Genomic DNA, 115,343 nt, shown 5'->3' with positions numbered 1-115,343 from the left:
CGCGCGCATCTCGATCGACTCGTTCACTCGGCCCAGGCGCTGGCGTTCGCGCAGATTCCGTCGCACGAGGAAATCATCGCGGAGATTCGCCGCACGCTCGCCGCGAACCAGATGCAGGACGGCGTGCACATTCGTCTGACGCTGACGCGAGGCGTGAAAATTACCAGCGGGATGGATGTCCGGCTGAACCAAGCTGGGCCGACGCTCATTGTGCTCGCTGAGTTCAAGCTGCCAGTCTACGACCAGTCGGGGATTCGGCTGATCACGTCGGGCTATCGCCGGCCGGGGCCCGATGTGCTCGATCCGAAGATTCACCACAACAATTTGCTGAACTCGATTCTCGCGAAGATCCAGGCGAACGCCGCCGGCGCCGACGATGCGTTGATGCTTGATGGCCGCGGCTTCATCGCCGAGACGAATGCAACGCACATTTTCTTCGTCGCGGATGGAGTCGTGCAGACGCCGACGACCGCGGCCTGCCCCGAAGGGATTACACGGTCGGTGGTGCTGCAATTGTGCGCTGAGCACGGCATCACGTATCGCGCGGGCGATTTCAGCCTAGCGGAACTCTACCGGGCGGACGAAGCCTTCTGCACCGGCACGATGGGCGAGCTGACGCCGGTTCTCGAAGTCGATGGCCGCGCGATTGGCCGATCGAACGAGCGGCCGGTGCTCGCGAAATTGCAGCAGTTGTTCCGCGAACTGACGGCGACGACGGGCGAAGTCGTCGTCTGAGGAACGCCAAGCCAGCTGTCGAGCCTAGCCCGGGGCTGCAATCGATGCCGCTAGCGTTGCTTGAACGAGCGCGAATGGCAACCGATCGCAAAGCCAATTGAGCCACAACGACGTGATGCAACGTCGAGCGATGCCAGCTAAAATGCAGCCTCGGAACAGGCATCTCTTCAGCAGGCAGAGGCGGCACATGAGACTTCACAGGAAGACTCGCGCGAAGCTCTTCGCGCTGATCGCGGCAGCTATCGGATCGACATGGTCGGCAACGGCTGACGCGGCGCAGACGACGATCGACATTTTCAAAAACGCCGGCATCCAATTCGGCGGCAACGCCAGTTGGAACGCGCAACCAGGCGTGTCGATTCTCGATAACGGCCGGATCATCGAACGGACAATTACGCTCCCGGAACTCGGTCCGTTCTCGCGCGTCACGACGAATCTGAAACTCACCGCAGGAAGCGACGCCTGGGACCGCGCGGGCAACATTTATGTCTCCACTGCCGCGGGAGATGTGGAACTGCACAAGTTCATTACGGCGTTTGGCGGCACGACGACTCACCAGCAAGACATCACCGCGCTGATTCCCACCTTGCGGAACGGACAACTCAAAATCAGAGCCTTCGTCGATACTTGGGTGCAGGCCGCACGTACCCTCGACTTCAGTTTGACCATAACGGATGAAACGGCGAATCGCGCTCCTATATGGGGCCGGCCGCTGATGAACGACCAAGACTGGCGGGCGGGGGAGTATCCCAACGGGCGGAATTCGATGAGCTTCATCGGCGTGCCGAATTCAGTTGGCAAAGTGATTCTTAACTACCTTCCCTCGGGCCACGCGAGCGACGGCAACGGCGGCGATGAGTTCACGCAGCGGACCCACCGCATCTTCATCGACGGCACTCAAGTCTGGCAGGGCATCCCGTGGCGGACTGACGGGCGTAACTTCCGCAGCGTGAATCCGACCTCGGGCCGCTGGGGCGACGTCTGGTCATCGGACCTCGATCGCGCCGGTTGGATTCCTGGCGACGACGTCGATCCGATTCAGGTCGACGTTACCCAGTACCTGACCCCTGGAAAGCGGCATACCGTCGAGTATCAGATCGACGGCATTCGTCCCGGCGATAATAGCGGCTATGGTTACTGGCGTGCGTCGAGTTACGTGACCGCCTATGCGGCGAGCGCGGGGCCGGCCGATTTCGACTACAACGGCGTCGTCGACGGGGCGGACTTCCTGATCTGGCAGCGCAACAGCGGGCTCAGCGGCCAAGTGAACAACGGCGCCGGCGATGCCAACGGCGATGGTTTCGTCAACGGGCGAGATCTCGTCTCGTGGCGAACGGCGTTTGGAACGCGGTTTGGAAGCGCGGTTCCGGCGAGCGTGCCGGAGCCTGCAGGATGCGGAGCCATGCTGTTTGCGTTGACGACGCTGGCAGGCTCGCGCCGCGGGCGCTCGTCGCAGGCTTGATTGCTCTCGATTGGCGCGTCGTGAAACACGCGTTGAACAACGCTGAGCCGTTGTGCAACGCCGAGCATCGTCGAGGTCGAAATGGATTCATCCGCCGTCGCGTTGCATTGGTTGGAAGCAACGCAGCTATCGTTTCAATACCACAAGTCGCTGGCCGACCGGGCCATCGTGCAAGTGAGCGACGAGGCGCTCCACCGCACGCTCGACGCCGAGACAAACTCGATCGCTCTGATTGTGCAGCACCTGTCGGGGAATCTCGCGTCGCGCTGGACCGACTTCCTAACGAGCGACGGCGAAAAGCCGTGGCGGAACCGCGACCGAGAGTTTGTCGATGCGAACGTCGGACGCGCAGAACTGCTTGCCGGGTGGGACGCGGCTTGGAACCAACTGTTCACGACGTTGGCGGCGCTCTCGCCGACCGATTTGGAGCGAACAGTCGCTGTTCGAGGCGAGCCCCACTCCGTGCCGCTGGCGATTCAGCGGTCGCTGGCGCATGCCTCGTACCATGTGGGGCAAATTGTGATCCTAGCGCGGCACTGGGCGGGCGAGCAGTGGACGACGCTCACCATCCCCCGCGGGGGATCGGCGGCATATAACGCGCAGTCGTGGGGAGGTGTGCGTCCCTCTTAGCCCCGGGCTCCGCCCGGGGGTAGCACAACGCGCGACGTAGCCTACTAGAGTGGTAGCCGACCCCCGGGCGGAGCCCGGGGCTAGTCAATACAGGCGCCGAGCCGTGGCGACTACTTGGCTGCGGCTTGTTCCGCGGGCTTCGCTTCGGCCGCAGGCGCGGCTTCCGCAGCCGGCGCTGGAGCGGCCGCTTCTGCTGCCGGCGGCGTCGCCTCGGCGACCGGCGGCGCTTCGAGCGCCTTCAGTTGGTCGTCGACTTCTTTCAGCTTCGCTTCGGCCGCCGTCTTCTCGGCGTTGGCTGCTTCAAGCGTCTTCTGGGCTTCGGTCGCCTTGGCGGTCGATTCCTCGACCGACTTCTTGGCGGTTTCGAGTTCCTTCGTCAGACGCGCCTTGACGACGCCGGGGTGATCCCAGCCGAGGTTCACTTCGAGGCCGGGCGCGGCCGTCTGCATCGCCATCGCGGGATCGTAGCCAACCTTTGTTTGCCACAGGTACAGCTTCCGCAGCCGCTTGGCGGCCTTCAGGTGCTCGAGCCCCGCGTCGGTAACGCCGGTGGCGTAGAGGTTGAGGTACTCAACCCGCGGCAATGCCGCGATCGCGGCGAGGCTCGCGTCGTCGACGCTAGACTTTTCGAGATGGAGGCGATTGAGGTTCTTCAGCGCCGCCACTTGTCCCCAGCCGGCGCCGGTCGCTTGGGCGCCGCTCAGGTCGAGCCACACCACTTGGTCGGCAACGCCTGCGAGGGAGGCGAGGGCCGCGTCGCCTGCAGGGGAATCGGAACGGGCAAAGCTAACTTGCAGCAGCGGACTCTCGCCGTAGAGCGGCATTACGCTGCCGCCGGCTTGCTTCACCTTCTCGATCGCCTCAGCCGGCGCGGCCGTCACCTTGGCAAGTTCCGCTTCGTCAGCAGCCTTCAGCGCCGCCTCCGCCGCCTTGGCTTCCTCGGCCGCCTTCTGCTTCGCGGCTTCGTCAGCAGCCATCGGGGCGTCCGCAGGAGCGGGGGCTGGCGTCGCCGCGGCGGCCACGGCCAGGACGGCGCCTTGCTCGATCCACTTCTTGATCAGCGCGACCTCGGCTTCGGGGAGCGGATCGGGGCCCTTGGGCATCCGCTTCTTGTCGTCGGCCGGCAGGACGAGCCGTTGATACAGTTCGCTTTCATCCGGCTTGCCGGCGACGAGCAGATGGTCCTTCTCGCCAAAGGCGTTGATCTGGTCGGCCGAGTCAAGCCGCAGCTTCGCGGCTGCCTTCTTCTCCCCATGACAGCCGGCGCACTTGGCGACCAGAATCGGCTGAATCTGCGTGGCGAAGTCGATCTTGTCGTCGCCGCGGGCGGCGGGGAGTGACAGGAGGCCAAGCAGGAAGCAAACGCGCAAGCGAACGGGGCGACGCATGATGGACGGCTCCGGGGCGAATCGAAGGCGAGTGAACGGCCGGTGCGAGGCAGTTATCTAAAAGTTACCTCGGAAAAGAGGCCGCTTGAGGCATGGACCGATTGTAATCGCCCCGCGACGGCGAAAACACCCGCCGGCAGCCCTCCATTGCCGGCAAACCGGGCCGCTGATAAACTAGCCGGACTACACGCCGCCCGGCATTCCGTGCTGGGCCGTCCTTCGCTAGCTGGATCTGCGAGCCGGCCGGTCGAGGGATTTCTAGAAAAGTTCGGGCCGTAGCGCAGGCTGGTAGCGCGTTTGACTGGGGGTCAAAAGGTCGCAGGTTCGAATCCTGTCGGCCCGACTTGATGGGGGAATCACGGGACACCGTGATTCCCCTATTTTTATAGGCTCAAACGCACTTGAGACGTGTTTCAACACGTCGCCAAAAGCGGACCGGAACGTAGCCTAATACCCCCAGTGCAGTAAATCCGACAGTAAATAATCGGGGTCGCCTCCAATGACCTATGTTTCCACTGGAGGTTACTGCTATGGGAAGACGACGAAAAGGGCCTTGGCGGCGGGGCGGAAAAGGGCCGTGGTACACGACCATCGGGCGTGAAAATGTCCGGGTAGCCGATCCCGACGCTTCATACGATTCGGCGTTCCAGAAGTACGTCGAGATACTGTCAGAGCGGGGGGACGTTCCCGCCGAGCAACTGACCGTTAAGAACCTGTTCCGGCGGTTCCTGGAGTGGACGGAAGCTAACCGTTCCGAGGGAACCCATGCGTTCTACAAACGCTATCTGGAATCCTTCCAGGTTCACGTTGGCGGTAAGCGGGTTACTTCCCTCCACCCCAGAGACGTAGAGCGGTGGATTGAACTCAAATTCTCCCATTGTTCGTCGACCACGAAAAGCGACCTAATGAAGGCCGTGGCCCGTGCGATCCACTGGGGTATGCAGAAACGGTATATCAAAGGGAACCCATTGCTGGGGATGGATAAGCCAGCCCGCAAGCCCCGCGAACTGGTGCTGACGCCAGAGCAGTTCAAACAGGTAATGTCTCACGTTACCGATCAGGAGTTCCGGGACTACCTGAACTTCCTGTGGCTGACCGGCTGTCGGGCAATGGAAATCAGGATCATCGAACGTCGTCACGTTGATGGCGGAACGATTACCCTCCCTGCCTCTGAGGCCAAGGGCAAGAAGCACGTTCGGGTCATCTACTTGAACGACGCTGGTAAGAAGATCATCAACCGGCTGATTAAAGTGAACCCGAATGGCCCACTGTTCCGCAATCTGGGGGGCATCCCCTGGAATGCCAACAGTGTCCGTTGTCGCTTCCGGTTACTCAAAGACAAGTGTGAGATACCGGCACTGTGTGCGACGACACTACGGCACAGTTGGGCGACCAATGCCCTCAAGAGCGGAATGGACTCGACTACCGCCAGTATCCTGATGGGGCATCAAGACCCCGCCACCCTGATTAGGAACTACCAGCATCTAACCAAGGATCAGCAGTACCTAAAAGACGCTGTGAAGTCGCTGCCGATTATCTTGCCTGGAGTTGGCGATACTCCGCTAACTGGTCAGGCGTGATAGTGATTCGGGTTCCGATGCGGTTGTGCGATAGATCGCCTTCCGCACAGAGTTTATAGACAGTCTCTTTCGACACCCCTAGTAGGCCAGCAGCCTGAGCAACGCTCATCGCTGCCCCGTCTACTGGGGGTGTTGGCGTTTCCAGGGCAGCTAGGCAGCGACGTAGTTGATTGGCCGCTGTTAGCGGAGTTTTCCCTAGCTCCGAATCGGGCAGGCTCAGAGCGAAGTCATGCAGCCCTAGTAAGTATGCGTAGGCTTTCGCAGTGGCCACTACGTCGGCATACGCCGGCGTAGGCGGCTCGCCGATATGCGGTTCGATCTCTTGAATTTGAGCGTTGAGCCAGCGTTTGAATTCTGTAGGCGTCATGCCCAAGTCTACTACTCGCAGTCCCTCACACCCCCGATTCATTGGCACGATTTACCCTCCCACCGGGGTGTAGGGTTCTGGGTTCTAAAACCGCATCGGTCTGAGTTCATACGGCACGGGGGCGGCTATTATCCGTCACAATCCTCATCACCCCTACAATCACCCTCCCACCCCTTCCTGTCTGCGAACAACCCCACCATCCGGTAAATACGATACATCTATCACTTTTCCACCACGGGACGTTTGACCCATTGATTCCGATCTAACAACACCCAAACAGGGCCGATTCACGGGCGTTGTAGTTTTTCTAAAAATCGGGCGGGCCATTGATTCACACAACCACAAAAACAACAAACCAATAACCACACACTCACCTGATTCACCATCTACCTACACCACGAATCACAACTGACCCACAAACCCAACAATTCCACACCCCCATTAAGGCCCTATGGCCTCTCAGGAATCAGGGACTCAGGAACAGTCACCATTACCCCATGCCTCAGGCTGTCACTGAGGCAGTAAGTGCCATAGCCCATATATCGACTAACAATGAACCGCCAAGGTCTCGACCTTGGCAGGAACCACCTAACCATCGGACTCTACAGAACATGACACGGTTGATACTGTGGCAGGTCAGTGATGTTGCCGGCTAACTCCTGGACTGACTCAGTCACCTACTGACTTAGTATCGGTAGAGAATTTGATTCGGTGGTTTCCGTCCGATGCTCCCACTGCCTCATCTCTTCCCATGACAGTGATGAGGGCCGTTGATACATAGGGCCTGTGTGCGTCCGTGTGATTGAGTAATGATTCCGGGTCATTCTGCCTCAGTCACTACTGAGGCACGCGGCACAGAGCGTTGTGGGGACTCTGTGGGGACAATACGGTGGCAAAGCGTAGAAATGGACTAAGTGCAAAATTGGAATCACCGCAGCCGGTAGCTGCGAAGTCGCCCATGCCGTAGACCCCCCACCCCTATTTCGTAGTTTCTTATCCATTACAAGTTGAATCGAACATTTCATCATGTAAAATTGAGGTATCACCCTTGGAGATACCGCCGTGAAGATCATCGCTTACTATCGAGTGTCGACCCGCAAACAGGAAGCAAGTGGCCTTGGACTTGAAGGCCAACAGTTCGCTGTCGCTAACTTCGCTAAGGCCAACGGCGGTGAGATAGTGGCGACGTTCACGGAAATCGAATCAGGAAAAGTGTCAAGCCGGCCAGAGATTGCGAAGGCCATCACCGAAGCTAAGCGGCTTGGGGCTCGACTGGTTATCGCCAAATTGGATCGACTCGCCCGAAACGTCCATTTCGTCTCAGGACTCATGGAATCTGGAGTGGAGTTCACTGCCTGCGACTCGCCCCATGCGTCACGGCTCACTTTGCACGTCTTGGCCAGCGTTGCCGAGAATGAGGCCCGATCCATCAGCGACCGCACTAAGGCCGCTCTGGCTGCCCTCAAGGCCCGTGGCGTGCGTCTTGGGAGCCCTGTGGCCGCAGCGACCGCTCCTGAGGCCGCTAAGGCCAATGCCAGGAAGGCGGCTGCCTTCGCCGAGACTATCCGGCCCCTTGCCCAGAGGAAGCGGGAGGCGGGGAAGTCACTCCAGGAGATTGCCGACTACCTCACAGGCCGGGGGCTCCGCACTCGGCGGGGTGGAGCATGGTCGGCCACGGCGGTTATGCGGCTGCTGGCCTAGGGGCGGGCCTTTCGGGACCGTAAAGGCCGAGACTCGCAAACGGCGTGAATTTTCCGAAAAAGTCGTGGAAAACGCGGAAATAAGGGGAGTCTGGGGTTCGTAACTCCTAACAGGGCGGTTCCCCAATGGTTGCCCTCAGAGCCCCAGGAGCCCGCCTCAGGGCCTTCCGAGCGGGATACGGCCTCTGAGAGGCCGGAATCGCTGTGGCCCTTCCTGATAGACGCAGGTGTTTAGTGTACACCTGTACAGATTTGACCTTTTTAGAGCGTGCGGGAAATAAGATCAAACAGCAAAAACGGACATGCGTGAAACGGGGGCTTTTTGCTAATAGGACTCCAATGGTCCTGTTTCAAAAGTTTGACCATCTGTGAATCTGAGTGCTCTTTTTAAGAACTTTTCGAGCCCGATCACACACCCACAAGGTGGCTTATACGCGGCGATGGCTCAAAATCGCTTAAAACCTGGACAGATTTTTGACCATATCCCCGCCTCTTTGACCATTTGGAAAATAAGGTCAAACCCCGAATCTGCGAAATCGCCCCGTTTGAGTGAGGTTCCTGACTGGGAGTTTGATGATATTTTGACGATCTGAGCGATTTTTTGACAATCTGTTCAACAGAGATTTCAGCAGGACAACAGCAGAATACTGCCTATTTCATAGACTATAAGTAACTAATTACTTATTAAAAATAAGAAAAAGAGAGTGTGAATAATAAAGAATGTTAAGGGGTATTGGCGTTTTCACAAGTCGGTTATTCCCAGAGCAATTTCCTTCAATGCTCCGGCCAGTGTGGCCTGATCCAAATGGTCAAACTCAATCTGTAACATTTTGGACGCCGGTCGTGCCGCCTGTAGCGGTTATGACGATTTTCAAAGACAGATATCCCCCCAAATCCGCCCTAAGTCGTTTGACTTTCGGGGTTTATGAGATATACTTAACCATAGCCGGAGAATATATTCCTGATTTCCTGAAAAGGAACCCAGGATGCGAGTCTCTGGGCACTTTAACCCTATAGAGGGTTAAACGTCGACCGTCGGTAAGGTCGCTAAAGAAAACCGCCGACCCAGGAAGGGTCTGGATCGAACCGCAGCCGCAAGGCTGCCCCGCCACTCGGCAATGATTGCTGAGTCAGCTTGGAATGCGGGAACGTAGCGATGCTATGTTCCCAGATTCCTATTCTTTGGTTCATGGCTTCGCTTGGTTTCCCATTCCAAGCTGCGGAGCGTTCTCGTGAACCAAGACAATCAGAGGGCGGCAGGTTATATCACCGACCGACTGGCGTTGCCCAGAGGGCTCGCCGCCCTGTTCGCCTCACTCATCCCCAAGGATTGCACCGACCCAGTTGCATTCCTGTCGTCTGCCGTTGTTCCGAACCCGAAACATGCGGACTTGCTGCCTTGGATCGGCAACCCAGACCAATTGATTCTACGAGCGGCAGTCATCGCCGTTCGCGTGGTGGAGAATATTGGCGGCCCGTTCCGTCTGTCCGCTGACTGGCGGGAGGAAGTAATAGCTACCGCTCTGGCGTCACTCGTCCGGTGCGTGAACACAATCCGTCATGACCATCCTAATATCGCCGCTTGTCTGTATGACTCAATTGACCACGACGTTCGGCTGCGAATCAACCGTCTTAGGTCCGAGTTCGAGGTTCCGGCGTATCGTAAGACTCCCCGTATCTACGCGGAGCCACACGAACGGCACACTGTGGCGTCAATCTACGCGGCATTCTACGGGGCCGTGCGTGGTGACCTACAGCGGGCGATTCTTGAACTCCGCTGGAAGTATGACGGCGGCGTGAGACTCGGCCTCTCAGCGTACTGTGAGGATATCGCCCGCGAACTCGGCATTCCGGTTCCCGCAGTGGTCGAGGAACTCGAACTACTTCAACGCCGGTTCCTGAAACAAGTCAACGAAATGCGTCGGTCCCGGAACAACAGAGAATACCCGGCCCTTAAGGCGGTTCCGATCCACCGTATCTACAGACCGCATCCGTCGATGCGGCCCTATGAAGTTATCCACGAACCAATCCCGTTGGTCGAGTTTGAAGAACAGGAGGTAGCAGCATGATCCAAAACAAGGAAGAACTCATCGCCCAGGCCTTGAATATTCTCAAGAGCGAAAAGGGCTCAACGATCAATTCGATTGCCCACCGCATTGTAAAGCCAGACGGCCAGCCCGTGCCGGCGATGACGCTCTACCGCTGGCTTGCAGGTAAGGATAAGCCGAAAACGCCGCAACGGAAATCAAACATCGATATCGATATTTGCATTTCAAAAGGACTCACTGACGCGGCTACGGCAGAAGTCACTGGCTACAGCGTTCGGACTGTTCAGAAATACGCTTCACCTGAGGCAAAGACAGCCCGCCGGCAGGTTAGAGCCCGCCACAAAGCGTTCGTTCTGAGACTGTCCAGGAACGGCATGACCGCCCCGCAGATCAGGAACGAAATTGACCTGCCTATCACAACAATTCGCAACTGGATTCATCAGGCCAAGTCGGCCTAACTTTTCATCACTTATCTGGAGTACAGCAATGACGAGAGAACAAAAGGTTGAGGAAGCAAAACGACTCAGAGCCACGGGGCTGACATATCACGCCATCGGCGGGACGTTCGGCGTGACCACAACAACAGCCCGTCGCTGGTGCAACCCTGAGTTAATGGAACGTGACCGCGAGCTAACCCGCCAATACTTCCGCAACCCAATCAATAAGGAACGCCAGCGAGAGCGTCAGCGTAAGTACCAGCAGACAGCGGAGTGCAAAGAGTACCAGCGGCAATATTTTCAGGCCAACAAAGAGAGAATCTACAAGTACCGTGCCAGTCGCGTAGACCCTGAAATTATTGCACGCCGCGAACAACGCCAAAAGGTATGGCAACGAGTCTACGCTGAATGGATGGCGTCCAAGCAACGGGAGGCCCGCGATGCCTAAGAAACAAATCGCTATCGGGTGGTCACGTTGCAAGAACGAACCGGAGAAATGGGTTCCGTTTTATGACAAAGAGAACCCCCTAGCTGAGACTCACCCTTGGCCATTCCGGGTCACGGACGATGTTTGGGATTTGGTGACCTACGAAAACTATGTCTTCAAAGGGAAGCAATCGCACGGCGTGATGGATCACGGAAGGTTCTGCGAATTGTGTGGCCATACAGGATTGGTTGACCAATTTGAAATCGAACCCCTGGAAGAGAACGACACCCCAGGAATCAACCGGACGTTACTGGTTGGAAGCTGCTGTATCCGTTGGATGGATGGCACAGAGATTCGGGCGTTGGTCCGGCAATACACTCGGGATCGTCGAAACCATGCCTTATCACAGCTAGCGGAGAATGAGCAGCGTTCCTATCGGTATGAAGATCGGAACGGCTTCTCACCGCGTCAGATGGTCAAGCTATTCGACTTATTTCGTTCTCGGAAAATCGAATTCGAGCCCTACGACTTCGCCGTCATGCTCAACAGTAATGATGACAAGGTGGAGCTACTACTTGACCTAACTGAGTCTGACGCGGAAGCACTTCCGCTGACGGTCAAGCAACGTGCAAGGCTGTGGCTGTGGCGTGATAACCCGCCGTGGTGCGTTAATGACGAAACAAGGCGGCGGGAGTTGATAGAAACGGAAAAACGTCGCTGCATAGAGCGGGGCATGTATATAGGTGGTAAGCGGCCTGTATCCCAAACCGAACAGCAGTTGATTGCCGCAAGAGCAGAACCTGGATTGGTGTGGCTCCGGCAGCTTGCCGACCATGTCGACGTAAGGGATTCGATTTCACGTTACCGGACTCGCGGTGAGTTCTCACCAAAAGAAATGCTGTTCATAGCCAACGAATTCCGGAAGGCGGGTATCAGATACCGCCCCGTGGACTTCAACGTCTCATTGTTCATGGGGCAGATAGTCGCGATGGAGTCTTGGCAGCGGCGGAAGCTATCGAAGTTTCTCAAGCCTGAGCAGCGACGGAAATTAGTGTCGTAAACATCTTAGGAGGGGCCGGGGCGGGTGTTTGTTCTCCGCCTGTCCCGGTCTCTCCATCTTTTCTACAGGAACAACTATGACAGAAAATCTTCTCACCTTGGACGACATGGCAGACCTACTCGGCATTTCGCAAGAGGAAGTCTTGATTGCGTGGGCCGATGGCGACATTCCCCCACCGATTGAAAATGACGGCCAAGTTTATTGGGCATCGTCTGATTTCGACAACGAATAAACGAGAGTATCGAGCCCCTAAGCGGCCCGAATAACCTCGCTCCAGTCCTAACGGACTATCTGCCGCCCTCTGCGGCTACTGCTGAACCTCTTATCTCTTCACGCCCCGCCACTTTTCTCCCAGGGAGCGATATGGATGCGACTCACCATAAATCAGCTTGCTCACCGTCTAGGCATTACAGCCGACGACGCCCGGCGGCTTGCTTGTTACGGCAAGATCGAACCGCCAAGTAAGGATGACGACGGCACAAATCGACACGATGCCGACTCTCCGAAACTCAAAGAATTACTTTCACTCACCCCCGCCGAACTCACGGCTCGGGGAATTATCAACACTTCTCTTCTATTCAAAAAGGAAAACTAACAATGTTTCTCACTACAGTATCTGCCGGCAACGGCAAACGCGGCATTAAGAACATGGTAAGCGGTGAAATCGTCGCGACCTATGACACCGGTAATCTGTTGAGTCGGCAAACTGCCGAAGCGGCTGCCAAGGCCGCATGGGGCACGATGATTACAAATCTCGTTGGTGCCGGCCATATCGTCGCTGGCCGCGAATATCCGCTGCCCACTTTGCAAAAGGCGTATGCCGCCTACATCGACTAAGGAACGCCAATGCCGGACTCGTTGTTCGGCGGCGGAACTTTGACCACACCATCGGCCGATGGTGTGGGCTCGCCCCGTGCCAGGGCGAATCCATTGACCCATTGGCAAGGAGGCCAATGGCTCGGTGGTTTATTTATTCAGGAGACAACTATGACTGATAACGAAAGACTTGAGCAGCTTCGCAGCGATCCTTTTGTACTCGCAATCGTGAAGGCCCTGCCTCTCGCCGCGAATGAACAAATCAAACAGGCCACGATGAAAGTCGCCTTGGCCCACCTTGCAGCTAAGGAGAACAACTAATGCCACGACCAGATAATAGAACCCAAGTCAAAAAAGTTCAGGACGCAAACTGGACCCCCCGAATCTTTGTTCCGCCCGTGCATCCAACCGATCAGAGAATCGCAGAGGTTAAGGCCCAACTTGAAATGGAACAGAACGCCAGACTTCCAGCCGCTCAGCTTGCCATCAAAATTATGGAGCAGCAGCGGCGAAAGGAACTGGAGGCGGAAGACGCTGCCGCTGAGTTCCAGGAACGACAGGCCAAGCATCTAGCCCATCCAGCCATCGCTGGCCCACTAGGGAAACTACGGAAGCTCTACGCCGCATATAAGGATGATGAGTCAATCGACGCTGAGATTCTTGAAGCCACTCGGCAGGCTATCGAGCAAGTCAGCCACCCCGATGGGCTAAAAGAGGAAGGGCAGCGGATGGTCGCGGCGATCACCGGGTATGAGGAAGACCGGCAATCGAAGATCAGGCTGGAAATCAATAATGAAACGGAACTCTTGAAGGCCCGCTTGCAGGCACTTGAAAAATGGAAGACTGACCTATCACCCCCCGCTTCGCAGCGTGTGCCGCTCGACACTTCCAAGCCCTTAGATCAGCAAGCCGCTGACCTGTTGGCGGGCGTGTCCACAACGGCCTTTTCATACTCAGATTTGGAGGCAGTGTTCGAGGCTGGCAGAGAACTGCGGAAGGGCAATGATCGTCCCATTCGGGATGCGATTGCCCTCTTCGGCGAGCCACTACCCCCAGCGGAGTCTGCGTCAGAGGGGGAGGCTGGTGAATAATGCTTGTCACTAACAGAGACAATGACGGCCTATTCAGTGTGGTGAGTGCCGGCGGGATTGTCGTTTGGCGAGCGTCGTATGACTACTCGCTCAAGGCAATCGTCGCTTGTGGTTTCTCCGAAGCGGAAGGCATGGACGCCTTAGCCGCCCCTGCTGACGCTGCGACGTTCCGCAGCACGGCTATGGCGGGCATCGTGTCGGACTTGGAATCCTTACAGGAGCTATCCGAGTCGGTTACGGATAACGCTGCCAAGACGGAAGCCATCAAGGAATCTATCACTCGCCTATCGGGTGAAATTACTCAGGCTAAGGAAGCTGCCGAACGCGAACGATATCGAGCCGACCTAGCTCATCGTATTAGCGTGTGGGAGGCGGACTTGAAGTCCAGGGTATCAGTTGTGTTGAACGATGCTCCGAACTTGGAACCAGCGGCGGCCTATCAACTGTTGCTGAACTCCAGCCCTGGATTAGTTCGGATGAAACAGGAGCTAGAGAAATTAAATGGATAACTTTACCCGCACGGTCAATCGCGGGGAGGGAGCATCGGCATTCGTTCGTCGTCTTAATGTCAAAAACATGACAGACGACGAACGAATCTCGCTGGCAGACGAATTGCTTTCGTTAGATATGCCTATCGACTCCATCCTGCGTGTGACAGGCGTGCTTTTTGAAGTGGAGAAAACTAATGCCAACAATTAGACAAGTTAGAGAGAACCCGAATGGGGCTTATCGTAGGGGAGACGCTGTCACCGTTTTTGTCGACGGTGTTGCAGTGACTTTCATTGCTCGCCGCAATACAACCACTCAGCCGGGAACGTCGGTCGATGACTGGACGCCGAGTGTGGTCAAGGATTCGGCGTTCGATGTAGAGGGTCCGCAAGGCGAGCCCGGTAAAGACGGTGAATCAATCGTCGGACCCAAGGGCTCCGTTGGTCCTAAGGGGGCCGATGGGTCTGGATTCAACTGGCGGGGTTCGTGGCTGCGTCGTGAATACAAACGGAATGACGTAACTGAGCATGACGGCAGTTCCTGGATTTGTGTGGCCGAGTCCACACGATCCGAACCGGCCTCTAGCTCGGAAGCATGGGAACTCATTGCAGCCCGTGGTCAACGTGGCCCTGAGGGTGAGCAAGGCATTGGCGGTCCCCGTGGTCGTCGTGGTGAAGCGGGAGGCGGTGGAGGCGAGCAAGGCCCCCAAGGGCCTCAGGGTCCGAAAGGCGATACTGGAGACACTGGCCCGCAAGGCGAACCGGGTGAGGCCGGGCCGCAAGGTGAGCAGGGTGAACAGGGTATCCAGGGTGAAACCGGCGACACTGGCCCTCAGGGAGATACGGGAGCCACAGGCCCTACAGGGGCCACGGGGCCTACTGGAGCCACAGGAGCCACAGGGTCTAATGGTTTAGATGGGGCATACGGCGGTGCTGTAACTATTCAGTACACGTTTTCGACAACCACCACCGATTCCGACCCCGGTAGCGGCAATCTGCGTCTCAGCAATGCTACGCAGAACATCGCGGGCGTTATCAGAGTCGATCCACTCGACTCAGCCGGCGACAATTGGGCCACTGTCATTGGTGACATGGCGAATATCTTAACTGATGAAACGGGATTCATTCGTCTGGTCAACAAGGCTGACCAGACTAAGTGGCTCCTATTCCTAGTCACGCAGGTCAATCCAGAGTCAGGTTACTACAACGTATTCGGAACTGTATTAGCGTCTAGTGACGCTAATCCGTTCGTCAACGCAGACGCGGTTCTGTTGTGCTACAGCAAGAATGGAGTTCCGGGGGCCGATGGTCCGCCTGGAGCCGACGGAGCCCCAGGCAGCAATGCAACGGTTCCTGATATTCAAGTGTTCGTCACAACGGGCAGCAACACTTGGAACAAGCCAGCAGGGGCCGTCACTGTAGACCGCTACTTGATCGGCGGCGGTGGAGGCGGTGGTTCTGGTCGTTGTGGTGCTACGTCATCGAACAGACCGGGTGGAGGCGGCGGCGGTGGGGGTGGATACTCTCACGACTCTAATGCTGCCTCTAAATTCGGAAGCTCCGAAACCGTTACTGTGGGAGCCGCTGGAGCCGGTGGAGCGGGTGTAGTTCCTACTAATGATGGCAACGCGGGTTCCGCTGGCGGCAATACTTCTATGACTGCCTCAGGAACCGGTGGAGCTACCCTCACTGCCAATGGCGGTGGAGGCGGCGGAGCCGGAACCGTTAGCGTCGGTGGTGGTGCAGCCGGCGGCGGCGGCACGGGTGCAACCGCCAATGGGGCGAGTGGCGGAGCCGGTACGTTCGGTGCCGTAGCATTCGACGGCGGAGACTCAGCAGGCCGCATGGCTGGCGGCGGGGGCGGTGGAGCCACTGGAATTAACGCCAGTAACACCATTGGCGTCTACGGCGGCTGGGGTGGGAGTTCTGGCGGTAGCCGAACACGACGTAACCTCTCCCTTGCTGCCAACGCTGCGACGGGAGCCCAACCGATCCTCACAGCAGCCGATGGCGGTGACGGCCAGTGCATCATCGCTGGCACTACGCCCGTTGCGTTCGGTGGAGCCGGTGGCGGCGGCGGAGCAACGGCGTTGCAGTTTGCAACGTCGTTTGTTGGCACTGCCTTCGGAGGTCGTGGCGGTCGCTTCGGCGGTGGTGGTGGGGGCGGAGCCGGCTACACGAATAACGTCACTGTCAGCAACGATGGTTTCGCCGGTGGTGACGGCGTGGCCATTATCGTAACTACGTTCTAACACTGTTGACGCGAACGATCTAAGGCACGCTGACTCTGTCAGTTAGATCGTTGGCCGGGTAGGAACCTCACTGGTCAACAGTAATCTGTCGGCGGAGGTTCCTGCCTTTTTAATCATCCGCTTCCGGTGAGCAGCCGGGAAGCGATTGGTCCTGCCTCTGTGCCAAACGGGATGCAGGGCCGTTAGAAGTCCCTGAGACTTTGCCGCTGTGTTACGGAGTCTCAGGGGCTTCCTTTTCTTACATCCTTGGCTTGTGTCGCTCACTACGCAGGCCAAGCGGCCTCACCGTTTGTCACAGGCAGGCGGTGGGGTTTTTCAATTCATAACACCCCGACTCAAAAATGAGCCGGGGTGTTTCTTTTTATAGGAGGCCGCTAATGTCATGTTTGAATTTGAAGCGTCTGTGGGGCGACAAATATCTAGTTCAATACGAAGAGAACTCAGATGTCCGTGATCCCTCTTACTACATGATTCCTTGTCAGCACGGCAGTATTCACCCGTGGGGTGAAAATGAATTGCTCGCTGTGTACACCGGCCACGTTAAGCACACAAAGGCCTTGCTTCGGGAGTTCATTGTTCTCTCCGAAACGAAAGAGAAAATGAAAGTCATCTTCCCACCGGGTGCTTTCGACGAAGTGGCTGGATTACTGCTGCCAGAGCGTCGGGCTTCTTTGGTCCGTCGCGGGTGAGTCATTGGGGCTTGGGTTCGTTAGTAATTTGGACAGTACCGCTGTCAAAGCCAGGGATGGATTCGCTACAATGCGACTGGCTGTGACAACTTTTTGAGGGTATCTATGCCCGCTGCATCCCGTAAGTCAGTCGCAATATTCGTTGCCGGCCTAGTTACCGGTTTGTGTCTTTGGGGTGGAATATCACAACTTACGCAACCACCCCCGCTGCATTTCACGCCTAGCCGGCTGAATGCGTCCACAATCAATCTAGACGGCGTTCCTTTAGCCGACGTTGTGTACGTCACGAAAACGGGAGGCAAATACCACCGCTCCAACTGTCGCCATCTTCGCAAGGGGGCGACGGCCATATCCCTACATCAAGCATCAGTTACCCATTCGCCGTGTTCAGTCTGCCGCCCGGCCATGATATCAACGAATGAATGAACGAATTCCAATGAAAACGCTACCTCTGATACTGCTAATATTCTGCTGCGTTTCATGCTCTCGCAAAAATCCCCCCGCCGAAAAAGTAAACGCCTCAACAGAGACAGAGGAAGACTTTTCCGCGAAGTACGAACGGGAACGCAAGGAAACCAGACACAACGCTGAAACAAAGATCGAAGAACTGGCGACTAAGACAGGGGCTATTCCCGACCGGAAGTGGCGGGAACAATTTTCCAAATGGGGAGTGAATCGCTACTCGATTGAAGTTCAGGATGCTGTAAACGCATTGAAGGGGCGGCCAATCGTCATTGCCGCGACGATGGTGGACCTATTCAGGAGTGGCGGCAAGCACTACATAATTTGTGCTGACGCCTACGGCCATCATTTTCTACTGACATGTAGTGAAGAAATTGTAAAAGCGATACTCAGCAAGCCGTTCGACGAAGAGTCGTTTGGTATACGAGAAACCTACGCTGTTGTGGCGAAACTTAAGCGGGTCGAGATAACGTATGACCGAACCCGCCGAGTCGAACTAGGAGAAATTGCGTTCCACGAGTTGGAGTTCTCCGTCTACGGCGATGAGGTAGAGGCCGATGACGAAGATGATTTCGTCAAGACAGACGCGGAAGAGAACGCTGAAATCAAAGAGGGAATCCTGTTCCCTGAACTGTGCATAAAAGGCGAATGCCTAGAGGCATCGTTCCTTGAAGGCATAGATAAAGCTGAACTTTCATTTTTCTACGATCAAGTTATTGAAGAGTGAGTTTCAAATGTCACTTCAATCAAATCGACATGAATGCAAGGCCGGTGACAAAATCAAAGTCACCATCAATGGTTTCCCGAAAGGCAAAGCTACGGCTTTCCTGTTCGATGAACTGCGGGCAAAGGAGGCACAGAGGATTTTGGAGGCACCCGGCGATACGTCGCCAATCGCGTGCGACAAAATGGCTCACCTTAACGCCAAAGAGAACTCTGTCACTTGGGATATAGAGCGTGATGGCTCTTGGTTTGTCGCCATCGACGACAGCGACATCGGTAGTGCGACAACGGAACGTATTCCGAAGCAATCTTAGCTAGAAACGCAAAGAGCCCCGAACCAAGGGCTCTGGGGCTCTGTGCGGCTCTAGGCGAGCAGTTCCAATTGAAGCCCTAAGGCCTCGCGTGCCCATTCGCGATCTTCACGCCTGGAATGGCCGGTCTCTTCACTCACCAGCCACGATTTGCCCCCGCTGGCGACATAGATACATTGCTGCGAAAACTTGGGGCAGAGTTCACGGAAGATGGCTTCTAGCTTCTTGCGGTTCTCGAATGGAATCGAAACGAAGAACTGGCGGCAGCGTTCCTGAACCAGTCGCTCGCCATCCTTCCACGCCCCCTCTACTTCCCCCGCATCGGTGAACCCGCCTGCGACCGCAAGTAGCCCTGATTTGAGGGCGTCCCACTTTATCCCCTTGTGGTAGACGGCATAGTCTCCGTCAGCAGCGAGCGGAACTAAGAACCGGTATTCTTGCATCGGCGATGGCATGAGAAGTGACCCCAGAATGGGAATAGAAAAGACTCACCGAAAGCATAGCTCACGGGTGGCCCCTGCCCTGTTTGGCAAGATAGGTCATCGACCCTTTAACCACCGACCGCTACGACAGTAAATTCGCAGTAAACCCCATGAAATCCAGCCGATTGCAGACAAGCCCGAATGCGATTATTCTCGGGAAATACGGCGATTCCCGACTATCAGCAGCGGCCTAATTGTCGCTGGGGGTCAAAAGGTCGCAGGTTCGAATCCTGTCGGCCCGACTTTTGAATGGGGGTTCCGGTGATCCGGAACCCCCATTTTTTTGTTGCGCAAACTCAAATTTGCATACTTCTGGTCGGCTTCCCGCGAAGGCGGAGGCAAGCATCGCCTCAGTTCGTGGTGCAGCAAAGAGCCCGGAACTCCTTTTGAGAGTTCCGGGCTCACGCACTTCAAATCGAACGGCTGGCCATCCCGTGCTCGCGGAACTATTGCGAGGGCAACTGCTCTGGTTGCGGGGCCGGAGGAGGAACGGGTGTTGGCTGCGCGGCCTCGGGCCGTTGCGCCGCAGCAGTCGGCGTTTGAAATCGCTCGGGCGCCGCCTCTCTAACTTCCGATCGCAAAATCGGACGCACAAACTGGATTCCAATTCGGGCGCCCGGTTGCATGCTCCCTATCAAGTTCGTCACATCCGTGGGGCTGCTGATCTGCATCGAGTCGATTGACGCGATCATGTCCCCAGGCTGCAGGCCAGCCTTCGCCGCTGCACTGCCGGGCGCCGCTGTTCTGACCACTGCCGCGTCAGGATATTCCGGATCCATGGTGATGCCCAAGGCCGCGCCGCCGTCTGCGCGCGTGCCAAGCTCGGCGACGGTGTCGTTGAACTGCGGCACATAGTCGTTCTCCGCTGCGACGCTTTGCGCCGTCTGGGCTTGCTCAACCACAACTGGAGCGGAGTTAGTCGAGTAGCTTTGCCCAATGAACGTGCCGCTGCCATAGCCCCGTCCTGCGCCAAGTCCGTACGCGGCGAGTCCGGCGTACCAAGGGAAGTAGCCGTAGCCGTAGTTTCCGTAGCCGACGCCTAGACCCATGCCGTAGCCAGGGCGACCGAAGTTGCCGTAGCCGCGGTAGCCCGATCCGTAACGGTTGGGTCCATAGCCGTACGGCGAGCGATAAAAATTGCCGCCGTAGAAGTTGTTAAGGCCGCGACCTGGGCCGGAGTTCCAATTGTTTCCATAACCGCCATGTCCTCCGCGAGGATCGCCGTGATTGCCATTCCCGGGGCCGCGGCCCGGCCCGCCTTGGTTCGCATGAGAGTGGCCGCCGCCTGGCCCGTACGGGCCCTGCGGACCTCCGCCGCCGTGGTTGCCGCCTCCGTGATTACCACCGCCGCGCGGGCCGCCCCCACCTCCGCCGTGGAAACCGCCGCCCCCTCCACCGCCGCCGCGACTGGGGCCACTGCCATGGGCGCCTCCTCCATGTCCGCCACCGCCGCCGCCACGCCCACCGCCGCCTCCGCGTTGCGCGAAGACGGAATCGGGCGTCGCCATGAGCAGGGCGGCCGCAGCCGCGAAGATAAATCCTAGTCGCTTTGTCGTATTCGATTTCATCGCCGCTTCTCCCAAATCGTCTTCGTTGGTCTGTTGCAATGTTCCGTCTTGCACGCTGTTGATCGCGAGGCAAGCTTCACACGAGCTGGTGCACGACACCATCTCGTTCTCACCTTGGAGCAATGGTTATGCCGCGCTGAAGTGCGGAGGAGGCTTTGGGTGGCTCGAATGGCGACTGGCGACGAGTGAGCGCTTAGCGTTCATGCTCAATCGAGCGAGGCGCGATAGCATGAGCGTCGTGAAACCATGCTCATGGTCGGCAGACGCGCAGAAGCACTAAGGCGGAAATACCGGTCATACCGGCTTGAGCGCGGCTGCGCGCGGATCAGATGGACGACGCCTGTCGTCAGTCTGGCTTAATGAAATCGCGGCTTCGACTTCGCGGAGAGTCTAAGACAGTCGTTCAGACGCCGGTTGCTGCTAGAAATCGCAAGCGAACCGCACCCCAAAGCCGGTCATGAAGGCGTCGTTCACCGCGGTGACGACGCCGGCGTTGTTGCGCAAACGGTTGTCGACGTGGTCGGCGATGAAGTTGAACTGTAGCTTGGAATGCGGGTTCAGGAACCAGTTGAGGCCGAGCGTGAGGTCTTGGATGTAGCCGCCGGCGATACCGGCGTCGTTGAGGTCGAGGAAGCCGTAGCGGGCGCCGACTTGCCAGGCGCCGAGGCCGGTGAGCGTGCCGTCGCGCAGTCGCATCGCGTTTTCGTTGGGGATCACGCGGCCGAAGCGGGCCTCGTGGCGGTCGTAGGCGCGGTGTTCGCCGGTGAGGAAGTACAGGACGTTGACGTAGCTACCCTGGAAGAAGACTTGGCCGGGGTCGACGGGAGCGCCGCCGGTGGGCGTGAACGTGCCGCCGTTGATCCAGCCGCCGCAATATTCGCTCTGGAAGAGCCACGGACCGTGGACGTAGGCGAACTCAGGGTTTAGCAGTAGTTGATTGTCCGCGAAGATACGGCCGGCGAAGTTGGTGTCGGCGATTGTCGGGTTGAGCGGGCCGGGCCCGTTGCGGAGCGACGCGCGGCTCCGGAGCCGGATGTTGCCGTCGGAGACTGTTTCATCCTGGTCGAGCCCGCGATACGAGCCGGCAATCGCCAGGTGGATGAGCTCGCTATCTTCGCAAGCCGACCAAGGAACGCAGGTGAGGCGTCCGGTGGCGGCGAACTGACTATCGCCGATGTCGTAGGCGAAGGAGTTTTGCGTGTTGCGGAAGATGCCGTACTGCCAAGTGACGGTTTCAGCTTCGTTGTAGCTGTGGACCATGATCCCCGGCGAGAAGCCGTTGTTGAAAGGCCCGAAGAAGGCGTCCTGTAGGTAGGAGCGTTCCATGAAGTCGAGGAAGCGGCTGCTTTGGATATGCTCGAGGCCGATGGGATCCTTTTGATTGCCGATGCGAACATTGCCCAGCAGCGGCATCTCGCTGAAGTCCCACCAGAGGTCGGTCGGTACGACCGTGTGCATCGCGTCGCCGCCGAAGGCGTTGACGTAGTCGGCGGGGTTGGTGGGGTCGGCGTCGAAGGCGTTGACGAAGTCGAACTCGGCGGCCCACTGCATCGTGTAGTACATCGTGCCGTCGATGCGAATGCGGGCGCGGCGGAAGTCGACTGCGTCCTGATCGCCGACGCCGCCGAGGACGAGGTCGGGCGCCGAGAGGGCGACGCCGTCGAGCTGCACGCGGCCGCCGACATGGATCTTAAATTCTTTGTCGGGCGATTCGGCTTGGAAGCCGTCACGGCCCCAGCTGGGGATCATCAAATTGTCGATGTCGAGATCTTTGGCTTTGGCGGACTCCGTTTGTTGCGTAGCGAGGTCGAGTTCAAGTTGCTCGATGCGGTTTTCGAGCGTGGTGAGGCGCTCGTCGGGGACGAAGAGTTGATCAGACGGCGCTGACGGAGCGGCCGGGTTGATGAGTTGGTGAGCCGCAGCTGGCGTCACGGCGCCGGTTGAGGCAGCCGGCAGAGCGGTGGCTGTCGCGTCCGTCGGCGGGAGCGTGATGAGCGGCGGAGTGGCGGACGATTCGTTTGACTCTGTCGTCTTGGCTGAGGTGGAGATCCCCTGCCCTGCCGCATCGCTTGGCGTTTCCTCAGCGCGCAGTTCTCCGAACGCGAAGGCGCTGCAGAGCGCCGCCAGCAAGATGCGGATTCGCATCCAGGTGAGCATGAGCCGTATCGTGAGATGAGGAAGAAGAGGAAGAAGAGCCGTGCGATGAGAACGAGCCGCGACGAAACGCAGCCGTTTTCTTCCTTTCGGCTTCGTTAGCGAGGCCAGGCCATTAAATCGCCCCGAGAATTCATTTCGCGGGCGAATTCGGCTAGAATCGGCCGTTGCGAATGCTAGCAAGGCGAACCGCTGGCACGCTTCTCATTCCGCGAGGCCGATATGAGCGCTCCCCAAGTGTTGAACTACCTCTTCTTCAGCGGCCGCTGCGACGAGGCGATCGCGTTTTATCAGTCGGCGATCGGCGCGAAGCCGGGGATGCTGATGCGGTTCAACGAGAGCCCTGCCCCGCTGCCGCCAGGAATGCTGCAGGCGGGGTTCGAGACGAAGGTGATGCATGCCGAGTTTACGGTCGGCGAGACGCGCGTCCTCTGCTCTGACGGCTGCGACGATAAATCGAAGTTCGCTGGATTCTCGCTCGTTTTTCAGACGCCGAGCGAAGCGGAAGCGGAACGAGCGTTCGCGGCGCTAGCGGAAGGCGGCAAGGTGACGATGCCGCTCGCGAAGACGTTTTGGTCGCCGAAGTATGGGATGCTGACGGACAAGTTCGGCGTCGGGTGGATGGTGATGGTGCCGGGGGAAGGCGGTTGAGAAACGCTGCCCGCAGCGGCAACGTGTTTCCTAGCCCCGGGCTTCGCCCGGGGATGCACCGCGCGCGACGACGCCTACCGGAATGGAGGCCGACCCCCGGGCGGAGCCCGGGGCTAGAGGCGAGTGGCTGGCGACTCAGCGGAATCACTCAAGCGGCAACAACTGCCGAATCGCGCCGAGATGGTAGGCGTTGTGGCCAATCATCGCCGAGAGCCCGACGGCGTGGATCGGTTGCCACTCGGCGATCGGTTTGTCGCGTATCGCATCGAAGAATTTCAGGACGCCGTCGTAAGCCCGCCGCAAGTCGGCTTGCAGTTTCTCCCAAGCGTCGGACGACGCGGGGCCGGGGGCGAAGCTACCGGGCCAGTCGGTCGGCGGATTCTCGCCGTGCAGACGGCGTAGCGTTAGCTCAAGCGCATACTTGAGATGGTTCGCATGCGTGGCGATCGATTTGCGGCCGGACGGCGGCGTCGCGTACGCCTGCTCGGCGGTGAGCGCCCGCAGTGTGCCGAGGACCGATTCCTCTGGCGCGCCGCCGACGATCCAGGTCCAGCCGGGGTGGACCTCGCCCTCGAACGTTTCGCGGTACATTTCGACGAGCGTGGGCGTGAGGTCGACGTTCATGGCGTGCTGCTTGCGCGGGGCGAGCCCCGGCTCGATAGGCGTTACTTGGCGGCGGCGTCTGCTGAGGGCTCCGAGGCGGGCGACGTTGCAGCTTCGGACGAATCGGCTGCCGGCGCCGTGGGCTCGGGCGAATCTGAATCCGCGGCAGGTTCAGCGTTTGGCTTCTCATCAGCTGCTTCAGCCGGTTCATCGGTCGCAGGCGCGGCGACAAGTTGCTTCGCGCGCAGCAAGTTGCCGTGCCGTTGCGGGGCGTCCTTCGGGTCGGACTGCAGCAGCTTGACCGCTTCCTCGTTGTTGCCGAGGGCTTCGTGAGTGCGTGCGAGGTTGTAGCGAGCGCCATTGGCCCACCGGCTCGACTGCTTCTGGTCCAGCGTGCGCGTGCCGAGCCAATCGAGGGCGACTTCGTAGTTGCCGCGATCGTAGCTTAAGAGTCCGAGCCAGTAGCCGGCCGCGGCCTTACCAGCGGAGTAAACCTGCCGTTTGGCTTCGTCGAGGGCGCCAAGCTTCAGATTCGCTGGGCGGACGGAGCCGTCTTGATAAAGAACGAGTGCGTCCTGATGTCCTTGGCGGGCTTCGGCCAACGGATCGCCGCGCTCTTCGGCGCGGATTCCCTTGTTGCCCTGCAGATGAAGAGCGCGCCCTTTCCAAAGGAGCGGACGTTCTGCAAGGGGCGCGAACTCGTTGATCGACAGCTCGCGCGAATTCGGGCCGATCGTCTGTTCGTCGAGGTATGACTGATAGGGGAACGTCCAGAGTTTGGTTTGCTTGACTTGCGGGAGTTTCGCGAGGCGATCGGCGACGGCCTTTGGATCGGCGGCGAGACGGATGAAGTTCTCGCCCTCCAGTGCCTTTTCCAACTCCTGGGTACGCCGAGCAAGCTGCAGCGGGCTCGCGACGATGAAGGCCTCGACGCCGGCCATCTGCTCGGCCGTGGCGCCATAGGCATACTCGCCGTCGACGTCGAACTGTCGTAGCAGCGAATCGTCGGCGGAGACTTCGGCGAGCGTGGCGACGCCGCCCTCTTTGTTGCGGAGCGGTAGGCCGAGCTGTGGATCGAACAGTTGCAATTCGTCCTCGATGAAGACGCCGACGAGCAGCGGCATTTTGGCCGGATCGCCTTCCAACGGACGGATAATTGCCGCGGCAATGTTTTGTTGCCGGAGCAATTCAACGAAGACCCACGCGCGGTGAGCGGCGCTGCCGTGGCCGAACACCATTGCTTGCCACGGGCGGTGAATGGAATCAGCCAGTTCCGCGGCGGCTTCGGGCTTGCTCTCGGTGGCGGCGCTGCGATCGGCCAACGGCGATGGCGTGGTGTCGAGCTGCACGTTGCGAATCGTCCAGTCGAACAGCGCGGCGGCGACCTTCTCGTCGGTATCTGCCGTGCCAGGCGCCCACTGGGCCACATCACGGGCCCACACCGCCTCGGCGAGTGCGCGGCCTTCCCAATCGGCGAAGACGCCGTTGCGGAGCTCTTCGGTGGAGAGCGTCTTCTCTAAGCTGGCGAAGGCGCGCTGTTGCGGTTCGGTGGTTGGTTTTGGAAGTTCAGCGACGACGCCGACGAGCAGCGGCTCGCGCTTCCAGTCTTTGCCGGCGGGCGGGCGGCTACGGAACCACTGGTTTGCCCGCTCGACGATTTGCTGCAGCGCGCCGAGGTCGGGAGCAGGCTCCCAGCCGAGCGCCGGCAAGCGGAGTTTGTTGTAGCGGTTTAGGGCGGAACGGATCGCATCCATCCGCTTGTCAGAGTAGCGCCAGATCTCGACGCGCGCCGGGACGGGCGAGGGGCCGTTCAGCGGCGTCTCGATAATCAGCGCATTCTCAGGATCGCGAGAATCGAGACGGCGAACGCGCAGCTCCAGGGCGGCAGCCTTCTGATCAATGCCGCGTTCGGCCGACTCTTCATCTATGTTGACGTAGTACCGGACGATATCGCCCGGCTCGACGCCGACGGAGTAGAAGTTCGCGTTGCCGCTGTTGGCGAGCAGATAGTTGTACTGGCCATCGGGGGAGGCTGGATTTTCAGAAACGGTGGCAAGCACCTCCTTACCGTCGCTGCTGGTCGAGGCAGTGAGAATCGGCTGGGCAGGCTGGAGCTCCAGGTCGACGTTGTTGCCGAGGTCGTTGAGCGTCGCCGCGACGCTGCGGAGGAAGGCGCCGCCGTCAACGCTCCCCTGGCCAAGCGTGTGACCGCGGGGCGGAGCAGAGCGGTTGGCGCTGGAAACGATCAACGCCGCGACGACAACGGCAGCAACGGCGGAGATCCAGACCCAGGGATTATTTTTCATGGCTTTGGAAACGAAAGAGATTAGCCGTCAAGAAGTTATCTGATGTTGATTTACCACGACGGCACGAAGGACGCGACGAAACGCCAAAAACCGAGAGATGTGATACGGTGCTTATCTATCACATACGGAGTGGGCTCAGATAAACCTGCCGTTCTCTGTTTTCGTCGTGCTCAATGTGTCGTCGTGGTTCAACTGAATGATCAATTCTAACCGAGTGCGGCCGTACGGATCTTGAGGAGTCGTCGCATCACCGCTTCGATCTCGCCGAGGGGGATCATGTTGGGGCCATCGCTGGGCGATTTATCGGGTTCGGGATGCGTTTCGGTGAAGAGACCGTCGGCGCCGAGGGCCATCGCGGCGCGGGCGAGCGGTTCGACCATCGCGCGGTTGCCGCCGGTTTTGTCGCCGAGGCCGCCGGGCTCTTGGACGCTATGGGTCGCGTCGAACACCACCGGGCAACCAAGGGCCTGCATCTGCGGGATCGAACGCATGTCGCTCACCAACCGGCCGTAGCCGAAGAAGGTGCCGCGTTCGCACAGGAGGATGTCTTCGCAGCCCCCCTCCCCGAGCTTCGTGATGACGTGTCGCATGTCATTCGGGGCCATGAACTGCCCCTTCTTCACATGCACCGGTTTGCCTGTCTGCGCGGCGGCGACGAGCAAATCAGTTTGCCGCGCGAGAAAGGCGGGAATCTGCAGGACGTCGACGACCTCACCGGCAGGAGCAGCTTGCGACGACTCGTGGATGTCGGTGGTGATCGGCAGGCCGGTCTTGTCGCGGATGTCCGCGAGGATCTGCAGGCCGGCGGTAAGGCCGGGGCCGCGGAATGAATTGACGCTCGTGCGGTTGGCCTTATCGAACGACGCCTTGAAGACGAGTTGCACGCCGAGGGCGCTTGCGATCCGTTTCAGTTCCTCCGCAATGTGGAGAGCGGAGCCGAAATCTTCGAGGACACAGGGGCCGGCGATCCACAAAAGGGGCTGGCCGACGCCGCATAGATAGGGACCAATGCGGGCGGGATTGTGGGGCACGGCGGCGATTCCTGCGGACGGGAGGCGATGGGAGCAACGCTCGGCCGCAAGCGGCGGCAGCGTGGGCGGCGAAAGCTTGGCAATATAGCCCGCTTCCTATTTACGGTCAGCAGGAGATGAGGGTTTGGCGATTTTACCAAACGCCGTAAGCAGCCTGCTGGAATCACTTTACGACGAACGCTGGCGGCGAGCAATCTCAACTTGGGACGCAAAGCGGTTGAGTTTAATGCCGAATTGAAACGCCGAGTGCGAATGCGGCGGGACGAGACAGGGTGGGGAAGAACGCCGTAGCGAAATCGCCTAGTTGCTGGCAGGCGGTTAGCGCTGCAAACGGTTGAATGCGTTTCTTTTGTCTCACGCTAAAGCGAGCAGCGACCAGCGGTTGCGTTCACAAATCGATGCACTGCGCGGGACGTCGCGCAAGCATTGGCACATCGCGTGCATCTAGTGGATGCGTCGCCTGACGGTGAAAGCCGTCGGGCGACCCAATCTCACTGGCCCGCGGGGCCTCGAACGAAGTTTTGGCGGATCGGTTCACTTGCCCCTGACCGATCTGTCGCAGTCAAAGTGTCTTTGACTCGTTCGAGGCCCGCTTTTTTTTGCGCTCGTGGAAATGCCAACCACGAAGGCTCGAAGGAAGTAAGAGCTGCACGAAGTAAGTCCGAGAGAATTGAGTTCGGCGCTCTTCGTGATTTCTTTCGTGCCTTGGCGTCTTAATGGTTCGCCTTCTAGAAGATGATCTCGCGGTTGTCTTCCTTCTCCGGCGGGTAAATCACCTGGCGGTTGATGCCGCAGTTGGGGCACTCGGTGTCCATCCATATTCCCTCGGCGCGGCGCGGATGGCCGTTCGGGAGGGCGCAGATTTCGTTCCAGACGCGGAGGTTGTCGGCGAGCACGGTCGCGATGTCGCCGCAGACTTCGCAGCGGAGTCGAGGGGGTAGGCGTTTCATGCTGGAATTATAGCTTGTGGCGGCCAGCTTTCCCGGCCGGGCTTTCATCGGTTTATCATGACGAGAGTGCCCAGCACGACTGCCACGACCGTCACGGCGATCAGGACTTGGCGGAGGCTGAAACGCCAATTCAGCCAGGGCGGAACGCCCGAGTAGATTTTGCGCGTCAGTTCCAGTTGCTCGCGTTGCAAGTCGCGGATTTCGCGCAGCAGCGTCTTGGCTTCGTCGTCCATGCGGATAGTTTAGCGGGTCGGCGGTCTTCTTGTCGGCTGCAAGCCTGACCTGCGCGCCGCGGAGCGGCGTTGTAGGCGTTCCCACGCGGAGTGTAGGAACGAGGGTTACTTGCCGAACTTGAACGGTTTGACGTGACGGCCCCAAACGGGGCCGGGCGTTTCGTTGTGGTAAGGCCGTAGGTCGGTGCGCGAGATGTCGCGCATCTCGGGCGGTATTTCCGACTCGTTAAAATCGCCGCCGTTGGCGTCGGCGATCATTTGCAGATTCTTGCGTCCCGCGACGCTGCCGTTCATGCCGACGGCGAAGGTGTGGATCGGGAAGTTGCGTGCGTTGCCGTTCATCAGCACGCGGAACTTGTTGTCGCCTTGGATGCGGCCGTCGCTGAGGAGGAAGACTGTGTCAGGTTCGATCATCGCCGCGGCGTTGATCGCATCCTCCACCGAGTCGCCCAGGCAAAGTTCGACCGTATCGAGCCACGCGGCCACCATCCGCTTGTTCGCGTCGGTTGGCCGGAGGTAGCGATCGATCGGATCGGGGTATAGCATCGGGTAGACGGCGTCACTGTGGAACAAAATGTAGAATTCCTGGTCATCGCGGAGACGGTCGAGGCAGTTGAGCAGTTCGGCGATCACCGTTTCGAGCCGGCCCCCCTGCATGCTGCCGGAGTTATCGAGCACGAAGACAATGCGACGGCCGGCGATCTCGGCGCCGAAGAATTTGGCGGTCGGCGCTCCGCCGAGGCCGCTGCCGAAGGTTCCAGTTCCTGTGCCGCCAGCCGCGCCGAGAAGTGATCCCGCTTCGCCGAGCAGTCCGCCCCCGCCCGGCGTGCCGATGGGCGCCGTGCCGCCTGGCGTCTCAAGGCCGGTGCCAAGGCCTTCATCGAGCGAGAAGCCGCCGAATGCGGACACGCCGGGGTCGATCACTTCCGAGGGGATCTCGTCGGCGACCAGCGCGCCAATGTCGCCCGTCGCATCGACGATTGGCTCCGCAGGCTCTTCGAAGACGACTTCCTCCACCTCAGCGACCGGCGCGGAGTCAAAGACCATTTCGAGTTCGCGCGGCGGATCGACGGTGGCGAGGCTCACCGTCGCGAGCAGCGCGAGCATTGTCAGGTGGACGCTGAGGCTGGCGAACCAAGCGGGAAGCGAACGCTGGGGTGGGGTTGGAGCGATGGGCTCGACTGGCTTGATGAGGTCTGGGGGAGCTGCTGGTTTGATAAGTTTCGCTTTGGCCGTCGCGGGCTTCGCGGCGAAGGCGACGGTGTGCGATGGCTGAGGCGTGGGCGAAGCCTCGGCCGTAGCGTCGTTCCGAGCGCCGACGTTTTCGGCTTCTGGCGTTGTTTCTCCGCCGTTCGCGGTTGGGGGCGGAACGGCATCAGTGCGCGGCCGGCGGCGCTTCACCGCGACCGATTGAGCTGTCTGCATGCTGGGCGGAGCCGCCGACGCATTGCTTGCATCAGCAACGCCATTGGGCTGGCGCGCGGTCACTTCGAGAACGAAGCTGCGCAGTTCGGCCTCAGAAGAGGCGCCTTCGGCGGGAGAAGTCGACATCGGTCGGGCCGCAGGAGAGACGATGCGGGCGCCACGAATGCTTCCTGCGGGCAACGATCCGGGGCCGATTGTAACAAGACTGGCGCCAAGCGGATAGCTTTTTGGTGATTTGAGCAGAAATCAGTGAGCACGTGCTTTAGGGAGGGGGCTGAGCGGAGGGCGCCAGCATCGCCGAGAGGCGCTTTGGCGTGGTTTTCCACGACCTGTAGTGATAGCAATGCTGCCGTAGGTTGAGACTTCGAGCTGTTTTAAGACGGTAGATTGCAAATTGAGATGGTTTTTTGCACCCGCGGCGTGCAGTTTTGCGCCATCAGGCGGCCTGTAGGGAAATCATTGAATCGGAAGCAACCGATCCTCCGATAGTTGATTCATGTAGAAAATTTTGCCTAGGCGGCCAGGTCGCGTGATAGCATCGCTGGCGACGGGCATGCGTCTTTTCTCCCCCTTTTCGCAAGGAAGCGAAGTCCATGAATCTCCATCCGAAGGTCCGGCCGCTTTGGCAACGGGCAATCGCGCTCCCGGTTCTCACCTTGTTGATGGCGTATAAGGCGACGCGGCTGCCGACGTTCTTCCTGCCCCGCGACATTCGCAACATCATTAAGAACTGGGACTTCAAAGTTTACTGGGTCCTGATCAGCTCCGGCCTGACCCGCGCTTACATCGATCAGCCGTGCGAATTCAAAGTGCCGGCCAACTGCGAACCGAAGGTCGTGGTCGAGCCGAAGTGGCGGCTCACCGAGAAGCAGCTTCGTAAGTTCTACGAGGATGGCTTCATTGGCCCGCTCGACGCATTCGCTCCCGAAGAAATGGCCGACTTCCGCAAGGACATGCTCGACGCCGAGAAGTCGGTGTCGCAGACCTACGGCTTCGTCACGCCGCGCGACCGCCACTTCGAGAACCCTCGCTTGTGGGGCTACATGAAGCACCCGGCGATCACCGAGCGTTTGGCCCAAATTTTGGGTCCGGACCTCAATGTTTGGCGGACGCAGATGTTCCATAAGCCGCCGAAGGCGCCGGCGATTCAGTTCCACCAAGCCAGCACCTTCATGGTGGAAGATTACCAGGTGCCGGCGTTGCACCCTGCCAATCGCGACGAGATTTTCCAGCTGACCGTGTGGATTGCCGTCGACGACGCGACCCACGAGAACGGCTGCTTGGACTTTGTGAAGGGTTCGCACAAGCAAGTTCACACGGTCAAGTTTGGCGGCGAAGAAGGCTTCTACAACGCCGCTTATTCGCTGGAATACGATCGCGATCCGAGCAAGGTCGTTCGCGTCCCTTGCAAGTCGGGCCAGTTCATCATCTTCATGGAACGCTGCATCCATGGCTCGCAAGCGAACACGACCGACCGTCACCGGCTGGCGTTCAACCTGCGTGCTGTTCCGACCAGCCTCGCGGTTTACCCGGGGGTGAAGAAGTACCGCAGCGTTTACAACGGCGGCAAGTACCACCTCGACAACTGGGGCGTCGTCTCGCTCCGCGGCGAGGATCGTTACATGCTGAGCCGCACCAAGAAGCTGGCGGATCCGTCGTACGATTCGCAAGGGTTGCCGCTGCGTAAGGCCGCCTAGTGCATGTCTCCTCCCTTCGAGTCCCTTCGAGGGCGGGGATAACGGAAACGAAACAGCCCCGACCAAGCTTTGGTCGGGGCTGTTTTTGTTGGTTCAGAATGCCGAAATAGAGATAGCCGACGATCTACTCGATGTGGGAGCTTTGGGCCGGGGGGCCTTCGCTAGCATGCGCCAGATTCGCGGAAAATCTGCACTCGTCACTGGCGCTGCCTCGGGCATCGGCCGCGCGATCGCGCTGCGGCTCGCCGAAGAAGGGGCGAACCTCTACTTGCTCGACGTCAACGCCGTCGCTTTGGCCAGCGTTGTCGCGGAAGTGAAGCAGCGTCGCGTCGAGGTAATCGGTCGCCATTGCGACGTCGGGCAGCCCGCGCAGGTGAGTGCAGCGATCGCACACTTGCTCGATCAATGGGGCGGCGTTGATGTGCTGGTAAACAACGCCGGAATCACCTACTACGGCCGCACGACGAAGATGTCGGCTGAGCACTGGGATCAGTTACTGGCGATCAACCTGCACGCTCCCGTGCAGTTCATTCGCGAACTGTTGCCGACGCTCTTGTCGCGGCAAGAGTCGCACATTCTCAACGTGGCAAGCATTTGCGGTCTCGTGGGCCTAAGCCGCGTCGCTGCATACTCGACGAGCAAGTTTGCGATAGTGGGCTTGAGCGAATCACTTCGCGCGGAGTTCGGGCGGCAAGGCGTCGGCGTCACAGCGCTCTGCCCCGGGTTGGTCGACACGAACCTTTTCGCTGCGGCGCCGCGAGGCGAGGATCTGCGAGAGAACAAACGACCGCCCGCGTGGTTGTTGGCGACTCCTGAGGCAATCGCCAACCGCGCCGTGCGAGCCATCTATCGCAATCAGGCGGTCGTGGTGATGCAGCCCTACGCGCGGCTCACCTACTGGGTGAAGCGGTTTGCTCCCGGATTGCTCGATCTCGGGAATCGCTTCCGTCGGCGCAAAAGGGCTGTTGACGCGCCGCGCGTCGCGACGCCGGATGAACGCCGCCGGGCTGCGTAGCTCCGCGAGCTGCGTTGTCAGCCTCTATTTTTCGAGCGGATCGCCTCGCCGGCGCTAGTTTTCTTCTCGCTGCCGGACCTGTTAGAATGCGGGCCGGCTGGTCATCACGCTCGTGCGACTCTTCGGCGACCAGCCATTTTCCATTGTTCGGCCCCGAGGATGTTCTCGCCATGAATGTAGCGGCACGCGCTTTCGTCTCGGCATTGGTAGTTCTTGCGATTTCGGCAACGAACTCGCCATTATTCGCTCAAGCGACCACCGAGACGGCGACTGCGAAGAAACTTTCGCTCGCATCGATCTTCTCTGATCACATGGTCCTGCAGCGCGACATCAAGCTGCCGATTTGGGGCCAGGCGACGCCCGGTGCCAAGGTCGAAGTGAAGCTTGCGGGGCAAACGAAAGAAGCGACCGCCGATAAGGATGGGAAGTGGACGGTAAGCTTCGCCCCGCTCAAGGCAGGCGGCGGACCGCTCGAACTGTCGGTCGCGTCGGATGGCGAAACGGCTCACATGACCGACATTCTCGTGGGCGACGTGTGGGTCGCTTCAGGACAGTCAAACATGGAGTGGCCGATCCGAGCGTCGAAGGACGCCGAGAGCGAAGCCGCCGCGGCCGATTGGCCAGAGATTCGGTTCGTCGACGTGCCAAACGTCACCTCGGCGAAGCCGCTCGACTCGTTCAAGTCGGCCGGCTGGCAGCCAGTGAAGCCAGAAAACATCACTGAGTTTTCGGCCGTGGCGTACTACTTCGCCCGCGATTTGCACAAAGAGCTAAACGTGCCGATTGGCCTGATCGGCTGCAATTGGGGCGGCACGCAGATGGAAGCCTGGGTAAGCCGCGAGGCGCTCGAGTCGAGCGACACGTTCAAACCAGCGGTCGCCGCTGCCGATCAGGAGCCGACTACCGAAGAGGTGAAGAAGCACCGCCAAGAGCGTCCGCAAGATCAGCCGGCGTCGTTGTTCAACGGCATGTTGTCGTCGGTGATTCCGTACGGCATTCGCGGGGCCATCTGGTACCAAGGCGAGAGCAACGCCGGTCGGCATGGGGAGTACGCTGAACTCTCGAAGCTGATGATTGCTGACTGGCGGAATCGTTGGGGCCAGGGCGAATTCCCGTTCCTGTTGGTGCAACTCGCCGCCTTCGAACCGGGCGGCGACAGCTGGCCGCCGCTGCGTGAAGCCCAGATTGAAACGCTCGAGTCGCCGAACACCGGAATGGCCGTGACGACCGACATCGGCGATCGCAAAGACATTCACCCGCGCAACAAGCAAGACGTCGGCAAGCGGCTCGCCTTGGCCGCTCGCAGGGTTGCCTACGGCGAAGACCTCGTCTATTCGGGCCCGATGTTCAAGGAACTGAAGGTCACCGACGGCAAGGCGCACGTCACCTTCGAGGAAATCGGCGGCGGCTTGAAGGCCGATGGCGCCCTCAAGGGTTTTGAGGTGGCCGGCGACGACGGGAAGTTCGTGCCCGCCGATGCGGTGATCGAAGGGGCCGAGGTCGTCGTCTCCGCCGACGGCGTGAGCGAGCCGAAGGTTGTGCGTTACAACTGGGCGGCGTTCCCGGAAGGGAACCTGTTCAACGCCGAAGGGTTGCCAGCTTCGCCGTTCCGGTCGCAGAAGTAGTGAGTGACCAACGCGAAATCTCGGGTGGCATGCTCTCGCCCCTCCAGGCGTGAGCATGCTGCCCTGGTTTCGGGGGGTGGTTTTTCGGCAGCGCTCAGGGCCACAGCGGAGTGCCGTTGAGGTGATGCCACTCGTTGCGGGCTAATGCCGCGCAGGCGCTCCCCTACCCTTCGACGATGTGCGCCCCGCGGGCTGGCTTCGTTACGAACGGCGTCGCTGTGAGCCCCGTTCGCTCGTGGTAGATGGCGCCAATGCGGTCCGCGATTTCGCGTTCTCTTCCGGCTCGAACGAGCGCGACGATACAGCCGCCAAAACCGCCGCCAGTCATGCGGGCGCCGATGACGCCCCCTTCGGCGCCAATTTCCAGAGCCGCTTCAACCAGCACGTCGAGTTCTGGGCAGCTCACCTCGAAGTCATCCCGCAAGGAGTCATGGCTGGCGTACATTAATTCGCCCACTAGAGTCCAGTTCCCTGTCTGTAGAGCGGATGCGGCACGCGTCGTTCGTTCAATTTCGCCTACCACGTGACGAGCGCGTCGGTAGAGTAGCGGGTCGAGCTTCGAGCGACTCGCTTCCAACTGCTGCGAGGTGACGTCGCGAAGCGTCGCGGCGCCGAGTAGCTTGGCCGACTGCTCGCACTGGGCGCGACGCTCGGGATACTCGCTGCCGGTGAGTTCGTGCTTCACGTTGCTGTTGATCACCAGTACGGCGACGTCGGGGTCGTCGAGCGGGATCAGTTCGGCTGTTTCGGTACGGCAATCGATTAGCAGCAGTTTGCCGGCGGCGCCAAGTGCCGAACTGAACTGATCCATGATGCCGCACGGCATGCCGGCGTATTCGTGCTCCGCCTTCTGCGCGAGTCGCGATTTGTCGACCGGATCGAGGGTGCGTCCCGTGACGGCCTCGACGAGCGTCGCCGTGGCGACTTCGAGCGCCGCGCTGCTGGAGAGCCCGCCCCCCTGTGGGACCTTAGAATCGACGACTAGGTCGAGCGTGCCGGGCTGCAGTCCGCGCTCAATGCAACCAGCGAAGGCCCCGCGGAGGTAGCTCGTCCAATCGCGGCGATTCGGTTCGAGGTTGCTCAGCGAGAACTCGGCGGTTTCATCAAACAGCGTACTGTGAACGCGGATCGCGTTGCTGGCAGCAGTCTTCAGCGGCCGGCCGGCGGCGATCACCGTGTACCGTTCGATAGCAAGCGGAAAGACGAAGCCGGCGTTGTAGTCAGTATGTTCGCCGATCAGGTTGACTCGTCCCGGAGCGGCGACAACCCAATTGGGGGGATTCCCGAAGACTTCCGTGTAGCGCCGCTTCGCCGCCGCGACCTGATCAGGAAGCGAGGGGGAGTGGAATTCGTCGTGGTGCGTCTGAGGGGAAGAAGAGGACATCGAGTGTTATTGCCTGGAGCCGAGGACCATTTAAGTCGCGGTGGTTGAGTGATTTGCGCCTTTGCCGCGGGGCGTTCTCGCCGTCGAAATATGGTAAACGACTGCAAGAAACCTCACAACGACGGCTAATAAATTGCAATCCACCTACACTTTTGCGGCTTTTGGGCCACGGCAGCAATTCTTTCGAAAATCCTCAAAATCTATTTGATAAGTAGTTTATTGGTCGTTAGTCTGGCAATCTCAAATAAGCGACGACGATCTGTTTTGTCGTTGCGGACGGATTCACTGTACGCTCCATGGAAGGCTCAAGCCGTGCGCTCCATGGAGTCACTACATGAGCCCCCGTTTGTTAGGCAGCGTTGCGCTGCGTCGATTGCCATCGTGTTTTCGTCTTCATGTAGCGCCTGCGTTGGCGGTCGCTGCACTTGCACTCGCATGCGGCGTTGAGTCGGCTTGCGGCGAACAGCGGGTTGTCGCGATGAGCGGAGACCTGCAGCCGGGAGGTTCAGGCGCCATGTTAGCCGGCCTCTCCGCGCCAACGTTGAACGACGCGGGACAGGTGCTACTGCAAACGCGATTGCTCGAAGGAGTGGCGGGCGTCGGCTCGCACAATGATGCGCCACTGTGGTTGATCGGCGATGGCACACGGCGAGTGGTCGCGCGGAAGGGCGCCGGCGATCTTGGCGGCGGCAGCAGCATCTCAGCATTCAGCGCGACATCGGTTGCCGACGATGGCGACGTTGTTTTTCGCGGCGCCACCGATGCCGGCAAGCAGGGCATATGGCGGGTTTCCGCCAGCGGTTCGATGAGCACCGCGGCGATTACGGCGACGACCGGCATGGTATCCGGACCGCAACTGCAGACTGCCCAATTCGACACACTCGGATTCTTGTTGTTGCACTCGCCGAGCGACATTCTTGTGTTCAATGCGCGACTGAAGCGTTCTATAGGCGGCGTCGATACGTCATCCTCACGTGGCGTTTGGAAGGACGCCGGCGGCGCTAAAGAGATATTGCTCCGTGAAGGAATCAGCTCGATTCCAGCGACGGGCGCCTCGCAACTCTTAGTTCCTTCGGCCGAAGGCGTCAACTTTGCTGGCCAGACCGTGTTTCTAGGGTCGATGGTTCCGGGAGTGGGCGAAGTCACGGCAGAAGATTCGCTCGCATTGTGGCGGGCTGGCGGCGCCGCAGGCGACCTGCTCGTTGCTCGCACTGGTTCGGGCAACGTCGCCGGCGTCCCGGGGGCGTCTTTTCGCGCGTTGAGCGACTCAAGAATCAACTCGACTGGCAAATTAGCCTACGCTGGCGAGTTGCGCCTCGAAGGGGCGGTAACGTCGGCGAATGACCGTGGAATTTGGACGTTCGAGGGCGATGCGAATCATCTCGTGGCGCGAAGCGGGTTCGCGGCGACCGGCGTACCGCAAAGTGAGTTTGAGGCCTTCGGCGCGCCGGTGCTGAGTGATTCGGGGCAGACGCTCTTCAGCGGTTCTTTGAGAACCGGCGTGGGCGGCGTCACCGCGGCAACGTCGCGTGGAATTTGGGCTATGAATGAGACGAGCGGCGCGTTGATCGCACGTTCCGGCGTCGGTCGAGTTCCAGGCGCCTCGGCGGCAAGGTTTGCAGAGTTCGGCGCCCTCGCCTCGAACAACGACGGCCTGGCGGCATTCGCGGCGACGCTGGAGAACGGCGTCGGCGGAGTCGATAGCGAAAGCAACCAAGGATTGTGGCTGATGGATGCTGTCGGTGATGGGCGAATGATCGCTCGTACTGGCGACGTGATCGCGGGCAGGACGGTCGCCGCGCTTGAGTTTGTTGGCGGATCCGGCGGCGGCGATGGACGGCAGCGAGCGTTGAACGATCATGGCCAATTAGCTTACAAGGCGGTCTTTACAAGCGGCGACGAGGCTGCGCTCCTCTACACGCCCGATCTCAGTTGGCGAAGTTCGACTGGCGGGGACTGGGACGCCGCCGCCAATTGGACGCTGGGCATCGCGCCTTCGAGCGTCCATCGGGTCGATATCGTCGGCGCCCAACCGACCACGGTCGCCGGTCCTTCCGGCAGCGTTACAATCCGAGAGTTGACGCTCGGCGGCGGCGCGGGACAAACAACGCTCGAACTTCCGGAGACCGGCATTCTCACGGTGACCGATGGCGTGCATCTGGCTGCCAACGGGCGATTGGCCGGCAAGGGTACGTTAGTCGGGCAAGTCATCAACGCCGGAGCGACAAGTCCGGGCCTCTCGACAGGCATCCTCGCGATCGACGGCGGTTACGTGCAACGCCCGGGGGGAACGCTGTCGATCGAACTCGGCGGCGTCGACAACTCTAGCCCGTTCCATGCCCAGTTCGACCAGTTGCTTGTCTTCGGAGCGGCGACCTTGGGCGGAACGCTCGACGTCTCGCTTGTCGAAGGTTTTATCCCGGCGATTGGTGACACGTTTCCGATCCTAAAGGCTACGGGCGGCCTGACTTCATTCGACGCGATGAACCTGCCCACGTTACCGAGCGACCGCGCGTGGTCGGCAACGCGGAGCGTTGATGCGCTGGCGCTAACCGTCGTTGCAACGACGCCTGCGAGTCCCGCCGACTTCGACCACGATGGCGACGTCGACGCGGCTGACCTCGCTCAATGGAAAACCGGCTTCGGCAAAACCTCGCCAGGTGACGCAGACGATAACGGCAAGGTCGATGGCGCCAACTTCCTGGCGTGGCAGCGGGCGTATACGGGAAGCAGCAACGCGAGTACGACAGTGCCCGAGCCTGCGACGGTACTGCTTGCAGCGCTCGCGCTCACGGTCGTTCGCCGGCGCCGCTGTTGAATTCAACGGAGGCGAGTTCCGGCGGTGGAGAGCCATTTCACTCAGCGTTTGCCGGCAGCTCGAGCGTTGCCGACAAAAAGTAATGATCGCTAGGGTACCTCCCGTCGCGACCGTCGCGAATGATCTCTGCGTTAAGCGGTTTGAAGTCGCCGCGGGTGAAGATCCAGTCGATCTTGCTACCGCCGCCTTTGGCCTTGCGAGCTTCGCCTTTGAATCCGTGGAACGTGAAGCCGGGGTCTCGGGGGCCGTGGAGCGCGGCATAAGTGTCGTGCCACCCGCCCTCCTTCAAAACTTCAATGGCTCGGTTCGAGGACTTCGCATTCATGTCGCCGGTGAGCACTTGCGGGACGCCGATCGGATCGAACGCGGCAGACGCTTCAACCATCATGCGAGCCTGCTCTTCGCGCGCTTGTTGGCCGATGTGGTCGAAGTGAGTGTTCCAGACGATGAACTCGGCGCCGTTGTCGCGATCGCGAAGCCGTGCCCAGTTGGCATGCCGCGGCGACTTCGTGTCCCACCCAAAGCTGCCGGCGACGTGCGGCTGCTCTGAAAACCAAAAGCCGCCAGAGGAAACGAGTTCGAAGCGTTTGCGGGAATACATAATTGCGTTGTTCTGCACCACCTCTCGCACAGGCAGCGACATGCCGGTGGCGTCGAAGTCGGGTAGGCGACGTTTGAGTTCAGCGACCTGATAGCCGCGCGCTTCCTGCAGGCAAATGACATCGGCATGTTGGCCGACAATGACGTCGCCGCAGAGTTGCCGCCGCGCTTCCCAACCATCGCCCGCCCGTTCGTCTTCAGGCTGCGGGACGCGGACGTTGCAACTCAGTATCTTCAGCGTTGCGATGCTTGGCGGAGTACCCCCATCGGCGCCCTCCACTGAGGATGAACTAACGACGACGGCAAGCAGGCTTGCCGTTACGAAAAGCGAACGGCGCTGCAAGGCGGAGCTGGTAGGCATGGCGGTCGGGGGGTGAAGACAAGCGGATGAGTGAAGTCGCTGCGACAATTCTCGATCTATTGAGACGCGGAGCAGCCGAGCGGAACGGTTCTACCATTTCAGCAGCAAAGCCGTCGCTTGCCACCCCCTTTGGCAGTCGCGGCGATGCGGCAATCCCCAACGCGTCGCTGTCCAAGCTCGTGCCACACGCAGATATCTCGGCCGCCCGCCGACGGTGCTGATCTCAAGCGAAAACCTGCCAATCCGGCCGTTTCTTGGCTTTCGGCGAGGTACAGCCCTTACAATCGGCTCGCCGGAAGCGGTGACGCGGCGTCATTTTCGTTGTTCGATCGGCAGCGACAACTAGACTGAAAGTTGGTCGCCAAGAGGAATTCTCATCACGAGCGCTCAGACTGCGCCCCTGTTTTTGCCTCTCCAGCCAAGTTCGCTTTGCACCTTTGACGCGGAACTCTGAAGTGTTGCATCTTGCTTTCCAGCGATTCGTCCTGCCGGCTCTGCTTGCGGCGGCGGCTGGCGCTCAGTGCAGCGTCGGCTACGCCCAGACGCACGACCGATTTATTAATGGAACCTACAACCACTTCAGCGATTGGCAGCGCGGTTCAGCCGGTTCTCAAATCATTCGCGTCAATTATTTGACGGACTATGCGACCGCAGGCGGCGCGATGATCATGCCGCCGGCCCGTCCCAATGCCCGCACGATCTCGAATACGCTTTCGAAGCAAACGAGCGACGTCCCGAGCGTTCGCGGGCTCAGCAACTACATCATGGGTTGGGGGCAGTTCCTCGATCATGACATGGGGCTGACGCTCACCTCATCGGCGAATGGCGTCGCGAATATCGACATCCTCGACCCCAACGACCCGCTTGGTCCGAACCCTATTGCTTTCAGTCGTTCGAAGTACGTGATCAACGGCGGTCGCGAGCAGGTGAACGAAGTGACCTCGTGGATCGACGGATCGCAGATCTACGGTTCGGACAATGCCCGTGCGGCGGCGCTGCGGACGAATGGCGGGACGGGCGCAAAGTTGCTCACGAGCGCCAACAACCTCCTCCCGTACAACACAACGGGGCTGGCAAACCAAAACAATGGCCCGACGCCCGCGAGCCAGCTGTTCGTCGCCGGCGATATTCGCGCCAACGAAAACTCGCTGCTGACGTCGCTGCAGACAGTATTCGCCCGCGAACACAACCGGCTGGTCGACGTCATCGCCGCACAGAAGCCAAGCCTGAGCGCCCAGGAGCAATACAATCTTGCGCGGAAGATCGTCGGCGCCGAGGTGCAAGCGATCACTTACAAGGAGTTCCTGCCGGCGCTGATGGGGAACGCCGCGCCGAAGCCGCAAGATTTCGCTTACAACGCCTCGAAGGACGGGACGGTCACGAACTCGTTCTCTCACGCGGTGTTTCGGTTTGGGCATAGTACGGTCGGCAGTTCGCTGCTATTGGCGGATAACAATAGCCAAACGGTCGGCAACGTCGCCTTCTCCAGCGCATTTTTTAATCCGACGCTGATTACAAACGACCCGACGATGGTCGACAAAGTGCTCATGGGGGCGTCGCTGCAAAAGTCGCAAGAGATCGACCTGCTGTTCAATGACTCAGTGCGCAACGTTATGTTCGGTCCGCCCGGCGCCGGCGGCACCGACCTCGCAGCGGTGGATATCCAGCGAGGGCGCGATCACGGCATCGTCGATTACAACGAACTGCGCGCCGCGTATTTTCTGCCGTCGCTGGCGAATATCAATCAGATTCCTACGACACCGGCTACCCAAGCGGCGATCAAATCCCTCTATGGGAACAACGGCATCAATAACATCGACGCCCTGGTCGGCGCCTTGGCCGAGAATCACATCGCGGGTACGAGCCTGGGCCCGCTAATGACTGAGATCTTCAAAGATCAGTTCACGCGGTCGCGCGACGGCGATCGGTTCTTTTACACCGGCGACTACAACGGACTCTACACGGGCGGCGTGCTAAACGCCGACATTGCATCGATCATCAACCTGAACACGATCAAGCTTGCCGACATCATTAAGCTAAACACGGGCCTCACCAACATTTCGAGCAATCTCTTCTTCGCTGGAATTCCTTCGCCCGCGAACCCGATTGCCGGTGATTTCAACAACGACGGCGCCGTCAACGCAACTGATCTCGCCGTGTGGAAGACGGGATTCGCCAACGGTTCGATGACAGGCGCCGACTTCCTCGAATGGCAGCGCAACTACGGCAAGACTTCTGCAACAACCACGGCTGCGGCAGTGCCCGAGCCCGCCGCGATCGGGCTCGCCGTCGTTGGTTTGGCAGGTTTGGCGACGGCGGGGCGTCGAGCGGCTCGCCGCCAGGCCGCCTAGCCAATTAGGATTCGCGGTTGTCGATGCGCCGGCAGCCCTGCATTGAGCACTAGTTCCCGCACCATCCACGGAACGTTTCCCTCGCCGAGGAGCAGAAAGTTCAAGTTGGCGGCGAGGGGCGCCTCGTTCGACCATCCGAAAACAATCTCTGGCGGCGGCGTTTCGTCGTCGCACATCTCCAGGCAGATGGCGGCCAGCACGTGGGCGACGCTCACGCAATGCGAGACGCGCAGCACTTCGACTCCTTCTTCGCCTTCCACGCTCATCAGCGGCCGTTGGTAGAAGTCGCTCGGATCGCCGAGCGTCACCTCAACGAACAGCACCGCTTCGTCGGCTGCGAGGCGATAGTCGCGGAGCAACGCGTGGCGGCGATCTGCGAGCGACATCAGCCCGGGACGGTGCGGCGCCAGCACGCGGGGACCGCGCTTCGATAGCTCAAGCCAGCGGGCTTGTGAGTGCTCGTTCCTGAAGTCGAATCCCTCGAATCGCAACTCAGTGCTGCGAATCCAGCGTGAGATGAACGAACTGAGGACGATCACTGTCACGAATGCCAGCGCGATGGTGATGCCCGAGTGATTGATCAGCACTGTGATGCCGGTGAGAGCGAGGAATAGCCCCGCACCGATCGCCGTGGCCGAGCCGCCTGCGATGCGACCGATGGTGCGCGGGCGGCGGCTGAAGAGATCGCGCGTCGCCGCCAACGCGGCCCCGGCGAGCAGCACTAGCACGCTGGTGGCGTAAGCCCACTGTAGTGAGGCGGGGCTCGCGTGGAACACCACCGTGACGACGAGGATAATGACGTTCAGTAGATGGAGGATCGCCCCGACCTTGCCCGCCCAGCCAATCTCCATCCCCAAACGGTGAAGGTAGTGAGGGAGCAAATTCTTGAGGCCTAGCGTGACGCTGATGCCTGCCAGGCAGAGGACGAACGCCGTCGAGAGATCGAACAGGTCGCCAAAGTCGTGGCCGAACAGCGGGTTGAGTGCACTGCCGGGCTCGCCGTTGGCCAATTGCGAACCGTGAGCGAGGTAAGCGAGTGCACGGTGCTCCGCGGCTCCGCCCGGGGCGAGCGCGCCGCGCGGAGCAAGCATGGAGGTGACTGTTACCGCGCTCACCAGATAGACCGACATGATGATCGCCGCGGTCAGCATGAGCTTGCGCGTGTTGCGAATCCGTCCGCGTGGATGCTCCGGCGAGTCGTCGCGATTGCCGGCGACCTGCGGCGCGACGGTCATCAGCATTTCGAATCCACTGAGACCGAGCGCCATCTGCGGAAACGACCAGAGAATGATTTGGAGCCATTCCCAACGCCAACCGAGCGAAACGCTGGCAGCGGCGTCGCCGTCATCGAACCGCAGCGCGGCGAGTTCATCGCTGATAATCTCCGGATGACGACCAAGATAGACGATGCCGCTGACGACGACGATCGCGACGAGCCCCAAGTAGAGCACAGTTGCGACGGCAGTCGTCCACAGCATACGGCGCGAAAGGCCGTTCTTGATCAACTGCCACAGGCCAAACGAGACGATCGACAGGCCCAGTGTGACCGCGACTTGCGGCGCCATCACGAGCGCGGCCGCCCGCTCCCACCACGACCACGAGGCGGGATCTTCGCCTAAGAAGGTTTGCGGAATCCGCGCGAGCAGCCGCTGGCCATGCGGATTGTGAATTAGGTGAATCGCCGCGTCGGCAAGCGACAAGCTGCGAGTGATGACGAAGTCGGCCGCAGCAAAGCCGAGCAGCGTCAGCACGATCATCTTGCCGCGCCAGCCGGGCGTGAGGTCTTCCAGCAGACCGGTGGCGCCGCGACCGTCGGACGAACGCCCGACGACGTACCAATAGATCGGCAGCGCCAGCAAGAACGTCACCAGCACGACGCCGGCGGCGGCGATCGGCGCTAGCGAGCCGGCGGCTTCGACGGCCATCGACGGGAGGTAGGCCAGCGTGCTGAAGTAGTCGACGCCGACCAAGCAGAGGACCAGCGGCCAGGCGTGAGCCCGCGAGGGGGCCTCGCTCGAATTGATATGGTTCATTCATCAGGGCCGCTGCGGCTGGATTGCCAGACAGCAGCGGCCCCCCAAGTATGCAGAGACAAAGCAAAAAATGAACAACAGACGTCGCAACGGCAGTTTAGCGTTGCACGCTCACAGCGTCCTCTTCGCCCAGATCGACTACCGCCGCGCGCTGATGGAGCACGCGATCGAGATCTTTCCAGACGAAATAGAGGCCCACGATGTTGTCCCAGCGCTTGATGACATTCTGATGGTTGTCGACGGCAATCAGGTCGCCGCCGCCGAACGTCAGAATCGTCTCCAATACGTCTCGGTAGCGCGTGCGGAAGCGTAGCCCCGTCCGGTCGGTCAGTTCGCTACCCTCGCCAAAGTGGAACTCGCCAATTTCATTCGGCGTGAACCGCTTTCGCCCGTTGAGGGCCATGTGGAGCAGCGAACCAATCCACGGCAGGAGCAGCAACCAACTCAGCGCAGTGGCGGTACCGACGTCGAATTCCGGCTTGAGATCCGCCAGATATTCGAACACCGAGCCAAGCACCGCGACGTTCTTGATATGCTCGACATATTTCGAACCGAGCCAAATCAGGGCGAAAATCAACGTCCAGAGGCCCAACTTACGGGCGCTGATGTCATACATCAGCATTACCAGGAAGTAGAGCAATACCCAGACGTAGATCCACCCGAAGAGGCCCGCCTCTCGAGGATATCGAGCGACGAAGGCGCTCGACGCGAAGCCGACGGCAATTAGCAGCCACAAGAAGAAGCTAGGATGCGCCGAGTAAACGGTCACTTCCTCAATTTTCCCTCGGCGTCCTCGCACGAGGGTGATCGGCAGCGTGATCATGAACTTTGCGAATTGAAAGACGGCTTTGAATGCCGGCCCGACGATTCGCTTCCGCGGCGTCCCCGGCTCGTGGCCCAAGACGCCGCTGATACTATGGTCTTCACTATCGCTGTCCGAACCAGTTTCTTGGCTCACGGAACACTCCTATAAAAAACACGTTAAAAAAGTGACGCTGGGCATCATTTTATCATATCCGTAGCGCGCTCATAGAGATGTCCACTGCGATTGGACGAATGCGTCCATTCCGCCGCGATTTTAGAGAGTTGCGCGTTGTCTCAATAACGCGAAATCATTGAGCGACAACGAGATGCATTCGTTTAGCTTTTCGTATCTAGCTTGGCCAGCGTGGCAGCGTACGTGGCGACAATCCCGCCTAGGAAGCTGCCGGCGATCACATCGCCGACGAAGTGGTAGTTCATCGCAATCAGGCTGAGCGCCATCGGCACGGCGATGATCAGGCACAGCCAACGACGCCGCGGATAGACGATCCAAAAAACACCCGCGAAGCCAGCGATGCGCGAAGCATGGCCTGATGGAAAGCTGCCGATGTCGTCGCCCGTTTCGAACGGATGAAAGCCGTAGGCGCCAGTGCCGATGAGCGACGGATTGTTATTGTGCCACGTCTCGGGCCAGTAGCGGCCGCAGACGTCGCCGAGCGATTCGCGGCACTGATCAGCGACGATGAGGCTCAGGCACGCGATGACCAGCGTCCGTTGCCATAAGCTGGGCGCGCACCACGCCCACGCAGCCAGCAAGATTGCCACCAACAACGGCGCCCAGCCCTGAACGAGCGGCGGCGGCTCGGTGAGCCACTTGATTGTCGGCGTCTGTGGAATGCCATGGTCGTGGACGAAGAATGCGACCGGCTTGTCGACGAAGAAGTAGCAGACGACCACCAGCGGGATGCAGACCGCCAGCGCGACGGCGGTGCGGGCTAGTAGGTTGCGGTACGGATTCGGAGCGTTCATTTTTTACACGAAGCATGAGATCTTTAGCGGCTAGGCCCAGCCGCCTGCAGGAGATTACCATATTATTGGCTGGCGTTCCGCACGTCGTGGCCGTCTCTTCAACTCCCTCCGCGAGTGCATTGTCGATGAATGGCCGCGCTGTCGTGATTCGAACGTGCATCAGGTTGTGCACCCTAGCGGCGCTGTGGGCGCTAGGGTCGATCGGCGACGCAGCTTTTGCCGCCGAGTTGCGGAGCGACGGCAAACCGCCCGCGCGTCCGCAGGTGGGCGATCGAGTAGCGAGGTTCGAATTCCAAGACACTTGGTTCCTGCCGCGTTCGCTCGACGACTTCAGCGCGAAGACCTTCCCAACGCCGCGACGGGCCTTCGTGTTGGTGTTCACGAACACGACTTGCCCGCTCGTGCAGCGTTATTGGCCGCGGTTGAAGGAACTGGAGGCTGCGTACCGCGAGCAGGGCGTGCAGTTTCTCGCGGTCAACGTTGGAGCGGATGATTCGATCCTCGACGTGGCGGCGCAGGGAGTTGAGTTCGACGTGCCGTTTCCGTTGGTGAAAGATATCGACGGGGAGTGCGTGGCGGCCTGCGGCGTCGATCGGACGCCGCAGGTTGTCGTGATCGACGCCGAGCGCCGGCTGCGGTATCGAGGCCGAATCGACAATCAAATTCGGCTGGGCGGAACAACTGCTGGCGCAGTGAAGCAGGAGCTTCGCGACGCGATTGATGATCTGCTTGCGGGACGCCCGGTAGCCGTCGCAGAAACGCCGGTCGATGGTTGCCGGATCACAGCAGTGCCCGCCAATGCGCCGGAGCAAACGCCCACTTACGTCGAGTCGATCGCCGGCCTCATGGCGAAGCATTGCACCGAATGCCATCAAGAAAATACTGCGGCGCCGTTCGCGCTACAGACGTTCGACGAAGTGACGGCCAATGGCGAAATGATTGCCGAGGTCGTGGCCGAGCGTCGCATGCCGCCGTGGTATGCGGCCAGCGAGTATGGCGAATTCACGAACTGCCGCGAGATGCCGGCCGAGGATCGTGAGGCGATCATCGCCTGGGTGCGCGGCGGCATGCCGCTCGGGCAAGCGAAAGCGTCGGGACACGTTGACGCCGAAGCCGAGGCATCCGCGAACGAAGCCGCCACTGGTGATAACGCATCGAGCGACGACACTTGGGCGAACCGCAAGTGGTCGATCGGCGAACCCGATCTGGTGCTCACGGCACTCGCAGAATTCGATGTGCCCGCGGAAGGGTACGTCGACTATCGCTACGCCGTGCTGCCGAAGCTGTTCACGCAAGATATGTGGTTCGAAGCAGCCGAAGTGCTCCCCGACAACCCGCGCGTGGTCCATCACTGCAATCTCGGCCTCATCCCGATTGGCGGCGATGGACGTAACGCCAAGCTCGTGACTGGTTACGTGCCGGGCGGCGGGCCGATGCAGCTGGGCGATGGCGTGGCAGGGAAGATTCCGGCCGGTTCGATGCTGGGGCTGCAGGTCCACCTCACGACCACCGGAAAGCCGGAGAAGTGTCGGATTCGCGTCGGCTTTCGCTTCCCGCGCGAGCGCGTGGCCAAGGAACTTCGCTATGTCGAACTGGCGAGCCACGGTTTCAAGATTCCCCCGCACGCACCGTCCTACCGGTTGGATGCGAGCCGCACCGTTGATCGCGACGTTACGGCGTACGGGATGTTCGCCCACATGCATGTGCGGGGAAAAGACGTGACGTTCCGCGCCCATTCGCCGGCTGGCGAGACGCAAACGCTGCTGATGATTCCGAACTACAGCTTCGATTGGCAACTGCCGTATTACTTGCCGAAAGGCGCCAGGAAGTATCCAGCTGGCACACGATTCGAAGCGGTCGCGCACTTCGATAACTCGGCGTTTAATCCGTACAACCCCGATCCGTCAGCGGAAGTTCGTGAGGGGCAGCAGACGTTTGAGGAAATGATGTACGGGTACGTGTTCTACACGGTGGATGACGAAGACTTGCAGTTGGCAGTTGATCCGCAGAGTGGCGTGGCGATGAAGAACGATTCGCCAAACGAAAAATTAGCCCCCGGTCAGTGACCGGGGGGATTGAGTCGGCTCTGCGTTGGCCACCCGCGATTTACTCTTCGCACGCGATTGGCGGCGATTTCTCGTTGCCGCTCCGGCGGGTCGTTGACCCGCGGCTACTGGCGGTGGCGTTCGCTCCAGAAGATGACGGCGAAGACGCCCGCTTCGCAGACGGCGAGCGTGGCGGCCATCGCGAGCGGCGTGGCGCCGCTGAGGAGTCCGACCGCAGCGCCGGCGAAGGCGCCTATAATGTACTGCAGCAGCCCCAACACGGCCGACGCGCCGCCGGCTTCGCGGCCAAACGGGGCCATCGCTGCGGCAGTGGCGTTGGGGAAAATCAGCCCGAGTGTTGCGATGCAGATGCAAAGCGGGATTTGAAACGGCCAGAAGCCAGCATTCCCGAGCGTGAAGGCCACGAGCGTCACCCCGCCGACGAGCGCCACGATGGCGGCAAAACGGAGCAGCGCGTGAGGCGAGTATCGTCGCAGCAGCAATCGATTGAGCTGCGCCGTCGCGAGCAGCACGATGGCGTTGCTCGCGAAGAATCCGCTGAACGCTTGGGGCGTCGTCTCAAAGTAATCGATGTAAATCTTCGGCGAGCCGGTGATGTAGGCGAACAGCGCTCCGTAAGAAAATCCGATCGCGAGCGCGTAGCCGATGAATCGTCGGTCCGCGAGAATCGTCAAGCTGCGGCGAACGACGGCGCCGAGCGGCTGAGCGAGGCGTCGCTCCGGCGGCAGCGATTCCCGTAGATCGAGCGCGACCGCGGCGCCGCTGGCGATGCCAATCGCCGCCAGGGTCCAAAAGATGGCGTGCCAAGTAAAGTGTCCCAACAAAAAACCGCCGATTAGCGGGGCGACGATCGGGGCAATGCCGGTCACCATCATCATCAGCGAGTAAACGCTGGCGGAGCGCTTTTCGTCGAACAGGTCTCGCACCACGGCGCGCGAGACGACGAGGCCCGCCGCTCCGGCAAAGCCCATCACGAATCTTAACGCGATCAGCCACTCCACCGATGGCGCGAGCGGGCAGCCGAGCGCGGCTAGCGAGTAAACGCCGCAGCCTATGAGCAGCGGCGCGCGACGGCCGGTCCGATCGCTGAGGGGGCCGATGACATATTGCCCGGTTGCGAGGCCCGCCAAGAACAGCGAGAGCGTCAATTCCACTCGCCCCGGCGCCGCGGCGAGATCGTGTTCCATCTGCGGAAATGCCGGCAGATACATGTCGATCGCCAATGGCGAGAAAGCCGACAGGAGGCCGAGCAACACGAGCAGCCGCCAAGCCCCCGCTGCAGGTTTCGTTGCTGCTGGCTGCTCAGGGCTGGATGGGGTCGTACGCAATTCGCTCTCCGTGGAACCAATTCCGGCTACTACAGACCGTAAGACCGGTATAACCCCACCTTTCGATGTCGCCAAGATCGGCGCCAGCGTTACAACCGGCTGATTGCGGTTCCCCGTGCCAGCCGATGATGCGTCAGGTGTCGCATTATTCGTCCCGCGAGTTGAGCGATGTTTCGCCGTGCTCATGCATCGTTTCTAGGGTGCGCGCTAGCCCTGCAAGGCGGCATTGCGTCGTCGCATCTCCAGGCGACGACGACCGACTATTGGTGCGGCGAGCAGAACTCCGCTGACGATTGGGCCGTTGGGGCCGTGACGCTGCACGACTGGTCGGTGAGCGACGGGCCGACCGCCGATTTGGCGATCGATCCCGATGTGTCGCCAGCCCAAATGCTTTACTCGCCGCTCATGCAACCGCCGGCAATGCGGCCGCCGCTGCCGACGCGAGCGCCCGCGACGATGCAACGCCCCGCGCTCCGTTCCGCGACGGCGATCGGTTTGGCGAGTGTGCCCTACATGATCGGCGACACGGGCGCCGGCTCGTGCATTGGGTTCGACGGCCTCGTCACCGCCGACCTCGCTCACCCTACGCTTGCCTGCAGCCGACTCAACATCTCCGAGGCGAACTCGCCGCTTCCCACCGATCGCGTCTACTGGAGTTACCGCCATTTCCAGAATGCGTCGCGGGTCTCGGCGTACCAGTTCAACGAAACGGTGAACCTCGATCAGCATACGCTCGCGTGGGAAAATACGTTCTGGGATCGGACCGGCTCGCTGGAGATTCGCGTGCCGATTCAGCACCAGATGCAGTCCGACATCTTCTCGATCATCGCCCCCAGTTTCGGCGTGGTAGACCCATTGGTGAGCGACAGTGGCGGGCGCGAGGTGGCGCTCGGCAACGTCTCGGCGATCTTCAAGATGCTGCTGACCGAGCGAGAAACGTTCGCACTCTCAGGCGGCGTGGGGTTCACGCTGCCGACGGCGCGTGATGTGAACTACCAACTGGCCGTTGATGGCGAAGTGGAGTTCCCCAACGCCCCCGGTGTGATCGCCGACGAAGCGGTGGCGTTCCAGTCGGTGTTCGCGAACGAGACTGTTTACATCTCGCCCTTCCTCGCGTGGGCGTACGCACCGCCGGCGCGGTGGTTTCATCAAGGCTTCTTCCAGGTCGAAGTTGCCGCCAACCCGTCGCGCGTGACGGTGAATGGCGATGGCGCCACGCTGTTCCTCGACAGCGTCGGCAACCCGATCGGGTTCTACGACTACTACACGCCGGTGCCGGTGCGGGCGGAGTTGTTCTCGCAAACGCTCATGCGGCTCAACCTCGGTTGGGGCTACATCTTCAGCCAGAACCAAAATTCGAACCGCTACCACCGTGTCGCCGGGCTGTTCGAACTCCATTACACGTCGACGTTGCAAGACGCTAACCTGACGAACATTCCGCTCACCACCCAATCCTCGATCGGCACGGTCCCGTTGCAGACGATCACGATCGGCAACCAAGATAATCGCGTCGACATCCTTAACGCGGCGACCGGCGTTTCGATCGAAGTCGGCAATTGGGTCTTCACTAACGGCGTCGTCGCTCCGATCCAGAACTGTTGCGGGTTCGATTTCGAGTACAATACGCAGGTGCAGCGGCGGTTTTAGCGGCTGCCGAGGTCGCGCGCCGTATTTCAGCTCAAGGCGAAGCCAGGGGCTGCATTCAACTCCGCACTTGAGCGCCCATGGCTGATCCAGCCGACAATGATCCCGATGCGGGCGGCACGAACGACCGCGCCGATTCGCGAACGCGCGACGATCGGTTCAACACGCATGATCCCAACGGCCCCAATGCGTGGACCTACTCGGCGGAACGGCAGCGCTTCACGGTGCTGCGGCTCCACCAGCAAGGCGGCCTCGGGCGGTTGATGATCGCCCAAGACGGCGAACTCAATCGCGAGATCGCGCTCAAGGAGATTCTGCCGGCGTACGCCGACGATCATGAGAATCGCCGCCGCTTCGTTCGCGAGGCGGAGATCACTGGCAACCTCGAACATCCTGGCATCGTGCCGGTCTACAGCCTCGGCGAGTTTGCTGACGGCCGCCCCTACTACGCGATGCAGTTTGTTCGCGGCGTCGATCTGCGGATGGCGATCGAGGACTATTTCGAAAAGCCAGCAAGTCGGCCGGGGAAGGAACTTGAGTTTCGCCAATTGCTGGCGCGTTTCGTCTCGGTTTGCCAAGCGGTTGATTACGCCCATAGTCGGAACGTCATTCACCGGGATTTAAAACCCGGCAACATCATGCTCGGCGCGTTCGGCGAAACGTTCGTCGTCGATTGGGGGCTGGCGAAGACGCTCGACGGGAAAGCGGCGGCCGACGACTTCGAGTTGCTGCCGGTCACGCCGTCGCATCGGGCTCAAACCGATCAAACGCAAGCGGGGCGGATCGTCGGCACGACGCAGTACATGAGCCCTGAGCAAGCGTCGGGCCGGCTCGATCAGCTCACTGCGGCGAGCGACGTTTACGGATTGGGCGCGACGCTCTACCACCTGCTCACGGGGCAGCCGCCGTTCGATGGCGCCGCGGAGGACGTCGTTTTCCGCGTGCAGCAGGGCCGTTTCAAACCTCCGCGGGAAGTCCGTGCCGAGACGCCGCGGCCGTTGCAAGCGATCTGCCTAAAGGCGATGGCCCGCCAGCCGTCGCAGCGATACGCTTCGGCCCGCGCGCTGGCTCTCGACGTGGAGCGGTACCTAGCCGACGAACCGGTAGCGGCCCACCGCGAATCGCTGGCCGCGCGGAGTTGGCGGTGGGTGCGACGGCATCGTTCGTTCGTAACGAGCGCATCGATCGTCGCCCTGCTCGCGATCGCCGGCCTGACCGTGGGCGTTGGCTTGCTCAAGGTCCAGCGCGATCGGGCGGAGCGGAATTTTCAGCTCGCGCAAGACGCCGTGCGGCAGTACTACATTCGCGTCAGCGAAGAGACGCTGCTCAATCAACCCGGCATGCAACCGCTCCGCGATGCGCTCTTGAAGCAAGCCCTGGATTATTACCAAGAGTTCCTCAAGGAGCGGGGCGACGATCCGCAACTGCAGCAGGAGGTGGCGCAGGCTGAGTTCTTCGTCGGCCGCATGATCGAGACGATCGACGCCGCAACGCCGGCAATTGAGCACTACGAGCGGGCGGCGGCGATTCAGCAGCAGCTTGTGGCGAAAAGTTCGGGAAGCGAGCGGACTGAACTGGAAGTCGAGTATGCACAAACGCTCAACGCACTCGGCCGGGCGCACCAGAACCTCAAGCAAAACAAATCGGCCCGCCAGTACTTCACCCAAGCCGCCGAGTTGCGCGAGGCAATCGCCAAGCAGCGTCCGGACGACGCCGAGGCCGCGCGAACGCTGGCGAGCAGCCTGATGAATCTGGGGCTGCTCGATCTGGCTGCTGGCGATGCGCAAGCGGCGATCAAGCAGTTGGAGCGGGCGCAAACGCTCCGCCGGGCGCAGCTCAACGGCGATGAAACTCCCCAGACGCTGCGCCGCGATTTGGGAATGGGCGACTTCAATCTGGCGCAGGTGCGGATCCAGCAAGGCGATCTCACCGGCGCTAAGCAGAATTTGGCGGAGGCAATCGCGACGTTCGGCAGCTTGGCAACCGCCAACCACGCCGACTTCGAAAACAGCCGCCGGCTCGCCCTTTGCCAACGGATGCTCGGAGACGTCGAAGCAGCCAGCGGTCGTCCGGAAGAAGCGGTCGCGGCGCTCACTGCGGCACGCGCGGCGATGCGCGAACTCGCCGACCGCAATCCAAGCGTCCCGGAGTACGCCGCCGATCTCGCTGGCATCGAAATGAATCTCGGCATGCAGTTCAGCGCCGACGGCGAGACGAGCGGAGCCCTCGAATCGCTCGAGTCAGCGGCGAAGCGGCTGCAAACGTTGCAAGCTGCGGGAGACGCCTCGCCTCGCCATCTGTGCGATTTAGGAGTCGCATTGCGAGCGAACGGCGAATTGCTGGCGGACATTTACCGCACAGACGACGCGCGGGCGAAGCTGCAAGAATCACAACGCATCTTGCAAGAACTCGTCGAGCAGCACCCGAACGAGCCGCAGTTCGCCGCTGAGCTGAAGCTCACGGACGAACTACTCGCGGAACTCGACGCAATTTGATCGAGTGCTTTCAACCGAGCGGCGCCCGTGCCAACACATGATATGTCGGCCCCTCGCGCGTCAGCTCGCTCGCGTAGACAGTGACCGAATCGACGCCCATCGCTCCGCCATCGAAGTCGGTAAGCTTCTCCAGTCGCTCGGTCAGCAACGAGCCGCCGTGGCTCCCCTGCCCTACCCGACCGAGCGTCAGGTGCGGGACGAATTGCCGCCGCTCCGCGCGGAAGCCGAGCGATTCGATCGCCCGTTCGATGTCGGCCTGCAAGTCGCAAAGCTGCTCATGCCCCTCGCCTGCGCCAAGCCACAACGCCCGCGGGCGTTCAATCGTCGGGAAGGCTCCCACGCCGCGAGCTTCCAGCGTAAACCCTTCGTGCTTTGCCGCGGTCCTCACCGTCCGTAGGCAGACTTCCGCCATCTCGACGTCGCCGAGGTCGCCCAAAAAATGGAGCGTCCAATGGAGATTATCAGGCTCCACCCACTTCACGTTATCAGTGGCGGAGCGAAGTCGATCGATAACGCCAAGCGCCGAGGCGTGAACCTGGTCGACAGCTTCGACGGCGATGAAGGTGCGAGTCTTGGCCATTAGAAGCTCAGCATCTTTCGGTAGTCGCCCATCCGCTTCTCAATGTCTTCGCGGTTGATCTGCTGCATCCGCTCGGTACCGAACCCTTCGACGTTGAAGCTCGCGGCGACGATGCCGTAGGCCATGGCCGTCTTCAGCGTCTCGGCGTCGAACGAATCTTGCTCGGTGAGGTAGCCCATCATGCCGCCGGCAAAGGTGTCGCCCGCGCCGGTCGGATCGACGACGCGCTCCGTCGGGTACGCCGGGAGCACGTAGGTTTCGTGTTCGCCGAAGAACATGGCGCCATGCTCGCCCTTCTTGATGACGACGAACTTCGGGCCCATTCGTTGGACGGCGCGACCGGCGGCGACGAGGTTCTGCGAGCCGGTGAGCAGTTTCGCTTCGCTGTCGTTCAGCACGAGGCCGTCAAGATTCTTCAACAGCGCGTCGAGATCGGCCCGCATGATGTTGATCCACAGATCCATCGTGTCGGCCACGACGAGGCGGCGTCCCGGTACTTGTTCAAGCACCTTCGACTGCACGCCCGGCACGCCGTTGGCGAGGAAAACGTACTTTGCGCTGCGGTACGACTCGGGGAGCTTTGGGTCGAACTCGCCGAAGACGTTGAGCTGGACGTCGAGCGTCTCGCGATCGTTCATGTTTGGTTCATAGCGGCCGGTCCAAGTGAACGTCTTGCCGCCCGGCACGATCTGCAGGCCCGAGGTGTCGATGCCGCGGCCATTGAGCAATTCGGTGTGTTGCTGAGGCCAATCATCGCCGACGACGCCGACGAGCCGCACACCGGTGAAGAAGCTGGCGGCGATCGAGAAGTGGGTCGCCGAGCCGCCCAGGACGTTATCCCGCCGCTCAGTAGGCGTTTCGACGTTATCAATCGCGACGGAACCAACGACAAGCAGCGACATGGACTTGCAACCAGATAGCGGAGGCGGGCGAGGAAAAACGAATCGGCAATTATGGCTGCCGGGAGCGCAGGGCCGCAAGGGGCGGAAACGGGTCGCCGCGACCGTAGGGTGGCGTGCTTCGCACCCAATATTGCCGCCCCTGTCCCGTAGGATGAGGAATCCAACGAATTAGCGGAGCCGGCTACGCACCCCTCATGGAAAGCAGGGAGCCGTTCGTCGTAAGACGCGAAGGTGGGTGCAAGCACGCCACCCTACATGAGGAGGTCCGTGACGGCGTGGTGTTCTTCAACGCCCGTGAGCCGCTGATCCAAGCCCTGAGCCCGGAACGTCAGCCGGCTATGGTCGATCCCCAACGTGTGCAGAATCGTCGCATTGAGATCGTGAATATGAACCGGCTTGTCGACTATGTTGTAGCTGAAGTCGTCGGTCTCGCCGTAGACGACGCCGGGACGAACGCCGCCGCCGGTCATCCACATCGTGAAGCAGCGCGGGTGGTGATCGCGGCCGTAATTCTCGCGGGTGAGGCCGCCCTGACAGTAAATAGTGCGGCCAAACTCGCCGCCCCAGATGACGAGCGTGTCTTGCAGCAGGCCGCGCTGCTTCAGGTCTTGCACCAGCGCCCAGCCTGCTTGGTCGACGTCTTGGCACTGTCGCGGCAAGTCGCCGGCGATGTTGCCATGCTGATCCCAGCCGCGGTGGAAGATCTGCACGAACCGCACGTCGCGCTCAGCGAGCCGGCGGGCAAGAAGGCAACTCGCGGCGAACGTGCCCGGCTTCAACACGTCGGGGCCGTACATGTCGAGGATGTGCTTCGGCTCGTCGTTGAGGTTCGTCAACTCAGGCACCGAGGTTTGCATACGGAACGCCATCTCGTACTGCTCGATGCGCGTTTGCGTTTCGGGGTCGCCGATTTCGGCAAGCGTCCGTTGATTGAAGCGGGCGATACGATCGAGCGTGCGGCGGCGCGTGGCGGCGTCGACGCCGGGCGGGTTTGAGAGGAACAGCACCGGGTCGCCTTGCGAACGAAGTGCGACGCCTTGATGCTGCGTCGGCAGGTAACCGCTGCCCCACAGCCGGTTGTAGATCGCCTGAGCGTCAGTCTTCGACGACCAACTTGGCGTCATCACGACGAATGCCGGCAGGTTGGCGTTCATCGTGCCGAGGCCGTAGCTCAGCCACGAGCCAAGGCTCGCACGGCCCGGCAACTGGTTCCCCGTGCAGATGTACGTGACCGCCGGGTCGTGGTTAATTGCTTCGGTCCAGACGGTCTTCACAATCGAAAGGTCATCGGCCATCCGCGCGGTGTAGGGAATGAGGTCGCTCATCCACGCGCCATGCTGCCCGTACTGGCGGAATTTGTAAATCGACGGCGCCAACGGGAACCGCGTCTGCCCGGAAGTCATCGTCGTCAGCCGCTGACCCGCGCGGATCGATTCGGGCAGGTCGACGTCGAACATGTCGGCCATCTTCGGCTTGTAGTCGAAGAGGTCCATCTGGCTCGGGCCGCCATTCATATGGAGATAGATCGCTCTCTTCGCCGTGGGGGCGAAGTGAGGAAGCTCCGGCAAACCGCCCGCGGCGACGGAGTTCGCGTGCGCCGAGCATGGCGCAAGGATCGACGACGGGAGCAGCGAGGCGAGCGCTGCGGCGCCGACGCCGAAGGCGCCTTGGCCGAAGAAGTGGCGGCGCGTGAGGGCGTTGCCATACTGCTGGATGGGGTTGAGAGCGGACATCGCGTTGCGTCCTTATCGAGCCATTTAGCCCCGCCGGTGACGGCGGGTCGCGGGCTAGTGCGCGCGTCTAAATAGGCGTCGTGGTTGATTTAGGTTCCAGCGTTGGTTCAGTTGCGGGTGACGACTTCATCGAGGTTCAGCACCACGTTCGCCGCCATCGTCCACGCGGCGAGTTCCGCGCGATCCACCGCGGCGTCGGCTGGAGCGCCGCCGATAGCGAGTAGCGCTTCCGCGGCAGCGCCGTCGGCGCGATAGTTTGCGAGTTCCTGTTGGTACGCCTCCACTAAGTCGGCGAGTTCGTCGATGCTCGGCTGTCGGCACGTGGCGGTCTGGAATAAGAACCTCGCGCGGCGTTCGATCGAGTCGCCCCCTTCACTGAGCGTTCGTTCCGCTAAGCTGCGAGCCGCCTCGACGTACTGCGGATCGTTGAGGAGCAGCAGCGCCTGCAACGGCGTGTTGGTGCGCTCGCGGCGGACGATGCACGACTCGCGCGACGGGGCGTCGAACGTGTTCATCTCCGGCGGCGGAGCCGTTCGCTTGATAAACGTGTAGAGCGTGCGGCGATGAACCTTTTCCTTCCCTTCGTCGGCGACGAAGTTCACCGTGTTCGAGCCCGAGTAGCCGACCGCTTCCCACAGCCCGGCCGGTTGCGGCGGTTTGACGCTCGGTCCGCCCATCTGTTCGACGAGCAGCCCACTGGTGAAGAGCGCCTGATCGCGGAGCATCTCGGCGTCGAGCCGGAAGCGGGCGCCGCGTGCCAGCAGGCGATTCTCGGGATCGCGGCGGTAGAGCTCGGGATCGACGTGCGAGGTCTGCCGATAGGTTGCCGACGTGACCAGCTCGCGAACGAGCCGCTTCACGTCCCAGCCGTTGTCGATGAAGTCGACCGCCAGATAGTCGAGCAGTTCCGGATGGCTCGGCGGCTCGCCTTGAGCGCCAAAGTCGTTCGATGTCTTCACCAAGCCCACGCCGAAGAACTGCTGCCAGAAACGATTCACCGCGACGCGGGCGGCGAGCGGATTCTCACGGGCGACGACCCACTGCGCGAGGCCGAGGCGATTGTTCGGCGCCGCGGCGTCCATCGGAGGGAGCATCGTCGGCGTTCGCCGGCCAACCTCCGCGCCATGCTGGTCGTACTCGCCACGGTTGAGGATGTACGCGGGTTTCGGCGTCGCCATTTCTTTGAAGACTAGCGTCGTCGCCACGTTGCGGTCGACTTCGGTCCGCTCGCTGCGGGCGGCGCCGAGCTGCGTGCGCAGCTGATCGAGTTTCGGCGACTTGGCGGCCGTGTTGCGGAAGAACTGCCGCACCAAACCAACTTCTTGCTCGCTCCGTTCGCCAGCCGCCTTCGTCGCTGCGGCGAGCACATCAGGCGGCATGATCGGTTGATCGGTCTTCGCGGCAAAGTAGAAGCCCGACTGCGCACCGAAGTTCAGGATTTTTACTAACAGCTGATTCTCGCCCTTCTTCAGTTTGAGCGTGAGCTTCTCTTGGTCGGCCGCCGCAGCCCGCGGTTCGTCGCGCTTCAGCAGCAGTTTGCCGTTGAGGTAGACCCGCACGCCGTCGTCGCTGCCGAGTGAAATATCGAGCTGCTGCGGCTTGCCGACGGTGATTGAGCGGAATAGGAAATTCGCCGCCGGATCGCCTGGCAGATCGTTGTAAACGACGCCGTCGACCCACTCCGGCTTGCGAACCCAGCCGATCTCTTCGCCGGTGGCGAGCTTGAACTTCCGATCGAGCTTCACTGGCTTCCCTTCGGGGCCATGCTTTTTGCTCTTCAAATAGCGTTCTGGATCGGAGAAGGGGCCGACGGTGTACCAATCGCTGATGGCGAGGTATGTCTTGCCTTCTGCGGCTTGATTCGGCGCGGCGGCAGCTGGCTCGGTGCTCGAACCGCCGACCGACTCCACTTTCGGCTCATCGGCGGCGAACTGGCGTTCCCACTCAACTTGCTGCGCATCGAGTTCCGGCCAAGCGGCGGCGAGCTTCGCCTCCGCAGCGGCGATTTGCTTGTCGAGTTCCGCCAGCTTGGCCGTTTGCTCCGGCAGCGGCGCGCGAATTACTGGCGCCGGGTCCTCGCGGTTACCGTCCATCTCGTTGCCGTCGAGGCTATTGAAGTACGCGAACAGCGAGTAGAAATCGCCCTGCGTCAGCGGGTCGTACTTGTGATCGTGGCAGCGAGTACAACCGACCGTGAGGCCGAGCATTACCGTGCCGAAGGTATCGACGCGATCGATCACCGCGGTGACGTAGACCTCCTCTGGAATGACGCCCCCCTCGTTGGTCGACACGTGGCAGCGATTGAAGCCACTGGCGATCAGCTGATCATCGGTCGCGTTCGGCAGCAGATCGCCGGCGAGTTGCTCGACGATGAAATCGTCGAACGGCAGGTTGCGGTTGAAGGCTTGCACCACCCAGTCGCGGTACGGCCACATCTCGCGGTAGTTGTCGAGATGGAGGCCATGCGTGTCGCCGTAGCGGGCGGCGTCGAGCCAGAACCGTGCCATGTGCTCGCCGTAGCGGGGCGAGGCGAGTAGTTTGTCGACAGCCCGCTCATAGGCGTCGGGACGATTTTCGGCGAGGAAGGCATCGGCTTCGGCGGGCGTCGGCGGCAAGCCGGTAAGGTCGAGCGTCACCCGCCGCAGCAGCGTCGTGCGATCGGCCTCGGCGACGGGAGCGAGTTGTTCTTGTTCGAGCCGCGCGACAATGAACCGATCGATCGGCCCGCGCGGCCAGTTCTCGTGCTGCACCGCCGGCAGCTCGGGGCGGACCGGCGCCGTGAACGACCAGTGTTGCTGCCACTCGGCGCCCTGCGCGATCCAGCGGCGGAGCGTGTCGACTTCCTCCGGCGTCAGCGTCTTGTGGCTGTCGGCCGGCGGCATCCGCAGCGATTCGTCGTCGCTGGTGATCCGGGCGATCAACTCGCTAGCATCGGGCTGGCCCGGCACGACGGGGATTGAGCCCGAATCGGCCTCACCAACGGCGCTCTCGCGCTGGTCGAGCCGAAAGCCTCCCTCGCGCGACGCCGCCTCAGGGCCATGGCAGGCGAAGCACTTGTCCGAAAGGATCGGCCGAATGTCGCGGTTGAACTGCAGCGCATCGCTCGCGCTGGCCGCGTTCGCTGCGAACCAAGAACAGAGTGCCGCCGCAACGGCGAATTGCCGGAGAAGAAAAGTCCCTCGACGCACCATCCGCAAAACCTCGGAGTGGAGTCGGAAGTCTCAGTCGGCTCGCCGTGTGACGCCGCCGCTGCCATGCTCCATCATACCCGGTGTTGGCCGCAGGTCGTAGCGATGGCAGTATGCATTTCTCGCCAAACGATGTAGAAATCTGCGCGTCTTGCCGCCGCGACTGGGCTACGGGTGGCGGTAGGCGTGCCCGTTTTTCTCTCGCAAAGTCGCCAAGGCGCAAAGACACGCGAAGAAAAGAGAAAGAGAGTGGCGGGCCGTATTACTTTCCTCTGCGTCTCCGCGCCTCTGCGAGAGCTTGTTTAATACAGGTCTCTCGCAGAGGCGCGGAGACGCAGAGTTCAGATCAAGACACGGAACTACCTATATATTCCGTCTTCTTTGCGTTCCCTTGGCGTGTTAGCGCCTTTGCGAGAGATGTCTAACGTTCCACGCCGAAAGAGTCAGTTCAGATTGACATCAGGCGGACGTTGATCAGGCGAGAGGTGGGGCGCTGAGATCCGCAGCCCGATCTCACTGCAAACGCGTTTCCAGACCCCTTCGGGATCGGAAAAGATATTGCTCACTCGCGCTGGCGAGGTGAGCCAGCCGCCGACTTCCATCTCTTCCTCAAGCTGCCCGCCGCCCCAGCCGGAGTGGCCGCTGAAGAGGCGGAACTTGGCGTCGTGGCGCCGCACCAGCAGATCGATCGTATCTTTTTGCATCGACATGAAGAGCTTCGGGTGAATCTCTTTCTCGCCGAACTCGCGCTGATTGTGGAGAGCGATCAACGGCCCGGGCACGGGGCCGCCGACATAGACCGGCATGTCGCTGTCGACCGGATCGTTGCCGATCATCTTCCAGACGTCGTCGACGGTCTTATCGCCGGGGCGATTGATGATCACGCCAAGGGCGCCCTGCTCTTCGTGCTGCAGCATGAGCACGACGGTCTTGGAGAAGTTGGGATCCTTCAGATGCGGAGACGCAACGAGAAATTGACCGGCGAGTGATTTCATTTTTATTTCACCACGAAGGCACCAAGAACACGAAGGAAAGCACTAAGGTTGAGCCGTGCGAACAACGTAATTCTTGGCGAACTACTTAGTGCCTTCGCGTCTTGGTGGTTAATTCTTGCTAACTCGCTGTTTGGTCACTTCAATCGCCTTTAATGCTCCACGAGCTTTGTTGAGCGTTTCTTGGTACTCCATTGCCGGGACGCTGTCGGCGACGATGCCGGCGCCCGCTTGGACGTACGCCTTCTTGTCCTTCAGCACCACCGTGCGGAGCGCGATGCAGGTATCCATGTTGCCTGCGAAGTCGATGTACCCCACGGCGCCTGCGTACGGGCCGCGGCGATGGGGTTCGATTTCGTCGATGATCTCCATCGCCCGCACCTTCGGGGCGCCGGAGACGGTACCGGCCGGCAAGCAGGCGGCGAGGGCGTCGAACGCATCGCAATCGTCGCGCAGTTGGCCGGTGACGTTCGAGGTGATGTGCATCACGTGACTGTAACGCTCGATCACCATCACGTCTGAGATTTCGACCGAGCCGAATTCCGCCACGCGGCCGACGTCGTTGCGGCCGAGGTCGACGAGCATAATATGTTCGGCGCATTCCTTCGGGTCGGCGAGCAAGTCGGCCGCCAGGCGGGCATCTTCCTCTTCGTTGGCCCCGCGGGGCCGCGTGCCGGCGAGCGGGCGCACCGTTGCGAGTCCGTCGACGACGCGAACCATAATCTCCGGCGAGCTGCCGACGAGCGTCGTCCCTGGCATCCGCAGGTAAAACATGAACGGGCTCGGGTTCACCACCCGCAATGTGCGGTAGAGTTCGAACGGCGGGCAGTCGAAGTCGACCTCCAGCCGCTGCGAGATCACCACTTGGAAGATATCGCCGGCGCGAATGTACTCGACGCACTTCCGCACCGCTTGCTCGAACTCGGTTTGCGTGAAGTTCGATTTGAACGGCAACGTCACCGGCCCGCGGGCGTCGATGTCGGCCAGCTGCAGGCCGTCGGCCGGAGTGTTCAGGGCTGCGATGTAGCCATCGACGCGGTTGCAAGCAGCCTGATGGCGGCGAGCGATCTCGTCGTCATCCTCGGCGCCGCGCAGGTCGGCCAGCACGAGCACGTGCACCGTCTTGCGCACGTTGTCGAAGACCACCATGTGGTCGAACAGACCGAACGCGAGGTCGGGCAGGCTCCGGTCGTCGGTGGGAGCGTTGGGGAGGCGTTCGACGTAACGAACCGTATCGTACCCGGCGTAGCCGACGGCCCCGCCGATGAACGGCGGCAGCTCCGGCAGATGGACGACGCGGACTGCTTGCACGAGCTCGCGGAGCGTCTCGAGCGGGTTGGCGACCTTCTGCTCTTCGGTCGCCCACGCCTCTTTTCCGCCGGCGTTGTTGCGGCGGCTGACCTTGACCTGCGTGCCGCGGGCCTCAAGCAAGAGGAACGGGTCGCTGGCGACGAAGCTGTAGCGACCGACCTTTTCGCCGCCGATGACGCTTTCAAACAGTCCGGCGGCTTGGCCGCGATCGAGGCGATTGAATGCCTGCACCGGCGAGAGGGCATCGCTCAGCAGCTCACGATAGACGGGAACAAAGTCGGCGCCTTGAGCTAGTTCGACGAACCGCTCGAGCGAGGGAAGATGGGCCATGAATCGTCCAAACCTGATGGGGGCGGGTAGCGGTAGTCGACGGCAAGGGTCGAACGCTCGGCGATGCGCTTCGCCAGCGGTCGGCGGCGCCTTGGCCCGAGGGGTCGACTTCCCACGTTCCGCGGTCTGCAAGCGTCACTTTATCACCCCCAGAGAGGGCCCACAACTTCGCTGTCGGCGGCGACCCATGTCCAAATGGCACAACGGCTTATCGCCGCTGACGCTTACCTTGACACTACCCCCCCCACGGCTAGAATCCCCATAGCGTGGAGCGGTTTCTTCAGCGCGGACCGAGCCTTCGGTTCGATCGCGCACTCCCTCTGGGAGAGGCGCGACGCCTGCTCAAGGTTCGGTCGTCGGCGTCTCGATTGTTTGGATCGCAGGGCGCCCGGCTCGCCGCCGAAGGAACGCCGCCCCGCCCGCCAGGAGACGCCGCCATGAAATGCCAAAAGTGCGATCGCCCCGCTACGTTCCACATCACCGATCTGGTCGATGGCGAACCGAGCGAACTTCACCTCTGCGAGGAATGCGCGCAGTCGTTCCTCACGCCGTCGCAGGAAGAGGCCCAGGACGTGGAAGGGATGCCGGCCATGGCCGGGTTGCTCGCCCAGCATCTGGCCGTCGGCGAAACGGCCGACGATCTGGCCCGGCTCGATCAACGCGCCTGCCCGGTCTGCGGGATCACGTTCCTGCAGTTCCGCAAGCAAGGTCGCCTCGGCTGCCCGCACGACTACGTGTTCTTCGAGAAGGATCTCGAGCCATTGCTGATGAGCATCCACGATCAGACGCAGCACATGGGCAAAGTCCCCAAACGCTGCCCGCATGGCGCCGATCAGCAAACGCAGCTCATTCGCCTCCGCCGCGAGATGAAGGAAGCCGTGACGTCCGAAGAGTACGAACGGGCCTCGGAGATTCGCGATAAGATCCGCGAAATCGAAGCGGGCTTTCGCGAAGCGAAAGGCGAGTCGTAGCACCGCCGCGCTGCTGAGGTGAATGCCTGGCAGCTTTGCACCTGATGCTCGTTTGAGCGTCGCTCCGGCGGGTCGTTGACCCGCGGCTACTAAGTCACCACAACTAGCACCTGACGCCTCCTTATGACTCTCGACGATCTCGCCAGCACGAGCGGTGAATGGCTCCGCGGCTCCGGCCCCGAGTCCGACATCGTGATCTCGAGCCGCATCCGGCTGGCGCGGAACTTGGCCGACTTCCCGTTCATTTCGCGGGCGACCGACGCTGATCGCGCCGAGATCGAGAAGATCCTCCATGGCCGCGTCGAAGCACTGCGGACTTCCGGCAAGGCGCCGGGCGAGTCGATCTACTTGAACGTCAACGACCTCGCCGACGTCGATCGGCAGTTCCTCGTCGAACGCCAGTTGATCAGCCGCGAGCACGCCTCGAGCGAAGGGGCGCGGGCGGTCTTCGTCGATCCGTCGGAATGCTTCAGCGTGATGATCAACGAGGAAGATCACCTCCGGATTCAGGTGATGCACAGCGGCCTCGCGCTGGCCGACGCGTGGGAGCAGGCGACCAAGCTCGACGACATGATCGAAGAGCAGGTCACCTACGCCTACAACGAACGGCTCGGTTACCTCACCGCGTGCCCCACGAACACCGGTACCGGCGTCCGCGTGAGCGTGATGCTCCACCTTCCGGCGCTGGCAATTACCCGCCAGATCGAGAAGGTGTTTAAGAGCCTCCACAAGATCAACCTTGCCGTCCGCGGCCTCTACGGCGAAGGCTCGCAGGCGACCGGCGACTTCTACCAGATCAGCAATCAGGTCACCCTTGGTCAGACCGAAGAAGAGTTGGGCAAGAAGGTGGCCGACGTGGTCCCCGTGCTCATCGACTACGAGCGGCAGGCCCGCAGCTTCCTCATCGAGAACAGCCAAGAAACGCTGCACGACCGCGTGAGCCGTGCGTACGGCATTCTGCGAACCGCGCAAACGATCAGCAGCGAAGAGACGATGCATCTCCTCTCGAGCGTGCGGATGGGGATTAACCTGGGGCTGATCAACGACCTGTCGATCCCGACGGTCAACAAGCTGCTGATCCACACCCAGCCGGCCCATCTGCAAAAGCTGTCGGGCGTCGAACTCGATCAGGCCGATCGCAACATCGAGCGGGCCACTTATCTCCGCCGCCATTTGAATGGCGAGTCGAAGGGGAACATTTCGCATAACTAGCGGAATGGGCGGTCCGCACTTGACTCGGCGCCCCCCTCCCCTCAGTCTTGTGGCATGCAATTCCGGCTGCTGAGTTACAACATCCATAAGGGGATCGGCGGTCTCGACCGTCGTTACGACCTCGCGCGGATTATCGAAACGATCCGGCACTACCAGCCCGATGTTGCCTTCTTGCAGGAGGTCGACGACGGGGCCAAGCGGTCGCGGCATGATTGCCAAGTCGATTTGCTTGCCGAAGCGGTCGAACTTCCGCACCGCGCCTATCAGCGCAACGTGCGGCTCCGTTCGGTTGGGCACTACGGCAACGCGATCTTGAGCCGTTGGCCGATCATCGACGCAGTCGACATTGATCTCACGATCCCGCTGAAGAAGCGCCGCTGTGCGCTCGTCTGCCAGGTGGAGACCGAGGTGCGGGGCCACGCGCGGAAGATTGGATTGGCGAACGTTCATCTCGGCCTCGCAGGTTTCGAGCGGCAAATCCAGCTTCGGCGGCTGCTGGGGGGCGAGCTATTCTCTAAGCTGGGGGCGGAAACGCCGCTGGTGATTGGCGGGGACTTCAACGACGTGTGGGAGAACCTCGGCAAGAAGATCATGCACCCGGCTGGGTTCGAACTGGCGAGCGGCACGATCCGCACGTTTCCCGCGGCGGCGCCGTTGCGGCGACTCGATCGGATTTTCTGTCGCGGTCCCATCAGTTCGCTCGCTGCGTTTGGCGGTCATACTGGACTGGCAAAGCGGGCATCGGATCATTTGCCGTTGATTGTGGACTTTGAAGTTAAGTAACTGACAACTGAACAGTTCCTCCATGCCGCCTAGCGCTATCATCCAACCGCTGACTTCCTGGACCTTTTGGGCCTGGGTATTGGCGACGGCCCACGTGGCGTTGCAGGTGGCGCTCGCGTGGCGGGTGATCATGCAGCGGCGGCCGACGGGCGAGTCGCTGGCGTGGGTGATGGTGATTTTCGGCTTTCCGATCGTCGGACCGCTCGCTTATCTCACGATCGGCGAGCTGCGGCTGGGGCGCCGGCGAGCGAAGCGGTTCGTCGAACTTTATCCGCCGATTCGCAAGTGGCTCGCCGAGTTGCCGCAACGAAGTCTTGTTGATTGGTCGCGGCTCTCTCCCGAGTTCGAATCGCTCTCGCAGTTGGGGCAGTCGCTCATTGGCGTGCCGTCGCTGCGCGGCAACCACGTCGAGTTGATCAACGACTGGCAGCATGTCTTTGCGCGGTTGATCGCCGATATCGACGCGGCCCAACGGACATGCCATCTGGAGTTCTACATTTGGAGCAACGGCGGCGAGGCTGATAAGGTCGGCGACGCCCTTGTCGAGGCGGCGAGCCGTGGCGTCGTCTGTCGCGTGCTGGTCGACGCGCTCGGCAGTCGGGCGTTCCTCAAGAGCGAGCAAGCGGCGCGGTTGCGGCAAGCGGGCGTTCATGTGCAAGCGGCCTTGCCGGGCGGATTGCTGCGGGCGCCGTTCGTGCGGTTCGATTTGCGGCTCCACCGGAAGATCGTCGCGATCGACGGCCGCGTCGCGTACACCGGCAGCTTGAACTTGGTCGATCCGCGGTTCTTCAAAAAGGACGCTGGCGTCGGCGAATGGGTTGATGCGATGGTCCGCATCGAGGGCCCGGCGGTCGAGGCGCTGGCGATCACGTTCCTCGCCGATTGGTTCGTCGAAACCAACTCCGATCTGAGCGAGCTGCAAGCGACCGGCGACGCCCACCCGCAGCCAAGTCGCGGCGACTGCACGGTGCAGGTGATGCCGTCGGGGCCGGCGCTGGCGACCGACGCCGTCGAGCAGATGTTGATCACGGCGATCTACGCTGCCCGTGAAGAACTGGTGCTGACGACGCCTTACTTCGTGCCAAGCGAACCACTGAGCCTCGCACTGATCGCGGCAGCCCGTCGCGGGGTGAAGGTGATTCTGGTGATCCCGGCCCGCGTCGACTCGCTGCTGGTGCGGTTCGCCAGCGGGGCGTTCAAAGGGGACATGCTGCGGGCCGGAGTGCGGATCATGTTGTTCAGCGATGGCTTGCTCCACACGAAGAGCATCACCGTCGATGGGTCGTATTCGCTGTTCGGCTCGGTGAATCTCGACCCGCGGAGTATGCGGCTGAATTTCGAGATTTTGCTCGCGTTGTACGACCCGGAGTTCACCGGCGAGCTGCGAGAATTGCAGCAGCACTACATCGACCGCTCGCACATGATGGATCTTGCCCGCTACCAGCGGCGGCCGCAGCTGCGGCGGATTGGCGAGAATTTCGCGAGATTGCTGAGCCCGCTGCTGTAGCGGGCGGCGGGATGAACCGCAAAATTCGCCAATTGCGGGCGTGGGCGCGGTCCGGTCATTTCGCCCCGGGCACAAAAACTGCATGATGGGGAGCCCCGGCGACGATGTCGCCGATACACCCGAACAGAGAACGCCCGCCCCCCGTTGATTGCTATGCAGACTCGCCGCCAGGCGCTGTTGACCGGACTCTCCCTGCTTCCCGCGGTTGCCCTCGGCGGCCCCGCGCTGGCGGCCGCACGCCCACGCCCAATTGAAGGGTGCGTCAAGCTGCCGAGCGGTCGGCGGATCGGTTATGCCGAATTCGGCGACCCGGCGGGCATCCCGGTCTTCTACTTCCACGGAACCCCAGGCGCCCGCATCGAGGCGGGGCTCATCGCCGACGAAGCGACTGCGGCTGGCGTCCGATTGATGGCGCTCGAGCGGCCGGGGATCGGGCTCTCCGACTACCAATCGGGCCGGCGGATTCTCGATTGGCCGGCTGACGTCGCCTGTGTGGCCGACGTCCTTGGTTACGCCGGAACGAACTTTGGCGTGCTCGCGCTCTCGGGCGGAGCTCCTTACGCGCTGAGTTGCATTCGCTGCCTGCCAGAGCGACTCACACAGGTGGCGATCGTCTCGGGCCATACGCCGATGTGCGTCTCCGGCGCCCCGGCCGGGAGCGAAGATGGCACGATCGCAATGGTCGGCCGACGACCGCGGCTCGCGCGGTTGGCGTTCAAGATCGAAGCGAATCGGTTGCGGAAGCATCCTGATCGAACTCTCGAACAGATCGCGTCGCACTGGGCGGCGTCGGATCGTGAACTCATCTTGTGCAATGCCGAGTATCGCGCGGCGACTATCGAAACGCTCAGCCAAGCGACGCGGTGCGGACCGGACGGGATTGTTACGGACGTGACGCTGCTCGGCGGGCCGTGGGGCTTTAGCCTCGAAGCGCTGCCGGCGTCTTCGGTTTCGTTCTGGCATGGCGGATGCGACCCGATCGCACCGCCGGGGATGGGGCACTACTTCCAGCGGCATGTCGCTGGGAGCGAACTGACGATCGATCCGCGTGCCGGGCACCTCACGATGCTCAAGTGGCACGCAGCGGCGATCTTAAGCCGCTTTACGGCGACGTAGCCCCAAGTAGCCGCCACCAGTAGCCGCGGTTCAACGAACCGCCGGAGCGGTCCCCATTGGACGCCGTGCGTTCTTTTGTCGTCGATTAATGTCGCGTGATGCGATTTTTGGCGACACTAATCGTAAGGCGCCGCAGTTCTTCGGTTTGCGTTTTGTCGTGTCGCGTCACGACGCGCCATTCGCGTCGCTTTCTGCGCTGGTTTCAGCGTTCGCATGCTTGAAGCGCAACGCCGTCCGTCGCCGGCGCCGATCGTGCCAGCGCGCAGCGGCGGCCTGGCCGTTGCAGCTTAGCAAAAGAGGACGAGGTGGTGGAGTAACGATTTTCGGCCACCCCTCTGGCGAGTTGCGAGCTTCGGCGACGGTCTTCAAGTCGGCCGATTAGCCAACGCCCATCGCATCGTAGCCTAACTTTGTCTCAAAAGTGTATTTCGAGTGAGTTGTATCGTCTTCTCCCGGAGGGAGATTCGACAATAGCCCAGCAATTCATTGCTGGGGCATGATTCCGCCGCAAGGACTGATGTCCCGTAGGGACAATTAATTACCGGAGTCATTCAGTCGTCCCTAGGGGACTTCATCATGCGCCGGCGCTTTTTACCCAGCAATGAATTGCTGGGCTATTGTCGGTCGTCCCGCTGGGACGTCGACGCGAGCGCGGTCAACGTCGCCATTCGCGCCGTGGCGTCACACGGCGTGGTGGCCGACCCCCGGGCGGAGCCCGGGGCTAGAGGATGGCTAGCGCGGGAAGATCGCGGTGGCGGGGACGATGCCGGAGGCGTGGGGGAGCAGGGCTTCGGCGCGGATGAGAAGCACCATTTCGGATTTGTACGTTTCCGTGACGCGGCCGAGAGCGCCGCGACGGGTGCGGGTTCGATTGGTGATCAGGCCGCCGAGCGACACTGTCTCGCCAAACGTTACCTCAATTTGAGAGTTGACCGTGGATACTTGAGTTCGTGCAGTGGGATCCTTTGCCGAGCGCTCAGGATCGGGGGTGGTGCGGTCGATGCGGAAGTCGACGCGGGCCTGGTTGTTTCCTAAGGCATCGGCGTACACTTGGACGTCGGTGAAAGGCGATTTGGCGCCGTTTTCACTGTTCGCTTCTGGTCCGAAGTGGGATCTCGACTCCTCTCCGCTCGATACTTCGAGTTTAGGCGAAGCTAATACTTGAACGGCGTCTTCGCTGCGGAGCTTTGCGATGTCGGCTTCAGTCCAACTGTTGAAGGTTGTCGTACCGGCCGGAGAGTCTTGTGCTTTTGGGAAGACGCCGATTTTTTCGGCAGCGGTCAGGTTGACCTCTAGAAGTTCCAGATGAACGATCATCCGCTCGGGCGTTTGCGTCTCGACCATAATCCGATCGATCCGACGTTGGAGTTGATTGCGTTGGGCGATGCAGTCGCGGAGGAGTTGGAGCTTTTCTTGTTGCGCCGGCGTGACAGGCGGAGCCAGATTCGCAGGAGCAACAATTTGTTGCGGCATGGCCGGCGCTGCTGGCAACAACTGCTGAGCGCTTGCGGCAGGTGCGGCGAGACAGACGGCGACGAGGCTGAGGATTTGGCGGCGCATGGCAGGTCTCCAACCGCTGCGCGGCGGCAGCGACGGATGGGCGTGAGGGAAGAGACGCGGCGGGATGGTACGGGATCGCGGCGCGGGGGCTCAAGAGCGAAGTGGGCGTGCTGGCGCCGGTTTGGGGGCGTGGTCGGGAGAGGCAGAGCGGTGGCGGGTGGTGGGAGTTCTGTCGCCCCTGCCGGGGCTTTAGGCGGTGCGCGACCGGTCACCGGGGGCTCACGCCACCCGGCTACAACATTTCGCCCCTCCGGGGCTGGAGAAAAGGGCTCGCGGCTATGATGCTTTCACTGCCCACTGCCCACTGCCCACTGCCCACTGCCCACTGCCCACTGCCCCGAGCTACTCGTGCAGCTCCTCGCCATCCTCCGACAGATCGCCGATTGCTTTGAGGGCGAGCGCGATCACCAGGCCGATGAGGCAAATGATCCAGGCGACGCCGACGCCAATGTGGAGGCGTTGGAACGCGGTGGCGGCGGCGTGGTCGCCCATCGAGGCGAGCAGGCCGGCGACCCAGTAGAGGAGCGACTGCAGCATCGGCAGCGCGAGGGTCAGGCCGAGCAGCGTTTTGAGGGCGGTCCGTATCGTCATCGCTCGGGCTCTTCGTTCCTTCTCCGCCGGACGTTCACGCTGGCCTGCTCCGCCATGCGTCTGCCGGGGGCTGCTTCCGGGACGCCGACTTTAGCCGATGCGACCGTCAGAATCGACCCCAGCCGACCCATCTTCCGCCCAGGCGGGGGAGTGTCAAGGCAAGTTGGGCGGCGGGGGCGGCCGCAAAGTTTGACCCTCGCCCTGCCCCGGTCAAAATGGAAGCATGCACGTTCGCCAGCCAGTTTGCCGATATGTTTCCCGACTCTTCGCAGCCGTGGCGGGGGCGGCGACGTTGCTCGCCGGCGGCGCAGCACTAAGCCACGCCCAGAAGGTGCAACTGATGGATGGCCGCGTGCTGAGCGGCGTCGTCGCACGGACAACCGGGGTGGCTGACAATCCCGAGAAGCCGACAAGCCAAGCGGGCGCTGTCGCGACGAAGCAGATTCTGGTGGTCGACGACGGTTTGCGGCGGACGTTTGTCTGTGCGCATCGCGTTAATGAGAACGGCATCATCGATCAGGCGCCGGAGCAGTTGCTCACGATCAAGCCTTGGCAGCATCCGGCTGAGGGGGCGTCGAAGCTGGGCGCCGTCGGGCCGGCGATCGCGATCACGCCGTTCGACGAGTATGGCCGGCGGATTTATGAGATGCAGTCGATCGACGGCCCGCTGTCGATCGTGCAGGGCATCACCGAGCTGACCCCGCGCTACGTGAAGTTAGCATCGCTGCATGGGCCCGAGCGGTCGGTGGCGTGGGAGTCGAGTATGGCGACATCTTCAATTCCGCCGGACACGCTCGCGCGGATTATCGCCCAGGCGATTCCGCAGAACGATTGGCAAGCTCGGCTGCAGGCGGTGCGCTTCTACCAGCAGGCGGGGCGCTTTCCTGAAGCCCGTCGCGAGCTGGAACGGATCATTGAGGAGTTTCCTGAGAAGAAAGACTTGCAGTCGATGGTCGGCGAACTGCGGCGCAGCGGCGCCAAGCAGATGTTGACCGAACTCAACCTGCGGCGGAGCGCTGGTCAGCATAAGCTTGTCGGCGGCATGCTGGAGATCTTTCCTGCTGAGGAAGTCTCGGGCGATACGCTGATTCAAGTCCGTGAAATGATGACCAGCTACGAGCAGGAGCAGCGGCGGATTAAGCAGATCGGCGAGATGCTGCAAGCGACGGTGGCGAAGATGCAGGATCCCGATCAACGGGGCATCATGGCGCCGATTGCCGAGGAGATTGTCAAAGAGCTAAGCAACAACACGGTTGATCGGATGGCCCCGTTCGTCCAGTTGAGCGACGACAACTCGCTCACGGCTGAGGAGAAGTCCTCACTGGCGATTACTGGCTGGTTGCTGGGAGCGGAGGGGGCCAAGCAAGAAGTGCAGACGGCGCTGGCGCTGATCAAGCTGCGCGACGGCGTGGTGCGGTACCTGCGGGAGCCAAATGCGGCTGATCGCGGGCCGATTTTGCAGAACATCGAAAGCACCGAAGGCTCTTCCGTCGATCAGTTGGCGAAGTTAATCGCGCGGATGAAACCGCCGTGGCATGACGTTGAGTACGCGAAGAATGCGGCTGGGGCGTTTCTCACGCTGCTGGCTCCGGGGCAGACCGAGGATGGCGACTTCACCTACCACGTCCAGTTGCCGCCGGAGTACGACCCGTATCGCCGCTACCCGACGCTGCTGGTGCTGAACGGTTCGTACAACACGCCGGAGCAGGAACTCGACTTTTGGGCTGGGAGTCCGCTACCGGTCGAGGGTAGCGCCGAGGGGGTGCGCCGCGGCCAGGCGATGCGGCATGGGTACATCACGATCGCGGTCGAGTGGCAGAAGCCGCACCAGTACGACTACGAGTATTCGGGCCGCGAACATCTCGCGGTGCTGACGTCGCTGCGCGATGCGATGCGACGGTTCAGCATCGATACCGACCGCATTTATCTGACGGGGCACGACATTGGCGGCGAAGCGGCGTGGGATATGGGGCAGTCGCATCCTGACATGTGGGCGGGAGCGATTCCGATCATTCCGCGGTACGAGAACGACCAGAAATACATTGCCCACACTTGGGAGAATGCCGAGTACATTCCGCTCTACTTCGTCGCCGGGCAGCTGGACGGCCGGACGATTGCCGAGAACGCGCAGGTTTGGAACAAGTATCTGCGGCTGAAGCGGTTTGATACGACGCTCGCCGAGTATCAGGGGCGCGGACATGAGCCGTTCCACGATGAAATTTTGAACATGTTCGATTGGATGAGCTTCAAGAAGCGTGGCGGGCCGCCGGCGAAGTTCGATTGCGGCGCGCTGCGGCCGTGGGACAACTTCTTTTGGTGGATCGAGGTCGATGAACTGGAGAACCAGTTCATGATCTACCCGACCGATTGGTCGGGAGGTCGCGTGACGCCGGCGCACATCAAGGGGCGGATCACGCCAGACAACGAATATAACCGTCTAACGGCCGACGCCCGCGGGTATGGCGTGACGCTGTGGCTGAGCCCCGACTACGTCGACTTCAGCAAACCGATGCGGCTGACGTTGAACAATCGGAAACTGCCTGACCCTGAAGGGGGCATTAAGCCGAGCGCGTCGGTGTTGCTCGAAGATGTACGGACGCGGGGCGATCGGCAGCGGCCGTTTTGGGCGAAAATGGTGGTGCCGCGGTGATCGGCGATACGGTTGCATCGTTTCTAGCCCCGGGCTCCGCCCGGGGGTGGGGTAACGCAACGTGCGGCGATGTGTACCGGAATGGTTGCCGACCCCCGGGCGGAGCCCGGGGCTAGAATTGCGGCGAACGGATCCAAACAAAAAAGCTCCCTGACAGCGCCAGGGAGCTTTTGTTTTGCAGTAAGCCGTGCAGTTCGCACTTAGCGGACTTGAGCGCCTTCTCCGGTGCTCGCTTCGCCGAGCTTGGCGACGGCGCCTTGCTTGGTGAGCGTGGCGCCGACGACGAACCAGCCGTCGTCGAGCGAGCGGACGACGATGCCGGCTGGGCTGAAGTAGCGGCGGACCATTTCGAACGGCGGCAGTTGGCGGCCGTCGATCTTTTGCTTCCGCAGAGCGCCGACCTCTTCATCTTCAGGCGAGGTGAGGAGGCGGTTCAGCAGACGACCGAGCAGCGTTTCCGATTCGGGCATCTTTCCCTGACGGAGCAACTCGTAAGTCGGGCGATAGGCTTCGTCGGTGCGACGGAAGCAGCGCGCGGCCACGGCGCCGGGTAGTAACTGGTTAAGCGTCACTTCGACTTCGCGGAAATCAGCGGCGTCGCTGAGCTTGTCGCCAGCGGCCTTGGCGGCCAGCATCTTCTCCAGGAAGGAAAGATGCGACGCGACCAGCAGGTGGCCATCGGTAACGCAGACGGCGGAGGTGCTCATCGCGCCTGGCTTCAGGCTCCCGTCTTCGACGACGTCGACTTCTTCACCGGCCGGTTCCAGGTCGATTTCCAGCTCCGGGATTTCTTCCTGAGCGGGTTTGATCTCCCAGACGACCTTGCCTTGGAATTCTTTTTGTTGAGCGTTCGGATCGGCCTTCATGAACTTCTCGACCGTCGCGGCGACGGCCGCTTCGTCCTTCAGTTCGATCATGAACATGAAGCGTTCGCTTTTGGTCGTGATCGGCAGTTCGTAGTCGGTGAAGAGCGAGACGCGCTGGCCGAGATGGCTAACGAAATCTTTCTCGACGACCACTTGCGGGCCGTACGGGTCTTTTTCGAGGCCTTCGATCACGTCTTTGAACGCGTCTTCGTAGCCGGCGATCGCATCGAAGAGCGTGCCGAAGTACTGGTAGGCGTTCTGCATGTCCATGTTGAAGGTGCGGTAGCTGGCGAGCGAACGCGGAATCCACGGCTCGGGCGGCATTTTCTCGGCGTTGGGGAATTGCATGATCCGCATCGCGAGCTTGTACTTCGTGGGGTCGGTCGTTACCGCCGGGGCGTAGACCGAAGTGCGGTGCAGGACTTCGAACGAACCATAAGCGGCGAGATTGACGAACCCGCCCATGCCTTGGATGGCGTCGAAGCCTTGGTTCTCGAGGATGTTGACGTAGTCTTTGCCTTGCTTCGCTAGCTCTTCGCCGGGGGCAAGCGAGCGGCTCGCCTTGGCGTAGCCGAAGGGTTCGACGTACCAGCGGATTTCGGGGACGAGGTCGTCGGCCTCGGCGGCACAGCGACCCATGGTGGTCGTGTAGGGTTTGACACTGGCGAGCGACTGGCCTTTGCCGCCGAAACGGGAAACCATCGCCTCGGCCTCGGCGCGGCTGTCGGTGGCGCAGAGCAAATCCTGATTGATGAAGAAGACCGCTTCGCGCGCGATGTCTTTCTCGTGTTGCGGGGGGATGGCGTAGACGGCCATCTTCACGCCGCCGACGGTGACGTCGGAGCGCTTTGCCTTGCGACGGGCGAGCTCTTGGTCGATCTTGCCGAGCAGCGTTTGGGCAGCCGGGGCGTTGCCCGTGACGTCGACCGTAATGGCCACGGCGGCGCGAGTTGATTCCTGAGCGACCAGGCCGAGGCCAATTTCGCCAGTGGCGACGTCGCGGAGATCCTCGACGGTGAGCGCGAGCTTGGTGCGGGTGTCGGAGAGTTTGCGTTCGATTTGCCGTTTCATGTCGGCGACGAACGGCTGCATGGCCTCGTCTTTGACGAGGTGGCCCATCTGGGTTTTGTTCCAGTTGGCCTCGAGCTGCTTGGCGTTGGCGACGGAGGCGAAGCCTTTGGTCGCTGACGACATGATGGTGTCGCTGGGGACCGCCGCCGTTGCCAGCGACGGAAGTAGACATGTAAGCGCGAGGGCCAGCAGGCTGCCAATCGGGAGGAGTTTCGCCAAGGTCTCGTTCCTGCAATCAGGGCCGCAAACGGGCGGCCGGGAGAAATAAAGGGATCCGTGCGCCGGGACGATAACTGGTCTGCAGCGTCAAAACAATGGATATCTTCGCTGTTTCACGGCGTCGAGCCTGAAATTCCTGCAATTTACGGGCCGGCGAGGGCGTGAGTGCGGTGGTTTGGTGAAGCCGCGCAGGATGGGGTGAGTGGCTGCCGGTTAGTTAAGACTGGACAGGATCACAGGATGGGTAGGAGATCGACAGGATTGAAGTCGCTCGCCACCGATTATTCGGCGAGCAAGCAACTTGCGTTTCGATGACGAATAGGAGTGCAGAGATCCTGTTGATCTAAGCAATCCTGTTATCCTGTCTGAATGCAATCGAGTTCGCCCGCTCACGCGAAGAGTTCTTCGACGACCTGGCCTTTGCCGTCTTCCGTGGCGTAGAAGGGGCGCTTCTCGATGGTGAACTCGGTCTTCGGCGAGATGCCCATTGCTTGGAAGATGGTGGCGTGAAGATCGGTGACGGAGACGGGGTTCTTGATGGCGAGGCAAGGACGCTCGGCGGCCGTCTCGCCGTAGAGGAAGCCTTTCTTAAAGCCGCCGCCGAAGAGGAGGCAGCTGCTGCCGCCGGTGAAGTGACGGTGGAGGCCGTAGTGAGCCGGTTGTTCGAGCGTGTCGCTCTTGGCTCGCGACTGGTCCTTCGCGGTGCTGCCGGGGACGCCTTCGATCATCATGTCGCGGCTGAATTCGCTAGCAACGATCACCAGTGTGCGGTCGAGCATGCCGCGCTCTTCGAGGTCGAGAATTAGCTGAGCGATGGGGCGGTCGATTGACTCCTTCATCTTCACGAGCCGCGAGTGGCCTTCCTCGTGCGTGTCCCAGCCTTCGAACGGGACGTATTCGGTGGTCACTTCGACGAACCGCGTGCCGGCTTCGACGAGCCGGCGTGCTAGCAGGCAGCCGAGACCGAAGCGGCCGTTGTTGTATAGGTCGTAGCTTCGTTTCGGTTCGTCGGAGAGATCGAACGCGACGCGATCGGGCGAGCTGAGCAGGCGATGGGCGTTTTCCATGGCGCGGATCATCGACTCTTGCTGATGATCGCTGCCATGCTTACCGAGCGCGCCGCGGAGGGCGAGTTCGCGGAAGTGTTTGTAGCGGGCTTCGAAACGATCGGGCGTCATCCCCTTCGGCGGGCGGACGGCGCCAACGGCGTCTTGCGGGTAGGGGAGCAGGAAGGGGCCGTATTCGCCGCCGAAGAAGCCGGCGGTGTGAAAGGCCTTCAGTTCTTCTTTCTCGCCGACGCCTTCAAGGCGCTGACCGACGTCGACGAACGCCGGCATCACCGGGTTGCGGGCGCCGAGGACGCGGGCCATCCAGCTACCGATGTGCGGGGCGGCGACCGTCTGCGGCGGCACGTAGCCCGTGTGCCAGTGGTACTGGTGGCGGCTATGGAGGATGTGGCCGAGGTCGGGTTGCACGTGCGAGCGAATCAGCGTGCCGCGATCCATCACCTTAGCGATGTTTTCGAGGCCGGCGGTGATCTTGATGTTGTCGACCGCCGTGTCGATCGCCGGGAAGGTGCTGAGGACACGTTCGACCGGCAGGCCCTTTTCGAACGGCAGGTACGCCTTCGGGTCGAACGTGTCGGGCGCCGCCATGCCGCCGGCCATCCACAGCAGGATGCAGGCGTCGGCCTTGGGGATTGGCTGGACGAGTTGCTCGCCGGCGCTGCCGAGCGCGAGCCGCGGCGCCGACATGCCCATCGTGGCGATGGCGGCGGCGGAGGTAGCTTGGAGGAAGCTGCGGCGATCGAGTTGTTTTTGATTCATAGCGAAGGCGAAATCGTTTAACGAACCAATTGGAATTCGGGGAGCATGACGATGCACCACAGCACGTCGGCGAGGGTGTCGGGCGTCGGCGATTCGCCGGCGGTTTCGACCAGCAATTGCAATTCTTCGTCGGTCGGCTCGCGAGACAATGCGGCGCGAACGAGCGAGCGGCTGATTTCGGCGGCCGAGAGGTTGGCGTAGGTTGCCGCGAGCTTTTGACCGCTGGCTGCAAGCAGATCGGAGAGAGGTTCGCCGTTGCTCAGTTCGAGGGCTTCGAGGGTCGTCACTTCGCCGGGGCGGGTGGTGACGACTTGCTCGCGGTTGGGGCGGCCGAGGGTCCGCATCAGCGGCGTCGATTGGATCAGCGAGGCGCGGATGAATGGTCGCTCTCCTGCCCCGCTAAGTTGCTTAACAGTTTCGACGAAGATGGCGTCGTCCTCGGACTTTGCCGGTGATACGCCGCCGACCTCGGCGAGGGCGTCGACGAATTGCTCGGCCGTCATCCGCTTCGGCGCGGGGCCGGCGAAGATGTAGTCCTCCACTGGGGCCGATTCGTCCCACGGAGCGCTCTTCAGGCCGTAGACTTGCGAAGTGGCGATCAGTTCCAGTGTTTTCTTGAGGTCGTAGCCCGAGTCGGAGAGCTGGATGGCAAGCTGATCGAGCAGATCTTCGTTCCACGGGCGGGCGCCCATCGAATCGACGGGGTGGACGATGCCGCGACCCATCAGGCGGTGCCAGAGGCGGTTCACGATCGTGCGCGTCAGGCGGCCGTTGTCGGGGGCGGTCATCAGGCCGGCGAGTTGCTCAAGCCGCTTCTCCCGCGTGGCACTGCCGTCGATGGCGCCAAGTTCCGGGAAGAGGAAGTAAGCCTTCGCCATCTCGCCGGTCGGCTTGTCGCAGCGGTGGATTTCGAGCTGCTCGTTGCTGGTGATCGCCGCGAGGCCATAGGAGTCGGTGAGCTTCCAGTTGTCGACAAAGCTGTCGTGGCAAGAAGCGCACTTCAGATTGACGCCGAGAAAGACCTGGCCGACGTTTTGGGCGAACTGTAGTTCAGGCCGCTGGCTGGCGTTCACTTGCCCGCGCCAGATGATGCCCTTGGCAAAGCCTTCAGACTCTTCCGTGGGAGAGATCAGCTCGCGGACGAAGTCGTCGTAGGGTTTGTTGTTGAGCAGGGCGTTGTAAAGCCAGCCGGTGATTTGCGAACGTCCGCCGTCGATGTAGCCGGTGCCGGCGTAGTCGTTGCGGAGGAGATCGTTCCAGAAGGTGAGCCAGTGGTCGGCATAGGCGACTTCGTCGTCGAGGAGTTGCCGGACGAGGACGGCTCGCTTGTCGGGCGACTTGTCGGCGACGAAGGCGTCGACCGCTTCCGCGCTGGGGAGCAGGCCGACGAGGTCGAGACTCGCACGGCGGTAGAACTCGGCGTCGCTGAGAGGCGCGGGCACTGGGAGGCCGTGTTCCTTCCAATAGGCGTAAATGATGCGATCGAGTGGATTGTCGACGCCGGCGACGGACGAGGGGAGCTCAGGGCGCCGCGGCTTGAGGGGAGCGTCGTAGGTTTCGGCTTTGAAGGTGAAGCCTTCTTCCCAAGGGAGTTCGGCGTCGATCCAGCGACGCAGAACCGCGATTTCGTCTGCGTTGAGCCGTTCGCCCTTGGGGGGCATCTGCATTTTGGGATCGTCGCTGGTGACGAGGTCGATCAAGTAGCTCGCCGAGCTATCGCCAGGTTCGACCATGCCGGAGTCGAGCAACGACTCGCGGGTGTCGAGCGACATCCCGCCTTTGTACGTGCCGTTGGTGTGGCAGCTGGCGCAATGCTTTTGCAGCAGCGGGATTACTTCGTGGGCGAAGTCGACCTCGGCGCTGTGGGCGATCGCAGCGAACGACGAGCCGGCGGCAAGCAACGCCGCGAGCAGGGGGAAGAATCGGAGCCGAAGAAACGTCATGGATCGGAGGCCGCCATGGGGATTGGACGTGCGTGTTCAATCCATCCTAGTAGAAAGGCGGGGCACGACCAACCGTACGACGGCGTTAGGAGGCAGCGAAATGCCCGCGATTTGAGACGCGCGGCAAGCGAGCCTTTTGGGCCGATTCGGCGGATTTATTCCGCTTTTTTCGCCAGCGTCGAGTGGCCAAAAACCACGTCGGAATACGCAATTTCGTAGCGTAGCTTCGTGCTTTCGCTTAAATGGTCCAATGCGAGGCGCCGCTCGACGATGTGTTCGATCCGTTTCCTGTTATTTCGGCCACTCGCCGTTGACGATTGGCGCGACAGCAAGCTTTCCAGGATCGACGACGACATGCTTGATCCGTTCGCGGTTCCACGTGTAGCTGATGTGGACTTTGCCGTCGGCCGTTTGGATGACCGCCGGGTAAGAGAAGTGCCGCGTCGGATCGTCTTCGAGCACTAGCGCGGCGGACCAGTGCACGCCATCGTCGGAGAGCGCGACGTTGAGCGGCGTACGACCGGCGTCGCCATGCACCGAGTTGTGGTTATAGACGAGTAGTTGCCGGCCGTCGGCGAGCGTCACGGCGTCGGTGCCGGAGTTGGGGTTCGGCAGGCCGGTGGCTTCCATAGGGCTCCACGTTTTGCCGTCGTCGTCTGACCAGATGGTGAAGACGCCGTCTTCCTTCGTGCGGCCGACGGCTTGGAGCCGGCCCTTCGGGTGGAACAATACGCTGGGCTGAATGGCGGCGAACTCTTTGCCGTCGTTCACCGCGTCGCTGGCGGTCCACGTTTGGCCGCCGTCGGTGGAGCGTTCGAAGTGGACGCGCCAGCCGTCGTGCTCGCTGCTCGTGGGGGCGAGGAGGTCGCCGCTCGCAAGTTGCACCGGCTTGTTTTTGATGGGACCAAAGATGCCGTCGGGGAGTCGCTCGGGTTTCGACCAGGTGCGGCCGTCGTCGGTCGAGGTCATCCGCATCCCCCACCAGGTCGAGGGGCTGGGGCCTGCTTTGTAGTAAAGGCAGAGCGGCCCTGACTTCGGTTGGAAGAGGACGGGGTTCCATGTGGGATAGCGTACCTCGGCAGATTCGACGCCGTTGGCGACTTCGACAGGCGCTGACCACTTGCCGTCTTTGAAACGCGACGTGTAAATCGCGACGTCGGGGTGGCGTTCGTAGGTGCCGCCGAACCACGCGCCGAGCAGTCCGTCGCCCGTTTCGACGAGCGTCGAGGCGTGGCAGGAGGGGAATGGAGCGAATTCGTAGATGAATTCGGAACTGACGAGACCGGGCTGGGCGGCGAGATCGGCGGCGCGAAGATTCTGAGCGACGCCCAGCGAGAGGAGCACCAAAAGAAGCAAGCTGGTGGATCGCAGTGCAAGCATGAGGAGAATTCCGCAGCGAAGAAGGACTGACGGCGAGACCGAGAGACAGCATAGCGGAGCGATCTCGCGACCGCCAATCAACGCTGTTCGTCTTCCTCGTGCAACTGGGCGGTGAGTCGTGTTAGCGTCGGCGATCGCGCGGCTTCGCGGCCGTCGATCCAGATCGCCAGTCCTGCCCCTTCGTGATAGCGCGTGCCGTCGCGGTCCCAGACGATCGTCAAACGGCGGCCGTGGTAGGGGATGCTTTCGATGCGGAACCAATCCCACGCATCGGGGGGCAAGAGCGGGTCGACTTCGATGATCTCGTCGGCGCGGGGGACGAGTCCGACCAAGCCGGTGATCACCAGATCGTTGAACGTTGAGTGGTTGTAGTGTCGGCTTCGTTCGGCCTTTGGGCCGGTGATGAGCCACGCGCCGGTTTGCTCGTCGTGGTACTCGCCGATGTACGGTTTGCCGTCGCGCTCGTGCGCGCGGGCGTAGGTTTCCATCTGCTCGAGAAAATCGCGGCGGGTGACGTAGGGCTGCGGCGGGCCACGGAGGACGTTTGCGAGGCCGCCTAGCGTTTGGCTGGTGGCGAAGGGCCAAACGGCGCCGTCCCATTCGCAGGTTCCCGTGCCGTGCGTGCGGAACTGTGGGTGACGCTGTTCGGCGGTGGTGAGACCCCAGGGGGCTCGAAAGCCTTCGGAATCGTTCAGCTGTCGCCACGCGGCGAGGTGTTTGCGTTGCGCAAGACTAAAGGTGAACGGGAGAAAGCCGATCGCTTCGCGGGCGTCGCTGAGCGAGCCGTCGGGGCGGCGGACTTTGAAGAATTGGGCTTCCTCGTCCCACAGCGCGGCGAGAAGTTTTTCTTGGAGGGAGTTTGCCTTCGCTGTAAATTCTGCGGCGAGTTCCGGATTACCCGCTAGCTCGGCGATGGCCGCGATTGCGCGGGCGTTGGCGGCCATGTAGGCATTGATTGTCGGGCGGATGTTCTCGACGCGGCGACCGCCGCTGATTGATTCTTCCATACCATCTCGAACGTCGTATTGCCAGAAGAGGCCGTCTGGGCGCTGGCGCTCTGCTTCCCACTGGCGGTAATCGGCGACGAGATCATCGAGCAAGTCGATCGTGCCGGCGCGATCGCCCGTGACGAGGTAGCGATCCCACACGGCGCTTGCAAGCCAACTACTGAATTGGTGGAAGTGCGGGGGCGGAACGCCATTCTCGCCGGAGCGGAGCCAGAAGCGGATGTACTCATCGAGCAGCGCCTGATCGCGCAGCCAACGTCCTTCGGCGATGTGGTGGCCGAGGGCGCACGAGATGGTGTTGTGCGGCCCGGCGTGGCTGACTGGAAGGAGGAACTCGGTGAGGACGCGGCCGTGGGGCGTCGGGTGGATGTGTTTGCGGTAGGTCCACCAGCGGAAATAGTAGATTTTTTCGATCTGCGGCGAAGGGCATTCAAAGGCGGAGGCGTTGATGGCAATCCACGCGGCGGCTTCTTCGTTGGGAATGAGATTGATTGTCTCTGGCGCCGCGTCAGCAACGTTGAACTCTGCAAGATAGACTGCCGCTTTGGCGTTACGCAGAGAGGATGGCGTGTCCGCGGCAGGCGTTAAAGGGACGCACCGGAGCGAAAAAAGCAGCGCGGCGATTGCCGCGCTGCTTCGATGGAGAGTGACGCTACGCAATGGAGTTTGTCTTCCTACTCAGAACCAAACGCAAACTCCAGTTATTGAGCGACATTTCCATCTTGTCGATCGGCGAGGCCATTCCAAACGAGCGGGCCGACATCGAAAGAGATGGCATGTACGGAGCCATCTGCGTAGACGAGATTAACGCCGCCGGCGTGTGGGCTGCCCATGCTTTGGTGCCCACCGGGAGCGTAGGTCTGCGAGTTGGCTCCGAACTGAGAGTCGCGCAGAGGAAGGTTCCCGCTGGCGATGCCGTTGTTGTCGATTTCGCCGCTCGGCCACCGCACCGTGTCTTGGTCGTAGCCTTGATACATCGAGCTGTTGTCGCCGGGGTTGTCGTCACCGGCGTTTGCCGAGCCGACGGTAATTGACCGGTAGGAGACGTTTTCATAGAAGGCTTCCGGAACGTATTTTTCGCCCACCATAAAGGTGTTGGAAGCCCCGTCCGAAAACTGACGAAGCTTCGCTCCTAACCGTGCCGTGACGACGCCGGTGAAGGCGTTGATCGTATCGTTTGATTGCGTCCAAGCGCAGTTCGGAAATCCGACTGCACAATCGGTGTAGTCCGCGTTAGGAGGAGGCCCTGCAGCCGTGGAGACGTATCTGGCGCCGCCGTTAGCTGCATAGTCGGTACGCGCTTCAGTTGCGGGATTGCCTGCGTTGAAGCACATTTCAACGGATGGCAAGGCGTTCGGAGGACGCCGGCTCGGGCAGTAGAACATGGGAACGATGGCGGCGCGCTGAGCGGCTAGTGCGTCGTACTTGATTTGCCCTTTCGTCCCACTGCCAATGTGCGTGACGCCTGCCTGCTCGATGTAAGGCGCCACTTGGTAGATCCATCCGCCCGGTTGACGTGGCCCGGTGCCGGCGTCGGGATCGCCCATCCAGCGGAAGCCCCAGCCGCCAGAGGGAAATTCCTTCTTGGCGCTCTCGAAGTTGAGCATCGCCAGCCCGATTTGCTTCAGGCTATTCTTGCACTGCGAGTTGCGTGCGGACTCACGCGCGGCTTGCACTGCCGGCAGCAGCAGCGCCACCAATACGCCGATAATGGCGATCACCACCAACAGCTCGACGAGCGTGAAACCGATCAATCGCGGACGGCGGGGAGTCGTTGCGGTCACCGTACTGTTCCTTCGAGAAGAAGCTGGGAGAGCAAGGTGCGAAGCGGTCAGGCAATCAGCCGTCGTCGGGGTCGCTGTGCGACTGGCCGCGACGGTAACGGTACCTCTGCGTGCGGTTGTCGACTGGTGCTGAAGGCTCCAGTCGAAGAATGAATCAGGAAAAGCAAACGATTCAGAACTGATGAGGCGGCGACGAAGATTTCGTTGCCACGCCTGCATCGTATCTCGCCGCTACGTTGCATCGTAGTACTGGTTGACGCAGGCAAGTTCCGCCAGAACGCAACTGAAGGGGGCGTTGTGATCGCCGGCGCGCGGGATTTCTCGGCGAATGCCGAGTCAACTCGTTGCGGTGTGCGCGTCAATGCGTCGCCAACGCGAAAACCCGTTTTCCCAGCATGCGAATGGGCGATTTCCGGTTTGTCTAGTCATTTCAGACGGATTTCAATGACAATGGAACTCGTGGATGGCAGAGGGTTGTTTGCAGCATGCGATCGATCCGAGTCCAGCCTGCAATCGTCAAGCGTTTGCGTTTTCTAGGGGGTCGACGACGAAATGCTTCCATTTCGCTACGATGCCCTCCTGTAACGCTGACGCCGGCGATTTTTGAACCAGCTCGAGACTAGGCGTGAGAGCGATTGCCTAATCCGCCGGTTCAAAAGATAAAAGAGTTGTGATTCGTTTGAAGGCGGTGGGCGATGCGGCTGAACGCCGGACGTCGCTAACCCGCAAAGCTTTTCGTTTCTTCTCATTCGTCTGATCTTGCGGCGCGGTGAACTGAGCGTTCGGTGCGTCTGCCTTACTGGTGCTTGGAGGAATTGTCTAATGAAGTTGCAGCGATGGTTCGCCTCTTGCCTCGCGTGCGGGGCGTTGGTCGGTATCGCGTCTTCGACGCAGGCCGCAGTCATCCCGACAAGTTTCGGCGTCGGCGCCGACGCCGAAGTTCGCGAAGAGACGCCGACCACGAACCGCGGGACGAGCAACGAGCTCGCTACCCGTATCGTCGACAATTGGCCGTTGGGGAATGCGAACGACGGCAACGACCGAAATAGCTTCATTTACTTGAAGTTTGATTTGACCGGTCAGCCGCTGCTCGGCTCGAAGAAGACGGCGGTGCGGCTTACTTACCGCAACACGAATCTCACGCCTAATCGCATTGCCGATACGGCCACCCCTAATCCGGCAAACCGGACGGGCATCGCGTTTTACGGGCTCCACCCCGATCATGCCGGGAACACCTGGACCGAAAGCGGCATTACCTATCTGACGGCGCCGGGGTTGACGCCTGACTTCAACAACGGCACGAAGGATTATGACACGGTCGATCCCGACGGGGCCGGCCCGCTCGTGCAACCGCTGATTCCGCTGGGCGTCGAGCTGTTTGGCGCCCTGGGGACGCAGAACCGTTTGCCGGTCGGCGGTGAGATGCTGTTCGACAGCCTCGCCCTCGACCAGTTCATCGCGAGTGCGTTGACCAAGGGAAAGACGACCGTCACGATCGTCGCGGGCATCGTCCACGACGGCAAGGTGCCAATCAACGACTGGAAGAACTTCAACTACCTGTTCAACCCGAAGGAAATGACGACGCTCACCGTCGACACCGGTTACGACTCCGACACGACGAACCCGAGCAACCCGCTCGGCAGTCCATGGTCGGGAGCGAGCAACGCGACCGACGCGAACGGCTACTCGCCCTTCTCGCCGCAGTTGCTCATCGTGCCGGAGCCGGCGAGCTTCGCGCTCCTCGGATTAGGCGCTTTGGGAATGCTGGCGGTTCGCCGTCGCTAGGCGAGCGGCGAACGAGCCATTCCCTCGACTGTAAGAGAAGCAACGAGCGACCGCGGGGTGTTCCGCGGTCGCTCGGCCGCTCGCTTTTTGCGCTCTCGCTATCGGCGATGGCGCTGATCTTTTCATCGTTCGTACTGACGACTGGCAATCAATCGAGTTATCGGCTGCGCGCTGGACGGCGCCTCCAGCCCCTGCACCAGGCTGCTCGCACGGCGTGCGACGCACTGCAATGGAGAAGGATTGAGCGACCATGAGCAGAGTGAGGCGATTTTCCACGTGGGCCGCGACCGCGGCGGCAGCGGCGATTCCGGCGACGGCGTTCGCGCAGAGCCCGCTGACTGAGTTCGCTTGGAGCCCAGCGAAGACCGGCGCCCAAACTTGGCAACTCAACGGAAACTGGCAGACGGCGAACTTTCCGAACGACCCGCTCCACACGGCGAACTTGTCGCAGGCGCTGGCGGCGAACGTGAACGTCAACACGGGCGCGGGCGTTACGGTCGCCGGGCTCAACATTGGCGGCTCGTCGGCGGCGGTGACGACGCAGGTTTCTGGCGGAACGCTCACCTTCCGCAATTCCTTCGTGCCGCCGGCGCTCGTCGGCAACGCCGATTTCAATGGCGACTCCTACGTAAACGGCCTCGATTTTCTGATCTGGCAACGCAATCTAGGGACGACGGCGCAAAGCAATAACAACAAGGGCGACGCCGACGCGAACACGATCGTCGAGGCGGCCGATCTCACGATCTGGAAAAATCAGTTTGGGCTCGGTTCGGAAATGTTCACGGCGGGGACGGCCTTCGTCGAAACGAAGGGCGTGGCCGGCTCGAACAATGTGATCGACGCGAACGTTTTTCTCGACAACGAGCAGTTGGAGATTGCCGGCACGCGAAATCTGACGATCAACGGCGGCCTAAGCTACACCGGCGATCCCAGCGCCGCGGGCGTCAGCAATTCCGCGTTGCGGATTGTAGCGCCGGAGGTGACGGTGACGCTCAACGGCGGATTGGCTATCAACAATTCCGACGCACTGACGGCGATCGATTTCAAGATCAACGACAGCGATCGTTCGCAAGGCAAGCTGATTGTCAACGGCGTGATGAGCGGCTCGGGCGATCTGGTGATCGGCGGGCAAGGCAACGGCGCGCGGCTGCCGCTGTCGACAGTGGAACTCAACGGAAACAACACGTACGCCGGCAGCGTTCGCGCGGGACGTGGCAATCTGGTGCTCGGCCACAACAACGCGTTGGGGCGCAATCCGGGAGCGCTGCCGAACGATCCGAGCGATGACTCGCTTTCCAGTTATCGGCAGGCGGGGCCGGCGAACCAGTTCGGCTACAACCTGCTCTCGACCGACGATGCGCGGGTGATTTCGAACAACATGATCGTCGCCCAATGGCAGACGATCAAAGGCGACCATTCGCTCACCTGGGCGGGCAACATTACGCAAACGAACAATCGCGGCATCATCAATTTGCTGCCGGCCGGCAAGACGTTCACTGTCGCGGGTAGGCTCGATATTTGGGAGAACGACGAACCAGATATCGAACGTCGCTTCGTGTTCGACGGCACTGGGAAGACGGTGATCACGGGCAGCATTCACCCTGACCCGATGAACTCGGGGCAAAATCGCGGTGTGCGGAAGACTGGCAGCGGCGTGCTGGTGATCAACGTTGCGGCGGGGAGCAACTCGCACGGCGGTTCCGAAATCGTCGACATGGGCAATCTCCACTTCGCGAACAACGACTCGCTCAACGTCGGCGCGGGGTTGATCGTCGCCCGCGGCGGCGCCGTGGGCGTCGATACGGGCGTCGCGAACAACGCGGCGTTCATGGCGAAGATCGATCCGACAAGTCGCGGCGGCCTGATGCTGGCGGCGAGCGACGCGTCGGCAACGCTCGATTTCACCGGCGTGCTCGCGAACGCCGCGAATATGACTGTCGCCGCACCGGAGAGTGGCTTGACGTTTACCGGCTCGATTACGCCTGCGAACAGCAGGTACCACCTCGGCGGCGGCGCCGGAACGCTGACGCTGCCGAACGCGCAGCTTACCGGCGGCAATAGCCTCGAAGTTCGTAATGGCGGCACGGTGCAGCTGCTAGGCGACAACACCTACACCGGCTCAACGACGATCCTGACGAAGTACACGACGACTTCCGAAGCTCAAGCGGCGGTGGATTCAAGCAACAGCAATCTCTCGGTCGGTTCAACCTATTATAAGGAAGTCGCGCCGACGCTCGTGGCGGATAAGCTTTCCAACGGCGGCGTTGCGAGCAGTATCGGCTCGGCGACGAGCGATGCGTCGAATCTGTTTATTCAAGGGAGCACGCTGAAGTACGTCGGCACAGGCGACTCGACGAATCGTCTTTTCACCATCGGCACCGGCGGCGCGACGATCGATTCCTCGGGGGCGGGGGCGGTCGTCTTCTCGAACGTCGGAACGCTTGGTCGCGACGATGCGGAAGATCGCAACGGCACGCTCGACGACTTCACCCGCGACCCGACCGGCATCTACGATGTCGCCGACAGCAGCGACATCATCGTCGGGATGACGGCGACCGATCCGGATGCCGGCGGTATTGGAGCCCCGCCGTTGACGGCTCCGCTAATCCCAGCAGCCACGACGATCACCGGCATCAGCGACGACGGCCGCACGCTGGGGCTCAGCGCGAGCTACGGGTTCCGCTTGAAGAGCAATACGCGGATTGTGTTCGGCACGACGCCGCGGACACTCACGCTGGCCGGCGTCAACGCGAACGACAACACGCTCGCATCGGCGATTACGAACTCTGCGAAGGGAGGCGTCGTCAATCTGGAGAAGACCGGCGGCGGCGTTTGGGTGGTCAGCGGCGCCAACACGTACACCGGTACGACGAGCGTCGCCGGCGGCAAGCTGCTCGTCAACGGCACGCATACTGGAGGCGGGGCGTACACGGTTGCTGCAGGGGCAACGCTTGGTGGAACCGGCACGACAAGCGGCGCGCTCACGGTGAGCGGCGTCGTCAATCCAGGGACGACCGGCGCCGGCACGCTGACGGTGAACGGCAATGGGACGTTCAATGCGGGTTCGACGGCGCTATTCGAGCTTGGCGGCGCCACGGCTGGGCAGTACGACAAGTTGAGCTTGAGCGGCACGCTGGCCGCGGGGGGGACGCTCGACATCGACTTCATCAACGGCTTCTCGCCGTCAGTCGGCAACTCGTTCGACATTCTTGACTTCACGACCGCAACGGGGACGTTCACGCTCAGCTTGCCGGCGCTCGGCGGCGGACGCGCGTGGAATACCTCGCAACTGCTGACGACGGGGACGATCAGCGTTGCCGCAGCGATTTCTGCGGTGCCTGAACCCGAGGCCGCGGCATTGGCGCTGCTTGGCGTCGGAGGGTTGGCACTGCGGCGGCGGCAACGTTAGTCGCGAACGAGCAACCTTGAATTCGAGGTTATTCCTTGCTCGCGGCACTCAACTAAAGATCGGCGTCGAGTTCATACTCGGCGCCGATTTTCGTTGGAAGCGAGAGCGAGTGGTTGCCGCAGCGAATCGTGAGCGGTTTGCCGAGCAAAGATTTGACGGTCGCCCGCGCGAGCTTTCCGCGTTTCCATGCAAAGGAGAGTTCGAAGCCACCGCGTGCGCGGAAGCCGGCGACTTCGCCTTCGCTCCAAGCGGCGGGCAGCGCTGGAAGAAGTTCGATGATCGCGGCGCCATCCGGACCCCTGAGATGCGACTGCAGGAGCATCTCGGCCATGCCGGCCGCCGCGCCGAAGTTGCCGTCAATCTGAAACGGCGGGTGGGCGTCGAAAAGGTTCGGGTAGACGCCGCCGCCGCGGTTCGTCGTTTTGGGCGAATCGGTGAGCGTGAGCAGGCCGTTGAGCACTTGCCATGCACGATCGCCGTTGCGGAGCCGCGCCCAGAAGTTGATTTTCCAGGCTCGCGACCAGCCCGTACCTTCGTCGCCGCGAAATTCTAGAGACTTCTGCGCGGCATGCAGCAACTCGGGCGTCTCCACCGTGATTTCGCTGCCGGGGTAGAGCCCCCAGAGGTGGGAGACGTGGCGGTGATCACTGTGCGGGTCGTCGATGTCTTGGAGCCATTCTTGTAACTGACCGTGACGGCCGATGCGGTTAGGGGCGAGTCGGCGCCGCATTTTTTGCCATTCCGCAATTTCCGGCCGCTCGTCACCAACGATCGCCGCCGCTGTGATTGCGTTCGCCAGCAGATCGCGAATGAGTTGATGATCCATCGTCGGACCCATGACGAGTCCCCCTTGCTCTGGCGAGTTGCTCGGGCCGCTAATGAGATAATGGTCTGGGGGGCGCGGATCTTCGACGAGGTAGTCGGCGAAGAATTCGGCGGCGCCATGCATCAGCGGATAAGCGCGTTCGCGGAGAAACGTTTCGTCGCCTGTGTAGAGGTAGTGTTCCCACAGATGATGGCAAAGCCAAGCGCCTCCGGTTGGCCAGATGCCGTGCGTCGAGTTGTTGATCGGCGCCGTGCCGCGCCACAAATCAAAATTGTGGTGGACGACCCAGCCATCGGCGGCGTAGTGGGTATGTGCGGTGCGGGCGCCACTGACGGCTAGGTCGTCGACTGCCGCGAAAAGCGGTTCGGCGCACTCTGGCAAGTTCGCGATCTCCGCGAGCCAGTAGTTCATTTCAAAATTGATGTTTGTTGTGTGCTTGCTATCCCACGACGGTTTCAGTTGGTCGTTCCAGAGGCCTTGCAGGTTGGCCGGTTGATCGCCAGGACGGCTGCAGGCGATGAGCAGGTAGCGGCCATACTGAAAGAGGAGTGCGGCGAGTCGCGGATCGTGGTCGCTGGCGCAATTCAAGATTCGCTGATCTGTAGGCAGCACCGCGTCGCCGGCCGGCGGGCCGAGTTGCAGCGCCACGCGGCGGAACAGTGGTTGGTAATCGGCGAGATGATCGCGACGGAGCGTTTCGAACGAGTGACGCGACGCCTGTTCGGCGTCTTGCTCGCTGCGATTGATCGGATCAGCGGAAATGTCTTGGAAATTGACGAAGTTCGTCGCGGCGGTGACGAGCAGCGTGGCGTGCGTCGCGTGGAAGATGCGGAACGCTCGAGCGCTAATCGCGACGTCGCCATCAGTTTCGAGGAGCGTCAAGTTCGCAGCGAACTTCATTTCGCCAGGAACGGGCGCGCCTGTTTGATCGATTTGATTGCGGACGCGGCCAGTTAGGCGGAGACTTGGCTTGGAAGAGGCTTCAACACGCACCTCGCTGAAATCGAGATCGGTTTGCGGGCTGTCGAGCGCAGCAGTAAACGCCAAACGGCCAGCGCGGTTGCAGGCGAGATTCACGACGATCGCCCGAGCCGGGTGGCTGGCGAAAATCTCACGGCGATAGCGGACGCTGTCGACTTCGTACTCCGTCTTGGCGATCGCGGCGTCGAGGTTGAGCTGACGGCGGTAGTTCACGGCTTGCGAATGGCCGGGAAACGTGAGTTTGAGGTCGCTGAGCGGTTGGTAAGCGCGTTGGCGGAGCGGGAGCGACATGAATCGCTCCATCGCCAAGGCTTCGGCTTCCCGCTGGCGGCCGGCGAAGAGCAGCTTTCGCAGTTCTGGTAGCGTCTCCGCCGCGCCGGGATGATCGTAGCAATGGGGGCCGCCGGTCCAGAGCGTGTCTTCGTTAAGCTGAAGCCGTTCCTCGGCGATACCACCGAAGACCATGGCGCCAAGTCGGCCGTTGCCGATGGGGAGCGCTTCGGTCCAACGCTCCGCCGGCGCATCGTACCAAAGCGCGAGGCCCCTGCCCTGCTCCGTCGCGGATTCGTCAGCATTGGCTGGCTCGCCAATGCTGCATGCGATCAGCAACTCAACGGTGAGAAGAATCGGGTGGAGCGAGAGGCCGAGGCTTTTGAAATTCATGCACCGGTCGCCTGATGAGGAGTTTGCCGCGCGCGGCGGCCGTGCCTCATCGTAGTCGACGGCGACTGTCGGCGCTTGGCGGCTCCAGCGCTCTCGATTGGCCAATCGAGCAGCCACGAAAAAAGCCGGCGGAGGAAAGGCTCCTCCGCCGGCTCGTTCGCCGATTTTCTATTCTTGGCTGCAAATAGGCAGCGGTTGAAGATCGCTACTTCGCTCCAGTCAATTCCTTGATGAACTTCACTTCGGCTTCGCTGTAGGGCTTGCCGTCGGTGTGGAAGATTTCGTGATGCCAAGGCTTCGGTTCGCCCAGTTCGGGCATCGCCCACGTCGGCCACGGGTACTTCGTGTTCGTCTTGCCGTCGACGAGGCCCCAGCAGTAGCAGCCAATCTTCTCTTTCTTGAAAATTGGCAACACTGCTTCCCAGGTGCTGCCGTTGCCGCGGGCGAGGAACTCGGTGCAGATCAGCGGGCGGCCGGTCTTGCGAAGTTGAGCGATGCGGCCGTTGAGAATCTCGGGACCGTCGTAGTTGTGGAACGAAATGACGTCGCTCAGTTCAAGCGCCGCCTTGTGGACCAGGTTCAGCTTATCGTGCGCGTCCCATTCCGGCCCGCGCCAGACGCCGACCGTCAACGGCTGCGACGGATTCACTTCGCGGGCCCATTCAAAACTCTTACGGACGAGACGCTCGGCGACCTCATCCTTATTCTTCAGTTCGAGCGGGCCGTAGCTGTTCGAGTTGGGATTGTCGGGTTCATTGAACAGATCCCACGCGAGGACGCGTTCGTCCTGGCCGTAGCGCTTGATTACGGCGGTGACGTAACCCTTCAGCGCGTCTTGCTTTTTGGGATCAGCAAGGATCACGCGGCCCGGGCCTTGAACCCAGCCGCTGTTGTGGACGCCGAGCCGCGGGCGGCGCTGCGGGCCGGATTGGGGATCTGGATCCCAGACGCCATCGAATAGGACGACCATCGGGCGAATCTTGTGCTTCGCGCAGATGTCGAGGAACTGATCAATGCGCTTGAAGAAACCCTCGGCGTCGTCGTGGTACGGCACGTCGTGCAGGAAGACGCGGACCGTGTTCATGCCGACTGACGCGGCCCAGCCGAGCTCGCGGTCAATCGTTTCGGGATCGAACGTATCCGCTTGCCACATTTCGAGTTGGTTGATGGCGGTGTTCGGCGAGAAGTTGCAGCCGACGAGCCACGGCTGCTTGCCGTACCACTCATTGGCCTTCTCGGCCGACCAGCGTTCGCCGGCCGCGGCGACCGAGGCGGCTAGCAGCGTGCAGGCCACAGCGGCGGCGAAGAGCCTCGAACTGCAGGTAGAGAAATGACGAAAAGGTAGCGGTATGAGCTTCATCGGAGGGGTCTGCCTGGGTGAACGATGAGAGATGATAGAAACTCGATTGTCGGCCAAGCCCGTTAGGGCGACAACCCGCGTGAGTTGTGTTTTTGCGACACTCCGACAGGCGGTGAATCTCACCGTTTCTTGAGATTGGCAGCGGAACCGAGCATGCATAGGTCAGCGGAGCTCGCCGTTCGACGTGGCAGCGTCCTTAAGGCCACTGCGGCGACGGGTCGCATCATGACGATCGTACGGGTAGGCGCGAATGTAGTGTTTGCTTCCCTGTAACCGTGCGCAGATCTGTGACAGGTTGATGCGTTTACCCGCAGAGATGCTTCGCAGGCGGAATCAGTGGCATAAGTTTGTGCAGCCTCGTCAAAAGTCTCGTTCCGCCGACTAATCCACGCGCGAAACTTCCTTCGCATCGGCACAAAGGAAATGGTAATGGTTGCCTATCGCAAAGTTCGGCTTGAGGATATTGCCCCTGGCAGCGTTCTCGCAGCGTCGTTGTACGACGGTCGACGCGAAAAGTTACTAGAGAAGGGGGCTCAGCTCGATGCGGGCCAGCTGCAATCGTTGCTAGGGCAAGGCGTTGAAGAGGCGGTCATCGAATGGCCGGCAACGAAGGCCGTGTCGAGTGCGCTGATTGGAACCGCGGCGGCTAATGATCAACAAATTGAAGCTGCCGACGTGTTGGGACACGCGAACTGCGCCGGCTGTGGGACATGGCACGCGTACCGTGCGCCGACGCCGCGGTCGAATGCGCAGGCTTGGTATTGCCAAAGCTGCGGCGCCGTCGTCTACGCCAGTTTCGATCCCGATAACTACGCTGACTACAGCGGAGTCGGCTTACTTGCCGTGGAAGATGGACTAATCGCTAACTTGGGGAATGCGCCTGAGGAGCCGGTGGATTCGACGCCGCCCGAGCATTTGCAGCGACTGGTTCGCATGCTGACCTCCCGCGAGTTTAAAGGAGTGGAGCGTCGACGCTACAAGCGATACGCCGCGGTTGCGCCGGTCGTGGCCGTGCCGCTGGGAGAAGACTTCCGCGTTACTGGGAAGCCAATTCGCATGACGACGACTAACGTCTCGCATGACGGCATCGGATTGATTCACACGCAATACTTGCGGGCGCCATACTACGCCCTCGATTTTTCGATCGCGGGATTGGAGCTTCGGCAAGCGATTGTCAAGCTGGTGCGCGTCCGCGGCTTGGGACCCGTTTACGAGTCGGGCGGTCGATTCGTTCGCGGGTTGAGTCGCAAGGGCTGAGCAGCGTTTCACGCTTCCAAAGTCGACGTTGCTTGCCGATACTAGCCGCATGCGTCGTCTCACCGCCATCTTGAACCCGCAGTCCGATCGCGGCCGCACAGCCTTGCTCGCGGAGCAAATGCAGCAGGCCCTTGCCGGTCGCGTGGAGTTACAACTCCTGAAAACGACTTGCCGCGGCGAGGCTATCGAGCTTGCGCAGCAAGCCGCGGCAGCGGGATGCGACGGCGTCGTGGCCATTGGAGGCGACGGTACGGTTCACGAAGTGGCGAACGGCCTGCTGGCGATTGACGCGGCAACGCGGCCGCCGCTGGGGGTGATTCCCGCCGGCTCGGGAAACGACTTTGCGTTTGCGCTGGGGATCGAAAAAAACTTATCGCGAAATGTTGAACTGCTGGCCGGCGGCCTCACCCGCGCCGTTGACGCAGCGCTCGTCGAGACGGCCACGGGGCGGCGACGGTACTCGATCAACAACCTGGGCGCCTTGCTCGAAGGCGAGATCAATCTCGCGAGCCATCGGCTCACTTGGCCGCGTGGTTCAGGATTGTACTTGCGCGCGGCGCTGCAAACGCTTGTCCGCCGTCCGCCAATCGCACGGCTACAACTGACGGTTGACGGCCAACGGCACACGCGCGAGTCGGCGATTCTGTCGATCAGCAACGGCTGCCGCTCAGGCGGAAAGTTTTACCTCATGCCCGATGCAAAGATCGACGACGGACGGTTCGATTATTTGGTGGCCCGCCCCGCGACTCGTTTGCGGATGCTGTGGGAGATCTACCGTTCGCTCGGTCGAGAACGTGCGGCCAGCGCGTGGGCCGAGCAAGGCGAGTTCGCGAGCATGACCGTCGAGAGCGACTTGCCGCTTGCGGCGCACGTCGACGGCGAGCCATGGTTGCGGCCGGAAGAAGGCGAGCGCGAGCTAACGCTCACCGTGTTGCCGCGCGTGCTGCTGGTTTTCGCCCCCGCTGGTTGAGCAAACCGAGCGCGCTGAGCGACAGCGCGATGCAACTTGGTTCGGGAACGGCGGCTTGCGTATTCGCAGTGCTGTTGCCTGAGGCGGCCCGCTGCCAAGCGAGGAGGTCCGCGCCGTCGACGTCGCCATCGCGGTCGTTGTCGCCATCGCGGAACGTGGCGCCCGTCGGCATGCCGTAGCCAGTTTTCCAAACAGATAGGTCGTCGCCGTCGACGACGCCATCGAGATTGAAATCGCCGTCGGCCCCGCTGCGTAGCACGATCGTCGAGACGCTGTAGGCGGGCATCGTGTAGAGGAACGCGTTTACCAGCTCGATCGGAATGTCGGCGACCCGCTGCGGCGTCGCACTCGCGGAGGTGAGTTGGTAAACCTCGGCGAGATCGAACCGTTGGTCGTGCGTCACTTCCAGCGCCGTCGTCTTCGCTGCGGCGGTGCGGTTGATCGCGACGAGCACCATGCGGTTCGGATCTTCCGAATCCAGACTGGCGTACACCGAGGACTGATCGAGCGAGGTCGTTGCCGCGGTGATCGACTCGTCGCCAAAGCTGCCGCCATTGCCGTCGTAGTTGAGGTACATATTGAACGCCCCGGCGGCGTACTGCGATTGGCTGTCGCCATGCAGGCTCCAAAAGGTTGCCGCGAAGACGCCCTGCACGCCGAACACGCCGAGCGCGTCGGCTTGCGCGATTCCGCCGGAGATGTGATTGGTGCCGCCGTAATTGTACTCGGTGATGCCGATTCGCGTGCCGGGGTTGAAGTCGTTGATGTCGCGCTGGACGCGCGGCAGCAGTTTAATCGGGCCCGGGTTGCCGGGGCTGCCGCTCCATGTGCCCCATTGGCTGATCCAACTCGTTTCGACGTACGTTGGATCCCACAGCGAGCGCGGCGCCTGGACGCGTGCCGCGACGACCGCCGGCGAATTGTTGTTCTCGACGATGCGAACGCCGCCGCCGGTAGCTTCCGGATACCAGTGGAGATCGAGCACGTCCATCAGCTTGCGGCCTTGCGCCGCTTCGGCCGCGGCAGTTTCCTTGAGCAGCCACTCGTAGAAATGGAGTTCGCCCGATTCGTCGCCGCCGGGATGCGAGGGCGAGGTCACGCGGTCGCCAGCGTCTTGCAACTGGACAAAGTCTTGCCAGCCGTAGCCGACGCCGCCGAAGACTTTGGCGTTGGGATTCACGTTCTTGATCGCTGCCGCGTGGGCGATTGTCTTGTCGCGGAGTTCAGCGAACGTTGGTTGGCTCGGGTGGAGACGCGCGTGCGTGCTGTTCCACAAGCCGGGCTCGTTGTCGAGGCTGTAGAAGACTTCCTGCCCCGGCTGCTTCGTTTTCTCGACCCAGTTCACAAATTCGTCGGTGAAGACATAGCCATCGGTTTTGTTCGGCGTGAGCGACAGCGATGCGCCGGGATACTTCGTCGTTTTTTGCGGAACGACTTCCTTCCAACGCGACGAAGGAGCGGCTTGCGCCTCGGTGACCGTTTGCCCCGAGGCGTCGGCAGCGGCGTAGCCGGCGGTCGGCACGGTGACGATGAGGGCCCTGTCGTTCGCAGCCGCCGACTGCAACGAGCCAAGCACCGCATAGCCGGGCGCCGTGTTGCTTTGACCGTTGGTGAGAAAATTGTCGCTCTGGTGATACCAATCGCTGCCTGCGTTCGACGCGTTGGTTTCCCAGTTGTAGCCTGTCCAGCGATTACCGCCGAGCCGGTCGACGGTTACCGGATTGCTGAGCGACGAGCCGGCGAAGAAGTTCATGCCGTAGATGTAGGGCGAGATCGGCCGAGGAGGCTTGGCGAGCGAGTTGACCGTGAGCCGCACGTCGGCGGCGCCGGGATTATCGGGCGTGATCGCGCGGGCTGGCGTCGGTGAGAGAGCGAACGCTGCCTGCAGCACGCCAATGGCGAGAAGTCCGCGCCAAGCATTGAACGTCATGCGTCGCCGCCTCATCGGGTGGAGTCATCAACCGAGCCATACGATGCGTTGTCGCGCCTTCGCACGGCGATGCGTTCAATTCTTAACGCTGCCGGCGATCGCCACAACAAGCGTCGGGGCGCCAATTCTAGCTGCTAGCTCTTTTAGAACTCGTTGCGATTGACGACCCCGCCGTCTTGGGCGCAGGTCAGCTTCTCCCAAGCGCCATAGCGGAGGTACGCATCGTCCTCCTCGAAAATCCAATTGAACGAGCTGCCTGCGTGGGTTGAGATTGAGTTAGAAATGAACACCACGCTGCCGTCGCCCATGCCAGCCATGACGCCGTTAGCGTGAGCGCTGCGCGGGGTGGCTTGATTGCTCGGACCATCGCCAGCCGGCATGCAATCGGGGAGCAGCGTGCCATCCGCTGCAGCGGCGCCGCCCAACTCGGCGACGACATTGCTAAAACCCCAGATGTTGTCGGCGCCGGCCAAGCAAGAGTTCGGACCGATGCAATCGTCCGTGGCATGGCCCCAGAAGCTGCTCGCGCCGGCGCCGCCCATGGCCCAAATGCCACGGCGATCGGACGGCGTGACGCCGGCTCGCACCTCCGCCATGACGATCGTGTTGGAGGTGCCGTCCTCGACTTGCCGCATCGACAATGCGATGTTCCCCCCCATGACGCCGCGAGTCCAAGGTTTGCCGTCCCAGAACATCATGGTGACGGCCGACTTCTCTTTGTTGTAGGAGAAGTTGCCCGATTGCATGTGAATCAACGACGACATCGCGCCGTAGTTGCCCCGCGCCCAGTTGTCGCTCCCTTGTTCGGGGGTGGCGGTGAACGCCTGAGCCGCGTTGGGGTCGCTGGGGCAGACAAGCGCGGCGACGACCGTGGCGCGCGGCTCACGATTGATATCAGCCGAGATTGCCTGCGTGAGATCAAAGCGTTTGTAAAGCGCTTGCTGCTCCGTGAACGGTAAGATTTCGATAATCCAATTGGGCCCGTAGAGCGGGTTTCTGCCGATGCCCGCCATTCCGCCTTTATTCTTGATATTGTCGGGTTCGTAGGTCACGGCAAACGGATAGCGTTTGCGAGAATCGTGGTAGTTTAACAGCCCGAGGCCTAACTGTTTGACGTTGTTGGTGCACTGTGTCCGTCGCGCTGCTTCACGCGCCGCTTGCACGGCCGGCAAGAGCAGCGAGACCAGTACGCCGATGATGGCGATCACCACCAGTAGTTCGACCAATGTGAAGCCATGCGACGGGCGTTGGCGAGAGATCGATTTATTCATGGGACGTCCTCAGGCAGATCAGTAAACAGCGATCATCGCTGGAATAAATTCGTTGCGAGTGGAACTCAACTCGTCGGTTTCGCCACTTTGAGCGTCAGCGGAGCTTCGGCGGTATCGATCTCGAGGGGCGTTGTGAGTTCGCTCGTGTAGCTCTTGGGGACCACCGCTTTATCGCCGCCCGCCCTCACTGCGATGCTGACTTTATGCTTGCCTTGGATGGCGCCGTCGGCGTGCGCGTAGGTCGTCACCGAGTCGAACGTGCCGTCGGCGATGTTGACGCGACACATTCCGGTGCGTGGATGAGTCTTCGTGTCGAGCGGCGCTTCCATCGACCGAAACGACAAAATCATCTCTTCAGCTGGGATCACCGAGCCGTCGTCGTAGACGATCTTCCCGCTGACAGGGATGACTCCGTACGGCGTCGACTCCGCACAACCAGCGAGCAACGTCACGGCGACGACTGCAATGGACCCAAGAAGCCATCCGCAAGCGCTCGGCAGCCGACGGCCTTCTGATCCTGCCGTTCTTGAGTTTGAGCTACGCATCAATTGATTCCCATCCGGAGTTGGCGGATCGACAAGGCCGTCGGCGGTGGCAGTGACGAGGCTACTGTCGTTGGCGGCGCGACCGAAAGATTCCGAGGCCAGCCGCTGTTGCCGTGCCGACGAGTGCGAGCGCCGTCGGTTCAGGAACCGCGGAGACCGTTGCAACCGGCGGCGCGTATTGGCGCTGCCAGATGAGGAAGTCGGCGCCGTCGGTGACGCCGTCTTTGTTCGCGTCGCCGCCGTTGGTCGTGCCGAACGCCGTTTTCCAGGTCGCGAGATCGTTGCCGTCGACGTCGCCGTCGAGATCGAAATCAGCAGGCAAGGTTGGGGCTGCGGAGGTGAATTTGAAGTTGTCGAATGTCGTCGTCGTCTCCGGCGAGGCTGCGTCGCCCCCCATCATCGCGACGACAATCTGCCACCAAGTGCCGGGGCTCGCGGCCGCGGCCGCTTTCCAGTTTTTGGTGGGGTCGGCCGAATCGGGCAGCGTCAGGTCGATCGAAGCATGAATTGTCTGGCCTGGCACGGCGTCAACTTGTTTCGCTTGCGACCAACTCAGTCCGTCGCCTTGCATGACGATCCAGATGCCGCGCCAGGTCGCATCGGGGCTGGCAGTGACGTCAAACTCCAGCTTGCTACTTGCGGCGACGAGCGGCGCGAGTGCGCCTGAGTTCAAGCGGAAGCCAACTTGCCACGCATCGATCGGATGGGTGAGTTCGAGAGCGAACGTACCCTGAGTTACCCCAGTGGTAACGTACTGCGCCGTCCACAGTTGATTGTCGGGAGTTTGATCATCAGTGTCGACCAGTTCCCAATCAGCTCCGACGGAGGAACTGAGGTTGCCCTCAAAACTTGACAATAGGGTGTCTGCCCTGAGCGTCAACGGTTGGCAAAGCAAGCCTGCCGCCGAGAGTGCGATGCAACCGGCCAGGCGTCTGCTGGATCGAAGAGTGTTGCGGTTCATTTCCACGCCCTTTTCCTAAAATCGAGGTATAGGTGACTGAATCACACGGCCGCGCTGCCCGGTTTGACGCGACTCATGGACCACACATCCATGGTCATGCGACTCTCGTCGATGGCTTCGGCGCCGCGATTCGTGCGGCGCCGGCCGATCGTTCAGACCAATGCTTCAGACCCGTTGAAAAGAATTCGAAAAGCTGCTGTCGCCCCGCGGCCGACCTGCCCCACTGCCCCCCAAGGCGCAGGGCAGGCCGGCGTCGCGCGGCTCGCAACTCGGAACCATCGGCTCGTAGCCGATGGCGCCGCCTGCGAACGATTCCTACGAATCGCGGCGTCGCCGAACGAGCGCCAAGCCGATCATTCCGCCAAGCGCCAAACCGACAGTCGCCGGTTCTGGCACAGGGTTCAAACGAATGTTGTCAATCGTCGTGGTGATTTGCGACGGAGCGCCCGTGTCGCCCCCTTGGACGATCAGCACGATCTGCCACCACGATTTGTCGCCCGCAGCGGCCGCCGTATTAAAACCTTCGGCTTGCAGGTCAAGCGTTACCGGCGTCGTGACGCCGGCTGGTAGTTCCCACGGCCCGCGTTGCGACCAACCGAGTCCGGCGCCCTGCACAACGATGAAAAGCTGCCGCCATTCCGAGGTGGCCGGCGTTGTCGCGTCGAGCGTGAACTTCGTGCTGGCCGCGACCAGCGGGGCGAGAGCGCCGCCATCGAGGATGAAGTCTTGCGTCCAACCAGTGCCGTGCGTGAGCTGTAGGGCCGTCGCGCCCTGCGTCGCTCCGACCGGCGTGTAACTGCGAGTCAGATTCGTCGCCCAGGCTGGTCCCGCAGTTGACGTGAGATCTCCTTCAAATCCAGAGAGCAACATGTCGGCCTGGGAAGGCCGTGTCACGCACAACAATGCGACCAGGGTTGCGCCAATCACATGCGCAGGTATTTTGCTTCGCTGCATCATTAGTCGCCTTTCAAGAGAAGTAAGAAGAGAGGTTCGCTTCAGGCTGATCTATCAGAAAAGTGAGCGTCCGCGAATGGACGTAAGTTCACAGAAGGTCGATAGTTCTCGCGGTTAAAATGGTTTAAGCGTTCTTGGGCGGCGCGGCCGTCGAGCCGCGCACGATCAATTGAGTTTTCACTTGGATCGACGTTGGCGGTTGATCTTCAGACAAGCCGTCGCTCGTGAGGCTGCGGATGATCAACTCGGCGCCAAGCGTACCGATTTGGTTCGCGTCGAAGCCGACCGTCGTCAGCGGTGGCGTCATGTACTTGGTCGCAAACTTATCGTTAAAGCCGATCAGGCTGAGGTCGGTAGGGATTTTTAGGCCGTACTGCCACATCGCGTGGCCGATGAGCGTCGACTCGAGATCGCTGTAGCAAATCAGTCCCGTCGGCCGGGCGCCGCCGCGCGTGAGGACCGAGATCATTTCGTCTTCCGAACAATGCCAGAAGTTGGGTTCGAGCCCTTCTTCCGTCATCGCGGTTTCGAAACCTTGGAAGCGTTCTTGAATGCTGCAGTGCGGCTTCACCGTGTTGTGAACGTACAGCCCAATGCGGCGATGGCCGAGCGCGATGAGGTGGCGAGCCGCGGAGTAGGATCCGGCGACGTCGTCGACGACGATGTGCGGCAGATCGCAGTCGGAGTTGTCGCCCAGCAGCACGCAGGGGAGCGCAGCTTGGCGGATCCCGTTACGTACCGGCTCCGAAAGGGGCTGGAACGTGACGCAACCATCGACGTGCCCGCCGAGCAGCAGTTCTTCCCAGTCGCCCCCTTCGTCGACGGGGACGAGTAGGAGGTGATGATCGTGCTTCCGCAATTCGCGGACGAGGCCCTGCAACACCTTGTCGTTGACCCCTTCGAACACCCAAGCATCGTCGGTGTAGAGCAGGCCAACCCCCTTGGTGCGTTGCTCGGAGAAGGCTCGCGCCCGCAGGTTGGGGCGGTAGCCCAGGCTGTCGGCAATTTGCCGGATGCGCGCCGCCCGTTCGGCGCTATCCTTGCGATCGCCTTTGGTGTCGCCGCGCAGGACGCGGGCGACTGTGGAGCTGGAAACTCCAGCCTGGCGCGCGATGTCGTAAATCGTTGCGGGCATCTTGGTCACGGTCTTGTGGAAGACGCTGGGTTTCAGTTGGCAAGTCAGTTTGCCAACTATATGCCACCGGTCGCATATGCGGGGCCGGTTATGCGTATTCCAGTGAATAAACCCGAAGAAAAGACGAAAAAGATGAGCTGCCACCGATGGCAATTTGTTCGAATGTGCCACCGGTGTCAATTCTATTTCCAGCACGTTCGTTGATTTTGCAAACGGGCGGAAGAAGGGCCGGGAAGTTTTGCAGGGAGAGCGAAGAATTGGCCTTGCGCAGCAGGCTGCGAAGGCGATGCTGAGCCGTTCAACGTGGCGACGCCGCGCCATCAACCGGCGGCAATTGCGAGGCGAGTGCGTAGATTAACGCTCCATTCCAATTGATCGCGATTTCGTTGGTCCGGTAGTCCTCAGTTGCGTCCGACCAATCGGTCGCCTTCGGGTTGGGACCGCCCACGAGATAGCCCGGCCAAGGTGACGCCACGGCGTCGCCTGCCGACTGCCGATCATGGGGAAACAGCGGCGGCTGCCCGCCGAGGCCTGTGACGAACGAACGGCCAAAACAGTTGCGGCCGAAAAGATGATTGAGACCATCGAGCGTGGCGTGGCGATAGGCTTCGTTACCGGTGAGTCGATAAGCGGCTTCGAGTCCGATCGCCTGTCGAGCAACCGTCCCGTTGCATCCCCAGTAGTATTTCGTGAACGGCCGTGCGTACCCGTGATTCGCCGCTGCCGCGACTGTTTCATCGGCCGCTGCGACGAGGCCCTTACGCAACTGTTTGACTAATTTAGGGTTTCTCCCGTCGCGTTCGGAGAAGAGATAGGTTATGAGTCCGAGGTTTTTAAGATGCTGCCAATCCCAATCGACGTCGAAGTTGGGATGAGCGGCGAGGCGCTCTTCGAGGTCGGCAAAAGCGTCTGAATCACCGGTTGTTTCCCATACTTCCGCAGCGGCCCAGAGCCGATCGTCTCCGTCCGGGGCGTGGTAGCCGCCGGTGTTGAACGCCGATTGGTCGGCCTCATGCTCTTCAGGGTGCTCCCGTAAAAACTTCGCACTGCGGAGTGCAGCCTCTCTGCATTGCTTTGCGAACGTCGCGTCATACGGCTTGTAGAGTCGCGCCGCCTGAGCCATCGTCGCGGTGAACGCGGCGGTCGCCGCGCTGCTCCAGGGGGCGAGGTAGCGCGCATCGCTGTCGCGATCCGACGCGATCAGGCCGCCGAAGTTCAGCGCGCTCACCTTGTGATAGACCGAGCCATTGTCGGCTTGCATCGTCAGTAGCCAATCGAGTTCCCATTTGATCTCGGCAAGGAACTCAGGCAGCTTGGGGTCCGTGGGCGGAATGTCGAGTTTGTTCTGCTCGATTGCCGGCCCAAAATCTTCCCAAGCGCGGAACATCATCCCCACGGTCGCGGCTGCGTTAACGACGTACTTGTTGTAGTCGCCGGCGTCGTGCCAGCCGCCAACGCTCGCGCGCTGAACATGGCCGCCGCCAACATGGTCGAGGTAAGCGTCCTCAAGGTGGCAGGGGCCATGCTCGAAGTGCGCGCCTTGATGATCGCCGGAGACCGGCATCCCGCAGCGCCACAAATACATTGCCCGCGTCGCCACGCGGAACGGCTCGTGGTAGAGATCCTCCGCGACGCGGAATCTTGTGCGTTCGCCCGAGTTGACGAGGATGATTTCGTACTCACCCGCCGCCGGAGCGAGTTTCGTGAAGTCGGCAATTGTGAGTTTCTCGTCGGTATCGACGTTTGCCTTCGGCGTCGGCAGATCACCTTCCCAGACCATGGCCCCGTCGTGGAGTCGGCGGATCTGATACTTGCCGCCATCCGCCGTGGCAGTAGCGATCGTGGCGACCATCGGTTTGCCGGGCAAATAGCCAATGGTGTTGAGCCGGATTGAGGGAGCTGTTGGCGGGGCGGCCTGGTCATCGGCCGCCGTGTGGGCTGCCAACACGGCGAGCAGGCACCAAGTCGAACAGAGCCAGCGGAGACCAGGCATCGGGCTTTTCCCGGGGAATTGCGTCAGTTTCGGGGCGCGGGCGAAAAGTCGTACGGCGTTTATAATCGAACGGGAGCAATGGGGCAAAATAGGGGCGAAGCCTCTCCCCCTACCCCTCCATTCGCCCAGTTTCTCGGCAATCCGGAAAAATGTTCGAAAGCTGGTGACAATTCGCCAGCGAAGCGGCCAGTTCCATACTGAAAGGAATGGCGCCCATTTATGCCCCATCACAGCCGAACCAGAACCGACGAACTGCTCACCGCGGCCCAAACGGGTTCCGTGGAGTCGTTGGGCGAATTGCTGCAACTTTACACAAACTACCTAAAGCTCCTTGTCCTCGCCCAGCTGGAGAAGAATCTTCGCGTGCGGGTGAGTCCGTCCGATGTGGTGCAGGAAACATTTTTCGAAGCCCACCGCGACTTCCCCCAGTTTCGTGGACAGAGTTCGGCGGAGTTCATCGCCTGGCTGCGAAAGATTTTGGTCAACAACCTGTGCCGCGTCGTCGAGCAGCACGTCCTCGCCGAGAAGCGCGATGTTCGCCGCGAAGTATCTTTGGAACGACTCGCCACGGCCCTTGAGCAATCGACCGCGCGGCTGGAAGCGGTGATCCCCGACCCCGGCTCTTCGCCGAGCGCCGGCGCTCATCGGCGCGAGGTGGAGCTCGTGTTAGCCGACCAGCTTGCCGAACTGCCTGCCGACTATCGCGACGTGATCGTCCTGCGGCACATCGAGGCGTTGCCCTTCGAAGAAATTGCCCGCCGCATGGAACGGTCGTCTGGCGCCGTGCGAATGCTGTGGCTGCGGGCGGTGAAGCAACTGCGCGAGCGGCTTGGCGCCCGGGGGGTAGTATGACCGCCGGCGGCAACGAAGACGAAACGATCGTCTCCCCCCAGATAGAAGCCCACAGCGAACGGCTAGCGACGATCCTCGATCAGTACATGAGCGAGCTTGAGTCGACGGGGCTGCCGCCCGATGTCGAGCGGCTTGCGGCGGAGCATCCCGATCTCGCGGATGAGTTGCGATCGTACGCCGACAGCTTGCAAGTCCTCCACCAGATGACGACGAACCTCCGTCCCGTTGGGGCAACGCGGCCTGACGAGGTAATGACGGGCGGTCAGCGCCCCAAGCGGCTCGGCGACTACGAAATCATTCGCGAAGTCGGCCGTGGCGGCATGGGCGTGGTCTACGAAGCACGGCAGATGTCGCTGAATCGTCAGGTCGCGCTGAAGGTACTGCCATTCGCAGCGATGCTCGACGAGCGGCAGATCGCCCGCTTCCGTACCGAAGCGCAAGCGGCCGCTCAGCTTCATCATCCGAACATCGTGCCGGTTCACGCGGTCGGCCAAGAGCGTGGCGTCCACTACTTTGCGATGCAGTTCATCGCCGGGCAGTCGCTGGAGCACGCCATTGATGACTTGCGCGGCTACGCGACGCCGAGCGATCCGACGGTTTCGCTGTCGCATGCCGAGGCGGTGATGAAAGCTGCGGAGCGAGAACGCGAGACAGCGATCGATTCGGCTTTCTCGACGCGGGTGTCGACTCATAGCCGCACCTACTGCCACAGCGTCGCCCGCTTGATGCTGCAGGCGGCCGACGCACTCGACCACGCGCACCAGTTGGGCGTTATTCACCGTGACGTCAAACCGTCGAATTTGCTGCTCGACCGCAACGGCAAGCTGTGGATCACTGACTTCGGGCTCGCGCGAATTCAATCCGATTCGGGCGTGACGATTTCGGGCGACATCGTCGGCACGATCCGCTACATGAGCCCCGAGCAGGCGGCGGGTAACTCGGCCTTCGTCGATTGCCGCACCGACGTCTACGCGCTCGGCGCCACGCTGTACGAATTGCTGACGTTGCGTCCCGCGCATGTCGGCAGCGGTCGTCAGGAGATTTTGCAGCAAATTGAATCGGTGGAGCCCATTTCGCCGCGCAGTCTGAATCCTGCGGTGCCGTATGACTTGGAGACGATTGCACTGAGGGCGCTCGCGAAGTCGCGCGATGAACGCTACCCCACGGCGCGCTCGCTGGCGGATGACTTGCGTCGCTTCTTGAACGGCGAACCTACCGAAGCCCGCCGGCCGACGCTCACCGACCGTGCCGCCAAGTGGGCGCTCCGGCATCGCAGGTCGGTGGCCTTGGCCGCGACGTTCCTCGTGGTCCTCACCTGCGTTTCCGCAACTTCGGCACTGATGATCGCGCAGGGCGAGCGCCGTACGAAGGAGGCGTTAGCCGCCTCGGAGGCCAACCGCCAACGGGCGGAAGAACACTTCCAGCAAGCTCGGCAGATGGTTGATCGCTTTGGCACGGTTGCGAACGACCTCGCGCGGATTCCGGGCGCCGAGCTGCTGCGTCGCGACTTGCTTAATGACACGCTTGAGTATTACCGGCAGTTCATCGCGCGGGCGAACGGCGACGCGCTCCTCGCTTCCGACATGGCGGGCGCTTACAACAAGGCCGCCGTCATTGCCGAGGCTCTCGGCGAACGCGACGATGCGCTTCAGTTTTGCCGGCAATCGCTCGCACTGTTTGATCAGCTCATTGCCGCAGCGCCCGACGATCAATCGCTGCGTGCACGGCAGGCGAAGGCTTACAACAGCCTCGGCCTACTGTTGGCGGCGATCGGCGAATCGCAAGAGGCGCTTGATTCCTACGCGAAGGCAGTCGCCTTACAGCAAGCGATCGCCGATCGTGAGCCTGGCGCCGACGCCCCCGAGCAAGCGCTCGCCGAAACCTACAGCAATCTGGGCTTGCTGCAGGGACAACTAGGCGAGAAGCCGGCCGCTCGTAAATCGCTGAGCGCAACAATCCGCTTGCTAGGCCAATTGCTCGAGACGAAACCAAACGACGTCGATTTGCGGCACGATCTGGCGATTGGCTTCAACAACCTCAGCTTCGTCGAACGCGGCGATGATTGGAGCCACTCCGAAGCATCGTGCCGGCGCGCGATCGCGCTGCTCGATCAGCTCGTTGCCGAGAACGACTCGCGCGACGCGTTCCGCAGCGACCTTGCGCTTTGCCAGAACAATCTCGGCGCCATTCTCGGTCACCGCAAAGATTGGGAACAGGCCTGCGTCTCCTATCGCAAGGCGATCGACTTGCAGCGGCAGCTGGCGCGGAAGTCGGGCGCCGTTGTGCTCTACCGTCGCGACTTGGCGGTGTTCCTCAACAACCTCGGCCAAGCTCAGCAGGAGCTACAAGACTTTTCCGGCGCTATCGAATCGTTCGCCGCCTCGGAAGAGATCGCGTTGCAACTCGCTCAGGATTATCCGCGCGAACTCACGTTCCGCAGCTTGGCGGGGGCGGTGCTGAATAACCGCGCGATGGCGATCGAATCGTCGGGCCGTGCGGAGGAATCGCTTCACGTGTACGAGACGTCGATCAAGCATCAGCAAATCGCGTTCGACGCCGCTCCACAAATTGCCGAGTATCGCGAATTCCTCAGCAAGCACTTTTATAACTATGCCCGAGCGCTCCGCGCGGCCGGTCACTTGCAGGACGCTGCTGACGTCGCGCTGCAGCGCCGGCAACTGTGGCCGAAGGATGGCGAGCATCTTGGTAAAGTAGCGGTCGAGCTAGCAGAGACAGCTCGCCTGTTGCGCGAAAGTGACGATGGCGATGCTCGAACAGCAGATTTATCGGCCAAGCTCGCTGCCATGGAAACCGCGACGCTCGAAACGCTCCGCCAAGCTGCGGAGCTAGGGAGCGATCTAGCCGCGTTGAAAAATGAGGCCGCGTTCGCTTTTTTGCACGATCACCCGATTTGGGTTAAATTGGAGACTCCTCGCCAGCCGCTCGGCGGGTCGCCGTAGCGATTCGCCGTCAGACAGGATGTCGCCGCTGTCACCAGCTTCGGACCATACGATATGGGTCGCCTTTTCAAATGGATTCGCTCTGCCTCGACTTCTCGCGTCAACAACGCGCGGAACGTCGCGTCGCCGCGCCGTCAGTTGCGTTTCGAACGTTGCGAATCGCGGATTGCGCTGTCGACGAACGCCGGCGACCTGAAGACTGAGTTCGATGGAAGCGAGCAGCTCGCGTCGACCGATGGCGGGTTAATCTCCCTGTCCTTCGACTTCAGCACAGTCGCCGCCAGCGAGAACTTCGCCGGCACGCTCAACGCCGAAGGTTTCAAAGACCTCCGCGACCAAACATTCGTCCTTAGTTCGACCGGCACGGTCACCGTCCGTGCGGAAGCGTTCATCAGCGTCGTCCGTGCACGCATCGAGGATGGTGCTCTATCAGATTTTTCAAATAACTTTTTCGGCGGCACGTTGACCTCGCTCGGCGAGGCGTCGGTTTCCAACAACAAGGGCTTCGACGTTCCCGGTCTGACGACTGACGGCGACTATAACCTCACGCTGCAGTCGCCGGAGTTGTCGTCGCCGTCTATTAATAGCGATCTCTCCGTCATTCCAACCCCGACGCCGTCGGAGCAGCCGAGTCATGGCGCCAATGAAGGCGGGCAGATCGCGCTGACGCCGTTCGTGGCGCCGACGGGGCTCACACTCTCGAACGGACATGGAGCAGAGAGCATCGCGCGGGCAAAGTCGAGACTCGAAGAGCTGAGCAGCGGCGCCGAAGCGCGAGGCGAAGATGCGATTCGCAGCGAAGGCCTGCGCGGTCGCGCCGTGGTCTACGAAGTGGCGGACGCCACGAGCGAGACGTTGCATCTTGCTGAGAAGTCCGAGGTCGACGCTCCCGCGAGCGATCGCGGTGAAATCAACTTCGTCTCCCTGAAGGCGCTGTCGCCAGCGTCTTTCAACAAGCGCGAGCAGCTCGCGGCTGGTGACGATGATGCACCGGTCGGGCCAGCCGTCGCCCAGGAGTCGGCAGTTGCTGAAGAAGCGGTCCTCCCAGCTGAAGTCGTCGACTTCTTGGAAGCGATCGAGCTTTCCAGCCTAAATGGCGACGACGTAGCCGCCGCGCCGGCTTTGAATGGGACTTCTCACAGCGAGGGCGCTGATCACGACGCCGCTTTCGCTGAATGGGGAGCCGACGATTCGCTTACCTCGGCGGATGCGCACGCGGCTTCCGTGGAACACCGCGATCGTCGCATGCTCGGCCTCGGCGCCGCGGTTGCGGTGACGTTCGTCCCGCTACGGAAAGTCTGGCGTCGCCGTGGCGAGGCAAAGCTACCGGCAGCCACCCATCGTCAGCAATAGCTGGCGGTAGCGTTCGCTGGCGAAGCGTACTGCATTCCACTCAGCGTCGCTTGGAATGCAGCAGCGACGCCAGCGGCAAACTAGCGGCGAGCGCCGCATATGCCGCGACCATCGATGGTGGCGTGAGTCGTTTCTCAAATCCTGGCGTGAGCCGTCGCGGTACGACGTAATAATCGACGACGTAGGCTGCTGCGGCCGTTGCAACGCCGCCCAAGAGCGCCCGTGATACGTTCCCGCGTCGCGCGGCCCGGCCGAAGCCGAGTTCGTACACGGCCGCCCAAGATGTGATCGCCACCGCATTCAACGCCGCGCCGGTGAGCGTGTATTTTGCGGAAAGTTCATCATGTTCCGCCGCTTCGTCGCCCCACGCGATGTGGCTCACTGCGTTGATGGGGGCGGCGCTGCTATCGTTCTCCAGCGCGCCGCAAGCCGCCACAGCGGCTGTCGTCGCAGCAGTAGCCGGGACTGCGGTTTGCAGGGTGCGCGCCACGAAATCGACCAGAAGGCTCATTGCATCGCTCCAATTCGAGGATTGTCGGCAGGCGTCGAGTGGACTGCTGCTGCTGCCTTGAGCGAATGGCGTGCCACGGGGGCTAGGGCTGCAAATGAAACGCCTTCAACGAGGCGGCGTCTGCAGCGAGCGTGATGGCGCCGCAATCAGCGCACAGGCGGGCCAGGACCGTCACTGATTTGGGGAGATACTCGTTAGGTCCGATGGGGCGGAAGACGATCAGCTGAAACGCGTCGACCGTTCCCTCATGCAGATCACTGCCGCCGCATTTGTCGCAGTTGGAAGAATTCATCTGACTGACGCCGTTACCTGATGAATCAGCTTGGAGACGACGGCTACAACCACCGATTCCATGCGAACGAGAAGAAGTGAAGCCAAGGGGGATCGAACCCCTAACCTCTGCCTTGCAAAAGCAGACCGAAACAAGAGGGTTTCAGCTGTTTCCCTCTGTGATTACCGAATGGTACGCTCGCGAAGCCACCATTGCAAACTCATGCGGACGCAACCACGATTTGTCGTGAATTGCGGTACGAGTTCCGGCGCAAGGCGGTAGACGTTTTGGAAAATGAACCGCTGACCCGATGCGTTAAACGGTAGTGCCCTGCCCTACCGCCGCTGACGCCGCCTCAGCGCGTCGAAGCCGCCTTGCCCAGCCTTCACGGTCGATTAGCACCCGCACAGCTGCGATCGTCAGGCGGGGCTTCTGCGACTCCATGGCGGACACCACGACATCCTGGACGATGGCGGCGCCTTTGGCGGGGTCGCTCTCCCATCTCTCGCGGACAGCTGGCGAATGAGCAACAGGTCAGACGGCCGGATCTCGGAACGTCTCGCACAGCCGCCACGCAGAATTGGGGCTTCGGCGGTCGCCGCCGCTCGACGCCAACGGAAACGGGCTGATTCGGTCCCGGTTGGTCTGCAGCCAATCGCGGGGATTCTGGATATCTATTTGCGTGGCGACTTAGCCCTCGCTACCCTGAAGCCGTCCTCCCTGCCGGAACGGGGAGACGACTTTTCAACTCTGGAACGGAGAAGGCTCATGAATCGGACCATTGGCGCCATTGCCATTTGGACTATCGCCGTCGCATTCACTGTTGGCGGAGCTAGCGTTTCAGCCCAGACGCTTCAGCAGCCCGTTTATATTGGCGTTACGCGGCAAGCAGGCTCGATCTGGTCGTACCGACTAAACGCATCGGCCTTCGGTTTTACGCTCGGCGTGTCGCTCACCGCGCCGGACGGGACCGTATTCGAGTCGACGCCTACTCGGCGACTCTACGAAGTTGACAATCTCACAGCTTCGGAACTTACTTCACGCTTTGCCGGGAAATGGACAGTGAACGATGCTTGGGATCTTCCTCCCGGCGCGGCGACGCAATTACATAGTTTCAACATCACGACGGCGCAGCTATCGACATTTCCTGCAACACCAGGGATATCGTCACCGGCGCCCAATGCCATCGTCCCTGCCGTCTTCAACGTTGTCAGCGGCGGAAACGGCCTGCGCATTACTGGAGGACCTGTGGAATTTCTCACCTTCAATGGATCCATTAAGCCGTTGAAGGTGCTTTTCACACCTGGGGAGCAGCAACGGGAGATCGGGATTCGCGCTACCTCGCAGAACTACATGCAATTGGGGAACATTCCTGCTCCGACGACCAATCCAACTCATAGATTTCGATTGGTCCTGACGCAGAATAGTGAGTCAGCGCCACGTTACGTGACGGCTGTAGTGCCTGAGCCGATGTCGCTCACCTTGGCCAGCGCGGGGATGCTCGCGCTCGCGACTCTCCGCCGTCGCTAGTAACCCCGCCGCCTGCCTGCGGCGGCTGACGGTCTCGCTTTCGGAAGACGCAGAGGCGAGCAGCGGCGAAACTGCGAAACGTCGTTCCTCCGCCGTTTTCATCACAAAAACGGACCTCAAATGAGCATCGGGTGCGCTTTGAAACAGCGCGCACTTCAGGATGTGCCTTAAGCACTCGCAGTCGATCTAGCTATTACCATTAAAGACTTTTTTCTAACTAGGAGCATCGCTAATGATCAGTCTTAGATTCAGTGCTGTCGGATGGTCAGCTCTTACTGTCACTGCGATAACGTTCAGTTGTGCAAGCTCATGGGCGGTTAAACTCGATACTGTTGCCATCGGCAATGTGGGGAATTCTCCCGATAGTGCAACTGGATACGGTGGCGTTAGCTATGCATACCGCATCGGCAAGTTCGAGGTAACTGTGGGACAATACACCGAGTTTCTGAATGCCGTGGCGCAAACGGATACTTACTCGCTCTATAACCCATCAATGGCTACGAATCTTCGAATCGCTGGGATCGCGCGGAATGGTGCTGCGGGCAGCTACAGCTACAGCGTGATTGGATCGGCAAATAAACCGATCACTTACGTGAGTTGGGGTGACGCTGCCCGTTTCTCAAATTGGCTTGATAACGGGCAGCCCGTAGGTGCCCAAGGTCCCAGCACCACTGAAACTGGGGCCTACACGTTGAACGGCGCAACTTCTAATAGTGCGTTAATCGCAGTGTCGCGCAGTGCTGAAGCTCGATGGTTCATTACTTCGGAAAACGAGTGGTACAAAGCCGCGTACCACCAACCAGCGGCACTGGGAGGCGACTCCGATGACTATTGGGACTATCCGACTAGGACCAACAGTGAACCGTATTCGGATCAGCCGCCTGGCATCGGAGCGCCGACGCCGTCGAACACTGCTAATTTTTATGCAACAGACGGCCTGGCGAATGGTTATAACGACGGACATGCAGTCACTGGAACGACATCCTCCAACAGCAGTCAAAATTATTTAAGCAACGTCGGTGCGTACACCTTTGCAGCGAGCCCCTACGGCACCTTCGATCAAGGAGGGAATGTTTACGAGTGGAATGAAGCCGTGATCGACGGAGCGTATAGGGGAGTGCGTGGCGGTTCCTACGCCAACCTCGCAGAGAAGCTGCTCTCATCTGAGCGATTCAACAGTCGCACTTCACCTGCAGAGGAATCCAGTTCAGTTGGATTTCGCGTGGCATTCGTCCCAGAGCCGGGAGCGGCAGTCCTTGGTTTATTCGCAAGTGCGTTGTTCTGCTCATGCTGCAGGCGCAATGCTCGTCGGCCGCAAACACTAGGAGTGTCTGCCCCGCCTAGCTTTCAATCCCGCCGCTAGTAGCCGCGAGATGTTCCACTTAGCCCAACGTCAGGGGGGGCGAGAATCGGCGAGCACTCCGCCGGCTCGCGAGAAAAGAGCGCTCCCCAGATTCGCTAGGTCTGCGGGACGAGTGAATTGTCAAAGATCAGCCAAGCGATTCGCCCAGACCGATCGCTTGCCAATTTGCTCGCCCCTTACCGACTAAGGTCGCCAGTTAGCCCACCCACTAATCCGCCCGCATTCTCAGCCACTAGCCGAGAGTGCAGGCGTTTTCGTAGAGCCGCTCAATTCGGTATCTGCGGTCGTGGTTCGATTTTGCGACCGCTGAGACTAAATTGAGAGCGTCAGGCCGAGGCCGCTGGCCGCGGGCTTCTAACCGTTAATGACTAAGCTCCACCTCTTCGGAACGTTGCATGAGAATCGAAGACGTGCAGATTCGTACTAGGACGATCACAGAGCCTCGCCGACTTGATGGCCGGCGTGGCGCCGGTGCATTGGCCATTCTTGAGGTAGTAGGCCTTGGCGAAGGGAAGGAAGATAGCGGCCACAGAGCACCGTAACGATGATGGCCTCGACCGTCGGCGTCGGCGGGGCCTTGGATCAACTACTCGGCGACTAGTCGATCTTAGGACGCGTTGTTCGCGCTCGTGCCGTGGTAGTAATCGCGGCCGTTGAGGGTGACGGCGGCTTGGCCGGAAGCTTTGTGCTTGCGGTGCTTGGGAAGTGCGTCAACGAGACGGGGGCATGGGGCGAGTCTCCCATCGTTCGGACGCAAAAACGGCACGCACCGTTTTGCGCCTAAGGGAAACGCCGCACTGCCGAACGTCGACAGGTAACAGCAACTCTTGTTTCGGCGGAACTTACAAGAAGTGGAGCCAAGGGGGATCGAACCCCTAACCTCTGCCTTGCAAAAGCAGCGCTCTCCCAATTGAGCTATGGCCCCGTCGCGAACGACATGCTCGCCGCCGCTAGGCCGGGGCGAGACTCACGATTCTACGATGCTTTCGGCGCTTTGCAAAGTCGCATCGTTCACGCGAGAAAACGCCCGTATATATCGCGAGCGGTTCGGTATGACGCCGCGCCGACGCCGAATCGCCGGTGCGAATTGCATCGTGCGGCGGGATGCCCCACAATGGGAACGCGACGCCACCACGCTCCTCCGGAACAGAGCAATCGATGCAATCGGAATCATCAGGGGCCGCTGCGGGCGGCAAAGGGGCGTCGAATTTCCACGCCGAGGCGGCTGCTAATCGCGTTTGCAACCTGCGGGCGGCGCTGGAGCGGCTCGATGGCGACGGTGATCTGCTTGGGATGTTGATCGCCGTCTACTTAGAGGACAGCGTTGAACTCGAGGCGCGGCTGCGCGGCGCGGTCGAGAAGCAAGAGGCAGCAACGGCTGAGCGAGCCGCGCATAGTTTGAAGGGCCTAGCGGCGAACTTCGACGGCCTGTTGGCGGTCGATGCGGCCTTTACGATTGAAGAGGCGTCGCGACGACAAGAGTGGGCAACGGTGCACGCCGCCCTCCCGACGCTGGAGCAAGCAGGCGCGCAATTGCGTCGAGCGCTGGCAGAGCATCAGCAATCGCAGTAGCTCCTGCAGCCGCCGTGCTCACATGATTCTCAAGACAGCGCGTCAATTTACGCGTGGGCAATTGTTGCTCGCCTTCGCTCGCCTGTGGCTGCCCGTTCATCGTTTGCCGCCTCTTCTCAGAAACTTGATCGATCGCGACGCGTAAACTTGCTTGCTACTCGCTCACGTTCCCGCTGAACATGTAACCGCTCTCGCTGAGGACGCTCTTCAGCACCGTGTTGCCGCCGTTGACCGAAAGCGTTTGGCCGGTGACAAACCGCGACTCTTCGCTGGCGAGGTAAATGACCGTCGGCGAGACGTCGTCAGGGGTTCCCATGCGGCCAGCGGGGACGTTTTCGAGGTACCCGTTCATCTGCTCCTTCGAATAGTGAGCATGCCGTTCCACGGGGATCCAACCCGGAGCGATCATGTTGACCGTGATGCCCGAGCCGGCGAGTTCGCGAGCGGTGCTGAGCGCGAGGCCCGTCTGGCCGCCCTTGGCAGCGACGTAAGCGCTGAACGGTGACGAAGCGAGCGCGAGAACTTCGCTGGTGATGTGAATGACGCGGCCCCACTGCTGCTCTTTCATGTGCGGCAGGCACGACTTCATCAACAGTACCGGGCTCTTCACGAAGAAATCGAGCATCGTTTGGAAGAAGTCCCACTCGTACTCTTCAAACGGCAGCTCCGGTTGAGCGCACGTCGCGTTGATCACGAGGATGTCGATCGGCCCAAGCGTGTCGGCGACTTCCTGGCACATACGGTCGACGCTCGCCGCGTCGGTGACGTCGCCGCGGACAATGCACGATTCTTGCGAGACCGATTGCAGATCGGCGAATGCGGCCATCGCCGTGCTGTGGTCGTTGGCGTAGTTCATCGCCACCTTGGCGCCGGCTTGGGCCAGCGACAACGCGATTTGCTTACCGAGGCCGCGAGTGCTGCCGGTGACGAGGGCGACGCGTCCGTCGAGCCGGAAGGCTCTGCCGTTGTTGGACATGATTGATATCTTTCGATGCTGACGAGTGAAGACGTACTAGTAGTTAATACGAGATGAGCGAAAAGTTTCTCACAAATTACGAAATAATCTCTTTAATCGGTTCCGTATGCTCGACCCCGACAAGCTTCTGGTCGAGCCCGCGGAAGAAGTAGCTGAGCGCGTTGGGATCGAGGCCGAGTTGATTGAGCACCGTCGCATGCAGCCGTTTGACGTGCATCGGTTGGTCGACGGCGACGCTGCCGATTTCGTCGGTTTGGCCAACGCTCACGCCCCCCTTCACGCCGCCGCCGGCCATCCACATCGTGAACCCCATCGAATTGTGGTCGCGGCCCGTGCCGACGTCGTATTCGGCGGTCGGCTGGCGGCCGAACTCGCCGCCCCAGACGACGAGCGTTTCTTCCAAGAGGCCGCGCTGCTTGAGATCTTTCAAGAGGCCTGCGATCGGCAGGTCGGTCGCTCCGGCGTGCTTCGTGTGGTTCGAGACAAGGTCGCCGTGGGCGTCCCAGTTGTCGTCGTTGTGCGAGCCGCCCGAGTAAACCTGAATGAAGCGGACTCCACGCTCCACTAACCGGCGAGCGAGCAGGCACCGCGTGCCGAACTGGCGGGTCTGCTCGTTGTCGAGGCCGTACAGTTTTTTCGTATGCTCGGTCTCTTGGCTGAGATCGACCGCCTCCGGGGCATGTTGCTGCATCTTGTAGGCCAGCTCGTAGGTCGAGATCCGCGACGCGAGATCAGCCTGATCGAGCCGCGGCTGGCGGTGGCGTTCGTTGAGTTTGGCGAGCGTATCGAGCAAGTCGCGCTGCAGCGGGCGGGTCGTGCCCTCGGGCAGCTTGAGGTCGTTGATCGGCGAGCCGTCGGGCCGAAACACCGTGCCGGCGTAGGTCGCCGGCATGTAGCCGCTCGACCAGTTCTTCGCGCCGCTGATCGGGCCGCCGGTGTGGTCGAGCATCACGACGTAGCCCGGCATGTTTTCATTGACAGAGCCGAGGCCGTAATTCACCCAGCTGCCGATCGAGGGGCTGCCGCTTTGCAGTTTGCCCGAGTTCATCATCAGCATCGCCGAGCCGTGGATCGGTGACTCGGCGGTCATCGAATGCATGAACGCGATGTCGTCGA

General features: G+C 61.2%; 90 protein-coding genes and 2 tRNA genes (2 of these 92 running past the window's edge). 47 read left to right on the top strand and 45 right to left on the bottom strand.

All coding sequences use genetic code 11. The annotated features are described in order from the left end of the window. From ACQY7R_RS11930 to ACQY7R_RS11920, 3 genes are all read left to right on the top strand, one after another. Window positions 1-735: the 3' portion of an aminotransferase class IV gene (locus tag ACQY7R_RS11930; RefSeq protein ID WP_428305825.1), read on the top strand. It extends 165 nt beyond the left edge of the window; 735 of the gene's 900 nt are visible here — the last part of the coding sequence; the start codon falls outside the window, past its left edge; the stop codon is at window positions 733-735. 187 nt (window positions 736-922) lie between these two features. Continuing rightward, on the top strand, window positions 923-2,197 hold the full coding sequence (locus ACQY7R_RS11925) for a peptide-N-glycosidase F-related protein (protein WP_428305824.1): 1,275 nt from the start codon (window positions 923-925) through the stop codon (window positions 2,195-2,197). Window positions 2,198-2,278: 81 nt separating this feature from the next. Beyond that, on the top strand, window positions 2,279-2,827 hold the full coding sequence (locus tag ACQY7R_RS11920) for a DUF1572 family protein (RefSeq protein ID WP_428305823.1): 549 nt from the start codon (window positions 2,279-2,281) through the stop codon (window positions 2,825-2,827). 110 nt (window positions 2,828-2,937) lie between these two features. On the opposite strand, the gene ACQY7R_RS11915 is transcribed toward ACQY7R_RS11920, so the two are convergent. Continuing rightward, window positions 2,938-4,215 carry a c-type cytochrome domain-containing protein gene (locus tag ACQY7R_RS11915; protein WP_428305822.1) on the bottom strand — a complete coding sequence of 426 codons (1,278 nt, stop codon included), beginning with the start codon at window positions 4,213-4,215 and terminating at the stop codon, window positions 2,938-2,940. Between the two features lie 269 nt (window positions 4,216-4,484). On the opposite strand from ACQY7R_RS11915, the gene ACQY7R_RS11910 reads away from it, so the two are divergent. Next, window positions 4,485-4,558 (top strand) — tRNA-Pro (locus ACQY7R_RS11910). A 187-nt stretch (window positions 4,559-4,745) separates the two neighbouring features. Further along, entirely contained in the window at window positions 4,746-5,795 is a 1,050-nt protein-coding gene (locus ACQY7R_RS11905) for a tyrosine-type recombinase/integrase (protein WP_428305821.1), read from the top strand. Here ACQY7R_RS11905 and ACQY7R_RS11900 read toward each other — a convergent pair. Next, on the bottom strand, window positions 5,749-5,904 hold the full coding sequence (locus tag ACQY7R_RS11900; RefSeq protein WP_428308892.1) for a helix-turn-helix domain-containing protein: 156 nt from the start codon (window positions 5,902-5,904) through the stop codon (window positions 5,749-5,751). The two genes, ACQY7R_RS11905 and ACQY7R_RS11900, sit on opposite strands and share 47 nt — an antisense overlap. A 1,320-nt stretch (window positions 5,905-7,224) precedes the next feature. Here ACQY7R_RS11900 and ACQY7R_RS11895 point away from each other — a divergent pair. From ACQY7R_RS11895 to ACQY7R_RS11815, 17 genes are all read left to right on the top strand, one after another. After that, window positions 7,225-7,863, top strand: a complete 639-nt coding sequence (locus ACQY7R_RS11895) for a recombinase family protein (RefSeq protein ID WP_428305820.1) — start codon at window positions 7,225-7,227, stop codon at window positions 7,861-7,863. A gap of 1,231 nt (window positions 7,864-9,094) precedes the next feature. After that, window positions 9,095-9,931 (top strand): hypothetical protein, encoded by an 837-nt coding sequence (locus ACQY7R_RS11890; protein WP_428305819.1) that lies wholly within the window; start codon window positions 9,095-9,097, stop codon window positions 9,929-9,931. Beyond that, a complete protein-coding gene (locus ACQY7R_RS11885) occupies window positions 9,928-10,368 on the top strand; it encodes a hypothetical protein (protein ID WP_428305818.1) in 441 nt (146 codons plus the stop codon). Before ACQY7R_RS11890 ends, ACQY7R_RS11885 begins: the two co-directional genes overlap by 4 nt. A gap of 28 nt (window positions 10,369-10,396) precedes the next feature. After that, on the top strand, window positions 10,397-10,795 hold the full coding sequence (locus ACQY7R_RS11880; RefSeq protein WP_428305817.1) for a hypothetical protein: 399 nt from the start codon (window positions 10,397-10,399) through the stop codon (window positions 10,793-10,795). Further along, window positions 10,788-11,834: a hypothetical protein gene (locus ACQY7R_RS11875; protein WP_428305816.1), complete on the top strand. Its 1,047-nt coding sequence runs from the start codon at window positions 10,788-10,790 to the stop codon at window positions 11,832-11,834. Before ACQY7R_RS11880 ends, ACQY7R_RS11875 begins: the two co-directional genes overlap by 8 nt. Before the next feature lie 76 nt (window positions 11,835-11,910). After that, on the top strand, window positions 11,911-12,066 hold the full coding sequence (locus ACQY7R_RS11870) for a hypothetical protein (RefSeq protein ID WP_428305815.1): 156 nt from the start codon (window positions 11,911-11,913) through the stop codon (window positions 12,064-12,066). Between the two features lie 135 nt (window positions 12,067-12,201). Then, the gene (locus ACQY7R_RS11865) at window positions 12,202-12,429 is read left to right on the top strand and encodes a hypothetical protein (protein WP_428305814.1); all 228 of its coding nucleotides are present in this window, start codon (window positions 12,202-12,204) and stop codon (window positions 12,427-12,429) included. Between the two features lie 2 nt (window positions 12,430-12,431). Continuing rightward, complete coding sequence (locus ACQY7R_RS11860; RefSeq protein WP_428305813.1) at window positions 12,432-12,671, top strand: hypothetical protein; 240 nt, start codon at window positions 12,432-12,434, stop codon at window positions 12,669-12,671. A gap of 9 nt (window positions 12,672-12,680) precedes the next feature. Then, entirely contained in the window at window positions 12,681-12,971 is a 291-nt protein-coding gene (locus ACQY7R_RS11855; RefSeq protein WP_428305812.1) for a hypothetical protein, read from the top strand. Beyond that, entirely contained in the window at window positions 12,971-13,741 is a 771-nt protein-coding gene (locus ACQY7R_RS11850; RefSeq protein WP_428305811.1) for a hypothetical protein, read from the top strand. The genes ACQY7R_RS11855 and ACQY7R_RS11850 overlap by 1 nt, the downstream gene beginning before the upstream one ends. Next, entirely contained in the window at window positions 13,741-14,250 is a 510-nt protein-coding gene (locus ACQY7R_RS11845; protein WP_428305810.1) for a hypothetical protein, read from the top strand. Before ACQY7R_RS11850 ends, ACQY7R_RS11845 begins: the two co-directional genes overlap by 1 nt. Then, window positions 14,243-14,440, top strand: a complete 198-nt coding sequence (locus ACQY7R_RS11840) for a hypothetical protein (protein WP_428305809.1) — start codon at window positions 14,243-14,245, stop codon at window positions 14,438-14,440. Before ACQY7R_RS11845 ends, ACQY7R_RS11840 begins: the two co-directional genes overlap by 8 nt. Before the next feature lie 404 nt (window positions 14,441-14,844). Beyond that, window positions 14,845-15,144, top strand: coding sequence for a hypothetical protein (locus ACQY7R_RS11835; RefSeq protein WP_428305808.1), 300 nt, complete (start codon window positions 14,845-14,847; stop codon window positions 15,142-15,144). A 176-nt stretch (window positions 15,145-15,320) separates the two neighbouring features. Further along, a complete protein-coding gene (locus ACQY7R_RS11830; protein ID WP_428305807.1) occupies window positions 15,321-16,481 on the top strand; it encodes a glycine-rich domain-containing protein in 1,161 nt (386 codons plus the stop codon). Window positions 16,482-16,858: 377 nt separating this feature from the next. Next, window positions 16,859-17,170 carry a hypothetical protein gene (locus ACQY7R_RS11825; RefSeq protein ID WP_428305806.1) on the top strand — a complete coding sequence of 104 codons (312 nt, stop codon included), beginning with the start codon at window positions 16,859-16,861 and terminating at the stop codon, window positions 17,168-17,170. A 418-nt stretch (window positions 17,171-17,588) separates the two neighbouring features. Continuing rightward, complete coding sequence (locus ACQY7R_RS11820; RefSeq protein WP_428305805.1) at window positions 17,589-18,359, top strand: hypothetical protein; 771 nt, start codon at window positions 17,589-17,591, stop codon at window positions 18,357-18,359. Between the two features lie 7 nt (window positions 18,360-18,366). Then, window positions 18,367-18,669, top strand: a complete 303-nt coding sequence (locus ACQY7R_RS11815) for a hypothetical protein (RefSeq protein WP_428305804.1) — start codon at window positions 18,367-18,369, stop codon at window positions 18,667-18,669. Window positions 18,670-18,719: 50 nt separating this feature from the next. Here ACQY7R_RS11815 and ACQY7R_RS11810 read toward each other — a convergent pair whose 3' ends face one another. From ACQY7R_RS11810 to ACQY7R_RS11800, 3 genes are all read right to left on the bottom strand, one after another. Continuing rightward, window positions 18,720-19,121: a hypothetical protein gene (locus ACQY7R_RS11810; RefSeq protein ID WP_428305803.1), complete on the bottom strand. Its 402-nt coding sequence runs from the start codon at window positions 19,119-19,121 to the stop codon at window positions 18,720-18,722. A gap of 473 nt (window positions 19,122-19,594) precedes the next feature. Next, a complete protein-coding gene (locus ACQY7R_RS11805; RefSeq protein WP_428305802.1) occupies window positions 19,595-20,818 on the bottom strand; it encodes a PDZ domain-containing protein in 1,224 nt (407 codons plus the stop codon). 318 nt (window positions 20,819-21,136) lie between these two features. Then, on the bottom strand, window positions 21,137-22,873 hold the full coding sequence (locus tag ACQY7R_RS11800) for a porin (RefSeq protein WP_428305801.1): 1,737 nt from the start codon (window positions 22,871-22,873) through the stop codon (window positions 21,137-21,139). Between the two features lie 219 nt (window positions 22,874-23,092). Between ACQY7R_RS11800 and ACQY7R_RS11795 the strand changes: the two genes are divergently transcribed. Further along, window positions 23,093-23,521 (top strand): VOC family protein, encoded by a 429-nt coding sequence (locus ACQY7R_RS11795; RefSeq protein ID WP_428305800.1) that lies wholly within the window; start codon window positions 23,093-23,095, stop codon window positions 23,519-23,521. Window positions 23,522-23,665: 144 nt separating this feature from the next. Here ACQY7R_RS11795 and ACQY7R_RS11790 read toward each other — a convergent pair whose 3' ends face one another. The 6 genes from ACQY7R_RS11790 to ACQY7R_RS11765 all read right to left on the bottom strand — a co-directional run bounded on the left by ACQY7R_RS11790 (window position 23,666) and on the right by ACQY7R_RS11765 (window position 30,195). Next, on the bottom strand, window positions 23,666-24,145 hold the full coding sequence (locus ACQY7R_RS11790) for a DinB family protein (RefSeq protein ID WP_428305799.1): 480 nt from the start codon (window positions 24,143-24,145) through the stop codon (window positions 23,666-23,668). 41 nt (window positions 24,146-24,186) lie between these two features. Then, a complete protein-coding gene (locus ACQY7R_RS11785) occupies window positions 24,187-26,430 on the bottom strand; it encodes a tetratricopeptide repeat protein (RefSeq protein WP_428305798.1) in 2,244 nt (747 codons plus the stop codon). A gap of 206 nt (window positions 26,431-26,636) precedes the next feature. Continuing rightward, window positions 26,637-27,461 carry a 3-deoxy-8-phosphooctulonate synthase gene (gene kdsA, locus ACQY7R_RS11780; RefSeq protein ID WP_428305797.1) on the bottom strand — a complete coding sequence of 275 codons (825 nt, stop codon included), beginning with the start codon at window positions 27,459-27,461 and terminating at the stop codon, window positions 26,637-26,639. Window positions 27,462-28,189: 728 nt separating this feature from the next. Next, complete coding sequence (locus ACQY7R_RS11775) at window positions 28,190-28,411, bottom strand: hypothetical protein (protein ID WP_428305796.1); 222 nt, start codon at window positions 28,409-28,411, stop codon at window positions 28,190-28,192. 44 nt (window positions 28,412-28,455) lie between these two features. After that, window positions 28,456-28,644: a hypothetical protein gene (locus ACQY7R_RS11770; RefSeq protein ID WP_428305795.1), complete on the bottom strand. Its 189-nt coding sequence runs from the start codon at window positions 28,642-28,644 to the stop codon at window positions 28,456-28,458. Window positions 28,645-28,749: 105 nt separating this feature from the next. Further along, window positions 28,750-30,195 (bottom strand): hypothetical protein, encoded by a 1,446-nt coding sequence (locus tag ACQY7R_RS11765; protein ID WP_428305794.1) that lies wholly within the window; start codon window positions 30,193-30,195, stop codon window positions 28,750-28,752. Between the two features lie 467 nt (window positions 30,196-30,662). Here ACQY7R_RS11765 and ACQY7R_RS11760 point away from each other — a divergent pair, with 467 nt between their 5' ends. The 3 genes from ACQY7R_RS11760 to ACQY7R_RS11750 all read left to right on the top strand — a co-directional run bounded on the left by ACQY7R_RS11760 (window position 30,663) and on the right by ACQY7R_RS11750 (window position 34,406). Beyond that, the gene (locus tag ACQY7R_RS11760) at window positions 30,663-31,766 is read left to right on the top strand and encodes a phytanoyl-CoA dioxygenase family protein (RefSeq protein ID WP_428305793.1); all 1,104 of its coding nucleotides are present in this window, start codon (window positions 30,663-30,665) and stop codon (window positions 31,764-31,766) included. Between the two features lie 166 nt (window positions 31,767-31,932). Then, on the top strand, window positions 31,933-32,781 hold the full coding sequence (locus tag ACQY7R_RS11755) for an SDR family NAD(P)-dependent oxidoreductase (protein ID WP_428305792.1): 849 nt from the start codon (window positions 31,933-31,935) through the stop codon (window positions 32,779-32,781). Window positions 32,782-32,951: 170 nt separating this feature from the next. Then, a complete protein-coding gene (locus ACQY7R_RS11750) occupies window positions 32,952-34,406 on the top strand; it encodes a sialate O-acetylesterase (RefSeq protein ID WP_428305791.1) in 1,455 nt (484 codons plus the stop codon). 163 nt (window positions 34,407-34,569) lie between these two features. On the opposite strand, the gene galK is transcribed toward ACQY7R_RS11750, so the two are convergent. After that, complete coding sequence (gene galK / locus ACQY7R_RS11745; protein WP_428305790.1) at window positions 34,570-35,790, bottom strand: galactokinase; 1,221 nt, start codon at window positions 35,788-35,790, stop codon at window positions 34,570-34,572. A gap of 334 nt (window positions 35,791-36,124) precedes the next feature. Here galK and ACQY7R_RS11740 point away from each other — a divergent pair, with 334 nt between their 5' ends. Then, window positions 36,125-38,608 carry a DUF7453 family protein gene (locus tag ACQY7R_RS11740; protein ID WP_428305789.1) on the top strand — a complete coding sequence of 828 codons (2,484 nt, stop codon included), beginning with the start codon at window positions 36,125-36,127 and terminating at the stop codon, window positions 38,606-38,608. Between the two features lie 37 nt (window positions 38,609-38,645). Here the strand turns inward: ACQY7R_RS11740 and ACQY7R_RS11735 are convergent, their stop codons facing one another. Then, the gene (locus ACQY7R_RS11735; RefSeq protein ID WP_428305788.1) at window positions 38,646-39,569 is read right to left on the bottom strand and encodes an endonuclease/exonuclease/phosphatase family protein; all 924 of its coding nucleotides are present in this window, start codon (window positions 39,567-39,569) and stop codon (window positions 38,646-38,648) included. Window positions 39,570-40,024: 455 nt separating this feature from the next. On the opposite strand from ACQY7R_RS11735, the gene ACQY7R_RS11730 reads away from it, so the two are divergent. Then, the gene (locus ACQY7R_RS11730; RefSeq protein WP_428305787.1) at window positions 40,025-41,920 is read left to right on the top strand and encodes a peroxidase family protein; all 1,896 of its coding nucleotides are present in this window, start codon (window positions 40,025-40,027) and stop codon (window positions 41,918-41,920) included. Here ACQY7R_RS11730 and ACQY7R_RS11725 read toward each other — a convergent pair. From ACQY7R_RS11725 to ACQY7R_RS11715, 3 genes are all read right to left on the bottom strand, one after another. Beyond that, window positions 41,917-43,953, bottom strand: a complete 2,037-nt coding sequence (locus tag ACQY7R_RS11725) for a hypothetical protein (RefSeq protein ID WP_428305786.1) — start codon at window positions 43,951-43,953, stop codon at window positions 41,917-41,919. The genes ACQY7R_RS11730 and ACQY7R_RS11725 overlap by 4 nt on opposite strands. A gap of 97 nt (window positions 43,954-44,050) precedes the next feature. Continuing rightward, window positions 44,051-44,911, bottom strand: a complete 861-nt coding sequence (locus tag ACQY7R_RS11720; protein ID WP_428305785.1) for a hypothetical protein — start codon at window positions 44,909-44,911, stop codon at window positions 44,051-44,053. 182 nt (window positions 44,912-45,093) lie between these two features. Next, window positions 45,094-45,744, bottom strand: a complete 651-nt coding sequence (locus ACQY7R_RS11715; RefSeq protein ID WP_428305784.1) for a phosphatase PAP2 family protein — start codon at window positions 45,742-45,744, stop codon at window positions 45,094-45,096. Between the two features lie 125 nt (window positions 45,745-45,869). On the opposite strand from ACQY7R_RS11715, the gene ACQY7R_RS11710 reads away from it, so the two are divergent. Beyond that, window positions 45,870-47,810 carry a redoxin family protein gene (locus ACQY7R_RS11710; RefSeq protein ID WP_428305783.1) on the top strand — a complete coding sequence of 647 codons (1,941 nt, stop codon included), beginning with the start codon at window positions 45,870-45,872 and terminating at the stop codon, window positions 47,808-47,810. 104 nt (window positions 47,811-47,914) lie between these two features. Here ACQY7R_RS11710 and ACQY7R_RS11705 read toward each other — a convergent pair whose 3' ends face one another. Further along, window positions 47,915-49,138: a Bcr/CflA family multidrug efflux MFS transporter gene (locus ACQY7R_RS11705; protein WP_428305782.1), complete on the bottom strand. Its 1,224-nt coding sequence runs from the start codon at window positions 49,136-49,138 to the stop codon at window positions 47,915-47,917. Window positions 49,139-49,306: 168 nt separating this feature from the next. Here ACQY7R_RS11705 and ACQY7R_RS11700 point away from each other — a divergent pair, with 168 nt between their 5' ends. Both ACQY7R_RS11700 and ACQY7R_RS11695 read left to right on the top strand, forming a co-directional pair. Beyond that, a complete protein-coding gene (locus ACQY7R_RS11700; RefSeq protein ID WP_428305781.1) occupies window positions 49,307-50,785 on the top strand; it encodes a hypothetical protein in 1,479 nt (492 codons plus the stop codon). Between the two features lie 77 nt (window positions 50,786-50,862). Then, window positions 50,863-53,277, top strand: coding sequence for a protein kinase domain-containing protein (locus ACQY7R_RS11695; protein WP_428305780.1), 2,415 nt, complete (start codon window positions 50,863-50,865; stop codon window positions 53,275-53,277). A 10-nt stretch (window positions 53,278-53,287) separates the two neighbouring features. On the opposite strand, the gene thpR is transcribed toward ACQY7R_RS11695, so the two are convergent. The 6 genes from thpR to trpE all read right to left on the bottom strand — a co-directional run bounded on the left by thpR (window position 53,288) and on the right by trpE (window position 62,313). After that, the gene (thpR, locus tag ACQY7R_RS11690) at window positions 53,288-53,857 is read right to left on the bottom strand and encodes an RNA 2',3'-cyclic phosphodiesterase (RefSeq protein WP_428305779.1); all 570 of its coding nucleotides are present in this window, start codon (window positions 53,855-53,857) and stop codon (window positions 53,288-53,290) included. After that, the gene (locus ACQY7R_RS11685; protein ID WP_428305778.1) at window positions 53,857-54,759 is read right to left on the bottom strand and encodes a PfkB family carbohydrate kinase; all 903 of its coding nucleotides are present in this window, start codon (window positions 54,757-54,759) and stop codon (window positions 53,857-53,859) included. The genes thpR and ACQY7R_RS11685 overlap by 1 nt, the downstream gene beginning before the upstream one ends. 251 nt (window positions 54,760-55,010) lie before the next feature. After that, complete coding sequence (locus ACQY7R_RS11680; RefSeq protein WP_428305777.1) at window positions 55,011-56,492, bottom strand: DUF1501 domain-containing protein; 1,482 nt, start codon at window positions 56,490-56,492, stop codon at window positions 55,011-55,013. 107 nt (window positions 56,493-56,599) lie between these two features. Then, window positions 56,600-59,683 carry a PSD1 and planctomycete cytochrome C domain-containing protein gene (locus ACQY7R_RS11675; RefSeq protein ID WP_428305776.1) on the bottom strand — a complete coding sequence of 1,028 codons (3,084 nt, stop codon included), beginning with the start codon at window positions 59,681-59,683 and terminating at the stop codon, window positions 56,600-56,602. Between the two features lie 440 nt (window positions 59,684-60,123). Further along, the gene (locus ACQY7R_RS11670; protein WP_428305775.1) at window positions 60,124-60,675 is read right to left on the bottom strand and encodes a YqgE/AlgH family protein; all 552 of its coding nucleotides are present in this window, start codon (window positions 60,673-60,675) and stop codon (window positions 60,124-60,126) included. A 108-nt stretch (window positions 60,676-60,783) separates the two neighbouring features. Then, the gene (gene trpE / locus ACQY7R_RS11665; RefSeq protein WP_428305774.1) at window positions 60,784-62,313 is read right to left on the bottom strand and encodes an anthranilate synthase component I; all 1,530 of its coding nucleotides are present in this window, start codon (window positions 62,311-62,313) and stop codon (window positions 60,784-60,786) included. A 437-nt stretch (window positions 62,314-62,750) separates the two neighbouring features. Here trpE and ACQY7R_RS11660 point away from each other — a divergent pair, with 437 nt between their 5' ends. The 5 genes from ACQY7R_RS11660 to ACQY7R_RS11640 all read left to right on the top strand — a co-directional run bounded on the left by ACQY7R_RS11660 (window position 62,751) and on the right by ACQY7R_RS11640 (window position 67,902). Then, window positions 62,751-63,284, top strand: coding sequence for a UvrB/UvrC motif-containing protein (locus ACQY7R_RS11660; RefSeq protein WP_428305773.1), 534 nt, complete (start codon window positions 62,751-62,753; stop codon window positions 63,282-63,284). 123 nt (window positions 63,285-63,407) lie between these two features. Beyond that, on the top strand, window positions 63,408-64,496 hold the full coding sequence (locus tag ACQY7R_RS11655) for a protein arginine kinase (protein ID WP_152100232.1): 1,089 nt from the start codon (window positions 63,408-63,410) through the stop codon (window positions 64,494-64,496). Between the two features lie 54 nt (window positions 64,497-64,550). Then, window positions 64,551-65,279 carry an endonuclease/exonuclease/phosphatase family protein gene (locus ACQY7R_RS11650; protein ID WP_428305772.1) on the top strand — a complete coding sequence of 243 codons (729 nt, stop codon included), beginning with the start codon at window positions 64,551-64,553 and terminating at the stop codon, window positions 65,277-65,279. Between the two features lie 22 nt (window positions 65,280-65,301). Then, complete coding sequence (gene cls / locus ACQY7R_RS11645; protein ID WP_428305771.1) at window positions 65,302-66,786, top strand: cardiolipin synthase; 1,485 nt, start codon at window positions 65,302-65,304, stop codon at window positions 66,784-66,786. 153 nt (window positions 66,787-66,939) lie between these two features. After that, window positions 66,940-67,902 carry an alpha/beta fold hydrolase gene (locus ACQY7R_RS11640; RefSeq protein WP_428305770.1) on the top strand — a complete coding sequence of 321 codons (963 nt, stop codon included), beginning with the start codon at window positions 66,940-66,942 and terminating at the stop codon, window positions 67,900-67,902. 732 nt (window positions 67,903-68,634) lie between these two features. Here ACQY7R_RS11640 and ACQY7R_RS11635 read toward each other — a convergent pair. Together ACQY7R_RS11635 and ACQY7R_RS11630 are read right to left on the bottom strand one after the other, a co-directional pair. Next, entirely contained in the window at window positions 68,635-69,462 is an 828-nt protein-coding gene (locus tag ACQY7R_RS11635; protein ID WP_428305769.1) for a hypothetical protein, read from the bottom strand. Between the two features lie 342 nt (window positions 69,463-69,804). Then, window positions 69,805-70,053, bottom strand: a complete 249-nt coding sequence (locus ACQY7R_RS11630; RefSeq protein WP_428305768.1) for a hypothetical protein — start codon at window positions 70,051-70,053, stop codon at window positions 69,805-69,807. 223 nt (window positions 70,054-70,276) lie between these two features. On the opposite strand from ACQY7R_RS11630, the gene ACQY7R_RS11625 reads away from it, so the two are divergent. After that, window positions 70,277-72,703, top strand: a complete 2,427-nt coding sequence (locus tag ACQY7R_RS11625; protein WP_428305767.1) for an alpha/beta hydrolase-fold protein — start codon at window positions 70,277-70,279, stop codon at window positions 72,701-72,703. Window positions 72,704-72,903: 200 nt separating this feature from the next. Here the strand turns inward: ACQY7R_RS11625 and ACQY7R_RS11620 are convergent, their stop codons facing one another. The 6 genes from ACQY7R_RS11620 to ACQY7R_RS11595 form a co-directional block, all read right to left on the bottom strand. Further along, window positions 72,904-74,859 (bottom strand): hypothetical protein, encoded by a 1,956-nt coding sequence (locus tag ACQY7R_RS11620; protein WP_428305766.1) that lies wholly within the window; start codon window positions 74,857-74,859, stop codon window positions 72,904-72,906. Window positions 74,860-75,248: 389 nt separating this feature from the next. After that, window positions 75,249-76,685 (bottom strand): DUF1501 domain-containing protein, encoded by a 1,437-nt coding sequence (locus ACQY7R_RS11615; RefSeq protein WP_428305765.1) that lies wholly within the window; start codon window positions 76,683-76,685, stop codon window positions 75,249-75,251. A 17-nt stretch (window positions 76,686-76,702) separates the two neighbouring features. Beyond that, the gene (locus ACQY7R_RS11610) at window positions 76,703-78,628 is read right to left on the bottom strand and encodes a PSD1 and planctomycete cytochrome C domain-containing protein (protein ID WP_428305764.1); all 1,926 of its coding nucleotides are present in this window, start codon (window positions 78,626-78,628) and stop codon (window positions 76,703-76,705) included. Between the two features lie 291 nt (window positions 78,629-78,919). Then, the gene (locus tag ACQY7R_RS11605) at window positions 78,920-80,008 is read right to left on the bottom strand and encodes a sialidase family protein (RefSeq protein ID WP_428305763.1); all 1,089 of its coding nucleotides are present in this window, start codon (window positions 80,006-80,008) and stop codon (window positions 78,920-78,922) included. A 77-nt stretch (window positions 80,009-80,085) separates the two neighbouring features. Beyond that, window positions 80,086-81,675 carry an MGH1-like glycoside hydrolase domain-containing protein gene (locus ACQY7R_RS11600; protein WP_428305762.1) on the bottom strand — a complete coding sequence of 530 codons (1,590 nt, stop codon included), beginning with the start codon at window positions 81,673-81,675 and terminating at the stop codon, window positions 80,086-80,088. Window positions 81,676-81,716: 41 nt separating this feature from the next. Then, on the bottom strand, window positions 81,717-82,799 hold the full coding sequence (locus ACQY7R_RS11595) for a DUF1559 domain-containing protein (RefSeq protein WP_428305761.1): 1,083 nt from the start codon (window positions 82,797-82,799) through the stop codon (window positions 81,717-81,719). An 822-nt stretch (window positions 82,800-83,621) separates the two neighbouring features. Between ACQY7R_RS11595 and ACQY7R_RS11590 the strand changes: the two genes are divergently transcribed. Beyond that, on the top strand, window positions 83,622-84,584 hold the full coding sequence (locus tag ACQY7R_RS11590; RefSeq protein ID WP_428305760.1) for a PEP-CTERM sorting domain-containing protein: 963 nt from the start codon (window positions 83,622-83,624) through the stop codon (window positions 84,582-84,584). A gap of 250 nt (window positions 84,585-84,834) precedes the next feature. After that, entirely contained in the window at window positions 84,835-87,993 is a 3,159-nt protein-coding gene (locus ACQY7R_RS11585) for a beta strand repeat-containing protein (RefSeq protein ID WP_428305759.1), read from the top strand. 52 nt (window positions 87,994-88,045) lie between these two features. Here ACQY7R_RS11585 and ACQY7R_RS11580 read toward each other — a convergent pair whose 3' ends face one another. Together ACQY7R_RS11580 and ACQY7R_RS11575 are read right to left on the bottom strand one after the other, a co-directional pair. Further along, a complete protein-coding gene (locus ACQY7R_RS11580; RefSeq protein ID WP_428305758.1) occupies window positions 88,046-90,463 on the bottom strand; it encodes a glycoside hydrolase family 95 protein in 2,418 nt (805 codons plus the stop codon). Between the two features lie 205 nt (window positions 90,464-90,668). Next, window positions 90,669-91,823, bottom strand: a complete 1,155-nt coding sequence (locus tag ACQY7R_RS11575; protein ID WP_428305757.1) for a cellulase family glycosylhydrolase — start codon at window positions 91,821-91,823, stop codon at window positions 90,669-90,671. Between the two features lie 429 nt (window positions 91,824-92,252). On the opposite strand from ACQY7R_RS11575, the gene ACQY7R_RS11570 reads away from it, so the two are divergent. After that, a complete protein-coding gene (locus tag ACQY7R_RS11570; RefSeq protein WP_428305756.1) occupies window positions 92,253-93,080 on the top strand; it encodes a hypothetical protein in 828 nt (275 codons plus the stop codon). A 49-nt stretch (window positions 93,081-93,129) separates the two neighbouring features. Continuing rightward, the gene (locus ACQY7R_RS11565; protein WP_428305755.1) at window positions 93,130-94,050 is read left to right on the top strand and encodes a diacylglycerol/lipid kinase family protein; all 921 of its coding nucleotides are present in this window, start codon (window positions 93,130-93,132) and stop codon (window positions 94,048-94,050) included. Here ACQY7R_RS11565 and ACQY7R_RS11560 read toward each other — a convergent pair. The 7 genes from ACQY7R_RS11560 to ACQY7R_RS11530 all read right to left on the bottom strand — a co-directional run bounded on the left by ACQY7R_RS11560 (window position 94,004) and on the right by ACQY7R_RS11530 (window position 102,839). Then, complete coding sequence (locus ACQY7R_RS11560; RefSeq protein ID WP_428305754.1) at window positions 94,004-95,980, bottom strand: glycoside hydrolase family 44 protein; 1,977 nt, start codon at window positions 95,978-95,980, stop codon at window positions 94,004-94,006. The two genes, ACQY7R_RS11565 and ACQY7R_RS11560, sit on opposite strands and share 47 nt — an antisense overlap. A gap of 143 nt (window positions 95,981-96,123) precedes the next feature. Continuing rightward, window positions 96,124-97,251, bottom strand: a complete 1,128-nt coding sequence (locus ACQY7R_RS11555) for a DUF1559 domain-containing protein (RefSeq protein ID WP_428305753.1) — start codon at window positions 97,249-97,251, stop codon at window positions 96,124-96,126. A gap of 65 nt (window positions 97,252-97,316) precedes the next feature. Next, a complete protein-coding gene (locus tag ACQY7R_RS11550) occupies window positions 97,317-97,703 on the bottom strand; it encodes a hypothetical protein (RefSeq protein ID WP_428305752.1) in 387 nt (128 codons plus the stop codon). 154 nt (window positions 97,704-97,857) lie between these two features. Next, on the bottom strand, window positions 97,858-98,652 hold the full coding sequence (locus ACQY7R_RS11545) for a PEP-CTERM sorting domain-containing protein (protein ID WP_428305751.1): 795 nt from the start codon (window positions 98,650-98,652) through the stop codon (window positions 97,858-97,860). Between the two features lie 420 nt (window positions 98,653-99,072). Beyond that, complete coding sequence (locus tag ACQY7R_RS11540) at window positions 99,073-99,651, bottom strand: PEP-CTERM sorting domain-containing protein (protein WP_428305750.1); 579 nt, start codon at window positions 99,649-99,651, stop codon at window positions 99,073-99,075. A gap of 184 nt (window positions 99,652-99,835) precedes the next feature. Beyond that, entirely contained in the window at window positions 99,836-100,846 is a 1,011-nt protein-coding gene (locus tag ACQY7R_RS11535; protein ID WP_428305749.1) for a LacI family DNA-binding transcriptional regulator, read from the bottom strand. 298 nt (window positions 100,847-101,144) lie between these two features. Further along, on the bottom strand, window positions 101,145-102,839 hold the full coding sequence (locus ACQY7R_RS11530; protein ID WP_428305748.1) for a glycoside hydrolase family 9 protein: 1,695 nt from the start codon (window positions 102,837-102,839) through the stop codon (window positions 101,145-101,147). A 219-nt stretch (window positions 102,840-103,058) separates the two neighbouring features. Here ACQY7R_RS11530 and ACQY7R_RS11525 point away from each other — a divergent pair, with 219 nt between their 5' ends. Genes ACQY7R_RS11525 through ACQY7R_RS11515 form a run of 3 tightly spaced genes read left to right on the top strand, consistent with a single transcriptional unit; the run spans window position 103,059 to window position 108,004 of the window. Beyond that, complete coding sequence (locus ACQY7R_RS11525; protein ID WP_428305747.1) at window positions 103,059-103,691, top strand: sigma-70 family RNA polymerase sigma factor; 633 nt, start codon at window positions 103,059-103,061, stop codon at window positions 103,689-103,691. After that, a complete protein-coding gene (locus ACQY7R_RS11520) occupies window positions 103,688-106,651 on the top strand; it encodes a protein kinase domain-containing protein (RefSeq protein WP_428305746.1) in 2,964 nt (987 codons plus the stop codon). Before ACQY7R_RS11525 ends, ACQY7R_RS11520 begins: the two co-directional genes overlap by 4 nt. A 54-nt stretch (window positions 106,652-106,705) precedes the next feature. Beyond that, window positions 106,706-108,004 carry a hypothetical protein gene (locus ACQY7R_RS11515; RefSeq protein ID WP_428305745.1) on the top strand — a complete coding sequence of 433 codons (1,299 nt, stop codon included), beginning with the start codon at window positions 106,706-106,708 and terminating at the stop codon, window positions 108,002-108,004. A gap of 40 nt (window positions 108,005-108,044) precedes the next feature. Here ACQY7R_RS11515 and ACQY7R_RS11510 read toward each other — a convergent pair whose 3' ends face one another. Together ACQY7R_RS11510 and ACQY7R_RS11505 are read right to left on the bottom strand one after the other, a co-directional pair. Continuing rightward, complete coding sequence (locus tag ACQY7R_RS11510) at window positions 108,045-108,515, bottom strand: hypothetical protein (RefSeq protein ID WP_428305744.1); 471 nt, start codon at window positions 108,513-108,515, stop codon at window positions 108,045-108,047. Window positions 108,516-108,597: 82 nt separating this feature from the next. Further along, window positions 108,598-108,807, bottom strand: coding sequence for a hypothetical protein (locus ACQY7R_RS11505; RefSeq protein WP_428305743.1), 210 nt, complete (start codon window positions 108,805-108,807; stop codon window positions 108,598-108,600). A 747-nt stretch (window positions 108,808-109,554) separates the two neighbouring features. On the opposite strand from ACQY7R_RS11505, the gene ACQY7R_RS11500 reads away from it, so the two are divergent. Continuing rightward, on the top strand, window positions 109,555-110,316 hold the full coding sequence (locus ACQY7R_RS11500) for a hypothetical protein (RefSeq protein WP_428305742.1): 762 nt from the start codon (window positions 109,555-109,557) through the stop codon (window positions 110,314-110,316). 232 nt (window positions 110,317-110,548) lie between these two features. Further along, complete coding sequence (locus tag ACQY7R_RS11495) at window positions 110,549-111,679, top strand: formylglycine-generating enzyme family protein (RefSeq protein ID WP_428305741.1); 1,131 nt, start codon at window positions 110,549-110,551, stop codon at window positions 111,677-111,679. A gap of 852 nt (window positions 111,680-112,531) precedes the next feature. On the opposite strand, the gene ACQY7R_RS11490 is transcribed toward ACQY7R_RS11495, so the two are convergent. Further along, window positions 112,532-112,604: transfer RNA gene (locus ACQY7R_RS11490), tRNA-Ala, on the bottom strand. 233 nt (window positions 112,605-112,837) lie between these two features. On the opposite strand from ACQY7R_RS11490, the gene ACQY7R_RS11485 reads away from it, so the two are divergent. Next, entirely contained in the window at window positions 112,838-113,251 is a 414-nt protein-coding gene (locus ACQY7R_RS11485) for an Hpt domain-containing protein (RefSeq protein WP_428305740.1), read from the top strand. 154 nt (window positions 113,252-113,405) lie between these two features. On the opposite strand, the gene ACQY7R_RS11480 is transcribed toward ACQY7R_RS11485, so the two are convergent. Together ACQY7R_RS11480 and ACQY7R_RS11475 are read right to left on the bottom strand one after the other, a co-directional pair. Continuing rightward, window positions 113,406-114,227, bottom strand: a complete 822-nt coding sequence (locus ACQY7R_RS11480; protein ID WP_428305739.1) for an SDR family NAD(P)-dependent oxidoreductase — start codon at window positions 114,225-114,227, stop codon at window positions 113,406-113,408. Window positions 114,228-114,303: 76 nt separating this feature from the next. Further along, window positions 114,304-115,343, bottom strand: the 3' portion of a protein-coding gene (locus ACQY7R_RS11475) for a DUF1501 domain-containing protein (protein ID WP_428305738.1). It continues 397 nt past the right edge of the window; the window shows 1,040 of its 1,437 coding nt (coding positions 398-1,437); its start codon lies beyond the right edge, outside the window; its stop codon occupies window positions 114,304-114,306.

Origin of the sequence: Lacipirellula sp. (assembly GCF_965279485.1) — a bacterium.
Classification (GTDB): domain Bacteria; phylum Planctomycetota; class Planctomycetia; order Pirellulales; family Lacipirellulaceae; genus Lacipirellula.
This window is presented reverse-complemented; position numbering and strand designations above follow the sequence as displayed.

What these genes read in the sequence shown, in the direction of transcription:
- ACQY7R_RS11925 (WP_428305824.1), top strand. Translation starts at nt 923, where the DNA reads ATGAGACTTCACAGGAAGACTCGCGCGAAGCTCTTCGCGCTGATCGCG.
- ACQY7R_RS11920 (WP_428305823.1), top strand. Translation starts at nt 2,279, where the DNA reads ATGGATTCATCCGCCGTCGCGTTGCATTGGTTGGAAGCAACGCAGCTA.
- ACQY7R_RS11915 (WP_428305822.1), bottom strand. Translation starts at nt 4,215, where the DNA reads ATGCGTCGCCCCGTTCGCTTGCGCGTTTGCTTCCTGCTTGGCCTCCTG.
- ACQY7R_RS11905 (WP_428305821.1), top strand. Translation starts at nt 4,746, where the DNA reads ATGGGAAGACGACGAAAAGGGCCTTGGCGGCGGGGCGGAAAAGGGCCG.
- ACQY7R_RS11900 (WP_428308892.1), bottom strand. Translation starts at nt 5,904, where the DNA reads ATGAGCGTTGCTCAGGCTGCTGGCCTACTAGGGGTGTCGAAAGAGACT.
- ACQY7R_RS11885 (WP_428305818.1), top strand. Translation starts at nt 9,928, where the DNA reads ATGATCCAAAACAAGGAAGAACTCATCGCCCAGGCCTTGAATATTCTC.
- ACQY7R_RS11880 (WP_428305817.1), top strand. Translation starts at nt 10,397, where the DNA reads ATGACGAGAGAACAAAAGGTTGAGGAAGCAAAACGACTCAGAGCCACG.
- ACQY7R_RS11875 (WP_428305816.1), top strand. Translation starts at nt 10,788, where the DNA reads ATGCCTAAGAAACAAATCGCTATCGGGTGGTCACGTTGCAAGAACGAA.
- ACQY7R_RS11870 (WP_428305815.1), top strand. Translation starts at nt 11,911, where the DNA reads ATGACAGAAAATCTTCTCACCTTGGACGACATGGCAGACCTACTCGGC.
- ACQY7R_RS11865 (WP_428305814.1), top strand. Translation starts at nt 12,202, where the DNA reads ATGCGACTCACCATAAATCAGCTTGCTCACCGTCTAGGCATTACAGCC.
- ACQY7R_RS11860 (WP_428305813.1), top strand. Translation starts at nt 12,432, where the DNA reads ATGTTTCTCACTACAGTATCTGCCGGCAACGGCAAACGCGGCATTAAG.
- ACQY7R_RS11855 (WP_428305812.1), top strand. Translation starts at nt 12,681, where the DNA reads ATGCCGGACTCGTTGTTCGGCGGCGGAACTTTGACCACACCATCGGCC.
- ACQY7R_RS11850 (WP_428305811.1), top strand. Translation starts at nt 12,971, where the DNA reads ATGCCACGACCAGATAATAGAACCCAAGTCAAAAAAGTTCAGGACGCA.
- ACQY7R_RS11845 (WP_428305810.1), top strand. Translation starts at nt 13,741, where the DNA reads ATGCTTGTCACTAACAGAGACAATGACGGCCTATTCAGTGTGGTGAGT.
- ACQY7R_RS11840 (WP_428305809.1), top strand. Translation starts at nt 14,243, where the DNA reads ATGGATAACTTTACCCGCACGGTCAATCGCGGGGAGGGAGCATCGGCA.
- ACQY7R_RS11830 (WP_428305807.1), top strand. Translation starts at nt 15,321, where the DNA reads ATGGCGAATATCTTAACTGATGAAACGGGATTCATTCGTCTGGTCAAC.
- ACQY7R_RS11825 (WP_428305806.1), top strand. Translation starts at nt 16,859, where the DNA reads ATGTCATGTTTGAATTTGAAGCGTCTGTGGGGCGACAAATATCTAGTT.
- ACQY7R_RS11820 (WP_428305805.1), top strand. Translation starts at nt 17,589, where the DNA reads ATGAATGAACGAATTCCAATGAAAACGCTACCTCTGATACTGCTAATA.
- ACQY7R_RS11815 (WP_428305804.1), top strand. Translation starts at nt 18,367, where the DNA reads ATGTCACTTCAATCAAATCGACATGAATGCAAGGCCGGTGACAAAATC.
- ACQY7R_RS11810 (WP_428305803.1), bottom strand. Translation starts at nt 19,121, where the DNA reads ATGCCATCGCCGATGCAAGAATACCGGTTCTTAGTTCCGCTCGCTGCT.
- ACQY7R_RS11805 (WP_428305802.1), bottom strand. Translation starts at nt 20,818, where the DNA reads ATGGTGTCGTGCACCAGCTCGTGTGAAGCTTGCCTCGCGATCAACAGC.
- ACQY7R_RS11800 (WP_428305801.1), bottom strand. Translation starts at nt 22,873, where the DNA reads ATGCTCACCTGGATGCGAATCCGCATCTTGCTGGCGGCGCTCTGCAGC.
- ACQY7R_RS11795 (WP_428305800.1), top strand. Translation starts at nt 23,093, where the DNA reads ATGAGCGCTCCCCAAGTGTTGAACTACCTCTTCTTCAGCGGCCGCTGC.
- ACQY7R_RS11790 (WP_428305799.1), bottom strand. Translation starts at nt 24,145, where the DNA reads ATGAACGTCGACCTCACGCCCACGCTCGTCGAAATGTACCGCGAAACG.
- ACQY7R_RS11785 (WP_428305798.1), bottom strand. Translation starts at nt 26,430, where the DNA reads ATGAAAAATAATCCCTGGGTCTGGATCTCCGCCGTTGCTGCCGTTGTC.
- ACQY7R_RS11775 (WP_428305796.1), bottom strand. Translation starts at nt 28,411, where the DNA reads ATGAAACGCCTACCCCCTCGACTCCGCTGCGAAGTCTGCGGCGACATC.
- ACQY7R_RS11770 (WP_428305795.1), bottom strand. Translation starts at nt 28,644, where the DNA reads ATGGACGACGAAGCCAAGACGCTGCTGCGCGAAATCCGCGACTTGCAA.
- ACQY7R_RS11765 (WP_428305794.1), bottom strand. Translation starts at nt 30,195, where the DNA reads ATGTCGACTTCTCCCGCCGAAGGCGCCTCTTCTGAGGCCGAACTGCGC.
- ACQY7R_RS11760 (WP_428305793.1), top strand. Translation starts at nt 30,663, where the DNA reads ATGAATCTCCATCCGAAGGTCCGGCCGCTTTGGCAACGGGCAATCGCG.
- ACQY7R_RS11755 (WP_428305792.1), top strand. Translation starts at nt 31,933, where the DNA reads ATGCGCCAGATTCGCGGAAAATCTGCACTCGTCACTGGCGCTGCCTCG.
- ACQY7R_RS11750 (WP_428305791.1), top strand. Translation starts at nt 32,952, where the DNA reads ATGAATGTAGCGGCACGCGCTTTCGTCTCGGCATTGGTAGTTCTTGCG.
- galK (WP_428305790.1), bottom strand. Translation starts at nt 35,790, where the DNA reads ATGTCCTCTTCTTCCCCTCAGACGCACCACGACGAATTCCACTCCCCC.
- ACQY7R_RS11740 (WP_428305789.1), top strand. Translation starts at nt 36,125, where the DNA reads ATGAGCCCCCGTTTGTTAGGCAGCGTTGCGCTGCGTCGATTGCCATCG.
- ACQY7R_RS11735 (WP_428305788.1), bottom strand. Translation starts at nt 39,569, where the DNA reads ATGCCTACCAGCTCCGCCTTGCAGCGCCGTTCGCTTTTCGTAACGGCA.
- ACQY7R_RS11725 (WP_428305786.1), bottom strand. Translation starts at nt 43,953, where the DNA reads ATGAACCATATCAATTCGAGCGAGGCCCCCTCGCGGGCTCACGCCTGG.
- ACQY7R_RS11715 (WP_428305784.1), bottom strand. Translation starts at nt 45,744, where the DNA reads ATGAACGCTCCGAATCCGTACCGCAACCTACTAGCCCGCACCGCCGTC.
- ACQY7R_RS11710 (WP_428305783.1), top strand. Translation starts at nt 45,870, where the DNA reads ATGAATGGCCGCGCTGTCGTGATTCGAACGTGCATCAGGTTGTGCACC.
- ACQY7R_RS11700 (WP_428305781.1), top strand. Translation starts at nt 49,307, where the DNA reads ATGTTTCGCCGTGCTCATGCATCGTTTCTAGGGTGCGCGCTAGCCCTG.
- ACQY7R_RS11695 (WP_428305780.1), top strand. Translation starts at nt 50,863, where the DNA reads ATGGCTGATCCAGCCGACAATGATCCCGATGCGGGCGGCACGAACGAC.
- thpR (WP_428305779.1), bottom strand. Translation starts at nt 53,857, where the DNA reads ATGGCCAAGACTCGCACCTTCATCGCCGTCGAAGCTGTCGACCAGGTT.
- ACQY7R_RS11685 (WP_428305778.1), bottom strand. Translation starts at nt 54,759, where the DNA reads ATGTCGCTGCTTGTCGTTGGTTCCGTCGCGATTGATAACGTCGAAACG.
- ACQY7R_RS11680 (WP_428305777.1), bottom strand. Translation starts at nt 56,492, where the DNA reads ATGTCCGCTCTCAACCCCATCCAGCAGTATGGCAACGCCCTCACGCGC.
- ACQY7R_RS11675 (WP_428305776.1), bottom strand. Translation starts at nt 59,683, where the DNA reads ATGGTGCGTCGAGGGACTTTTCTTCTCCGGCAATTCGCCGTTGCGGCG.
- ACQY7R_RS11670 (WP_428305775.1), bottom strand. Translation starts at nt 60,675, where the DNA reads ATGAAATCACTCGCCGGTCAATTTCTCGTTGCGTCTCCGCATCTGAAG.
- trpE (WP_428305774.1), bottom strand. Translation starts at nt 62,313, where the DNA reads ATGGCCCATCTTCCCTCGCTCGAGCGGTTCGTCGAACTAGCTCAAGGC.
- ACQY7R_RS11660 (WP_428305773.1), top strand. Translation starts at nt 62,751, where the DNA reads ATGAAATGCCAAAAGTGCGATCGCCCCGCTACGTTCCACATCACCGAT.
- ACQY7R_RS11655 (WP_152100232.1), top strand. Translation starts at nt 63,408, where the DNA reads ATGACTCTCGACGATCTCGCCAGCACGAGCGGTGAATGGCTCCGCGGC.
- ACQY7R_RS11650 (WP_428305772.1), top strand. Translation starts at nt 64,551, where the DNA reads ATGCAATTCCGGCTGCTGAGTTACAACATCCATAAGGGGATCGGCGGT.
- cls (WP_428305771.1), top strand. Translation starts at nt 65,302, where the DNA reads ATGCCGCCTAGCGCTATCATCCAACCGCTGACTTCCTGGACCTTTTGG.
- ACQY7R_RS11640 (WP_428305770.1), top strand. Translation starts at nt 66,940, where the DNA reads ATGCAGACTCGCCGCCAGGCGCTGTTGACCGGACTCTCCCTGCTTCCC.
- ACQY7R_RS11635 (WP_428305769.1), bottom strand. Translation starts at nt 69,462, where the DNA reads ATGCGCCGCCAAATCCTCAGCCTCGTCGCCGTCTGTCTCGCCGCACCT.
- ACQY7R_RS11630 (WP_428305768.1), bottom strand. Translation starts at nt 70,053, where the DNA reads ATGACGATACGGACCGCCCTCAAAACGCTGCTCGGCCTGACCCTCGCG.
- ACQY7R_RS11625 (WP_428305767.1), top strand. Translation starts at nt 70,277, where the DNA reads ATGCACGTTCGCCAGCCAGTTTGCCGATATGTTTCCCGACTCTTCGCA.
- ACQY7R_RS11615 (WP_428305765.1), bottom strand. Translation starts at nt 76,685, where the DNA reads ATGAATCAAAAACAACTCGATCGCCGCAGCTTCCTCCAAGCTACCTCC.
- ACQY7R_RS11610 (WP_428305764.1), bottom strand. Translation starts at nt 78,628, where the DNA reads ATGACGTTTCTTCGGCTCCGATTCTTCCCCCTGCTCGCGGCGTTGCTT.
- ACQY7R_RS11605 (WP_428305763.1), bottom strand. Translation starts at nt 80,008, where the DNA reads ATGCTTGCACTGCGATCCACCAGCTTGCTTCTTTTGGTGCTCCTCTCG.
- ACQY7R_RS11590 (WP_428305760.1), top strand. Translation starts at nt 83,622, where the DNA reads ATGAAGTTGCAGCGATGGTTCGCCTCTTGCCTCGCGTGCGGGGCGTTG.
- ACQY7R_RS11585 (WP_428305759.1), top strand. Translation starts at nt 84,835, where the DNA reads ATGAGCAGAGTGAGGCGATTTTCCACGTGGGCCGCGACCGCGGCGGCA.
- ACQY7R_RS11580 (WP_428305758.1), bottom strand. Translation starts at nt 90,463, where the DNA reads ATGAATTTCAAAAGCCTCGGCCTCTCGCTCCACCCGATTCTTCTCACC.
- ACQY7R_RS11575 (WP_428305757.1), bottom strand. Translation starts at nt 91,823, where the DNA reads ATGAAGCTCATACCGCTACCTTTTCGTCATTTCTCTACCTGCAGTTCG.
- ACQY7R_RS11570 (WP_428305756.1), top strand. Translation starts at nt 92,253, where the DNA reads ATGGTTGCCTATCGCAAAGTTCGGCTTGAGGATATTGCCCCTGGCAGC.
- ACQY7R_RS11565 (WP_428305755.1), top strand. Translation starts at nt 93,130, where the DNA reads ATGCGTCGTCTCACCGCCATCTTGAACCCGCAGTCCGATCGCGGCCGC.
- ACQY7R_RS11560 (WP_428305754.1), bottom strand. Translation starts at nt 95,980, where the DNA reads ATGACGTTCAATGCTTGGCGCGGACTTCTCGCCATTGGCGTGCTGCAG.
- ACQY7R_RS11555 (WP_428305753.1), bottom strand. Translation starts at nt 97,251, where the DNA reads ATGAATAAATCGATCTCTCGCCAACGCCCGTCGCATGGCTTCACATTG.
- ACQY7R_RS11535 (WP_428305749.1), bottom strand. Translation starts at nt 100,846, where the DNA reads ATGCCCGCAACGATTTACGACATCGCGCGCCAGGCTGGAGTTTCCAGC.
- ACQY7R_RS11530 (WP_428305748.1), bottom strand. Translation starts at nt 102,839, where the DNA reads ATGCCTGGTCTCCGCTGGCTCTGTTCGACTTGGTGCCTGCTCGCCGTG.
- ACQY7R_RS11525 (WP_428305747.1), top strand. Translation starts at nt 103,059, where the DNA reads ATGCCCCATCACAGCCGAACCAGAACCGACGAACTGCTCACCGCGGCC.
- ACQY7R_RS11520 (WP_428305746.1), top strand. Translation starts at nt 103,688, where the DNA reads ATGACCGCCGGCGGCAACGAAGACGAAACGATCGTCTCCCCCCAGATA.
- ACQY7R_RS11515 (WP_428305745.1), top strand. Translation starts at nt 106,706, where the DNA reads ATGGGTCGCCTTTTCAAATGGATTCGCTCTGCCTCGACTTCTCGCGTC.
- ACQY7R_RS11510 (WP_428305744.1), bottom strand. Translation starts at nt 108,515, where the DNA reads ATGAGCCTTCTGGTCGATTTCGTGGCGCGCACCCTGCAAACCGCAGTC.
- ACQY7R_RS11505 (WP_428305743.1), bottom strand. Translation starts at nt 108,807, where the DNA reads ATGAATTCTTCCAACTGCGACAAATGCGGCGGCAGTGATCTGCATGAG.
- ACQY7R_RS11500 (WP_428305742.1), top strand. Translation starts at nt 109,555, where the DNA reads ATGAATCGGACCATTGGCGCCATTGCCATTTGGACTATCGCCGTCGCA.
- ACQY7R_RS11495 (WP_428305741.1), top strand. Translation starts at nt 110,549, where the DNA reads ATGATCAGTCTTAGATTCAGTGCTGTCGGATGGTCAGCTCTTACTGTC.
- ACQY7R_RS11485 (WP_428305740.1), top strand. Translation starts at nt 112,838, where the DNA reads ATGCAATCGGAATCATCAGGGGCCGCTGCGGGCGGCAAAGGGGCGTCG.
- ACQY7R_RS11480 (WP_428305739.1), bottom strand. Translation starts at nt 114,227, where the DNA reads ATGTCCAACAACGGCAGAGCCTTCCGGCTCGACGGACGCGTCGCCCTC.